The following is a 115,343-nucleotide window of genomic DNA, read 5'->3' as shown; positions in this document are numbered from 1 at the left end:
TATGACGCCGGCGACTGATGGCACGTTTATCTCTATTGACGACGAAGAAGCGAAGAAATTTCGTGAAAGCGTTGTTGAATGGTATATGACAAACCATCCTCATGACTGTCCAGTTTGTGAAGAAGGCGGTAACTGCCACCTTCAAGATATGACGGTAATGACAGGTCATACTATGCGTCGCTATCGCTTTACGAAGCGTACACATAGAAACCAAGATCTGGGACCGTTTATTTCTCATGAAATGAACCGTTGTATTGCTTGTTACCGCTGTGTTCGTTACTACAAAGACTATGCTGATGGTACTGATCTTGGCGTCTTTGGTGCCCATAACAACGTATTCTTTGGACGCGTTGAAGATGGCACATTAGAGAGCGAATTCTCGGGTAACTTGGTTGAAATTTGTCCAACAGGTGTGTTCACTGATAAAACTCACTCATCACGTTATAACCGTAAGTGGGATATGCAGTTTGCACCAAGTATTTGCCAAGGTTGTAGCATGGGTTGTAACACAAGCCCAGGTGAACGCTATGGTGAATTACGTCGTATTGAAAACCGTTATAACGGGACTGTAAACCGCTATTTCCTCTGTGACCGTGGTCGTTTTGGCTATGGTTATGTGAATTTAGCAAGCAGACCTCGTCAGCCTAAAAAACGTTTAGGCAGTAACTGGTTAGAAATTAATGCTGTTCAAGCAACTCAAGCCGCTGCAGATATGCTGAAGAAAAGCCAGCGTATCGTAGGTATTGGTTCTCCGCGTGCAAGCATTGAAAGTAACTTTGCATTACGTGAAGTTGTTGGTGCTGAAAACTTCTATAGCGGTATCTCTGCATCAGAGCAAAAACGACTGACATTAATGTTAGATATTTTACAAAAAGGTGGCGTTCATACCCCATCTCTACGTGAAATTGAAGATTACGATGCTGTTTTAGTGTTAGGTGAAGATTTAACACAAACCGGTGCTCGTATGGCATTGTCTGTACGTCAAGCCGTGAAAGGTAAAGCGCGTGAAATGGCAGCCGCTCAAAAAGTAGCTGACTGGCAAATTGCTGCGATTATGAATATCGGACAACGTGCAAAATATCCGCTGTTTGTCACTCATGTTGATGAGACCCGCCTTGATGATGTTGCTGCATGGAGCTACCGCGCACCCGTTGTTGATCAAGCGCGTTTAGGTTTTGCGATTGCCAATAACATTAACGGTGAAGCACCTGCAGTTGATGGCATTGATGAAGCGCTGAATAAACATATCGAGATGGTTGTTCAAGCACTTTCTCAAGCGAAGAAACCATTAATTATCAGTGGTAGTCATGCAGGTAGCGAAGACGTTATCAAAGCAGCTGCTAACATTGCGTTTGCATTAAAAGCAAAAGGTAATGAAGTAGGGCTTTCTTTCGTTGCTGATGATGCAAATAGCATGGGTCTTGCCATGATGAATGCACAACCACTTGATGATGCATTAAAAATGATGCGTAGTGGTCAAGCTAACACGGTTGTTGTAATGGAAAACGATTTATATCGCCATTACGATGCAGACGTGATTGATGATGCGATTGCTAAAGTTGATAACGTTATTGTTATCGACCACCAGCAAACAGACATTATGGCGAAAGCACACCTTGTTCTCCCAGCTTCTTCATTCGCTGAAAGCGATGGAACCATGGTGAGTCAAGAGGGCAGAGCACAGCGTTACTTCCAAGTTTTCGAACCTTCTTTCTATAACAAAGAAGTGGTGATGCATGAAAGCTGGCGTTGGTTGAGTGCTGTTGATTCTCAATGGCATGAAAGAACGTTGGATTGGACACAGTTAGACAGTGTTATCGAGCATTGTGCAACCAGTCTTCCTCAGTTTGCTGGCATTGTTGATGCTGCACCGAATGCATCATTCCGTATTCGTGGACAGAAACTGGCTCGTGAACCGCATCGTTATAGTGGTCGTACTTCTATGTTGGCAAATGTGTCTGTTCATGAACAGCGTCAACCAAAAGATATCGACACGCCATTTGCGTTCTCAATGGAAGGTAATAACAGCCCAACAGCACCTCGTCAGCAAATTCCATTTGCATGGGCACCGGGTTGGAACTCACCTCAAGCATGGAATAAATTCCAAGCAGAAGTGGGTGGCAGCTTACGTTTTGGCGATCCGGGTGTGCGCTTAATCGAATGTGGTGATAATACACTTGGCTACTTCACTGATATTCCTGCGCCATTTAATGCACAGAAAAATCAATGGACTGTCGCACCTTGCTACCGTTTATTTGGTAGTGAAGAGTTATCACAACGCGCTGAAGTTATCCAATCTCGTATGGAAACTGCTTATTTAACATTGAGTGAATCTGATGCACAGGCATTAGCGTTAACTCAAGGTCAGCAAGCGATGTTTACTTACGAAGGCCGTGAATTCACCTTACCTGTGAAAATCAGTGCTCACCTGACTCAAGGTCAAATTGGCTTGCCGTTAGGTATGGCAGGTATTTCTCCATCGCTGGTGGGTGTATCGGTTCGTCAACTGCGGGGTATTGCATAATGAGCTGGTTATCTCCTGAAGTTACAGAGATTTTACTCACCGTTTTAAAAGCCGTCGTGATCTTGCTTGTCGTGGTCACTTGTGGTGCTTTTATGAGTATGGGGGAACGCCGTTTACTGGGTTTATTCCAAAACCGTTATGGGCCTAACCGTGTAGGTTATGCAGGTTCAGCGCAGCTAATTGCGGATATGATCAAAATGTTCTTTAAAGAGGACTGGATCCCGAAATTTGCTGACCGCTTTATCTTCACCATTGCGCCAGTGATTGCGTTTTCATCTTTACTGCTGTCATTTGCAATTGTACCTGTTAGCTCAACATGGGTTGTCGCTGACTTAAACATCGGTATTTTGTTCTTCTTGATGGTTGCCGGTATTGCGGTGTATGCCGTGTTATTTGCAGGCTGGTCAAGTAATAACAAATATTCACTGTTAGGTGCAATGCGTGCATCAGCACAAACCGTAAGTTATGAGGTGTTCTTAGGGCTCTCAATCTTAGGTGTTGTTGCACAAGCAGGCTCTTTCAACCTGACTGACATCGTAAACTCACAAGCAAATGTGTGGAATATCATCCCACAATTCTTTGGCTTTATTACGTTTGCGATTGCAGGGGTTGCTGTTTGTCACCGTCACCCATTTGACCAACCTGAAGCAGAGCAAGAGTTGGCTGATGGTTATCACATTGAATATTCTGGTATGAAATTCGGTTTATTCTTTGTTGGTGAATATATCGGTATCGTTGCGGTATCGGGTCTTATCGTGACGTTATTCTTTGGTGGTTGGCAAGGTCCTTTCTTACCGTCATTCGTTTGGTTTGCACTGAAAACAGGATTCTTCATGATGATGTTTATCCTTATTCGTGCCTCGTTACCGCGTCCGCGTTACGACCAAGTGATGTCTTTCGGTTGGAAAATTTGCTTACCGTTAACGCTTATTAATCTGCTGGTAACTGCTGCAGTGATACTTTACAACGCTCAATAAGGGGTGATTGAACCATGACTTTAAAAGAGTTATTGACTGGTTTCGGCACCCAGGTACGAAGCATTTGGATGATTGGCTTACATGCCTTCGCCAAACGCGAAACACAGATGTACCCGGAAGAACCTGTCAATGTTGCACCACGTTATCGTGGACGTATTGTGTTGACGCGTGATCCTGATGGTGAAGAGCGCTGTGTTGCTTGTAACTTGTGTGCAGCAGTCTGTCCAGTAGGCTGTATTTCATTACAGAAAGCAGAACATGAAGATGGTCGTTGGTATCCGGAATTTTTCCGTATCAACTTTTCTCGTTGTATCTTCTGCGGTTTATGTGAAGAAGCTTGCCCAACAACGGCACTGCAATTAACGCCTGATTTCGAAATGGGTGAGTTTAAACGTCAGGATCTGGTTTATGAAAAAGACGATCTGTTGATTTCTGGACCTGGCAAATATCCTGAATATAACTTTTACCGTAAAACAGGTATGGCGATTAACGGCAAAGACAAAGGTGATGCGGATGATGAAGCTAAACCTATCGATGTCAAAAGCCTGTTACCGTAAGGAGCGATATTCATGGAATTTGCATTTTACATCGCGGGGCTGATTGCCATCCTTGCAACATTGAGAGTTATCACTCATACCAATCCAGTACACGCATTGTTGTACTTAGTGATTTCATTGATTGCGCTCTCTGTGGTTTTCTTCTCGTTAGGCGCTTATTTTGCTGGTGCATTAGAAATCATCGTTTACGCTGGCGCCATTATGGTGTTGTTCGTTTTCGTGGTGATGATGCTCAACTTAGGTAAATCCGTCGTTGATCAAGAGAAAAAATGGCTACAACCGAAGTTTTGGATTGGGCCGGCACTTTTATCTCTCACTTTACTTGTGGTGTTAGTGTACGCCATCAGTACTGTGACTCACGGCGAAATTGCTGGAGATGTGATTGGCGCGAAAGAGGTCGGTATTAGCTTATTTGGACCTTATATTCTGGCTGTTGAGTTAGCATCTGTTCTTCTATTGTCTGGGTTAATAGTTGCTTATCACATTGGTCGTGATCAGAGCCATGACGATCTCGTCGAAAACGAAAACGCAGGGGAGCAAAAATGATACCTCTTCAACATGGTTTGATCTTGGCTGCGGTACTGTTTGTGTTAGGTTTTACCTGCTTAGTACTTCGCCGCAACCTGTTGTTTATGTTGATCGGACTAGAAATTATGATTAATGCGGCTGCGCTGGCATTTGTTGTCGGTGGTAGCTTTTGGGGTCAAACGGATGGTCAGATAATGTATATTCTGGCAATCAGCTTGGCAGCGGCAGAGGCAAGTATTGGTCTGGCATTGTTGTTACAGCTTCATAGACATCGCCAAAATATCAATATCGATACAGTCAGTGAGATGCGCGGATGAATATACTCTATTTAACCATTCTGCTACCACTGCTGGGATTCTTACTGCTTGCTTTCTCACGTGGTCGTTGGTCTGAAAACGTATCAGCATGGATTGGTACAGGTTCTGTTGGTTTATCTGCCCTTGTTGCATTTTGGGCTGGTATGGATTTCTTTGCTAACGGGCAAGAAACTTATGTTCTGACTTTATGGAACTGGATGTCAGCAGGGAATTTCAATATTCCGTTTACACTGGTTCTTGATGGTCTTTCATTAACAATGCTGGGTGTTATCACTGGCGTTGGCTTTCTTATTCATATGTATGCATCTTGGTATATGCGTGGCGAAGAAGGGTATTCTCGCTTCTTTGCTTATACCAACTTATTTATCGCAAGTATGGTCGTCTTAGTACTGGCTGATAATATGATGCTGATGTATATGGGTTGGGAAGGGGTTGGTTTATGTAGTTACCTGTTAATTGGTTTCTATTATAGCAATCCTGCCAATGGCGCAGCTGCGATGAAAGCGTTTATCGTAACGCGTATCGGTGATGTGTTCTTAGCTATCGGTATGTTTATCCTGTTTGACCAATTAGGTACATTGAGCTTCCGTGAAATGGCAGTACTTGCTCCTGAGCAATTAGCAGTGGGTTCAAGTGTCATTAACTGGGCAATGTTAATGGTATTAGGCGGTGCAGTAGGTAAATCAGCACAGCTTCCATTACAAACTTGGTTAGCCGATGCAATGGCAGGTCCAACACCTGTATCTGCATTAATTCACGCCGCAACCATGGTCACGGCGGGTGTGTACTTAGTCGCACGTAGCAATGCGCTATTCTTAATGGCACCAGAAGTACTGGAATTGGTCGGCATTATCGGTGCAGTCACATTAGTGTTAGCGGGCTTTGCAGCTTTAGTACAAACAGATATCAAACGTATTCTTGCTTATTCAACCATGAGCCAAATTGGTTATATGTTCTTGGCTTTAGGCGCTCAAGCATGGGATGCGGCAATTTTCCACTTAATGACTCACGCTTTCTTTAAAGCATTACTGTTCTTATCAGCAGGTTCGGTGATTGTTGCCTGCCACCACGAGCAGAATATCTTTAAGATGGGCGGATTACGTAAGAAGATCCCATTTGTTTATGCCTGTTTCCTAATTGGTGGTGGCGCATTAGCGGCATTACCGCTGTTAACAGCAGGGTTCTTCAGTAAAGATGAAATCTTATGGGGTGCGTATTCAAACGGGCATTTTAACTTAATGCTTGCAGGTTTAGTTGGCGCGTTATTTACGTCACTTTATACCTTCCGTTTGATTTTCATCGTATTCCATGGTGAAACCAAAACCGAAGCACACCAAGTTAAAGGGTTTACTCATACTTTCCCATTAGCGGTATTAGCACTGTTATCAACATTTATCGGTGCGTTAATTACTCAACCGTTAGGTGCTGTTTTCCCTGAAGGAAACGCATCGCACGATGGTAAATATGTGTTGGAAATTCTTTCTGGTGTGGTAGCGATAGTAGGCGTTGCCATTGCAGCATGGTTATACCTAAAACAGCGTCAATGTGTTTCTAAGGTTGCCAATACTCGCACAGGCCGTTTCTTCTCAACATGGTGGTTCCATGCTTGGGGATTCGATGCGCTGTATGAAGTGCTGTTTGTCAAACCTTATAAAGGGGCGGCGTGGCTTATCCAGAATGATCCTGTTAACCAATTCTTTAATTTATTTGGTTGCCTGCTTAAAGGTACCAATAAAGGATTAAGTTTCAGTGAGAATGGATTAGCACGTTGGTATGCGGCTTCTCTCGGTTTAGGTGCAGTGCTGGTCATCGCTCTGCTGCTTCTGGTTTAATTAAGGGACACATTGCGCCATGTTATTACCCTGGCTAATACTTATTCCCTTCATCGGTGGCCTGCTAAGTTGGCAGGCTGAACGAATCGGCTCGCAAGTCCCTCGCTGGGTTGCGTTGCTGACGATGGGATTAACACTCGTTATTTCTGTGCAACTTTGGTTGCAGGGCGATTATCAACTACTTAGTGCTGATGGAGCACCACGCTGGACAGAGTATTACTTTGTGCCGTGGATCCCTGCTTTAGGGATTAATATCCAATTTGCACTTGATGGTATGTCATTACTGATGACTGTATTAACTGCGATTTTAGGTATCTTAGCGGTACTTTCATCGTGGAGTGAAAATCAGCCATCACAAGGTGCTTTCCATTTTAACCTGCTGTGGATCTTAGCAGGTGTAATGGGTGTATTCTTAGCGACTGACCTGTTCTTATTCTTCTTCTTCTGGGAAATGATGTTGATCCCAATGTATTTCCTAATTTCTTTATGGGGACACAAAGGAAGTAGCGATAAAAAACACGTTAGTGCGGCAACAAAATTCTTTATCTATACACAGGCAAGTGGCCTGTTAATGTTGCTGGCCATTATCGGTCTTGCGGTGGCTTTCTACCGTGAAACAGGTATTTGGACGTTTAACTACGATACCTTATTACAAGCACATACGGTTTTAAGCTCTGAACTACAATTTATCCTGATGTTAGGTTTCTTCGCTGCATTTGCAGTGAAAATGCCAATTGTTCCTGTACATGGCTGGTTAGCAGATGCTCACGCAGAAGCACCAACAGCAGGCTCTGTTGACTTATCAGGTATTTTGCTAAAAACAGCAGCTTACGGCCTATTACGTTTTAACTTACCGCTCTTCCCAGAAGCGTCAGCATTACTGGCACCTGTGGCGATGTGGTTAGGTTTAATTACTGTATTTTATGCAGCATTACTGGCATTTCGTCAGACAGATATTAAACGTCTTGCGGCTTACAGTAGTATTTCTCACATGGGCTTTATCGTAATTGCGATTTATGCCGGCTCTGTATTGGCTTACCAAGGTGCGATTATTCAAATGATCACCAATGGTTTGTCAGCAGCAGGTCTCTTTATCATGTGTGGCATGCTGTATGAGCGTTTAGGTACGCGTGATATGAACCAAATGGGTGGATTGTGGAAAAGCATCCGTTTCTTACCAGCGTTTTCATTGTTCTTTGCGGTTGCCTCTTTAGGTATGCCAGGAACAGGTAACTTCGTTGGTGAGTTTATGATCCTGTTTGGTACTTATGGTCACTTTAAGCTGATCACGATTATTTCGGTCTTTGGTTTAGTTTTTGCTTCTGTCTACGCATTGTGGATGATGCAACAAGCTTACTATGGTTCACCGAAAACAGCTGAAAGAACCTATAAAGGGTTAGATCTGAGAGAGTTCTTTATCCTGATCACATTGGTTGTTTTATTGGTTATCTTGGGCTTCTTCCCTCAACCAGTATTAGACACATCAATATCAGCGATGGAAAATCTCCAGACTTGGTATTCCGCTTCTATTTCAACAGTAAGGCCGTAATTCGCCATGACAATAACTCCTGAACAATTGATCGCAATGCTACCGCTATTGATCGTCGGATTGACGGTGGTGGTTGTGATGCTGTCCATTGCGTGGCGACGCGATCATTTTACTATTGCCACTTTGACAGCAACAGGTTTCATCATTGCGCTGGGATCACTCTATTACGTTAATGCATTAGGCGTAGTGGACGTTACCACGCTTTACCATGTTGATGGATACTCTAGCTTCTTTACCGCGCTAGTGATCCTTTCTGGTATTGGAACTATTGCTTTTGCTTATCCTTGGTTAGAAGGCTATCAAGATAACAAAGAAGAGTTTTATTTGCTGATTGCGATTGCGGTTATTGGGGGGATCTTACTCTCTTCCGCTCACCACTTCGCATCAATGTTTATTGGTATTGAATTACTGACATTGCCACTGTTTGGTCTTATCGGTTATGCATTCCAACAACGCCCATCACTGGAAGCAGGTATTAAATATATGCTGCTTTCGGCAGCAGCATCTTCTTTCTTACTGTTTGGTATGGCACTTCTCTATGCAGAAGCAGGAAACCTCTCCTTTACTGCAATGGGACAAAGTTTAAGTGATAGCAATATCCATAAACCATTAGTACTTGCAGGTTTAGGTATGATGTTAGTGGGGATTGGATTTAAATTATCGTTATTCCCATTCCAACTGTGGACACCAGATGTTTACCAAGGCGCACCAGCACCAACAGGCGCATTCTTAGCGACAGCAAGTAAGATTGGTATTTTTGCTGTTGTTATGCGTTTATTCCTTGAAGCACCCGCAGCAGATAGTGAAACCTTACGAATGATCTTAGGTTTCATGGCAATTGCCTCTATCTTGTTTGGTAACATCATGGCATTAACGCAAAAGAGCGTGAAGCGCTTACTGGGTTACTCTTCAGTATCGCACCTTGGTTATCTGCTAGTAGCATTAATTGTATTGCAATACAGCCCTGTATTAGCACAAGAAACAGCTGAAATTTATTTAGCGGGTTACTTGTTTGCAAGCTTAGGGGCGTTTGGTGCTATTGCAGTAGCTTCAAGTCCTTATCGTGAGAGCGAAATGGATTCACTGGAAGACTACCGCGGATTATTCTGGCGTCGTCCTGTGGTTGCTGTGGTGATGTCACTGATGATGTTATCACTGGCAGGTGTACCAATTACATTAGGCTTTATTGGTAAACTGTATGTCATCATTGCAGGTATCAGCTCAAGCTTGTGGTGGTTAACTGGCATGGTTGTGTTAGGTAGTGCGATTGGCTTATTCTACTATCTACGTGCTGCGGCTATTGTCTTTTTACGCAAACCAGACAATGACAACACTCCTGCAATTTCAACAACATCACAAAATATGGCGACATTTGTTGCGCTAATCTGTGCAATTGTTGTTATCGCATTAGGTGTGTGGCCACAACCACTTATTGAATTAACTAATTTTGCGATTATTGCTCCAGCAGTAAATTAATCGACATTATTAGATAATAAGATAATAAAACGGCTCTGTAATACAGAGCCGTTTTTTTTAGTTAAGGCGTATTGCTGTTTAGCTTTTCCGACGTATCGTAATATAAAGAAAAATCATCTAAGAATAAAAATAGAGGAATAATAATATCTTCTGTTAATAAAATATTATTTTTTAACTCGTAAAACTGTAAATTAATATTATTCCAATATTTATTTAATTGTTCTAGTTGTTCAATAAACACTCTTAGGTAATAGTCGATATCAATTAGTTTATAGTAGTGTTTTAGAACAAATAGGGCATTTTGTTTTTTGTTTCTTAATTGATTAAGTTGTTTAATTTGTTCTAGGTAATTTGCCGTTAACTGGTGACGCGTTTCAACTATTTTAGTATAAGAAAAACCATGACTTAAAGTTGAAAATAAATTATTAAGTATTTCTATCAATGAAGATAGCAGGTTTTTTTCTTTAGGTTCAATATTAAGTCCTTCAATTTCTGATTTTGACGGAATAGAACCTTTGAAAAGATCGAAAAAATGTTTTTTATTTAAGATATCTTCACTCTCTCGAATAATATCCAGTTCTTTCTTTGTTTTTTCTGAATCAATCTCTAAGGTTAAAATGCTTTTTGTTAATTGATTAATTGAATCCTTTTTATCAACGATAAAGGGGGTGACCTTATGAGTGATAAACTGTTTTTTAAGTTGCTTTATTTCAGTTGATAGAAATAAATTATGTTCACTAATTATAGTACTTGTTTCGTTTATCTCGTTTAGATATATATCTATGATCTCTTTTTTTTCTACTTCCAGTTTGAATTTTAACTCTACATTAAGAGCTTCTTTTTTTATCTCTTCATCAATTTCATTAATAGTTTTAAATATATCATTAAGTAGTTTTTGTCTTAGCCTGCTTTTAAGTAATAAAGAAAAATAAATAATACTCTCAATGTTTTTATTGTTTTTATCTAAAAATAAGGATAGTTCATTGTCAAAGTCATTATTCATATAACATTTATTATTACTTAAATGAAGAATGTTTCGATATGCATGAAAGAGTTTATTATGCTCGAAAGATATTTCTGAAATGATGAGAGTTTCATGATTATTCATAACAATTTCCTTTTGTTAATTTGAGGAGTAAAAAGAAGAGAGAGCACTATCGAAAGAGAATAAGATCTCTTTTGAATAACCAATGACCATATACCAAGGTGAGATGATCTTTTCTAAATAAATACTAAATTTAATAAGCTCTAATGCATTGTTTATTTTATTGAAATTATTAATTGATGCTTCTATCTCTGTTAATATGGCTTGCCAAACATACTCAATATGCTCTAGTGCCATATTTGTATCTTCAATAAGCTGTTCTATTTCTTCCAGTTCAATATAAAGTGAATTTAAATGTAGTGATAGATTGGTATAAATATCTATCTCTTTATTGAGGTTTTTTACTTTATCGATCAATTGATTTCTTTTTTTACGAATATTTTCAGCTTTCGCACCAAAAATTCCACCTGTAATAATAACGCCGATAATGCCTGCGGCAAGTCCTGTAAAAGCAAGCGCAACATAACTTTTATATTCTTCTCTGAGTATTGATATATCTTCAATCAGTAAATCACGTTCGTCACTTAATAACACATTATTTTTATCATAAAATTCATTTATGAGTCTTTTTTTATTAATAATTTCGTGATAGATAGAGTGATGAGCAATATTTTGACTATCTTTTCCTCCCATGATTTTACTTCTGAATGTGGATAAACTCTCTTTGAGTTTAAGTGTTTTATCTCGCTCAATTTCAATATCTTCTTTCATACTTTCCAATATATGAATAAGTTGAATAGAAACTTGTTTATCTTGAGAGGTATATTTGATGTTGATTAACTCTTGCTCAGAAAGATCATGCATGGTTGTTGATATTTTAGTAAGTAACGGCATTTGATTAATAAAGGAAATAATATTTTCACCTGTAGAAGTAATTTCTCTACCAATAATTTCTAAATCAATGGCTTGCTGTTTTATTGAATATTCTATTTTATTCCATTCGAGTGCATGCTCTCGCATTTTGATAAAAAGAGATAAAATATTTTCGGGTGAAAGTTGTTGTGTGCTTATTTGGTTGTAACCAATAAAATCTATTACATCATCTAATTTGTAAGGAAGTGAAAGTGCTTTATTAATATAAGTTTTTATCTTAATTAAATCAGGAGAAGTCACAATACCCGGTAATCGACCATTTTCGATATCTATTCCTAATATTAAACCGAGTGCAACTTTAGGAACATCGGGCGCTTCGATAAATTTATCTACTTGTTCAAAGATGGTTGTATCCATATAACCCCTCTTATGTATAATGTTTTTCGTCTATACAATTCAGCCTTAAAATGATTTGTTCACGATTTAAGTTTTTAGATTAATGCATCTACTTTGTAACATGAAAAATACAAAACTTTGATAAATGACAAAGGTTATAATTAATCAACCCTTTGATAATTTGTATAGAGACGTATAATCTCCCTTTTAATTAGTTGTGGGTATTTGGAGTGGAAAAGGTTAATCCTGTGTTTTCGACACTGTACGAAAAAGTTAAAAATATAAATCTGACAGCACAAGGTAATCTTTTACATTTGAAAGTCACCTTGCCATCAGAGGTTTCATTTTCATTGCTCTCATGGCTTGCTGCACAGTCGTATTATCCCCAATTTTATTGGCAACATCGCGATGAGCATGAAGAAGTCGCCGCTTGTGGGCAATTACGCTGTTTCAATCATATTGAAGATGCTTGCCAATTTTTAGGCTTACACCATAGTGATGTAAATAGTGATGATGTGCGTATCTGGGGCTTAAATGCGTGGGATACCATTATTCCAGGTCGTATTGATAAAATAAAAGGCGATGATGCCTATCTTTTTTTGCCTCGCATTGAGATTAGACGCCACCAGCAACAGCTTTCTGTTCATCTAAATATGTTGGATGAAGGTGATAAGCAAAAAACATTAGATTTTCTGCAAACATTAAATCAAGCCGTAGAAATTGAACCGCTTTCTGTTTCTGTTACTCATGTTAATCACTCTTTAACGCAAGAGCAGTGGACTCACTATCTCAATATTGCCTTAGATGAAATTAGCCAAGGTTTATTTGAAAAAGTTGTCCCTGCAAGAGCGACATGCTTAACGCTGGATAACCCACTGAAAGCGATCCAATTTATGAAGGCGAGCCGTGATGTTAATCATCATTGCTATCACTATATGCTGGCGTTTTCACCTTCAGATGCATTTATGGGATCGACACCAGAAAGATTATATAAGCGTGATGAGTTGATGCTTTATACCGAAGCGTTAGCGGGTACAGTAGCGAGTTCTGATAATGAACAACAAGCCACTAAATTTGCAGATTGGTTGATGAATGATAAAAAGAATCAGCATGAAAATCTGGTTGTAGTTGATGATATTTGTCAACGATTACAAGGTGGAGTTGACGGTATCGATGTGTCACCCGCAGATGTTATCCGGTTGCGTAAAGTGCAGCATCTTCGTCGCTATATACATGGTAAATTAATTGATTCTGATGATATCGATTGCTTAAAACGATTACAGCCAACAGCCGCCGTATGTGGCTTACCAAGAAGTGTCGCGCGCGCATTTATTCGTAAGCATGAACCTTTCGAGCGTCGTTGGTATGCGGGCTCTGCGGGATATTTATCTCTTCCTCATGCAGAGTTTGCGGTTAGCTTACGTTGTGGTGAGTTGCATGATGATGCATTGACTTTATACGCTGGTGCAGGCGTCGTTGCAGGCTCAGATCCTCAGCAAGAGTGGACTGAAATCGAGAATAAAGCGGCAGGTTTACGCACATTGCTGGAAAAAGAGAGTTAATTTCTTACAGATAATCTCAGTTTGAATAAATAACATCAGCGTAATAATCAAAATTTGATGAGTAGTTTTTTAAAGTCAGTTATTTAGTGCTACTCTTCAAATAACCGCTGCTAATTGTTAACTAATTGATGCTATCCTTTAGAGCACTAGCGCTATTTATTCCTATTCTTAACGATAAAAAAGAGCTCATTGAAAATAGAGTGGATGATTAGCCTAAATAATGCACTCTTTGAGTGTTTTCTTTAACGATTTATTTAACGAAAACTTCTGTTCATTGAACTAGGCTAAGGAAAAGTATTTAGGAACAGATATTATAATAGCAATTGCAGGTTTTCGTTGTTGGGATGATCAATGTCTAATAGTTCGTTTAATCGCCAATGGGCTAAAGTTATACTCGAAACTTTGACTCGTCATGGCTTACGCCATATCTGTATTGCCCCCGGATCTCGCTCGACCCCTTTAACACTTGCGGCGGCTGCCAATCAAAAATTAGTCTGTCATACGCATTTTGATGAGCGTGGTCTTGGTCATTTAGCTTTGGGTCTCGCAAAAGCAACTAAAGAGCCAGTCGCTGTTATCGTGACATCAGGAACAGCCGTAGCTAATTTATATCCTGCGTTAATTGAGGCCGGATTAACGGGCGAACGCGTTGTCTTTTTAACCGCAGATAGGCCGCCTGAATTAATCGATTGTGGTGCAAACCAAGCTATCCGCCAGCAAGGTATTTTTGCAACGCATCCTTCGCAAACTCTCTCTTTACCAAGACCAACAGTAGATATTTCTGCAAGCTGGTTAGTTTCTACTCTTGATAATGCCATGAATACATTGGTTCATGGTGCATTACACGTTAATTGTCCTTTTGCCGAACCTTTATATGGGGATGATGTTGAAACATCTACACCGTGGACTGAAGCTTTAGGAAATTGGTGGCAAAGTGATAAACCGTGGCTACAAGAAACACTTTTTACCTCTGTCACTATGCATCCTCAGTGGAATGTACTACGTCAGAAAAAAGGTGTGGTTATTGCAGGGCGTATTAGCCCAGAAGAGGGTGTTGAAGTTGCAAAATGGGCTTCACAATTAGGTTGGCCTTTATTGAGTGATGTATTATCACAAACTGGGCAACCGTTACCTTGTGCCGATTTATGGTTGAATAATCCACAGATAAAATCAGAATTAAATAAGGCTGAAATCGTTATTCAATTTGGTTCAAGTTTAACAGGAAAACGCTTATTACAATGGCAAGTAGGATGTTCTCCAAAAACGTATTGGATTATTGATCCTATTCCGGGACGCTTAGATCCTGGTCATCATCAAGGTGAGAAATTTACATTACCACCTATGCAGTGGTTAACGGCACATCCTGCGATTGATAATTCACCGTGGACAAATGCATTAACTAAGATAGCCAAACAAACCTACCAGAAAGTCAGTGAAATAACTGATTATTTCGGTGAAGCACAGGTTGCGCACCAATTAGATAAATTACTTCCTAATGAGGGACAGCTATTTGTTGGCAATAGTCTGATAGTACGATTAATCGATGCATTTGCCAAATTACCTCAAGGTTATCCTGTGATGAGCAATCGTGGTGCGAGTGGTATTGATGGCTTAATTTCAACATCTGCAGGTGTTCATCGAGCAACAGGAAAGCCAACATTAACAATATTAGGTGATTTATCTGCACTGTATGATTTAAATAGTTTGGCGTTGCATCAACAAGTTTATGCACCTAATGTTATTATCGTGGTGAATAATAACGGTGGGCAAATATTCTCAATGCTACCAACGCCAGAGGCAGAGCGCGAACGCTTTTACTGTATGCCTCACTCATTAAATTTCAAACATGCAGCCGCAATGTTTGGCTTGCATTATGTATCACCAACAAGTTGGGATGCACTGCTAACGACTGTTCAGGCATGCTGGACAGGGGCGCCAACAACGACATTAATTGAATTAATTGTTGATGATACTGATGGTGCAAAAACATTAAATCAGCTGGTAAAACAGGTAACATCTCATGACTTTAGCATGTCAGCGATATAATACCCATAATGAAGGGCCTTGGTTAGTTTGGTTACATGGGCTATTAGGTGAAGGTTGTGAATGGGAGCCTGTGATCCAGGCTTGCCATGAATATCCATCACTTGTGATTGATTTGCCTCGTCATGGTGGTTCGGCATCTATCAGTGCAAAAGATTTTGTTGAAGTTAGTACATTGCTAACAAACACACTTAAAGAGCAAGGTATTGACCACTATTGGTTAATTGGTTACTCGTTAGGTGGCAGAATTTCTATGTATCACGCATGTTTTGGTGATACTACGGGATTAATGGGATTGATTGTAGAAGGTGGAAATCCGGGTTTATATGATGCAACGGAAAGACAAAGTCGCATTGCACATGATAAACGCTGGGCCGAGCGTTTTCGTAATGAACCTATCTGTGACGTATTAACGCAGTGGTATCAGCAACCAGTATTTGCCGATTTAAGTGATGAGAAACGTCAGCTACTCGTTGAAAAACGACGCCGTAACGCGGGTTTTTGTATTGCAGAAAGTTTAGAAACACTTTCTTTAGGTCATCAGCCTTGGCTTGTCACAGAATTACAGCAACTCACTTTGCCGTTTATTTGGCTTTGTGGTGAAAAAGATAATAAGTTTCAATCTATTGCGCAGCAATATTCGCTGCCATTAACGACTATCCCGCATGCTGGTCATAATGCCCATCAGGCACAGCCTGTTGCTTATGCTGCGGTGATAAATCATGTTTTATCCCTCTTTGGTTAAAGGAACCTAATTATGCTTTACCCGAGCGAAGAAAAATTATATGCACCGATTGAATGGCAGGATTGTTCTGAAGGTTTTGAAGATATCCTCTATCATAAATCAGTCGATGGCATTGCAAAAATTACGATTAACCGCCCGCAAGTGCGTAATGCTTTCCGTCCTTTGACAGTGAAAGAGATGATCCAAGCATTAGCTGATGCACGTTATGATGACACAATTGGTACTATCATTTTAACAGGTGCTGGTGAAAAAGCATTCTGTGCAGGTGGTGACCAAAAAATTCGTGGCGACTACGGCGGATATCGCGATGATAGCGGTACTCATCACCTGAACGTGTTAGATTTCCAACGCCAAATCCGTACTTGTCCGAAACCTGTTGTAGCAATGGTTGCCGGTTATTCTATCGGTGGTGGTCATGTACTTCATATGATGTGTGACTTAACTATCGCTGCTGAAAACGCTATTTTTGGTCAAACTGGGCCTAAAGTGGGTTCTTTTGATGGTGGCTGGGGCGCTTCTTATATGGCTCGTATTGTTGGTCAAAAGAAAGCACGCGAAATCTGGTTCTTATGCCGTCAATATGATGCAAAAGAAGCATTAGAAATGGGCTTGGTTAACACTGTTGTTCCTTACGCAGATCTTGAAAAAGAAACTGTACGCTGGTGTCGTGAAATGCTGGAAAACAGCCCAATGGCATTACGTTGCCTGAAAGCTGCATTAAATGCAGACTGTGATGGTCAAGCAGGCCTTCAAGAATTAGCGGGTAATGCAACTATGCTGTTCTATATGACTGATGAAGGTCAAGAAGGTCGCAATGCCTTTAACGAAAAACGTCAACCTGATTTCACTCGATTTAAACGTAACCCATAATGCGAAACGCCAAACTCTATTCATTCAGCCTACCTGTAGATGCAGGCGTTGTTCTGCGCTATCAAAGGCTAAAAACGCGTGATGGTTTTCTTGTTTGTTTAGAGCAAAATGGCAAACAAGGATGGGGTGAAATTTCACCTCTTCCTGAGTTTAGCCGTGAAACTTTAGAACAAGCACAAGAAGCCGCACAATCTTGGTTAACAGCTTGGTGTGCGGGTGAAAACCCTGTTCATAGTGAACTGCCAAGTGTGGCTTTTGGTATTAGCTGTGCATTAGCAGAGCTTGAAGGTACATTGCCACAAGACGCGAATTATCGTGCTGCACCTTTATGTAATGGCGATCCTGATGATTTGATTTTAAGCCTTAATGATATGGAAGGCGAAAAAGTCGCTAAAATCAAGGTTGGATTATATGAAGCAGTGCGTGATGGGATCGTTGTTAACCTGTTATTAGAAGCTATCCCTGACTTAAAACTAAGACTTGATGCCAATCGAAGCTGGACTCCTGCAAAAGCAGAAGGCTTTGCGAAGTATGTGAATCCGCAATGGCGTGACCGTATTGCATTTTTAGAAGAGCCTTGCAAAACACCTGAAGAGTCACTGGCTTTTTCTCAAGCAACCGGCATTAACATTGCTTGGGATGAAACGGTACGTGATGATGGTTTTGAAATAAAACCGCAATCTGGTGTGACAACGATTGTTATTAAACCTACGTTAGTAGGAAGTCTTGAGCGCTGTCAAATACTTGTTAAACAAGCGCATGCGTTAGGGTTAGATGCCATTATCAGTTCAAGTATTGAAAGTAGTTTCGGGCTTACTCAATTAGCAAGAATTGCACAATGGTTAACACCTAATAGCATTCCGGGGCTTGATACCGTTGATTTGATTAAACAACAACTTATTCGTCCTTGGCCAAATGTGGATATTCCGCTTATCTCTCTTGAACAGCTAGAGACAGTATGGCAACAGTAGTTCCGTTTAAACAATGGCCGTGGCATCACTGGGCACAATTATACCCAAATGAAACGGCCATCATTTCAGGTGTTTCACCTATTACATGGCAACAACTAAGTTGTCATATTAATCAGTTAGCTAGTAATTTTGCTAAACAAGGTGTTGATACACAAAGCACTGTGTTGTTGCGTGGAAAAAATCACATCAATCTTGTTTTCGCACTGCTCGCTGTTTTTCAATGTGGTGCAAAGGTTTTGCCTTTAAATCCACAGCTTCCAAAATCTTTACTTGATGAATTATTGCCTCACTTAGACATTGATTTTTATGCTGATTTGAGTGAAATACCGTTAGATTTAAATGCAACATTGCTTGATCTTAGTGGCATTGAGCTAGATAACATGTCACGTCAATATAAAGCTCAAACAGTAAATGATGTCCAATGGACGCCATCTCGTATGGCAACACTTATTTTGACATCAGGCTCATCAGGTTTACCTAAAGCCGCAGTACACACCTTTGATGCTCATCTTTGCAGTGCAATGGGTGTTTTATCATTAATGCCTTTGGAAAAGGGGGATAGTTGGTTACTTTCTTTGCCTCTATTTCATGTTTCAGGACAAGGTATACTTTGGCGCTGGTTATTACGCGGAGCAACGCTGGTGGTGCGTGAAATGCACCCATTTGTAGATGCTTTGCAAGGTTGTACCCATGCCTCTTTAGTTCCCACACAATTATGGCGTTTTTTACAAAATAGAGCGCAGCAAAATAATCAACAACCTATTACCCTAAAATCTGTTTTATTAGGGGGAGCAATGATCCCTATTGAGCTAACACAAGAAGCAGAACATTGGGGAATTCAATGCTGGTGTGGTTACGGCATGACAGAAATGGCATCGACCGTTTGTGCCAAGCGTGCGGATGGTAAAGCAGGAGTAGGGCTTCCACTAAAAGGCAAAAATATTAGGTTAGTGGATGATGAGCTTCAGATAATGTCTGACAGCGTCGCATTAGGATATTGGTTTGATGGTAAATTAAAACCGCTATCGCTTACGGCTGATGGTTGGTATTCAACGCGAGATAAAGGCTGTTTTAATGCCGAAGAGTGGTGTGTTTTAGGCCGTTTGGACAATCTTTTTTTCAGTGCTGGCGAAGGGGTCCAACCAGAAGATATTGAAAAAATTATTAATACACATCCAAGTGTTAGCCAATCTTTTGTTGTCCCTATCGATGATGCTGAATTTGGGCAACGCCCAGTCGCAGTTATTGATGCTGATATTGAAATAATCAATCAATTACCACAATGGTATCACTCCCGATTAGCTGGATTTCAAAGACCGGTTGCTTGCTTACAACTTCCTGAAAGCCTTAAAAATGGGGGAATTAAAATCTCCCGCAAACAAGTGCAACAATGGGTGAAAGGGCAACTGTTGAAGTGATATCGATGCATTTGTCGAGCCTCCTCTCAAAATTCTATTTCTAATATAAAAGGTAGATAAAAGTAATTTGAATCTATGCTCACCATGGTTAAAATGATGAGCATAAAATAGACAATGGATGTAAAAGTAATACTTAGGAATAGAATAATTCGTTGATATGGAGTTCAAATGACGAAAAAAACAACGCAGTTAACGATAGCCACTATAGCAACAAGTTTAATGGCTTCATTAGCTCCTGTACCTGCAAAAAGTATTTCACTTAATACGATATCGACTGTTGAAAAACAAGCTAAGCAAAAAAAAGCGACAGCATTAGCGTTTGAGTTACCTCATGGGCAAATATTGTTACCTTTAGATGAAGCTACTGAATACCTCAATAACATCAATATACAGCAACGTATTCTACTTAATTCAATGATAGAAAAACGGAAAAATAGAGGTAAAGGCCCTCTTTTTACTAATTTCGCTCAAGTAAAGCGTTTGTGTATCGATGGGGTAGCGCGTCATAGACAAATTAAAGCCGCAGTACAGCATGTCATGAGTGGAAACAATATCGATAATTTATTTCCAGACGATTTAAAACAACAAGCCAAATATAAAACAAGCCTACTTCAATTTGGTCGAGTTGTTGCGCAGGGCGAATTCATTTTGCGAGATATCTTATCGTGTATTGAGCAATGTTCAGTTCCTGAAAAGACCGTCCATTTAGTTGATATGCCAGATCAAGATGAAGTCAGCGCTTGGATTTTAGCTGAACATCGTAAAGTTGGAGTTGTTGACACGGAGTAGTCTGGATGGTTTGTGTTGTAAATATACATGCTGATGTAGAGATGCCAGAAGTCGCCAATAAATATGCTAAAGCGATCGAGAACTGGAAAAATACGGGAATATTACCAGATAGATTTGGGAATGAAGGCCAATGGGAAGATAACTCAAGGTTGTGTGGCTCATTTGTTTACAAGCTTCATATTCGGTTGCCGTCAGAGCTTGCTTGGAAGAAAACAAAACCACAAATCGACAGACATTCAAACCATTACCTTGTTTTCTCAAGACATTGGCTGAATTACGACAATATACAAATTATTGGCATTATGTCACCGAATGGACATGAAAAAGCTAAAACTTCTTATATGGCAGAATTAGAACGACGAGCGGAAGAATTCCAAAGTAGTGACTAAGCTTTATTCGATAATTACATATTTCTCATCATTTATTTTATTAACAATAAATACCAGAGATTATAAGAGAAAAAGAAAGGCGCCCGAAGGCGCCTTATTATTTTTGCCGAGTTGCTCACAGGGCTTCTTATTATGAGTTACTTAGCGTCTTTTTTGGCTAACGCTTTCATTGCTTTTTCAACGCCCGCACCATATTCAGGGTGAACTTTCTTAAATAAGGCAATTTGACGTTTTTGTGTATCTTTACTTGCCTGTATTAATTCACCTGCAATACGAGCAAACATACGTTGATGCTCTTCATCACTCAGTAATTCATACAGCGCACGAGGTTGGCTGAAGTAATCTTCATCTTCACGATGATTCCAGTGATCTGCCGCACCTTCAATTGATAATGGTGGCTCTTTAAAATTAGGCTGTTCTTGGAACATACCACCATTATTTGGCTCATAAGTAATACCGCTACCACTATTACCATCAACACGCATTGCACCATCACGATGATAATTATGGAATGGGCATTGTGGCGCATTCACAGGGATTTGATGATGATTAACACCTAAACGATAACGGTGAGCATCACCATAAGAGAATAGGCGACCTTGTAACATCTTATCTGGAGAGAACCCAATACCCGGAACGATGTTTGCAGGGCTAAATGCCGCTTGCTCTACATCAGAGAAATAGTTTTCAGGGTTACGGTTTAGCTCAAAATAGCCCACATCAATTAATGGATAATCAGCATGAGGCCAAACTTTAGTTAAATCGAAAGGATTATAAGGGACTTTTGACGCTTCTTTTTCTGGCATGACTTGAATTTGTAAATTCCAGCGAGGGAAATCACCACGTTCAATAGCATCAAATAAATCACGTTGTGAGCTTTCTCTGTCTTGACCTACGAGAGTTTGAGCTTCGTCATCCATCAGGTTTTTAATGCCTTGTTGGCAACGGAAGTGGAATTTAACCCAAAAGCGCTCATTATCTTTATTAATAAAGCTATAAGTATGGCTACCAAAGCCGTGAATAAAACGATAGCTTTGTGGTAAACCACGGTCACTCATATCAATGGTTAATTGGTGCAGTGCTTCTGGCAAATGAGAGAAGAAATCCCATTTGTATGCCATATTACGGAGGTTAGTTTTAGGATCACGTTTTACAACGTGGTTTAAGTCTGGGAATTTCAGGGCATCGCGAAGGTAGAAAACAGGGGTGTTATTACCCACCATATCCCAGTTACCTTCTTCAGTATAAAATTTTAACGCAAAGCCACGAATATCGCGTTCGGCGTCTGCGGCACCTCTTTCACCCGCAACGGTTGAAAAGCGAGCAAACATTTCTGTTTTTTTACCCACTTTAGAGAAAATTTTAGCGCGAGTATATTTCGTAATATCGTGAGTGACTTTAAATGTACCAAAAGCACCAGAGCCTTTTGCGTGCATACGTCTTTCTGGAATAACCTCACGATCAAAGTGAGCTAGCTTTTCTAAAAACCAGACATCTTGAAGTAACATTGGACCACGAGGGCCTGCTGTCATCGAGTTATTATTGTCTACAACAGGTGCACCTGACGCCGTTGTTAGCTTTTTCTTTTCCATCACATATCTCCAGTTTATGAAATAGTAAACGATCTAAAAAAATAGCATGTGTGAATAAAACGAAGCGAACAGCCTTATATTTATTATGGTTAATATTGACTGTAATTCCACTTTAGCAATATTGAACTCATTAATAAAACCAATTAGACCAATAATATTGATAGCCGTAACTTATTTACATAGATTGAAAATTCTACAGATTATCTTTCAATTTTGAGCCAAGTTGTTTAATAAATTTGTTGTATAATTATAAGTTAGGACAATTATTTGCTGGAGTAATAACAATGAAAAAATATTTATTGGTCGGTGCGATAAGTGCGCTGTTTGTGGCTGGAAATGCCAATGCAGTATCAATGAATATTCAAGCAGGGGAACATTATACAGATGTTCGCGCTGGTTTAGGTGATCCTAATGCGGGTCTTTCTTTTAATGGTAACTGGGCTCGTAGTGATCACGATGGTCAAGTAGGAAGCTTAGGTGCAAAATTTGCGTTACCTTTAGGGCCTTTTTCAGCAAGTGTTGGCGGTAAAGCACTCTATTTAGCACCAAAAAATGGTGATGATGGTGCTGCTTTAGCGGGTGGTGTGGGTCTTAACTGGAATGTTCTGCCTTCTTTAAGTGTGTATGGTGAAGCCTATGCATCTCCTGAAGGATTAACCTCTGGTAGCAAATCTTATTATGAAGCCGATGTAGGGGCTCAATTAACAGTATTTAAACCATTGCATGTCAATGCAGGTTATCGTGTGATTGAAATCGAAAACTCACATAATAGAAGCAATAATAAATTAGCTGACGGTTTCTATGTGGGTGCAGGTTTAAGCTTCTAACCTAGACGCTATATCTGAATCAAAAAAAGCAGGTGTCTAAAATTAGCACCTGCTTTTTTGTTATCTACAAGAAAGCGATATAAGAAAGGAAGTTAGCCAACTTGAGGTAATAAACCAAAAGTAATGGCGATTTGAATACCTATAACTATCAGACCGCAAACAAACACAATACCTAATGCGCCTTTACCACCTTTAACTTTGTATTTATCAGCACCGTTTTGTTCTTGTCTGACTTTCCATACTAATAAAGCGGGTAGAAGCAATGCTAAAATTGACAGTGCGATAGCCGCATAAGCTAATGCTTGCACAAAGTTAGGGAAATAAAGCGCACAAACTAAAGGTGGAACAAAGGTTAATAAGCTTGATTGCGCACGCCCAGTTGCACGATTACTGCGCTTAAAGAGATCCGCAAGATAATCAAATAGACCTAATGCAACACCAAGGAATGAAGTCGCTAAAGCTAATGCTGCAAATAAGTTAACTGCAATATTCACGCGAGGTGTAGCAACAACATCACGAATAGCGGTAAGTAAGCCATTTAATCCAGATTGTTGCGCCATAATTCCCATAAAAGTATTTGTTGGGATAGCACCTAATGTGGCAATTTGCCATAAGATATAAGCAACAAGCGGAATAGCACTACCAATAATAAAGATAATACGTAGCTTTTTAATATCACCATTCATGTAACTTACGATACTTGGCACACTACCGTGGAAACCAAATGAGGTAAAAATAACAGGAATAGCAGAAAGAATCAGCCCATATGCCACAGGCATTGAGGTTAAGTTTACTGACTCAACGTGAGGTAACATCACAATCAGCATAAATATCAGGAAGAAAACTTTTGCGGTAAACAATAGACGGTTAATCATATCAACCGATGTTGTACCAATTCCTACCACAGCTCCGCCAATCACTGTAAAGATAATAATACCTTGTGTGACAGAAAGCTCGTGTCCAATCCAAGATGAAAGGGTGGCTGAAAGTAATTCACCCGCACCACTAATATAAGCGGTCGTTAACGCGTACATTAACAGCAACAGTGCGAGCCCAGTGATAACTTGACCACCTACACCGAGATAGCGTTTTGCGATAGAGCCAAGACCTGTATGAGGATCGTTGTATTGATAAACTTCCACCAGCAGTAATGCGGTATAGCTCATCAATAACCATAAGCCAATAAGCAATAGCATCATCGTGCTAAAGCCGATACCCACAGCAGCTAGTGGCATTGCCAGCATACCTGCCCCAATTGTTGTTCCTGCAACAATAAAAACACTGCCTATAGTGCGATTCTTCACAAGATCCTCTGTTCACTAGACTATTTTATTTACTTAAAAAGCAGAGTATAAGAATGGTAAATTTCTGTCAAATTTTAATTACGTATAGTGTAATGATTAGTTTACAAAAAAGATTTTATGAATAAAAAAACGCCAATCATAAATATGAATTGGCGCTTTAAGAGAAAGGCTTATAAGAGCGTTAATCGTCAAGCTCTACCATTCGTCTTATTTGATCACGATTAATCTGTTTAATCTGTCCGGTTTCTGAATCTTTGTAGGTAATTAACCCAGTTGCTTCATCTTCTTGGGGTTTATCTGTCGTTAAAATTGTTTCCCCATTTACTGTTTCTATTTTTTGTGGACTTGAACAGCCTGCAACAAGCAGAATTGATGTAGAAATAGCAATGACTGAGAAAATAGACTTTAATTTCATAATGCTTTTCCTTTTTTTATCGTGTTAACTTAACCTTAGTCAAAGTTGAACAAGAGTGTTAGAAAAAAGCTCAAATTAAGATAATTCAAATTATTCAGAGTAAATTTCTATTTCGATATCACTGATGGGATGGCAGCTACAAGGTAAAATTTCATCGGGTTGGATAAACGCTAAAGGTTCATTACGATAACAAACTTTGCCTTTCACTAGGCGTAGACGACAAGAGCCGCAATAGCCTTCACGACATTGGTATTCGACTTGGACTTTCCCATGTTCTAATGCATCAAGCAAAGAAGGATGGGTGTCAGTATGAAATTCTAAAGGTTTTGAAAGACCCTGCTGATGCAGGGTCACTTTATGAGATGCCATAACGTATCGGTGTTATTTCTCAGTATTACAGTTCAAAGTTACTTAAATCATCAGTATCAACTTGTGAATCGATTTGACCCACTAAGTAAGAACTGACTTCAACTTCTTGAGGCGCAACTTGAACGTTGTCAGACACTAACCATGCATTGATCCATGGAATAGGGTTAGAACGCGCTTTAAATGGTAATTTAAGACCCACTGCTTGCATGCGAATGTTGGTAATATATTCAACATATTGGCAAAGGATATCTTTATTTAAACCAATCATAGAGCCTTCAGAGAATAGGTATTCAGCCCACTCTTTTTCTTGCTCTGCGGCTTCAACGAACAGGTCATAACACTCTTGCTCACATTCTGCTGCGATTTCTGCCATTTCAGGATCATCTTGACCTGAACGCAGTAAATTCAGCATGTGCTGTGTACCTGTTAAGTGTAGCGCTTCGTCACGAGCAATTAGTCGAATGATCTTCGCGTTACCTTCCATCAGTTCACGTTCAGCAAAGGCAAATGAACAGGCAAAGCTAACATAGAAACGGATTGCTTCTAGTGCGTTGACGCTCATTAAGCACAGATAAAGCTGTTTCTTTAATTTGCGTAACGTGACATGAACCGTTTTACCTTTAACTTGATGGTCGCCTTCACCATACATGTGATAAAGATTTGTTAGCTTGATTAACTCGTCATAATAAGAAGAAATATCACGCGCGCGTTTTAAAATTTCTTCATTTTCAACGATATCATCAAACACAACTGACGGATCGTTAACAATATTACGAATAATATGAGTATAAGAGCGCGAGTGGATGGTTTCAGAGAATGACCATGTTTCAACCCATGTCTCTAACTCTGGGATCGAGATTAAAGGTAAAAATGCCACGTTAGGGCTTCTTCCTTGAATCGAATCCAACAGTGTTTGATATTTTAAATTACTAATAAAAATATGTTTTTCATGATCAGGTAAAGCATTGTAGTCAATGCGGTCACGAGAAACATCCACTTCTTCTGGACGCCAGAAGAAGGAGAGTTGTTTTTCAATTAGCTTTTCAAAAATAGGATATTTTTGCTGATCATAACGCGCTACGTTAACAGGTTGCCCAAAAAACATGGGCTCCTGAAGTTGATCATTTTTAACTTGTGAAAAAGTAGTATACGACATAGCTTCCTCAATTAAATTTTACACGCGCCGCCTTCACAATCTGAATCTTCCGTCTCAACGACTTCTTCCAGATCACCCTGTACATCATCAGCACCATCACGGGTATTGTGATAATAAAGTGTTTTCACACCGTATTTGTAAGCGAGCAGCAAATCTTTCAGCAGTTGGTTCATTGGAACCTTACCGCTAGGGAAACGAGTAGGATCGTAGTTAGTGTTTGCTGAAATTGCTTGGTCAACGAATTTCTGCATGATGCCCACTAACTGCAAGTAACCTTCAATACTTGGCATTTGCCACAGTAATTCATAAGCGCCTTTCAAACGCTCATACTCAGGAACCACTTGACGTAAAATACCGTCTTTAGAGGCTTTAATACTGATATAACCACGTGGTGGTTCGATACCATTTGTTGCATTCGAAATCTGTGAAGATGTTTCTGATGGCATCAGCGCAGACAGTGTTGAGTTACGTAAACCGTGCTCTTTAATGTCTTTACGTAAACTTTCCCAATCGTAATGCAGAGGTTCTTTTGTCAGTACATCTAATGATTTTTTGTAGGTATCAATAGGTAAGATACCGTCAGCATAAGTGGTTTCATTAAACCATGGACATGCGCCTTGTTCTTTCGCTAATTCATTAGATGCTTTTAATAAATAGTATTGAATTGCTTCAAATGCACGATGAGTTAAGTTATTTGCACTACCATCAGAGTAGCGAACACCGTGTTTTGCTAAATAATAAGCAAAGTTAATCACACCAATACCTAAGGTACGACGACCCATTGCACCTTGTTTTGCCGCTAAGATTGGGTAATCTTGATAATCTAACAGTGCATCCAATGAGCGAACAGCTAAACGAGCAAGTTCTTCTAAATCATCAAGATTTTCAATTGCGCCTAAGTTAAATGCAGATAACGTACACAGTGCAATTTCACCATTAGGATCTTTAATATCATTCAATGGTTTAGTTGGCAGTGCAATTTCTAAGCATAAATTTGATTGGCGAATTGGTGCAACAGCCGGATCAAATGGGCTATGTGTATTACAGTGGTCAACGTTCTGAATGTAAATACGGCCAGTTGATGCACGTTCTTGCATCATCAATGAGAATAACTCAACCGCTTTAACTTGTTTTTGGCGGATGCTCTTATCTTTCTCATATTGCACATATAAACGTTCAAATTCATCTTGATCAGCAAAGAATGCATCATATAAACCCGGGACGTCAGAAGGGCTGAATAAAGTAATATCCTGACCTTTGATTAAACGTTCATACATTAATTTGTTTAACTGAACGCCGTAATCTAAATGACGAACACGGTTATCATCAACACCACGGTTGTTTTTCAGTACCAGCAGGCTTTCAACTTCTAAATGCCATAATGGATAGAATAAAGTTGCCGCACCACCACGAACACCACCTTGCGAGCAAGATTTTACCGCAGTTTGGAAGTGTTTATAGAAAGGGATACAACCTGTGTGGAATGCTTCACCATTACGAATAGCACTACCTAATGCACGTATACGACCTGCATTAATACCAATACCTGCACGCTGAGAAACATACTTCACAATGGCACTTGATGTTGCATTGATAGAATCAAGGCTGTCGTCACACTCAATTAATACACAAGAGCTAAATTGACGAGTTGGTGTTCTTACACCCGCCATGATTGGCGTTGGTAATGAGATTTTAAAGGTTGAAATTGCATTATAGAAACGTTCGATATAGTCCATACGTGTTGCTTGTGGATAACGAGAGAACAAGCAAGCCGCAACTAAAACATATAAGAACTGTGCGCTTTCATAAATTTCACCTGTAATACGGTTTTGAACGAAGTATTTACCTTCTAATTGTTTAACCGCAGCGTAGGAGAAGTTCATATCACGTTGATGAACAATAAAGTTATTCATCTGTTCGAACTCTTCTTGTGTGTAATCTTCAAGAAGATGGCGATCATATTTGCCTAAATCGACTAATTTTTTAACGTGATCATACAGTGTTGGTGGCTCAAATTGGCCATACGCTTTTTTACGTAAATTAAATACGGCAAGACGGGCAGCGAGATACTGATAATCAGGCGTTTCACCAGAGATTAAGTCTGCAGCAGCTTTTACCAGCGTTTCATGGATATCAGCAGTTTTGATACCATCATAAAACTGAATCTGAGAACGTAATTCAACTTGAGATACAGAGACATTTTCTAGACCTTCAGCGGCCCAGGCGATAACACGGTGAATTTTGTCTAAGTCAATGCGTTCTTTATGACCATCACGTTTTGTGACGAGCAGGCTGTGATTCATGAGCGATGCACCTTTCTTGCATTAGTGTTACCTGAAATTTTATACCGCAAAAAAACGCTCCCGATGACAATCTGTGTCAAGGAGTCTTGTGGTGTGAAATTTAAGGAAACACAATATATAGGGGTTGGTTCAAATGGTGATAACAAGATAAAGGTAATTGAGAGATTGATCAAGTGTACAAATCTGATTGTTTCTGTGGATAAATAGGGGATAAATTTTTTAACAACTGCCTGTACCCTGCATAAATACAGGCAGTAAGAAACACAAATTCAAGTGACAACGATGTAAAGTCAATTTTAAAAAATGTGATCGTTTGATGTTTTATTAAACCAAATCAAACTTTCAGTTTCACGAATTCGAGTTATGTGTCGATTGTGTGTGCACCATATAATTCACATCGACATTTGGCGCTAATCGGAATTTGTCAGTGATCGGGTTATAATGTAAACCAATCATATTTTTGCTACGTAAATCGGTTTCATCGACCCAACTCAGTAATTCTGACGGGCGAATAAACTTATTAGCATCATGTGTGCCCTTAGGTACCATATTCAGAATATACTCCGCCCCTACCACCAGCATCAGCCACGCTTTTTTATTACGATTGATGGTTGAGAAGAAAACATGTCCACCGGGTTTTACCAATTTTGCACAGGCTCTTACAACAGAAGAAGGGTCAGGAACGTGCTCTAACATCTCCATACAGGTAACGACGTCGTAAGTTTGTGGGTTTTCATTCGCGTGGTTTTCAACAGTATCTTGAATGTAAGTGACAGGAATACCTGATTCCAGCGAATGCAAACGAGCAACTTGTAATGGCTCTGTACCCATATCAAGACCAGTTACTTCAGCTCCAGCACATGCCATACTTTCAGACAAAATACCGCCACCGCAACCAACATCTAGGACTTTTTTCCCAAATAGGCCGTCTGCGCGTTCTTGAATATAGTTGAGTCTTAATGGGTTGATGCGGTGCAATGGCTTAAATTCACCTTCAAGATCCCACCACCGTGATGCGACGCTTTCAAACTTGTCGATTTCATGCTGATCCACGTTAGCATGTAAAGAGGTTGTTTTATCATTCATCAGAAAGTATTACTCCTATTTTCATATTGCCATGATTCTACCAACGTTAGACGGTGAAATCGAAGAGAATAGCGAAAGGATCATTAATTTAGTTGTTTCCTTTTTCCAAAAATTGGCGATTTGTGGTATAGTTCTAAACCTTTGAATCCGTAGTATGAGGGACAGTGGCTCCATGAGCGACATTGCCAGAGAAATCACACCAGTTAATATCGAAGAAGAGCTGAAAAGCTCATATTTGGATTATGCGATGTCTGTTATTGTAGGACGCGCATTACCCGATGTTCGAGACGGACTGAAGCCAGTACACCGCCGAGTGCTTTTCGCGATGAATGTACTAGGAAACGATTGGAATAAACCTTATAAAAAATCAGCCCGTGTTGTTGGGGATGTTATCGGTAAATATCACCCGCACGGTGACAGTGCTGTTTATGAAACGATTGTTCGTTTAGCACAGCCTTTTTCTATGCGTTACATGTTGGTTGACGGGCAGGGTAACTTCGGGTCAGTTGATGGTGACTCGGCTGCTGCAATGCGTTATACCGAAGTTCGTATGGCGAAAATCGCCCATGAACTGCTGGCGGATTTGGAAAAAGAAACGGTTGATTTTGTTCCTAACTATGATGGAACAGAACATATTCCGGCAGTAATGCCAACCCGTATTCCAAACTTGTTAGTCAATGGTTCTTCAGGGATTGCGGTAGGGATGGCAACAAACATTCCTCCACATAACCTAGGCGAAGTTATCGACGGCTGTCTTGCTTATGTTGATAACGAAGACATCACGATTGAAGAGTTGATGGAACATATTACGGGGCCTGATTTCCCGACTGCCGCTATTATTAATGGTCGCAGAGGAATTTTAGATGCTTACCGTACTGGTCGCGGAAAAATTTATATCCGTGCTCAGGCTGATATCGAAACTGATGAGAAAACAGGTCGCGAAACTATTATCGTGACAGAAATTCCTTATCAGGTGAATAAAGCTCGTTTAATTGAAAAAATTGCAGAGCTTGTTAAAGATAAGCGTATTGAAGGTATTAGCGGATTACGTGACGAGTCTGATAAAGACGGTATGCGTATTGTCGTTGAAATCAAACGTGATGCTGTGGGTGAAGTGGTATTAAATCACTTATTCTCACAAACACAAATGCAGGTTTCTTTCGGTATTAATATGGTTGCGCTTCACCAAGGCCAGCCAAAATTATTAAATCTAAAAGAAATTATCTCTGCCTTTATTCGTCACCGTCGTGAAGTTGTTACTCGTCGTACTATTTACGAATTACGCAAAGCGCGTGACCGTGCTCATATCTTAGAAGCACTGGCTGTTGCATTGGCGAACATCGACCCAGTTATTGAAATGATCCGTCAAGCACCAAATCCAGCAGAAGCAAAAGCGGCATTAATTGCGCAGCCTTGGGATTTAGGTAGCGTTTCTACCATGTTAGAGCGTGCTGGCGACAGCAACGTTGCTCGTCCTGAATGGTTAGAGCCACAATATGGCGTGCATGACGGTAAATACTATCTAACAGAGCAACAAGCTCAAGCTATTTTGGATCTGCGTTTGCAGAAACTGACAGGCCTTGAACATGAAAAACTGTTAGATGAATATCGTGAGTTATTACTCCAAATTGCTGAGTTATTACATATCTTAAGAAGCCCAGAACGTTTGATGGAAGTTATTCGTGAAGAGCTAAATGCGATTAAAGATCAATATAACGATCCTCGTCGCACCGAGATCACTGAAAACACGGCTGATATTAATATTGAAGACTTGATCAATGAAGAAAATGTTGTTGTGACACTTTCTCACCAAGGTTACGTTAAATATCAACCACTTACTGATTACGAAGCACAGCGTCGTGGCGGTAAAGGTAAATCAGCAGCAAGAATTAAAGAAGAAGACTTTATCGATCGTCTATTGGTGGCTAACACCCATGACACGATTTTATGCTTCTCAAGCCGTGGTCGTCTCTACTGGATGAAGGTTTACCAGTTACCAGAGGCAAGTCGCGGTGCTCGTGGTCGTCCAATTATCAACTTACTACCTCTTGAGCAAAATGAACGTATTACCGCTATTTTGCCAGTAAGAGAGTATGAAGAAGGTAAGTTTGTCTTTATGGCAACGGCAAGCGGAACTGTGAAGAAAACACCTCTGCAAGATTTCAGCCGTCCTCGTAGTGCAGGTATCATTGCCGTTAACTTAAATGAAGGCGATGAATTAATCGGTGTTGATTTAACCGATAGCACAAACGAAGTTATGTTGTTCTCTGCTGAAGGCAAAGTGGTTCGCTTTGCGGAAGATTGTGTTCGTCCAATGGGTCGTACTGCGACAGGTGTTCGTGGTATGAAACTGAGCGATGACGATAAAGTGGTTTCACTTATCATCCCTCGCGGTGAAGGTGATATCTTAACCGTAACTGAAAATGGTTATGGTAAACGTACTGCTCAAAGCGAATACCCAACGAAGAATCGTGCAACACAAGGCGTTATCTCTATTAAAGTGAGTGAGCGTAACGGTAAAGTTGTTGGTGCAATTCAAGTTGAAGAAACTGACCAGATTATGATGATCACCAATGCGGGTACATTAGTTCGTACACGTGTTTCTGAAGTCAGCATTGTTGGACGTAATACACAAGGTGTTACCTTAATTCGTACAACAGAAGATGAGTTGGTTGTTGGCTTGCAACGTGTTGAAGATGAAGACGATGCATTAGATGACGACGAAGTTAATGAGGTTATTAGCGAAACGCCATCAGAAGCACCTGATTCAGATTTAGCAGATGATGCGGACGAAGAATAATATTTATCATTATTGTGATGTATAAATAAAAGAAAGCAGGCATAATTGCCTGCTTTTTTTATGTGGTAGGATCAGTTCATCATCAGAAATAATTATCCTGATGATAAAGATCATATCATTCAGACATTCAGTAACTTCTGCTAGAATAGAATAAGTTTCTTGTGCGGTAGGAATATTGATTAGGGTGGTTGTTTGAGATATCTCTCGTCCTTTAAAACATCGTTAAAAATTTCCCGCTACCTTTTTCGCATATTAGGTATCATGTTGTGGGCGATGGGTGCATTGCTAACCATGTTTTACCTCATCAATATCTTCAATGATACTAAGTCTGATATTCGGCAAGAGTATAGTAATAACTATACTAATCTCCTTGGTTTCTTTAGGCAAACCTCCGGCACCATCCGCGATTTACAATACCTCGCAGAACGTCACCAAGAACAAATTAATTTAAACCCGAGCATGAAAAACTCATTATTTTATGAAGGACCATTCTCACTTCATAAACTTAATGACACCGCAGATTGTGAATTATTTAAGGGGCAAACAAACAACTATTTCCGCTCCTTTAACAGCATCTTATATTATTGGAAAGATAACACTCCGGCATTACAAGGGATAAACCAAGTCTTTATGGTTGGCTCCCATAGCATGTGTATGATTAACTTCCCTTTGCGCGCATCCCCTGTTGATACTGAAATGTTGAAAAAAATGGTTTACGAAAATACACGTAACTATGTTAATCAACGCGCACAAGGTAAAGAAGTTAACCAATATTGGATAGTGCCAGATGCAAAAGGGGATAGTGGCATTTTATATGTTATGTCGCCAGTTTATGCCTCAGGTAAATTCATTGGTCTGATTGGTATTGAAAGAGCTATTCGTCTTGAGTATTTTTCTCCTGCCAAAGATAGGGTGATTTCAATTCACCTTCTTAACAGTAGGAACACCACTGTTTTAAGCTATCCAGCAGAAAATAACTATCATGCAGTTAAACAGGTTCCTGATGTCAGTGCTCCTTATTTTGGTTTTGATGAAGACTTTAGTGATTTAGTTGCTAAGCGTAAATTATTACCTTCATCTTTTAGTGTGGTGTATTCATTACCACTCAAACAAATTTTAAATGAATTTAAATTCACGATTTTTAATGCGCTGATCTTAAATATTATTTCAGCCATTATGATTTTTATTTTCGTCTGGATCTTTGAGAGAAAAATATTCTCTCCAGCTGAAAATAATGCCTCTCGTCTAGAAGAGCACGAACAGTTTAACCATAAGATTGTGGCATCAGCGCCAGTCGGGATCAGTATTCTTAGAATACGTGATGGCATGATCATCTTAAGTAACGAGCTAGCACACAACTATTTTCGTTTGCTTAGCCATAGCGATAAACAAAATATCCTTTCTATTATTGCTGAGAAAAGTAGCAATATGGTCGATGTAGTGACCAACAATCGTAATCATCTGCAAATAAGCTTTGTTAACTCACGTTATCAAAATGAAGATGTGGCTATCTGTGTTTTAGTGGATATTAGCGCACGGGTTAAAATGGAGCGCTCACTACAAAATATGGCAACAGCTGCGGAGCAAGCTAACCAAGCTAAATCGATGTTTTTGGCAACGGTCAGCCACGAATTACGAACACCACTTTATGGCATTATTGGTAATCTAGAATTATTGCAGTCGCTTACACAAAATGATGATACTTCTCGATTACTAAAGACGATGGATAACTCCTCATCGTTATTGCTAAAAATTATTAGCGATATCCTCGATTTCTCGAAAATTGAATCGAAACAGTTAAAAATTGATATTAAGCCATTTAATTGTCGCCAAGTGCTCTCTTTTGTTATTTCTAACTATTTACCTTTGATTGCGAAAAAAGACTTGGCTATTTACTGTTTTATCGAACCTGACGTACCAAAAATTGTAAATAGTGATCCTGTTCGCGTACAACAAGTTATCTCTAATTTATTGAATAACAGTATTAAATTTACCACGACGGGATGTATTACCTTACATCTTTATAAAGATGATTATTATCTCTATTTTGATATTCACGATACAGGGCGAGGCATTAGCGATAAAGCATTACATGAGCTGTTTGAACCATTCTTCCAAGTATCTCAAAATACAGAAAGTGCATCAGAGGGAACAGGATTAGGTTTGGCCATTTGTGAAAAACTGATCAACTTAATGGATGGGGATATCAGTGTTGTTTCCCAAGAAAATATTGGTAGCCGTTTTACGGTTCGTATACCTCTTTATGGTGCCTTAGAAGGAATAGAATCATCTTCTAAACAGAATATTTATAAAGAAAGTAATGTTCGTTGCTTTATAGATATTAAAAATCTTTATTTGGAAGGTTTTATTGGTCGATACCTTCGTTATTTCGGTTTGAGCTGTGAATTACTTACTGAAGAAGTGGTGATATCTTCAAACGATTTTATTATTACGGACTACGATCTACCAAGAAAAGATAACTGCCAATTTATTAGGATCAATGAGCATTACTTTGAGCCATCGAAGAAAATAGCTGAAAATGTATGGGTATGCAGTACTTACAAACTAAATGAATTAACAAAAATAATACTGCAATTACCACAAAACAAAGTTGAAGCTAATTGCGTAGAGATGGTGGAGCAAGCTATAGATTGTAGCTTACAAACCTTAACGGTTCTTATTGTCGATGATCATCCAATAAACCGCTTATTGTTGACCGATCAACTGAAAAAAATCGGTTTTAATACAGCAACAGCAGAAGATGGCTGTGATGCATTAACGTATTTAGCTAAGAATCATGTTGATATCGTGCTGACGGATGTCAATATGCCGAATATGAATGGCTATCAGCTTGCAACACATATAAGAGAAATGGGCAGCGATATGCCTGTGATCGGTGTGACGGCGAATGCGATTGCTGAAGAGAAGCAACGTTGTATTGATGCTGGAATGAATGATTGTGTATCTAAACCTGTTTCGCTTTCCATTTTAAGAGAAGTGTTGGTGAGGCATATACCTAAAGAATAATTCTAGATCGTGAACGATAAAATGAGTAAATAAATAAAGACTAATTTATTAGTCTTTATTTATTTTTAAGCCCAAACAAGGCGAAAAATGATGTGTTTAAAAAGCATTTTGATAGATAAGATGAAACAAAGCAGAGCCATAACGAGATAAATTGATTAAAAAGCGGGGTAAGAAAGCCTCTACAACGGTCTGTGAGCCTGGAAATAAATAAAGGTATGAAGAAATAGAAGAATAATTTATACAGCTTATAGGAGTTTGTGGACAAGGAGGATATTACAAGGAAAGAGAAAGATAAACCCAAGGAGAATGAGGAATAAAGAGTAAAAACTAAAAAGCAGAGAAGCTCCCACAAAGGGTTGAGCTTCCTGATTTTATCGGTGTGACTAAGGTAACTACGGTGAAATTAATCTGGGCCGTTAATTTCCTTATCAATAGTCACTGATGACAAGTAATTAAGTAATGCGATATCGTTATCGACACCTAATTTCATCATGGCTGATTTTTTCTGGCTACTAATCGTTTTAATACTGCGATTAAGTTTCTTCGCAATTTCAGTCACAAGGAAGCCTTCAGCAAATAATCTCAGCACTTCACTTTCTTTTGGTGATAAGCGTTTATCGCCATAGCCATTCGCATTGACTTTTTCAAGTAGCTTAGCAACGCTTTCAGGCATAAATTTCTTGCCTTTTTGTAGCGCAGCCAATGCTTTTGGCAGATCAGTCGGAGCACCTTGTTTAAGCACAATACCTTCAATTTCAAGATCAAGGACTGCACTCAAAATAGCCGGGTTGTTATTCATGGTAAGTACAATGATCGACAAATTAGGATAATGTCTTTTTATGTACTTAATGAGTGTAATACCATCACCATACTTATCGCCAGGCATGGACAAGTCAGTAATTAATGCATCCACATTTAACTTAGGTAAGTTATTGATAAGTGAGGTCGAATCTTCAAATTCACCTACAACATTGACCCATTCAATTTGTTCTAAAGATTTACGAATACCGAATAAAACGATTGGGTGATCATCGGCAATAATAATATTAAGGTTATTCATGTTTAATTGTTACCTTGCTGCAGCAACTGTTGAATCCATTTATCCAGTTGAGTGATACGTTCTTTGATCTCTAATTCATTATGATTTTTTATGTCATGTTCTAAATATTCACAGCTTTCTCTGAGATATTCTAAATCTAACATGGCAAAAACCCCTTTTAGACGATGAGCTGTCTGGGCTAGAGAATGAAAGTCTTTATTTGTTGCTTCTAAGTGTAGTTTTTCAACATCAATAGGAACAGTACTGATAAATAGTTCCTTATAATCACTACCATTCAACGTCTTCCTATAATTATTAAGAATTACTTCGTATTTATCAAGGTTATTATTTTCATCCCAAATACTCTCTTTAGTTGTATCTAGGGGGAATGACTCATTTTCTTCAATTAAATAAGTAATAGCCTCTATTAAAGGATCTCCGAAGTTATAGTTACACTTTATTAAATCTTTTGATATTTTTTCAAATCCAACAATAGAGCTCATTAATAATATTGTTGGAGATTCAGGATTATCATTCGGCGTATCCCTAAGTATGATATCGTATTCAGGATAAAGATTCTCTCTATTTTTATCAAAGTATGTAGCGCCATATTTATCAAGCTGTTGGCAAATGATTTTTTCTATTTCAGGGTTTTTTATGGCGAGTTTTGCGTTTATTCCCTCTAATAATACGTTAAAAGTACGTTCTTCTGTATCTATATGCTGGTATGGGAGTACAATTCGGAAATGAGAACCAATACTTTCTTGGCTCTTAATCGTTAATTCTCCCTGTATTTTATTACATAACAAATGACACAAATAAAAAATGATACCTGAATTAGAATAATATTTGTCTCCCATTGCTTGGCCTAAGAATGGGTATTTTATATTAGCAATGTCTTGAGGTGTAAGCCCACTTCCACTGTCAATAATATCAATAAGTATTTCTTCTTTATCTTTATTTTGAGCTAAATTTAGATTAACGGTTATCTTTCCATAATTAGTCGTACTAATGGCATAATTAATCAATGATAAAATAATCTTACTTAAAGCTGGACCATCGTTAATTAAAAGTAAGCCAGGTCTTATATTATTGTGGAAATAAAGTGTTAGGCCTTTTCTTATCATAAAAGGTGATGCTGTTATCAGAATAGATTCAACTAATGTTGAGAGTTCAAATTCATCCTTATGAATTTTCCATTCTTGATTTTCTAACTTATTAATTAATGTAATGTTTTCTATCCATTCAGAAATGTAATTTGTTTTCTCTAATAATAAGCTAAGTAATTGTTGGTGGGTATCTTCGGGTAATAACTCTTTGAATTGATAAACCATCTCATTTATATCTTTGATGGGACGCATCAATTCTAATGACATATTAGATAAAATCTTGCGCCGTGCGATGGTGTTTTTCTCATATTCTTGCTGTGCAAGTTGTAATTTTTTATTGATTAGTGCTTCATTATCTTTATTCAGAAATATGAATAATGATGTATTGTCAATATTGTTGTTATTACTGGTTCTTATTTCATAAATTTCGTTGTTGATAGCCGTTTGGATTAAGCCATTGTGTTCAACCGCCATTTGGCGGATCTTAGATAAATCGATATGAGGCAGCAATTTTTCCGCATGACTATTACTAATAATCTTATGGTTAGAGGAAAAATTATAGACTAATAATCCTATCGGAAGGTTCGAAATGATGTCGTTTGTCATCTCTTCTTTGATCCGTAGATTACGAGTCATAGAGATATAAGGGAAAACGTACTTATTACGAATATAGATATGGCCAAAAACGGAGATAGAAATAAATACCAGCAGGCTGATTAATAACCAAATATTTTTGTAGGCAATCTCTTTTATAATCGATTTCAACGGATATTCATAAGAGAGTGAATAGGGGATCCCTGCAATCGGCTGAGAAAAGATCAGTGAAGAGCCGTCAGTTGATACTTCAATGCTATTTTTGTCGTAAACAGATTGCTGACCTGTTGGAAGTAGCCTTAAGTAGTGTGGAGACAATTCTGAAGGTAAGAAATTATTGATAGGTAAATCAAACGCCACTACGCTAGTTAACTGACCTGGTACATTAAACATAATACGATAAGTGTAGTAATAGATGTTTTCTGTAGACATCTTTCTAATAGGAGAAAGACTCTCTTTTTCATCTAATGCCGTTGATTGCATCAATAACTCAGACCGTTTATTTTCAGCCGTTAATGTTAAATAGCTTTCTTTGTAACGGATTTCTGGTTTAAGCACAGAATGAGTCGTAATTAAGATAAGATCATTCCCTTTACCATTTAGATAATAAAGTGAACTGTAATCATTACGCACTCCCCAAAGAATTTCGAGTGAATTTGCAAATCGTTGTGCTAGCTGAAAGGTTTGTTCATTGGGTTTGCCGAATATAATGGAATCTACAGTTTGATCTCGCCCTTCAAGCCAAAACACATCAGAACGTAATTTTATTGGATTAAGTGGCAATACAGGAAACGTTGAGGTATCGGTTATTTTATTTGATAGCTGAAAAAGCTGATTAGAGTGGTAACGGTAATCTTCAACCTGTCGAGCAAATTTGAGAGTCGTATTGTTGATAGCATTTTTTTTGCTATCCAGCCAAGTGTCAAAATAACTGTAAGCGTATAGAAAAAGCGATATGACCATAAAAAGAAGAAATAGGGCATATAGACGAGTTAGTGTATTTGGCTTGAGTTGGTTCAGTGTACGCATTCAGTTTGCGAGCCTTTAAGAGACAATGTAATTAAAAATAGAAAATTGAATAAACAATCACCATTATTCAGTCATTATATTAACAGGTTATCACTTTAAAAGGGATATTCGGATGAACTTTGAGCAAACAAACAAAAAAATCCAATTTTTTTACAATCTGAGCTAGACAGCGGGGTCAGAGATAGGCATAATTCCGCGCTATGGAAGGATGGCCGAGTGGCTGAAGGCAGCGGTCTTGAAAACCGCCGATGGGAAACCATCCTAGAGTTCGAATCTCTATCCTTCCGCCAGAATTAGCCGGCTTAGCTCAGTTGGTAGAGCAACTGACTTGTAATCAGTAGGTCACCAGTTCGACTCCGGTAGCCGGCACCATATAAGAACCCGTTATCTCGTAAGAGATAGCGGGTTTTTTCTTATCTATAATTCTATTTTTCATTTTCCCTCTTATTTATTTTTATTTAATTCCTTTTGGATTACTCCGTTTATTTCTCGATATCACTATGGTTTTTTTATCTCTAGTTATCAAAAATTAACCAATATATTAGTGGGTTAGCATTTTTTAAGCAGAAAGCGCTTGAAGATTGAGCAAACAGATAAAAAAGTCATTTTTTTTACAATCAGGACTAGACAGCGGGGTCAGAGATAGGCATAATTCCGCGCTATGGAAGGATGGCCGAGTGGCTGAAGGCAGCGGTCTTGAAAACCGCCGATGGGAAACCATCCTAGAGTTCGAATCTCTATCCTTCCGCCAGAATTAGCCGGCTTAGCTCAGTTGGTAGAGCAACTGACTTGTAATCAGTAGGTCACCAGTTCGACTCCGGTAGCCGGCACCATATAAGAACCCGTTATCTCGCAAGAGATAGCGGGTTTTTTCTTGGGTAAATTTTATGGGTGTAGATTAAAAAACACCACATAAAAGAGAGTAGTGTTTTCGTGTATTACATGATTATCGATCTATCACGATCACCAACCCATCACGGACCAATTAAATACGCGTCCCAAAATTTTCACTTCTTCTAATGTAGAACGCTCATCTGGGTAATCAATAGTGTTATAGCTACGGATGATAATAGTGTTATTGGGGAGTCGATGTAAAATTTTGACTCTTAAAAGATCACCTTGTTGAATAGCATAAATACCGCCATCAACAATTTTTGTATGTCCTGTACTAATTGTTACAATTGAACCATCAGGAATAACAGGGGACATACTGTCACCGTGAACTTTAAAAGCAACAGCATCACTAGGTTGAACGCCATAGCGATTAAATGTAGAACGAGAAAATCTCAATAATTCCACCTTCTGATTATCAGTGGTACAACTTCCAAAACCGGCAGCCAATTCAATAGTAGTATAGAAGGGGATCTCGACTTCATCTCGTTCTATCGGTGTATTATTATCCCAATCATCAACGGGTGTCATCTCATTGACCGAAACACCATCGTTTCTTTTTGCTCCCCGTCCATATTCTAACCATTCTGCTCGAATATCGAGCCATTGACTTAATGCTAAGATATTTGTTGGATCGGGAATTGACTCACTGTTTAGCCATTTCCATACTGCTGGAGCACTGACTTTTATACCTTGTTCAGCGAGTGCATCTGTAATTCTTTTACCTAACCCACGTCCTGCAATCCCTGAATCTAAACAAGCTTCTTGAAGCCTTTTTGTGAACTCCGTTTTATTATCATTTTTAACCATTGGTTAATTTCCTTTGCTACTTGACGTTACATTGGTTAAAATATAGCATTAACTATTAGTTAATAAAAGTATGAAAAGTACAAAAAAGTAACTAAATAAACCAATGCAAGAGTGGTAAGTAAAAATCACGTTGAGATAACGCCGTAAAATGCGGGTGATTTAGATGCATAAATGCCATGCCTTGTCGTGGTACATGGATGACCAATTAGTAGTAGTGATAGGAAATCAAAAGGAGCATTAAATGAGACTAGCAGACTTACCTAAATACTTTTCACCCAAAAGTATTGTATTGAGTGATGTAAGAACTGTTAAAGCAGTAGATTCGCTTTCAGTAACCGATGTAATGACATCAATTAGCCTAGTAACGCGAAAAGGGCGCATGGGAATAGAATTGTTTTTAGCTAAACATAATATTAGTAACCCAAGCGAAGCGATAGAAAGCCTTTACCAATATGCATTAACCCAAGCTTATCAATATAAAGCGATTGATAAATTAACTGAAAACGATAAAGCCAAAGTTTTACATATTATTGCTAATTATGCTTTTCAAGATTACGCAAGAAGTGCCGCAAGTAAGAAAGCGTGCCCTGATTGCAGTAATGGATTTATTGAGGTTGAAGTTTTTACCACTAAAAGCTACACCTCAAAATCGGTTAAAGGGCTTGAGCAAAACTTTAAAGATGGGCTGAAAGTTAAACCAATAAATAAGACCTCTTATCGTGAAGTGAGAGAGACAACTCGAGTTGTTTGCCCTACATGTAAAGGGAAGGCTGAAATTCGTTTAGCATGCCGTTGCCATGGACGTGGTCAAATTTTAGATAAAAAAGAGAGTGAAAAGCAGGGTATGCCTGTTTTCAAACCTTGCAATCAATGTTCAGGGCGCGGGTATCCTCGTTTAAAATTCAGCGAAGTATTAGAACAAGTACAAACGGTAGTGGGTGTTTCTAAAACTGTTGCGTACAGTAACTATAAGCCGTTATTTGAACATTTAGTTGAAGAATGCTTTAAAGAAGAGTCTTTGTCGGAAAAAATTCTTCAAGAAGTGACTGTTAAGTAATAATTTTCTATGTTTATTTGTTTTTGTAGAAACTAGTTATTGACCTTTAGGAAAAAAAAGCATACTATATCCCCACAGTGAGAGATTTGTATCTAAAGACCTCACAGCAGAATATAAAGAGCCTCACTTCGGTGGGGTTTTTTTGTATCTCGATTTTCTTAACTAAGATAATTAACAATATCTGTTAAATTTTATTTTTAATTGAAGACCACAATGTGGTCTTTTTTTATATCCGCCATTTATCTAATTAGATAAATAAAACACAAACATACTCATGTTAAAACAGTGCTTAAATTTAAGTGCTGTGGATGAGTATATTATTTATTACAGTTCCTCCTATTGGAGGTAAGCCATGAGAAACAATGAAAGAAAATCCAGATCTATGGGAACAGATATTTATCGTTCTTTCTTCAATGAAAGAGCAAGGAATATCAGCCTCTCTAGCTGGAGGAATGGCTATTCTTCGAGGTTTATATAACGGCGGAGGATGGAAAAAAACCTCTATAGATGGGCTGATGTGTGCAATGTTTGCTTGGTTTATTAAAGATATTCTAATTCTATTTAATATTAATCATGAGTTTGCTTACTTAGCCAGCGTATTTATCGGCTATGTCGGAGTAGATTCCGTGAGTAAACTCCTTAAAGGAAGAGCAGGAGTTAAAAATGGCTAAAATAGCACGAGGTGAGCGTAATAATAACCCTGGTAATATTCGGCATGGTTCGAAATGGCAGGGATTATCCTTTGAGCAAACAGATAAAGACTTTTGCCAATTTATTTCATCTGAATATGGAATACGTGCTATCTACAAATTATTACAAACTTACCAGAAAAAATATGGTTTAAATACCATTAGAACAATTGTCAATCGTTATGCTCCACCTAACGAAAATAATACAGAAGGCTATATTAGCCGAGCATCAAAAGAAATTGGTATTGATGCCAACAACCCAATTAATACACAATTAAAAAATGTCACTATTCCCTTGGCTGTCGCGATTGTTAATATTGAACTTGGCTATCAACCTTATTCAGAAAAAGTGTTTGAAGATGCTTGGTTATTGCTATGAATTATTTATCAAAAATAATGTTAATAGCGATTTTATGCTTAGGGATAGGATTGCTTTGGTTAATTGATAAAAATAAATCGCTGCAACAGGAATACGATAATATTAACCAATCTCTTATTCAGCAGATTGCAGAGAATAAAGATTATCGATTAAGAATAAATCGGCTTAATCAACTTGATAATCGTCATTTACAGGAACTTGTTCATGCAAAAAAAGAAATTGATCAGTTGCGTGATATTAGTGAGCGCGCTCCTGAGCGGGTGTATATCAAAGCCGAGTGTTCTAAAGTCTCAGCCACTTCCACCACCAGCTTGGTTGATGCAAACACCGCCAGACCTACTGACACCGCTATCCGAAATTATTGGATACTCAGAGAACGAATTGCGCAATCAGAACAGATAATTTTAGGGTTACAAGATTATATTCGCCAAGAGTGTATTAATTAAAAATCCCTTTAATTAATTTATAATCAATAAAATTATTTATAAAACAAAATTAATTAAATGTTTTTAAAGAAAAGGAGAGTTATATTAAGGAGGTGAAATGAAAGATAATGATATTAATATTGCCATTCGTGAACAACTATTAAAACAATTTAAATCAGCAAATATTAATGTTGAGGTTATTGCTGGTTTTCAGCCAGAGAAAAGACAAGATAGTAATATTATTATGTTTTTTCCTATAAAGGAGGTTGGCCAAGGTTGGCAAAAAAGGAATTACAATGTTCAAGGTAATAATGCAAACCATAAAGAACAACAACTGATTGAATTAACGTTTCAGGTTCAAGGTTTTATTAAACAACATCCAAATTTAACAGCAGGTGATTTAGTTAGAATGACTCGAATGATTATTAATTCGTTGTCTTTTGTTGAATCAATGAGAAAAGTGGGAATAGGGATACAACGGGCGAGCGAAATTAGACGAGCGCCGATAATGAATGCTGGAAATAGCTATGAGCATAATCCTTCATTTGATTTTAATATCACTTTTTCCAGTACGTTATCTTTAGACACTGCTGCAACAAATTTACTTATTTCTAATCTATTTCGTATTTAAGGATAAATATGTCTATTAAACAAACTCGCTATATTGATATTGCGAGCGCGGTTGTTGGTGCATCAGCTGCACCTATGCGCAAACTTACAGCCCGTATTTTCTCAACAAACCCTAAAATTCCAGCAGGTAAAGTACTTGAGTTTGCCAGTGGGCAAGTGGATGAGTTGCTTGGTGCAGGATCACCAGAAGCGAAATTTGCTCGCCAATATTTTAGTTATGTTAGCCCTGCGCCTATTAGTAAACCTAAAGAGCTACAAATTGCTTCTTTTGAACCTGTAGGTCGGGCGCCGGCATTGTTTGGTACGCCAGCAGCAACTCTTGATAAATTAAAGCTGATTGAAGAGGGAGCATTTACTTTAACTATCGGTGATGTCTCTAAAAATATTACTGATATTTCTCTAAAAGATGCAGAGTCTTACGCTGATATTGCCTCTCTTATCCAAGCTAAATTAAATGCTGAAAGTGAACCTCAATTTGCAAATTGTTATGTCACTTTTAATGCACTTGATGGTGCTTTCTTGATGAGTGGCGGTGTACAAGAAAAAGCGAAGATCACTATGGAACATTCACCTTTAGCCGATGCTATGGGGTTAAGTGATGGTGAAGCATCTGAAGGGAATGTGGCACAAACGGCTCTTCAAGCATTTATTGCTGCCGAAGCCATTTCTGATTCATTTGGTAGTGCGACATTCTTGACTGAGCTTACGGTCGAGCAAAGCGTTGAACTAGCAGAGTACATTGCAGGCGAAAATGTAAAATATCAGCTCTATTTGTCAGTTCCGGATAAACAAGCCGAAATTTACAGTAAAGCATTAATCGGTACCGCATCAACGGGCTTAAATTTAAAAACAGATGATGGCTTTTTTGTTCAAGCTCTACCTATGGCAATTATGGCGGCAACAGATTTTGATCGCACAAACGCGATCACTAACTATATGTATCGCCAATTTGGTATCACTTTCCCATCTCAAGTTAAAACAGATATTGCGGCTGATCGATTAGATAAATTACGCATTAACTATTATGGCGAAACGGCTGTTACTGGCACTGATATTAGTTTCTATCAACGTGGATTTTTATGTGGAAATGCTTCTAATCCATTAGATATGAGTGTTCATAGTAATGAGCAATGGCTAAAAGCCTATATCGCACAGCAATGGTTAAGCTTATTACTTTCCACCCGCGGTATTCCAGCTAATAAAGATGGTGAAGCAAGAGCAATGATGGTTATTGCCGGCGCTGTTACGAAAGCATTAAATAATGGCACTATTCTTACCAACAAAAAGCTGACTGAAGTACAAAAAATCGCAATTACAGATGCAGCTGGTGATGATTTAGCGTGGCACGATGTACAAAACAAAGGTTATTGGTACAACGCTGAAATCGTTGAAGAAACAGGTCCTTCAAATTTACCAGAATACACCATGAAATATGTATTAATTTACGGTAAAGGCGATTGGGTTCGTAAAGTTGAAGGCTCACACAATTTAGTTTAAGGAACAAACAATGAACGATATTTCAGCAACAGGTTTGAGTTTAATTATTCAGGCAAGCAACACATTTCCTGCAGGTATTCCTATTACCACATTTTCGGATGAGGGTGATCCATTAGATTTACCGGCTGTCGATATTACAGCAACCGCAGTAGATATTAATGGTAATTTAGTGAGTTGGTCGGCACCTACACCTCAAACTGTGACAATCAACGTATTAGCAGGAAGCGAAGAAGATGAAAACTTGGCTATTTTACTTGATGCAAATACAGCAAGACGAGGACGTCGTCATGCAAGCGATATTATTACACTAGTGGCTTCTTATGGTGATGGTTCTATTACCACTGCTCGTAATGGTCGAATTACTAATGGTAGCCGTGGTAATTCAATATCAAACAATGCTCGCCTTAAATCTAAGCAATACACCTTCATTTTCCAAGATTTTGATCGTGTCAGAGCACGTTAATTTTTAGCGTTATTCTTATTCATCTAATGGCGACTTCGGTCGCCTTTTTTATGGAATTTAATTATGTTAATTAAACCCAAAGAGATCACTGTTATTGATAGTGATCGTGAAGAACACACTTTTATTATTAGCCGATTGCCTGCAACGATTGGACGAGAAATTCTTGCTAAATACCCTTTATCAAATGCACCCAAAATTGGTGATTATGAAGTTAGCAAAGAAGCCATGTTAAAAATGATGGCTTATGTAGCAGTCGAAAAAGAAGGGCAAGAAATTTATCTAAAAACCAGCACATTAATTGATAATCATGTGCCCGATGGGGAGGCTTTGATCCGTCTTGAACTCGAAATGCTGAAGTATAACACCAGTTTTTTCGGCAAAGACGGGAGCCAAAATTTCCTACAATACCTTCTAGGCAAGTTCAGCGGTTCTCTCCCGTCGATTATAAAAACGCTGATGGCTTCTTTGCAGTCATCATCTCCGCGGGTTTCGCCTCCTTCACAGAACTCAAAACAACCATAGATCTAGAAGAAGCCTTTGATCTGTGGGAGATCGCGATTACTAATCGTTATAACGAGGCGCTTGCGGCGTCAAAGGAGAGATAATGTCTCTATTACAGGTATTTTCTCAGGTACTGATGTTGGAGGCTGAAGTATCTGATAGTGCATTAGCAAATATCAGAAAGTCAGCAGATGAAATTCTTGCTGAAATGAAAAATATTGAGCAGGGTGTTTCAGGCGGCATTACTAGTTTCTATAACTTTGTTCAAGAAATTCATCTCAATCTTGGTGAATTACCTGAAGATCATGACATAAGTATTTCATTTAATAGTGATGAAATTACAACTGCTTCTGTAACCATTGAAAATTCAATTCAAAGCATGATCAAAAGTGCGCTAATGGGGACGCAAGAGTTTGATAAATTCTTGCAAGAAATCTTAATGGGCATGTTGGGCTTATCACTCAATGAGCCAATAAATATTGATCTTAATATTAGTGAAACTCAAGATAAAATTAATTCAGTAACACAAAGTATTGATGACCTAAAAAGTTCTATGTCGGTGTTAGATTACCAAAGAGGATTGGTCAATAACAATGGTGCAGCTGAAGCTCACATTTTAGCAAGTCTTAATGCTGAATATGATGCGATGGAGGATCAACTATCCTCACTGAATAATGAATTGGGATCTTTAACTGAAGCCGAGAAGAAAAATAAAGAAAGTAAAATTGTTATTGATGCACTGATTAAACAATTAGGTGCCGATTACGATACTTTTATTGGCACAATGCAAACTCAAGGTATTGATGCTGCGATTAAAGAAGCAAAGGCTCAACGTCGATTAGGCGAGAGCGTTGATGAAACAGGTAAAAGCTATCAAAAAACCGTAGAAAAAATGAAGGATTATATTCTTAATGCCATAGGTGTTAAGGATATTACGGGGGCTTTGCAAAAGGTTTTCTCTGCTTCATTAGATCGTGCCAAAGAAATAGAGTCATTAGATAAACTGAGTAAAAAAATAGGTATCGCGGCTATCGATATCGATGCTTTTTCTGGTGCTATGGCTGAAATGGGGGGCACAAAAGAAGCCGCTCAAGCCGATTTAACTGCTATGGCAAATGCATTTACTGATACAGAAGATCCTATTGAACAACTATTAAAAACCGCAGACAAAGTCAAAGAAATGAGCTTTGAAGGGGCCCAAAAAGAGCTGGAAAAATTGGGTGTTGTGGACGAAAAAACCATTGAATTAATGATGAAAGGTCGGGAAGAATTAGAACGCACAATGGGGGTGCAAAAACAGTTCTCCGGCATTAATGATGAAAGTATTGAAAGTTCTATTCAACTTAATGCAGTAATGAATAAATTTGATCAATTGGCTGCGCAATTAAAAAATAACTTTTTGGAGATAATCATTCCTGTTCTTGCAAAAGGAATAACGTGGTTTGATAAATTAGTTAATTTCTGTATTGAGAATAAAGATTTTGTTATCGGTTTTTTCTCAGCTATTGGTAGCGCTGTTGCTATTTATTATCTGCCCGCGATGGTGTCTGCGGCAGTTGCTACACTTGCAACTGCGCTTCCTATATTAGCTATTGCAGCTGTTATTGGTCTCTTAGCGACGGCATTTAAACTCGTCTATGACGATATTATGAATTTTATTAATGGTAATGATTCAATGATAGGCAGTATTTTGGATCAATACCCCGCGCTTAAAGACGCAATAATGGTGGTATGGGAAGCATGGCAAGTTTTTGTTCAATCTTTAAAGATTGCTTCAAAGGTTCTTGCTGAACAATTTATTGCTGCTTGGAATTATATATCTGACGCATTTAATCAATTCGTTATAGCGCTTAATGCGGGCATTAATAATATTATCGAGTGGGGGCAATCAATAATTAGTGTCTTTATTTTTGTCTCTGATGCAGTGGTTAGTGTATTTAGTTGGATGTGGGAATATATAGAGAAAATATTAGGTTGGGTTAATGAAGGTATTGACTCTATAAAAGGAATTTGGCAATCAGCAAAAAGCTTTTTGGGAATGGACGATGCTGAAAAAGAGGTCACTGTTGTTCAAAAAGTAGAGCGACAATTATCTGATGAAGGTAGTCTCAATTATACCCTGCCACAGTCAAATCCAACGATGCGATATTATAATCCAATACAAGATGTAAATGCGTTAAATAATGGATTAACACTATCTTCAACAAATAGTTTAAACCCAATAACTAGCCAAATGATCAGTAACCAATCAAGCATTAAAAATGAAAATAATGTTCAAATTGGTGAAATCAGAGTTGAAACACAAGCCACTGATGGCGTTGCTGTTGCTAAAGTTCTTGATGAGACATTGAAAAATAAAGCCTCTAAAGAAATATCAGAGCATTATTCTAGCGGAGGGAAGGCTTAACTATGATAACGGAAGTTAGAATTTTTGATTTAGAGTCATTCACAACGCTATTTGATAGCGTTAATCCGATGAAAGTTTCAATTACTGATAGTCATCAAGTCATTAAATTTGCGGTTGAAAATGGCGAAAATCGCAGCGACCACGTCATTATTAATCCTATTAGTATAGGTGTCGAGTTGCTATTAACGGGTGATATTGCGGATCGTTATTCTATTATAAAGCAGCTTTATGATGAACACACATTAGTGGGAATTCAAACCAGAGTTAAAACCTATCAACCAATGTTGTTAGAAAGTTTGACTCACGATGAAGATCCCCAAAAAGTGAATGCCATCGAATTAAAACTTAAATTTACAGAATGGAAAACAATAGAGCCCGAATATAATAAAAAATCCTCTAAATCAACCAAAAAACCAAAGCAAATCTCAACAGTTAATCGTGGCAATGTCAAAAGTAAAAAATCAACACAAGCAGGAAAAAAAGAAAAATAGGAGATAGATAAAATGCAGGTTATTCCATTACAAGCTATTCCTAATCAGCGGTTTTCTGTCGAAATAGCCGGTGTTGATTGGACATTTACGCTAAAAGTCGCTAATCAAACAATGTTTTGTGATATTGAGCGAGATGGTGAAGTCCTTATTACAGGTATTCGCTTGGTTGCTAATACACCTATTATCCCTTATCGCTATTTAAACCAAGGGATTAATTTAATCTTTCTAACAGAAAATGATGCTTTACCGTGGTATGAGGAATTTACAAAAACACAATCATTAGTGTATTGGAGTGATGAAGATGGATCTTCGGCGAATAAGGGTGGGGATTGAGGTCGGTGAAAGGCTTCAATGGTATGAAGGATTGCGTATATCAGCAGGAGGAAAGAAATATGCAAATCCATTACAAAACGAATGTAAAATCGCTATTACAGGGCTTAATACCGAGACAAGAGATTATTTGCTGACGGAAACAAGTCCTTATAATAAAAATAAGCAAGTCCGACGACTTTATTTAGAAGTTGGTCGAATTAACTCTGGGCTATTCTCACTTTTTATTGGCGATATTGTCAGTGCGGAAATAGACTCTCCTCCAGATGTTACCGTAACGTTATCTGCAAAAACCAGCCATCATTGTTCTGGAAAAATTATTTCCTCTAGTGGTGGCGCTATTCAAAAATTGAGTGAAATCGCGTTAGCCATTGCCAATGATTGTGGTGTGAAATTGGATTTTCAGGCGACCGATAAGAATATTGCTAATTGGTATTATTGTGGCTCTGCATTACATCAAATAGAGCGTTTACAAGAGTCGGGAAATGTTAAAGCTTTTATTGATGATGATACGTTATTCGTAAAAGATGATGATAAAGCATTAAAAAGCCGATTTCGTATTTTGAATATGAACTCAGGCATGATTGGCATTCCCAAAGCCACTGAGAGTGGCTTAACGGTGAGTTATCTTATCGATAGTACCTCTGAACTAGGCGGAATGCTTCGCCTTGATAGCAAATTAAATACCTCACTAAATGGTGATTACATTATTGAACAACTTGAATTTAAAGTTGCTTCACATGATGCAGATTTCACTTATACCGCAACGTGTAAACGAGCTTAATTATGAGTAAACCCAATAATGATATTGCCAGTGTTGGTTCATTGGCAGGGGCTTTTTCGTCTGCATTTCGCCATTTAATGATGAATACCGATGATATGTTACCCGCAACCGTCATTAATTATGATGAGCAAACCAATCGAGCCATGATCAAACCTTTGGTCATGATGTTGACTACGGATGATGAAAAAATTTCTCGGGCACCGGTTGCTAATATTCCCGTGTTTCGATTTGGTGGTGGTGGTTTTTTTATTAGAGCGCCCATTAAACCGGGTGACTTTGGCTGGCTAAAGGCGAGCGATCGCGACATTAGCCTTATTTTTCAACGTGGTGGTTTGGAAGATCAACCCAATACAACACGATTACATTCGTTTAGTGATGCGATGTTTTTTCCTGACACGATCAAAGGATGGGCAATTGATGGGAAGAATATTGATGCCTTAGTTATTCAATCAATGGATGGCTCAGTCTGTTTCTCTCTTCACAACGATAAAGTTGTATTAGAAGCCCCAAAATATGAAATCAATGCACCTGAAACGATATTTACTGGCAATGTTACCGTTAATGGTAATTACGCCGTAAATGGTAATAGTGATTCACAAGGTGGACTGATGCGCCATAACGGAAAAGATATCGGCTCAACACATACTCATAGTGGGGTGCAATCAGGGAAAGATAATACAGGGAGTCCAATATGAGGACATTTTCAATAAACCAGCAGAATGATTTTGCGATAGGTGCTGATGGTAACCTTCAAATTTGTGACAACGATGATGCAGTAAAAAATCTTTGTCAGCATTTTATTAAAGCTGTACGCGGTGAAATGCTACATAAAAAAGATAAAGGAATTCCTTATTGGTCTGCAACATTTAGCCGACAAGTTGATATTCCTTTATTCGAAATGGCATTTCGACAACGTATTGCTGAAATAGAGGAAGTTGTTGCTATCACTTATTTCCATGCTTTTCTAGAAGAGGGGACATTGAAATATCAGGCAGATATACGCACGATATATGGAGGATTTACATTGAATGGCTGACTATCGTTATATTAATAATAAAGGGGTGATTGTTCCAGACACATCGATGTTACGAAATAATGTCGAAGATGAATTCCGCGCTGTATTTGGTCAATCTATTAATTTATCGCCAGAAACCCCACAAGGGGTATTGGCAACTATGGAAATTGAAAATAGAGATGCCATTGTTCGTAATAATGCCGAGCTTGCAAATCAAATAAATCCCGATATTGCTGGTGGTGTTTTTCTCGATGCAATATGGGCGTTAATGGGCGGAGAGCGTATTAATGCCACACATTCCTATTTAAGTGATGTCGAGTTTACTGGTATTCCCGGTACTATTATTCCTAAAGGCTCTCAGGCGCTCACAATAACAGGTGCTACTTTTGAAACATTATCACCATTAATTATCGCTAATAATGGGAAAATTAAAGGCGATATGAGAGCTAAAGAATATGGTCCTATTACTTGTGGCGTTGGGCAATTAAATAAAGTGGCAAGTTCTGTATTAGGATGGGAAAAAGTGAATAACTTAACCCACGCTGTTGTTGGTCGCCATGCTGAGTCAGATATAAAGGCAAGGCGTCGGCGTAAACAAACATTAGCTAAAAATACAGTCAGTGTTGCAGAAGCAATTACCTCTTCGCTATATGAATTAGAGGGCGTTAATTCTCTTTCTTTTCGTGAAAATTTTAATGATAAAGCGTTGGTTGTCGATGGGATCTCATTATTACCTCATAGCATTTATGTGTGTGTAGAAGGTGGAGATAGCCATGAAATTGCTAAATCATTATTAAGAACAAAAACAATAGGCGCTGCATTTAATGGTGATATTGAAATAAATGTAATAGAGCCAGCAAGTGGGCAGGAATATCCTATTAAGTTTTCACGTCCGAAAGAAGTGCCTGTGTTTTGCCGTGTGTCTGTAAAAAAATCCAATATTGATGCGCAAACCATTATTCCTAATGCGTTAGAGAAATGGGTTCAGGGCGAAATAGATGGAGATAATGGGCTGGTGGTTGGGCGAGAGGTTTCTCCTTTTGAAATTTCAGCAGCGGTTAATGCGGTTGAGCCTCATTTATTTGTCACTAAAGTTGAGCTTTCAACAGACGGAAAGAATTGGAATGTTGCATTAATTCCTATCAAACTTAATCAAATTGCCCGATTACCAAAAGGGGCGGTACAAGTGGTGATCGCATGAATATTCAAGAATTTGATTTTCATTCTGATCTACTAAAAGCGATCCTCTGGCAATATGAAAATGCAGATAAATTAAAAGCATTAGCACATTTAAAAGCCACTTACTTTAATCAATCTACGGTTTCATTTTGGCAAAACTGGTATCGAGATGTCTTTAATATTGATACAGCTAACGATTTTGGTTTATCAGTATGGTCACGTATTTTAGATGTGCCTTTAGGAATTGATATTCCTCCTAGTGATAAAAATAAGATAGGTTTTGGCTTTGGTAAAAAGAAAACCAATTTTAAGGCAAACTTTCGACGAAATGCTGATTACACGTTATCGCTAACTTTAGATCAAAAAAGAATGCTAGTGAGAATGCGTTATTTCAATCTCACTCAAAGTCCTACCGTAACCAATATTAACGAATTTCTTAAACGTTTTTTCTGGCGTGAAGATAGCAAAGTCTTTGTGCTCGATCCTTTTGATATGACGTATATGTATTACGTTTTTAATTTTAATCCAGATGAACGTTTACGTCTTTTATTAGAAAACTTCGATTTAATGCCTCGCCCTTCAGGTGTAGGTGTCAAATATCGCATCATAACTAAAAAAGCTTTTGGCTATGGCCAATATCGTAAAAACTTTCTGAAGAGTAATTTCGGAGAATAATCCCTATGACTAAAATATTTAAAACCCCCTTTGCAACACAAGGGGATAAAACAGTTGTGCCTGTTGAAACTCAACCTGATGGCTCTGTCTCTTATACACAAGGTTATGGTTATGACTATGAACGTGACCAAGTGACTGATCCGGCGGCGAAAGATATTGAACGTGAAAAAATGAATAGTTTATTTCACGATATCACCGAGTCTATTGGTGAAATGCAATTGCAGGGTTTTGCTAAATGGTCGGAAGCGGGTAAACCTTACCCTATTCGTAGTGTGGTTTATCATAAAAACAAAGCTTGGCAGTCTAAAATTGAAAATAATAATGTTGAGCCAGTCGCAGGTAATGCATGGATTGAATTAAAAGCTGATATTAATGCAAATGATGTTGGTGCTTATTCTAAAGGTGATGCAGATAAACGCTTTCAACCAGTAGGTAAATATCAAGCTGAAGGCTATGGCTATTCAAAAGCGGAATCAGATACCAAATATCAGCCTAAAGGAAATTATGCCCCTGCTGGAAATTATGCCAATAAAGGTGAGAGCTATACCAAAGCAGAATCGGATGGTAAATATCAGCCAAAAGGAAGTTATCAACCATCGGGAAATTATGCGACTAAAGGTGAAAGCTATACTAAAGCAGAGTCTGATAGTAAATATCAGGGGAAAGGAAATTACCAAGCTGCGGGTTATAGTTACTCAAAATCTGAAGCAGATAATAAATATCAAGCTAAAGGTAGTTATGTTGCCACAACGCGTAAAGTTAATGATAAGCCATTGAGTGGTGATGTAACGGTAACATCGCAAGATATTTTTTCTAATCAGGCAATTTCAATTGGTGCAAATCAAAATTTAAATAACTATAAAACGGCGGGTATTTATTTCCAGCCTGCAAATGCGAATGCAACGACAAACTTAAATTATCCAGAAGCGATGGCGGGTACGTTAATTGTTTTAAAAAATGCGGGTATTACTCAGCTGTATTATGTTTATAACACTAGCCGTATTTATTCTCGTAGCCAGTATGGAACAGGTAATTTTACACCTTGGGCTAAAGAGTTTAATAGCCAAAATAAACCGACCGCAGGTGATGTAGGAGCATATTCAAAAGGCGAGTCTGATGGTAAATATCAACCGAAAGGGAATTATTTAGCATCAGGTTATAGTTATTCAAAAGGCGAATCAGATGGAAAATATCAGCCAAAAGGGAATTATCTAGCATCGGGCTATAGTTATTCCAAAGGTGAGTCCGATAGTAAATATCAGCCAAAAGGGAATTATTTAGCTTCTGGTTATAGTTATTCCAAAGGTGAATCAGATAATAAATACATAAAGAAAGGAGGGTTAAAACGAGTTGGTTACAATGAAAAAGAAGGATTGTGGGATGGAGCTGTAATGGAATTAAGCGAGGACATTAGAGGAAAATTATTAATGGTAATGACAGAGGATTCTGGAGGTATAGATGGCCCCTGTTCATTTTCATTTGTACCTCAAGATAATTTTGAAGTTATTGTCACATGCTATGGTGATAGCTACACAAGATTTAAAACTTCAAATGGTGGTAAAAGATTGACGGCAACTGTTGTAAAGAATAAAGGAATAAAAGCGGTTTATATTTGCGAATGACAGAGGTGATTTTTTATTAGAAAAATTAGCTTTTAAAAAATATATATGTATATTTTTCAATCATCATCCTTAATGGTTAACATCATGAAAATCACCTCCGCCACACACCATCATCTTTCTGCGCTTATTGAGCTAGATACCTATGCTCAACAGGATGCTTCGCGTATTGAAGAAATTAAAGCTTGGCTATCTAGCCAAGCTGTTTATCTTCTTGAAGTGGATGCGCAGATTGTGGGTTATGGTGTTATTCATCATAACTTTTTCAATCAGCCATTTATTGAACTAGTGATGATAGATAAAAAATATCGCCAAAAAGGCTATGGAAAATGCTTGATGACTTATTTTCAAGAAAATACACAAGGAAATAAGCTATTTACCTCAACCAATAAATCTAATCATGCAATGCGAAATATGCTGGTTCAGTTAGGATTTATTGAAAGTGGTTGTATTGAAAACCTTGATGAAAATGATCCTGAAATTATCTATTGTTTTATTAAGTAAAAAATAATTTCTTATAGCGTATTAAATAAAAAACCATCTAGAAATAGATGGTTTTGAGAGAGTTTATCTTATTTTTTATCATTAGTATCAATTTCAATCGGAATATAGTAATTCACGTCTTTCACTAAAGGAATTGGTTTATAAGCCAGGCTAGAAACCGGATATTCCTCTTTAAAAATATATTCCTCAATATCGGGTGATCCTTTTTTTCTAGGTATATTTAACTTTCTAAGTAAAATACCATAAATATTATAGATAATATCTTTATACTCTAATGTGAGTAATTTTTCGGGGATCGTGAATTTAAGATATTTAGCATTCTCGATATGTGCTTTATGCAAAAATTGTGCATTATATATTTCAGGTTTATTTTCCATCATCGTTGCATATTTTATCGTTAATTCATTATTTTTCTTAGATAAAATATTATGTAAAGCATAAACCCGCTCATGTTTGTAGAGCGCATTTTGAAAAAATACCTTCCAGTACTCTTCTCGTGATTTTTCTGTACTAAAATTCCAATCGATTGCATTGGCTTTATAGGTGTGATCTATGCCCGTTAAAGAGAGAGAATCAATAGTGACGATTTCGATATCTAAATTAAAGCCACTAAATTTTCTTAACGGTAATGTAAAGCCATGAGCCTGCCAATTCTCTTTTCTGCGATAATTATAGGGCGTCATATTAAACAATTTTTTAAACGCTCTTGAGAAAGTTTGTTGCGAGTCAAAACGATATTTTAACGCAATATCAAGTAGTGGCGTTTTTTGTAAGCGTAATTCAACAGCAGCACAAGAAAGTCGTCTTGCTCGAATATAAGATGCTAATGTTAATCCTGTTTGCTCTTTAAACATGCGTTGAAGATGCCATTTTGAATATCCTGATTTTTGTGAAACATTCTCAAGTTTTAGATCTTTCTCTAAATTTTCTTCAATCCAATAGATAATATCTGTAATGACATTTTCACTAAACATATTCTAGCTCTAATTAAAAAATTATTATTGGTGATAGTAAATAATACGCGTATTCGACCAATTTACATAAGATACTGTAATGAAATTAAGTTTGATTGTAAATTTATAAAAATATTTACTCTAATATTGGGTTTTAAAATAGTGTTCTATTTACGATAAAATGAGTATTAATTATAACATACTGATATTACTTGATAAGGTTGTAATTACTTGAATAAAATAACGAGCAATTAGATATTCTTTTTTAGATAAAATCTAAGCTAAAAGTGTTACTTTTACAAAGTAATTAATATATATATTTAAGAATAGAATAGAATAGAAAATAGCTATTATTCTAATTTAATAGAATATAACTACTGTTATTAAGTTTAAATTAAAAAAATTAACTAAAAATAGAGAAGATAAGTGCCATAGGAAAGCTAAGAGGCCAAGTTAAGGCGATTAATAACGCACTTAAAAGACGCATGGCAAGACTAGGATCTTTGGTTAAAAAGAAAGTAATAATAAACGATATTACAGCCCCAATAAGGTAGCTTATTCCAATAATAGAGATAGCAGACATAACAGATCATTCAGTAAATAGACTGAAACAATTGTACTCCAAAATTGTTAAAGAAACAGAGGAATAGGGCAAACTTTTCAATAAATGTCATTACTAATGTGCAAATTTTAAACATTCATCTCACTTTTGATCTCTGGTTTCTTGTTGGAGTAATCACACAAGATAATAACAAGGTTAAAGCCAAAAAATTAAACAAATTTTTATATCATATTAATTTTAATGGTTATTTATAACAATCTTTGTTGTCATTTAAATCATGGTTTCTATAAAGTAAAGAAAACAGCGCAGAGTTTTTTTGGCAGTTTCACTATAAAAATTAAAATTTTTAAATGCTGATTTTTAAGGCAAGGTAGTGATACAGAGATAAATTTTATGTTTGTAAAATGTGCGGGTTAATTAAATTACATCATAATATCGACAGAATGTAACAAATGGAATGAATGCCATTTTATACAGACTTGTAGATAAATTGGCTTATGGATGGCGCGACTTAATGGATTTAAGCGTTAGCTAGGAAGCATTTTAAATCCCCTTTAAAGATTAAAAAGGGGATTTGTTTTTATGTCTATTTCGGATAGGGGTTTATAGCCGTTGTTATATTAAAATGGTAACTTACCCAAGTAGTAACCCGTCAATGACGTTTATTTTGATGAAAATAAACGCTGTTTTGATTAATAAACAATTAGCGTGGTAGTTTTTTATGATCCCTTATCAATCAACTTTGACGTTTTGGTTTGAAGAATGCACACCAGAGCAATGGTTTAAAAAAGATACTCAGTTTGATAAAGAAATTAGTCGCAGATTTGGTGAATTATGTTTAAGTGCAAGTCGTGGCGAATTGGCATCGTGGAGAGAAACGATAGAAGGGCGCTTAGCTGAGATTATTATTCTTGATCAGTTCTCACGTAATATTTGGCGTGATACGCCAAAAGCCTTTGCTCAAGATAATATGGCATTAATCTTAGCGCAAGAAGCTATCCGGTTACCTGAATATCTGACATTAACCCCCGTTAAACGTAAGTTTATGATTATGCCATTTATGCATTCAGAATCAGCTAAAATTCATCAAGATGCGGTTATATTGTTTTCTCAGCTTAATGATGAAAATACTTATCAATATGAACTAAGACATAAAGAAATTATTGATAAATATGGTCGTTATCCTCATCGCAATGACATTTTAGGTCGAACATCTACCCCAGAAGAATTAGATTTTTTACAGCAACCTGGCTCTTCATTCTAAAAAAAATGCATACCTTTCCGGGTATGCATTTTGTCTCTTTTCTATGGCTGATTAATCAGCCATAACATCAAGATCACATGGTAATATGCCATAAATTATAAAAGGCGATACGACCTGATAATTCAGCAATAATGACCGCGGCTGCACAAGTTGCTAGCGTCATTTTTGATGCTTGCGCTTTTACTGCAGTAAATCCTACGATAACCACACCTAATGCTAATACAGCTAACTGGAATCCCCAAAATAGAGATTGGTCAGCGCTGAGTTCTGGGCCTGTAAAGCCAAGGAAGCTAACATAACCAGAGCGAGTCGCAAAAGTAATAATGGCACCGATAATAAAGGACAATGCACCTAAACGTCTTGCACCTGTAGCCATTGCTAATACACCGCCGCCAACTAACAGCGTCATCCAAAATTGCAATGTGGTGTAATCTGTATTCCAGTTAGCAATTGTTGGAATATGATAGACTTGTGGAATTGACCAAACAAATGCTAGACCAAAAATAACGGTAAATAGGTTACAAATTTCACGTAAACCCTTCCATTTTTTCATGATAGTGAGTGCAACAGTTGCAAAAGCAAAACCTGTAAACACACCACTTAAGAAGGCTTCGTTACTCATTGGAGAACGACCAACGCCTAATAGCATATTGAAAAAACGCAAAGGTTGACCAACGTGTAATCCACCAATACCTAAGCCAACTAATGTTAAAATCAGGGCTAAAATATTGGCATTACGTAGTTGGTTTTCATCAATTTGACCTAATTTTTTACTGATATAAGCAATAAGAAACAAGCCTGCTGCTGAAGAACCTAAAACAGTAAAAAAGACTAGAGGAAGTTCATGCATGGTTTATACCTCCGCCGCATTTTGAACTGAGCCGGTTTTATCACCAGAAGGTTTAGCTTCTTTGTGTGCTTTGATCACGATATTTGGATTGGTCAAGCTAGGATCTGGCATTGGTGCGATACCACATTCAGTACCGTGTTTTGCTCTGATCACTTCAATATCATCAAAATCAAGCGCACGTTGAGGACAAGACTCAACACAAACCGGTTTCATGCCTTGTGCTACACGTTCGTAGCAACCATCACACTTAGACATGAGTTTTTTCTTCTCATCGAATTGTGGCGCACCATAAGGGCAACGCAATTCGCAATAACGGCAACCAACACAAATATCTTGGTTAACAACCACTAAACCATCTTCTTCACGTTTATGCATAGCGCCAGTTGGACAACCCGCAACGCAAGTAGGGTTTGAACAATGGTTACAAGAAATGGATAAATAATAACTATAGATATTTTGTGTCCAGATCCCGTCTTGTTTTGCCCAGCTACCACCACCGTATTCATAAACACGACGGAATTTAGGGCCTAAATCTAAATCTTTTTCATCCTTGCAACTGACTTGACATGTTTTACAGCCAGTGCATTTAGTGGAGTCAAAATAAAAACCATATTGCTTCATGAGTTAACTCCTTATGCACGTTTCACTTCAACAAGGTTTGTATGTTGTGGATTTCCTTTAGCAAACGGCGATGGGTGCCAGCTTGTTAATGTATTAATACATCCACCTGTATCTACACCTGTTGTATCAAGTGAACGCCATGCACCTTGCGGTACTGCAATCACACCAGGTAATACACGATCTGTAACTTTGACGAGAATATTTAAACGACCACGTGCATTATAAATCTCAGCGATATCGCCAGATTTTAATCCGCGTTCAGCCGCATCAATTGGGTTTAACCAGAATTGATGAGGAATAGCTTCACGTAACATAGCAACGTTATAGTAACTTGAGTGAACGTGGCCTTTATCGTGGAAACCGGTCATTTGTAGAGGGAATTTCTCTTTAAGCTTAACGTTTTCAACGCCTTCTTCATTCTTACAATATTCTGGAATTGCGGGGATACGATCGCCTTCTGGTAACACCCAGCCATCAGTATCTTGCATTAGTTTTTCAGAATAAATTTCAATCTTACCTGACGCTGTTTTTAATGGATTAGCGATAGGATCTTGACGGAATGCTTCAAGTGCAACGTATTGATTACGGTTAGGTAATTTACGATCGATAATTCCTACATCATTAGTTTCTGCAAATGTAGGCAGCGCTGGGTTTTTCTCACGCATTTGGTTATAGCAATATTCAATCCACTCTTCGTAAGTACGTCCTTCAGTGAATTGCTCTTTGGTACCCATTTTTTCTGCAATGTCGGTTAAGACATCATAGCAAGGGCGGTTTTCCCAAAGCGGTTTAATCGCATTTTGTAAACGGACGACATAGTGGTAAGCACCACTTGCGTAAGAGTTATTGATAAGATCGTTTGTCTCAACCGTTGTCACATCTGGCAGTAAAATATCAGCGTATTTTGCAGATGGTGTCATGTGGTTATCCCACACTAAAATAAACTCACATTTTGATTCATCTTGCAGTAAATCATGTGTTTTATTCAAGTCAGCGTGTTGGTTACCAATCACGTTACTGGAATAACACCACATAAATTTAATACCCGTATCGAGTTTATCTTTATTTCTGACACCCGCATTTTTGCTAGTAAGTTGATCACCACGAGCAATTGCTTCAGACCACATAAATGTTGGGATCAATGTCTTAACTGGGTTAGGCAAAGCAAAGCTTGCTACTGGGTAAGCAACGTTACCACCCCAACAACCTGTATTTGTACCAGGGCGACCGATATGGCCAGACATTAATGGTAGCATCATAATCGCACGACATGCTTGCTCACCATTTGAAGTACGCTGGATACCCCAACCTTGAGAGATCCACGCCGCTCTTGCGCCGCCAATTTCACGCGCTAATTGGATAATACGTGCAACGGAAATACCGGTTAATTTACTCGCCCACTCAGGTGTTTTTGCAATGCCATCAGGGCCATTACCTAGAATGTAATCTTTATAAGAGCCATTCTCGGGTGCTGATGCAGGTAATGTTTGTTTATCCCAACCGACACAGTATTCACGTAAGAAATCTTCATCAGTGATGCCTTCTTGGATCATCACATAGCCTAATGCAGCCACTAATGCAGCATCAGTACCCGGATAAATTGGGATCCATTCTGCGCCTAGTGTTGTTACACTGTCGGTACGACGAGGGTCGATGATGATAACTTTACTTTTGCTCTTATCTAACGCATTTAACGTTTCATAGAACTGACCACCACCAGACATACGTGTTTCAGCAAGGTTATGACCAAACATTACCACTAAGTCTGAATTCTCAATTTCTGTTAACAGTGACTCCAGCATATCGCCATAAACATAAGGCACAATACCGGTTAATTGAGAGTATGAATAAGTACCATAGTCACTTAAAAAACCACCGACAGTACTTAATAAACGTTTACATGCAGTTCTACCGTGTAAGTTTGCACCAGTAGAGCCTGTACCATATTGGTAATAAATGGACTCATTACCGTATTTTTCGATGGTATATTTTAATTTTTCCGCGATGATTGAAGTCGCTTCATCCCAAGAAATACGCTCAAATTTACCTTCACCACGCTTACCAACACGCTTCATTGGGTATTTTAAACGATCTGGGTTATACGTTTTCCAACGTACAGAACGACCACGAAGACACGGACGAATTTGGTGAAGACCAAATGTTGAATCGTCATACATAGTTTCATTAGAAATACGACGAATAACACCATCTTTCACATGAACTTTTAATGGACAACGGCTACCACAGTTCACTAAACATGCGCTGTATTTGATAGTTTCAGATGTCTCATCAGGACGAATACCCTGGGGAGTTTGAGCATTAGCAGCGAATGGTAATGAAACCGTTCCTGCAACCGCGGCAGCACCAGAAATAACCGCTGCAGACTGAATGAATCCACGCCGACTCATTTCAGTAATAGAAGTATTATTTTTAATTTTTGACATTGACATTACCCTAACATTTTTCACAACAAGTAAAGTTGTATATATATGTTAAGTTATAACCCTTCTACCTATAATGATTTATATCAATATAAAAAATGTTAATAACGTTATATAAAAAAATAATTATTAAACAAATAGTTACAATTTCTGATTAATACCACTTTAGTGGTAAATAAAACATCAAATAAATAGGAATCAACAATCAATCGATATATAAAAAATAACATAACGATTTTTATTAATATATAGAAAAACAAGATTGTTAACATGATAACAAAATAAGAGATTAAAAATATTTGTTAATAAGAAAAGTAAAAAAGAAGAATAATTCTCCTTTTTTACTTAATACAAAATGATTTATTGCGGATTATTTTCGGCAGGAAATCTGAGTGCTCGTACATCATTTCCAGTTGGAGATTGGTGAACTCTTAAGCCAAATTGAGGCAAAATAGCAAAGATATGATCAAATATATCTGATTGAATAGCCTCGTATTGAACCCAAACAGTGGTGTTAGTAAAAGCATAAATTTCAATGGGAAGCCCATCCGAGGTAGGCGCTAATTGTCTTACCATAATCGTCATTTGCTTATGAACGTTAGGATGGTTTTTTAAATAGGCTTCAACATACGCACGGAAGGTTCCAATATTGGTCATGCCACGTTGGTTTAATGGCGTTTGACATTCATTGCCCAAAGTTGCATTGAATTGATTAATTTCGCTTTCCTTATTTTTGATATAAGGCGCTAATAAGTGAGCTTTTTCTAGATCATCAAGTTGTTTTTTATCTAAAAAGTGGATGCTATTAATATCAAGAGCAAGACTTCGTTTAATACGACGTCCTCCTGATTTTGTCATTGCTTGCCAATTTTTAAAGGAATCTGAAATCAGAGAATAAGTTGGAATAGTGGTGACAGTATTATCCCAATTACGCACTTTAACGGTTGTTAAACTAATATCAATGACAGCACCATCAGCGCCATATTTAGGCATTTCTAGCCAATCACCAAGGCTTATCATATTGTTTGCTGATAGTTGAATACCGGCGACTAATCCCATAATAGGATCTTTAAATACCAACATTAATACAGCCGTCATGGCACCTAAACCACTGAGTAAAATAAGTGGTGATTTGCCAATAAGTAGGGAAATAATCATTATCCCAATCAGTACAGAGGCGGCGAGTTTTAAGCTTTGAAAAATACCTTTTAAGGGTAATCGACCCAATGAGGATGAATTTCTCATGATCTGCATACAGAGATCCATAATAGAGAAAAGCATCAATAAGCCGAAAATTAAACACCACGCTTGGGCGCTGGTGGTGAGAATTTCTTGTGTTTTACCTGATCCCATCCACACCAGCGCTTGGATATTAACAACAACGCCTTGGATTAAAAAAGCAAAACGACTAAATAGTTTATTTATTTCTAAAGAGAGTTGCCATTTCTGATCATATTGACTTATTGCTTTAGAAATTCTAGGTAAGACTAACTTGTGCAAAATAAAATGAAGAATGATTGCGACAAGAAAAATAATGGCTAAAACGAGTAGGAGAGAAGCGACTTGGGCATACTCCTCATTGAATTGACGTATCCATGTAAGCAGTTGCTGCTGCATAAAATATCCTCATAGTTAATGTGGGCTACATATTAAGAGTACAGAAATAAGAGCTTAGTTCAAGAAGGTGAATTTTTTGTTACGAAAAATGCGAGAGTAAATGAGATGACAGATAAGCATAAAGAGAGGAATAAAAGCCAGAAATAGTCTTTTGTGCGATGAGGGTGCTATTTCTGGCTTTGTACTGTATTTTATTTTTAAATCAAATAATTACAGTAAACGAGTTGATGATAATTGTACAACAACTTGATGCAGGTGAGTAATAAAAGAAGTCATTGATTTCATATTAAGTATCCTATTAATAAAATGTGATTCACGTCACAAATATTTTCTGAGATTGATTTTAATCACATTTTCATAACAGTCAATAGCTTTATACAAAAATATTTTAAAATTTAAATTATTTTTTATATTAAGGGCGTTTTTTAGCGATAAATTAGCGAGAGCTCCATTAGGTTTATTTTTTATCATATTGTTTATTAAGTATTTATTTTCTCTATCTAACAACAATACTTAGTTGACTTTTTTCTATTGTGATTTTCACTCAAATTTTTTGCTTTAAGCTAAAAATGGAATCGGAAAAAGAAAGGAAATCACTCAATGAATATCGAAACGAAAGAAGAACGCCTGCAAAAAATTATACAAGGTGAGAAGGACACACTGGCCTTTCAGCCTCCTGTTTATAATGGACAATCACAAGTTGTTATTGATGCTGATGTGAAGATTGAATTTAATCAGATCAAATTATCTCCAGATGAAGTTGATAACGAAGTCAAAATAAATAGAGTTATCAAATATGAGGTTATTGTAACGGGGATTAATCTGCGTTTAGCCGAATGGCGTACAAGCCCTAAAGGGATTTTAGTTTTACCTAATAATAAAGATGTCTACATTACGATAGTGGATAATAGTAAAACAGAGATCTCTTTAACGGGAAATCGTAATGGTGTGGCGTCGTTGCAATTGATATTAAAAGATGAAGATGATGAAAGTATTGTGTATTACGCAACGCCAATTCAAATTCGAGTTACGCCTCCCAAGCCTAATCCTAATACTGATTGCACTGCGACTAACTGTGAAAAGTTTGATGACTTACTGACAATTCGTTCGGAATCTATGCAATGGCCGAGTAAATGGGAAAGTGTGTCTAAAGGTTTTGTTGTGCACTTACAGGATAAAGAAGGAGAAGACGTTTCAAATAAAGAGGTAAGACTCGTCTACAATGCTGATAATAGTACCTTAGGGGTTGAGCCAGAAGTTTATAACGCTGATGGTGAAAAAATTAATGTTGGGAAAACCAATAAATATGGTATCGCGAACTTTAAAGTGAAATTTAAAAAGAGTGAACCTAAACAAATTGCTATTTTTTATGCCGAATCTGAAAATAGCGAAGATCCAACTAAATCTCTTAAATCAAGAGATTATTATGTTGAAATGACAACCGAAAAATTACCATCGCCAAAAGTTCCAGCAACGCTAAATGGTATTTTAAGCTATCACAGCGAAAATTATTGTGTGAATGCAAACCTAATCTTGGGACGTGATATTAGTGAAAGCACACAGGTTGGTTTTTATTTTAATGACCAATTAAAAATGTTGCCTTGTACTGATAAATCAGCGGTTTCGGTAAGGCTGGAAAATCAAACGCTAACTAATGGTATTCATTACATCTCTTTCTTTACGGTTGATATTTTTGACAATATTTGTTTCTCTCGTCGCGAGCGTATTATTGTCGATAACTCTTTAACGGGGGAGTGTAGTAAGCAAATTAAAAATATTGCACCAAAGCCTTGTATAAGTGTCACTATTCCACAAATTTGTGATCGCTATTTTAACTCTGTAAATATCAGGCTTGTGCCTTCACTCTGCTTACAGATTAAGAACCGCGTTGCCAAAATGAATATCCAGAAAATGGTTATCATCTTTAATGGCTATTCTAAAGTAAATAGTAGCGAAAGAACGTTAGTGTATCGTTCTACACTGGAAATCTATGCTGATGATCCTCGTTTAGGGAATTTCTTGCATGATACAACGGCAAATAATGATCCTGTTAATATGGTCGAATTACTTGAGCCAGCTTTAGAAAGTATTTTGGCAGATGCGTTGCCAAATATTGAAGTCGGACAATTAGGTATTCAAGTGATGGTCTTTGAAAATACAGGTAATTGTTACCTTTGTGGGGAAAATATGTATACGGTGTCTCTGCGCTTACCTTGTGCTTAATATTACTGTTTCGTATTTCATAAATTAAGAGCCACTTATGTGGCTCTTAGTCTATATAAAATCGATAAGATAATTATTACTGAATAGTCAATTAATGGGTCATTCTTTTTATTGCACTGGTTATCGATAATATTGTGATAGAACTTAAAATAAGTTGTATACCAATCAATGCCATCACTAATGCCACTGAGGCTTCAGGGCCAAAAGCAAGCAAGAAATAGGCAATCACTAAATCTAAAAATCCAATCAAGATATTAAACCAACCATAAAAATTCTCTTTGATCTGTTTAAAACCTATATTTAGGCGCAGTATCCCTGCAAAAATAAATAAAAAACCGATAAAAAAGGCGAGGCTAAGCATACCTTTTAGTGGGTCGGTGACAAAGATGTAGCCAAGCAGAAGATAAATAAAACCCGTTAATAACGTGATCAACATTGACCAACCAGAAGAGACTTGAGCATTAAAACCACCAATAAAGCTGGATATCGCACAGGCAAAAAATACAACACCAAGTAATACACTGATAACAATGCCAGAAGAAAGTGGATTAATAATACAGATAAAACCAGCAATGAAACCTAATGTGGCAATAACAGTCATTAAAGTACATTGTTTTTTAACCAGTTTCTCTGTTAGCTGAGATAAATTGTTTTTATTAATATCTAACATAGCCACCTCTTATCCTTATATTTGGTACATAAGTTAAATTATAGCAATTTCTGCTTATATAACATGACTTAATTACATAAAACTATAATTAAAAAGAGGTAGGAATGTGGAAGATCGTCTTTAAAATAGAAAACTGAAAGAGTAAGGTAGTGGATTAAGATAAATTGTTAATAAAATTTATAACGGAGGTAAAATGCCTGATATCGTGTATTTAGACAGTCACTTTGTACCTAAAGAGCAGGCTAAAATATCTGTTTTTGACCGTGGTTTTTTATTTGCAGATGCCGTTTATGAAGTTACTGCTGTTATCGATGGTCAGCTCATTGATTTTAATGGACATTTTCAACGATTGCAGCGTTCATGCAAAGAATTAGCTCTATCGCTTCCTATTACCAAAGAGCAGCTAATTGATGTTCATCATCAACTTATCGAAAAGAATAACCTTCATGAAGGGCTTATTTATTTACAAATAACACGAGGTACTGATTCCTCTCGTTTTTTTGATTTTCCGGCTTCATCTGTTCCTTCGACAATAGTTGCTTTTGTTCAGCACTCCACAGTTATTAACCATCCTAATGCAAAAAAAGGTATTTCGGTAGTGAGTGTTGAAGATATTCGCTGGCAACGTTGTGATATTAAAACAGTGGCATTATTAGCAGCATGTTTAGCAAAACACCATGCACATCAACAAGGTGCTGATGATGCTATTTTAATTAAAGATGGCTATATAACAGAAGGGAGTTCAAGTAATTTCTTTATTGTTAATCACGATAATGAAATTATTACACGACCACTGAGTCAGAATATTTTACCCGGTATTACGCGCCAAGCGATTATTCAATTAGCGCAAGAAGAAGGGCTTAAAATAACAGAACGTCTATTTACGCTTGATGAAGCGAAAAAAGCAAAAGAAGCTTTTATTAGTTCAGCAACCACATTAATTTGGCCGGTTGTTTCAATCGATAATGAAGATATAAATCAGGGAGAAGTTGGGCATTTATCTCAACGGCTACGAGAGATCTATCTTGATAAAGCACTTAAGAAGTAATTGAATAAGCAGATATTCTTTATAAAATTACCGCACTGCGTTTCAGATTTTTATTGCAGTATAGCAGTGCGGTAAATTCATCGTTTTACTATATAAATTCGTTTCACTACATTAATTTGTTTTACTATCTTAATTCTGATGTTCAATAATCATGACGGCAGTTGTGTCAGGTTCTAAAGCGCGTAATACATGAGTGACATCACCGGGATAGCAAATATAATCACCGGGTTGTAATTCTTGCTGATCATCTAAAGTGCCCACCATTGCACTACCACTGATAATAATAATATGTTCAGTGACATTCTTGCTGTGGGGATCTGAAACTCTATCTTTTCCCGGCTGTGCAATCACCGTGTATATATCGCGTTTTGCACCCACTGGGCAGGAAGAAAGTAAAAAAGCATGGTAATAGGCTTTTTCTGCGCTAATTTTAAAGCCATCACCTTTACGTATTACCTTCACTTCAGGCTGTGGCGCTGAAATAAGTTGAGAAAAAGGGATGTTTAACGCAACACAAATTGCCCAAAGTGTTTCAATACTTGGATTTCCTTGTCCTGCTTCTAATTGAGATAATGTTGATTTTGCAACACCTGCTCGTCTTGCTATTTCAGCAAGTGAAAGACCCGCTTTTTTTCTTTCTCTAGCTAGTGCTTGAGAAATAATTTCAATAGGCGCACAAGGCGATGACATCATAGCTTCCTTCAAAAATCATCTTGCAAAAAAATAAATCGTTCAACATAATGAACGAATGGTTCGATAAAAAATACTATATTCTATGCAAATTAACAGTCGTCTTGATAATAACGTACTTAGAGATATTGTGCTTGTTTCATTAGCCGATGGTATCGTCGGTATCTCTTATGGTGCTTTAGCGCATACCCAAGGTTTTGATTTTTGGGTGCCATTGGTGTTATCCATTTTTGTTTTAGCGGGCGCTTCTGAATTTCTTTTTATTGGCGTTGTGGCGATGGGAGGAAGTGCAATATATGCTGCTCTTGCTGGATTAATGGTCAATGCACGACATATTCCCTTTAGTATGGCAGTAAAGGATTTACCGGGAAAAGGACTTAAATCATTATTAGGTTTTCATATATTAAATGATGAAAGTGTTGTATTTGGTTTATCTCAACGTACTGCTGAACAAAATAAATTAGCGTTTTGGGCTTGTGGGTTGGGTATTCTATTTGTTTGGCCTTTAGGAACCATGCTTGGGGTTTATTTAGGGTCATTTATTGTAGATATAAAGATGTTAGGGCTAGATGCGATGTTTCCAGCCATCATTCTCGCATTAAGTTTACCCGCATTAAAAAATAAACTAACACGCCATGCAGCAATAACAGGGAGCATTATTGCACTCGCAACCACATTATTCCTCCCTGTTGGGCTCCCCGTCTTATTATCGTTATTAGGCGTATTGTTTGTGATAAGGAAAATATAATGTCCACGGCATCTATTATTACAGGAATTATTATTCTTGCTGTTGGTACATACGCCATGCGTCTTTCCGGCATATTACTCAACAATAAAGCGGGTGTGTCAGAGAGAGTAAAAGAGATCCTCTCATTATCGGCGATTGTTATTCTGTTTTCAGTGGCGATGACATCGACATTTTTTGATGGTGACCAACTTGCTGATATCTCAAAAATTATTGGGGTTGGTGTGGCGGGCATACTTACTTGGCAGAAAAAACCTTTTATTATAATTGTGCTTAGTGCCGCAATAGTGACAGCTGGTTTACGTTGGTTAATTAATCTTTGGGGATAACACGGGTTTAGAGCCTTACCAAAGCAAAATAAAAAGGAGGTATAATTACCTCCTTTATTATGGAATATCGGTTATCTAACTCTTAATCGCTGTCTGTTGATTTAACCTCTAAAGGCAGAACAATAATAAAACCAATCCCTTTATTATTTAGTCCTTCAGTAACAATTAACGATGCTTGAATTTTATTAGCAAGATTTTGTGCAATAGATAGACCTAATCCGCTGCCAGTTTCATTAGAGCCAGGAACACGGTAAAAACGTGAAAATAGAGCATTGATATGTTCTTTTGCGACACCAGGGCCATTGTCACGCACGATAACATGGATCCCTTCAGCATACCTATTTTCAATAGTCACCTCTACTTGACTACCTTTAGGGCAATATTTAATTGCATTATCAAGCAGATTATTAAATATAGAGAGCAAAGCTTGTTTATCGGTTTTAAGCGTTAAAGAGTGACCTTCATTAAGTGATAGCTCAATATTTTTAGTAATAGCATAAGGAACACGTTGCGCTATTGCATTTCCAATAACGTTATAAATATCAAGAGATTCTATTTTTAATGGAAAATCGTCACATTCTAATCGTGCCAAATCAATTAATTGATGAGAAAGAGCCGCAGCTCTATCAAGAGATTGTTTCATATCATCAATAATTTCTTCACGCTCTTGTTGAGCATCGACTAAAGAGAGTAGGTGTAATTGAGCGATAACAGCAGCTATTGGTGTTCTTAATTCATGGGCTGCATCTGCCATAAATTGTTTTTCACGAATATTAGCAGCATCAATTCTTGCCATTAATTGGTTTAATTCTTTAAAGATAGGGCGAATTTCTTTAAATTGCTGGCCCACATTAATCGGCGTTAAATTACGAGGTTTACGATTAGAGATAAGCTCTGCAGCTTGTCTTAGTGGTCGTAAACTAAAATAAGCAGTAATTAAGATTGCAAAAATAACAGTCGCAAGAATAAATAGGAAAGGAACAAAGGTGCCTTCAACAGGGTTACCAATAACATGGCCCCTATCTTCAACCGACTCACCAATAAAGACTTTTATTTTATGTTTCTCACCCCAACTAAAAGAGAGTATCCATTTTTCACCTGCCACAGATACTCTTTCTGAGGCTAATGAAAGCACTCTTGTAGGAATTGGTAACTCAGGGCGGTTAGTATAAATCAGGGTGTTATTTGCATCTAAGGCAATAAACCACGGCAGATATTGTAATTCATCATCTTCACCATTAAGCATGGCATCGATATACATACCTTGTAAGTTATGAGCAACTTCTTTAAGAACTTCTGGCTGATCAGCAACAATTTCTAAGGTATTAGCAAAACCCTCAGCAATAATTTCTTGCTGTTTATTATAAATTTTTTCGAAATCAGCAAGATAATCAAATTGTATCCAAGCTAACCAAACGCCCCAAAGCATAACTATGGAGATAATCTGAAGGACAATGGTGTAAATAAAGAAGGAGCGGATCTTCATTTAATTAGCTTCTTTTTTTAATAAATAACCCACGCCACGAACCGTGATAATGCGCTCTTTGCCTATTTTTCTCCGTAAATTATGCATATGTACTTCAAGAGAATTACTTTCAATTTTATCGTCTAAACCAAATAAACGCTGTTCCAGCTCTGATTTACGCACCACATTGTCAGTATTACGCATTAATTCATATAAGAGTTGGTATTCTTTACCTGATAATAAAAGTAATTCGTCATTTAACGTGACTTGATGGTTTGCTGGATTAAGTTGTAAATCGCCAATAGACCATATTTGTGAAGAAAAACCAGCCATTCTACGGCTAACTGCTTTTACGCGAGAAATAAGTTCAGGCATAGCAAAAGGCTTTGGTAAAAAATCATCTGCACCTGAATCTAAAGTTTGTACTAAATTATCAATTTGTGTGCGGGCAGTTAAAATGATAATTGGAATTTTCTCACCACTTTTTCTAAGTGCGATCAGTTCGTCTTGCCCGTCACCATCAGGTAGACCTAAATCTAATAGCATTAAATCAAAAGGGCGCTGGCTTAATTGAACACGAGCATCCGCAAGTAATCTGACCCAACATGGTTGAAAACCTGCAATTTCAAGCCCGCGACAAAGCGCTTTACCAAGTTGTAAGTCGTCTTCAACTAATAAAATATTCATAATAATACCTACCTAAAATCGTCTTAAGAAAGTATAAGAGCCAAATAAAAATTGAGCAATATAATAAAATGTAAAGCAAGGTTTGATTAATGAACTCTTAATGTAAGATAAATTTTTATTTAATATGTTTTACTAAAAATAAATGACTAGAATTTTTAGGATCAGATTGAGATAAGCATACTATTTATTTCATTTTTATCACGTGAAGGCATTTAATGTTAATTTTAAAGATCTATTTTAGATAGAATTAATGTAGATATCCTAATGTGAATGAAGAATATCACATGCTATTATGCTAAGGTAACTTAAATACTTTATTTAAGATTTTTTAGATTTAAAAGTGAAACCTATTAAAAAACAATATTTAATAAATAAGGTTTTATATTTAAAATAATATAAATATAGAATGTTGATTTTATTGAATAATATAACTATTAAATTGATGTCTTATTCTTTTATTGAAAATAAATAATTGTTTTAGTATATCCCTGTTGTGCAACATTTTTATCAGATTTAAATTATTTACTCTATTCATCTATACTCTTGCAGTAAAAGTTAACGACTTGAAAGGAATTAAATTTTCAATAAAAGGAATTTACATGAAATTAGATGGTGTTATTTAGTATAAATTAAATCATTCTGTGTCAGAAATGCTCCCAACCCTCTGGGAGCATTTCACATATTATTATCACTTGCAAAGTGAGTTATCCCACAACATTAAATTAAATGGTAAATTTAATGGTTTCACCAATTCATTCGCGGTAGTTTGAAGCTCGGCTTTTGCTTGAGTCAGTCGTTGTTTATCTATATCAGGAATAAAGCCATCTTTCGCAGGTAAATCATCTAATGTGTACTCTTCCACTAAAACGCCATTAGCCCAACGTTGAAATAGCCAATAGCTTTCTGGCATTAAAGTATATTTTGTACCGTCAATAATTGTTGTTTTATCTTCCTGATAACGAACAGGAATAAGCTGATTTGCAACATTATCCCAAATCCAACCTTTGTATGTCCCATCCTCTAATCGATTAATTGACCAATGCATATCATCAGGCTGATAAAAATATAGCTCAGTTAATGCAACATAAGATGTGTTTTTTGTTGATAAAGAAGCTTGAATAAGGCCATTAGTAAAATAAGAAATATAAAGTGTTTTATTATCAGCATTCAGTTCAATACTGCAGGTATCCCAATGGGTTATTGTTAAACCTTCTTTAACTGGTTTTTCTGGGATGGAGATCACCGCATCCGTCGCATCATCTTTTGCTGGTGGGTAGTAATGACCTGTAATATATTCACCATTATTGCTATAAAAGTGCCAGGTCGCTAAAGGTGAGCTTGTTAAAAATTTATTAATAGTCAAAAAAGAGAGCAGTACAATAGTCAAAAAAAGAAATATAAATCGTATTTTTTTAGCCATTTTAATTAATTGCCTATTTTCCGTTTGCTGGCGAGAATTCTATAAATTCGGAGAAATAAAAGCGAGACATTTAATTAAGAAACGTAATATACTTTTCCGTAATTAAGATAATAAGTACACTTTAATGACCTTAAGATAAATACTTAGATAAGGATGTTCGTAATGATTAAAAATAAAGTACTAGCAGAGCATTATTTTTTAAAAGAAATGGACAATGATAATTATTATCCAACACATCTTGTGAAGAAAGGGCAAGAGTTATTAAAAGCACTTTGTTTAAAAATAGAAGCAACTTCGCCTAAAAATTTGGCAGAACTTTATATTCTCACGCAAGAAACAACAGACCAATTTAATGAGCTAGCTGAAGAGTTTTATAAAGAAGATAGCGAAATCGAAACAGTAGCAAGAGAGTGTATTGCTGAAGATTTTGGCGTTATCGCTGATGAATATGGCTTTGAAGATGCTGATATAGAAGAATTAATTGCAACTCGAGATTGGTAGAAAAAAGGTGAGAAAACCCTATTGTGTTTTCTCATTTTCGCTCATCTTAATGTTATCAATTATCGCCTAAATGATAATGAGAATAATTTAGTTGACAAAGAAATATTTATTAATAAACTAGCTCTCAGTTTGGTCAAAAAGACTCGTAAGCGTTTACGTTAATCAACGCATATAACTTTTTTTAGCCTGTTGTATTGGCAGTTATGTGCTGTTGTACAATCGTATTATTGGAGTCTTTATCTATGTCTTTTCAGGACAAAAATTACTTTTTAGGTATTCCTAAACTTCCTACTCGAGCAATGATTTTTCTTGTTCCCTTTTTCCTCTCTTTTATTATGTCGGGTATTGTTGCTTTTATTAGTACCGCCAAATCGCTAGGAATGGGAATGCATGTTATTTCCCCATGGTTAACTTCTTGGGGGATCTCTTGGATGATTGCTTTTCCTACGGTTTTATTTGTCTTGCCAATCGCAAGACGTTTTTCACTATTATTGGTGAAACCTGCCAAATCTAATGATTAATTAACAAAGAGATCAGTAATTGATGCTGATCTCTTTGTTTTTCACAATGTGAAGTAAAACATCGCCTAAATGAATAAGATCCGATAGCCTTAAACTTGTATATTTAAATGGTATATCGAAAAGCGAAGACATTTTCTTTGCATAAATTCTTATTGATAGCAGGAGGCTTTAAATGAGCTTGTTGTTCTCCCCTAAAAAATTAGGCCCCCATCAGTTAGATAACCGTATTATTGTTGCACCTATGTGTCAATATTCAGCACAAGAGGGTTACCCAACCGCATGGCACACTATGCATTACGGACAGCTAGCACTATCTGGTGCTTCGTTAGTGATTGTTGAAGCAACGGCGGTTGAGCCTAGAGGTCGTATTAGCTATAAAGATTTAGGTATTTGGTCTGACCAACATGGTAATGAACTAAAAAAACTGGTTGATAATGTTAAGCAGTATTCATCTGCAAAAATCGGTATACAGATTGCACATGCCGGACGTAAGGCATCGACTGATTTGCCTTGGAATGGTGGAGCCTCATTAGCGCCAGATTCTCCTAATGGATGGCAAAAAGTCGCACCTTCAGAAATACCTTTTGGAAAGAATCATCAACCTCATGCGCTGACTGTTGATGAAATTGAAGAGATAAAACAAGCTTTTGTTGATGCTGCTAAAAGGGCTGAGTCAGCAGGATTTGACGTTATTGAGATCCACGGTGCTCATGGATATTTATTGCACGAATTCTTATCTCCATTATCTAATCACAGAACGGATCAATACGGTGGTGATTTTAATAATCGTAGTCGGTTATTAGTGGATGTCTTTGTTGCAGTGAAAAATGCAGTTTCTGATAATGTCTGTGTTGGTATCAGAATTTCCGCAACAGATTGGGTTGAAGGTGGTTGGGACTTAGAAAGTACGATTGCCTTAACTCAGCATCTTGAAGAGTTAGGTTGCCATTATATTCATGTTTCTTCTGGTGGGTTATCAGAAAAGCAAGAAATTAAACTAGGCCCTAATTACCAAGTACCATTTGCTCAAGCAATTTATAATGAAACACAACTGCCAGTTATTACAGTTGGCCTTATTACCGAGCCAGAACAAGCAGAAGCCATTTTACTTACAGAGCAGGCTGATTTTATCGCTTTAGGCAGAGGTATTCTTTATGATCCTCGCTGGCCTTGGCATGCGGCGGAAAAACTCAAACAAACCATAAAAGTAGCACCTCAATATTTACGTTGTGCGCCTCATGGTAGCAAAGATTTTTTTAAATAATGTTATTAAGCCACGGGTAATCGCTGATTGTAATTAAGGTTATCCGTGGCTTTTTCTTTGATAGTCTTTATCATGGTGCAGATAAACTGCAAGCATAAGTGTATTGCGTTGGAAAAGTTGGTCGTAAACAAGATGAAAAAAAATCCCTTATTACTTCAACCAAGGATTGCTTAAGACGATGTGTTTTGAATGCGAACACATCATCAGAGAATTAAGCATTCTTTGATGACTCATTAATTTATAGCGAGTCATATTATGAAAAATAAACATTGGTCGCGTGTAGAATATCTGCACGAAACAGTTAAAAATAAAAATATTATCATCAAAGGGCAACACAGTTATTACAGTGATTGTTGGGATGATGGTTTTGAAACTTCAGTTGTCCGTTATCTATATGGTGACGAGGTTAGCCTGCAATGGGAACCATTGTGGGAAATTGATAAGTTATATATTGGCGATTATGTCTGTATTGGTGCGCAAGCGGTGATATTAATGGGCGGCAACCATACTCACCGTATGGATTGGTTTTCACTTTATCCTTTTATGGACAAGATTGAGGAAGCCTATATTGGTAAAGGTGATACCCATATTCATGATGGTGCATGGATAGGAATGCGTGCAATGATAATGCCTGGTGTGACGATTGGTGAAGGCGCTATTGTTGCTGCTAATAGTGTTGTTTCCAAAAATGTTGAACCTTATAGCATTGTGGGCGGAACACCTGCGCAACACCTTAAATATCGTTTTGAGCCTAAAGTTATTGAGCAACTTTTATCTTTAAAGATTTACCAATGGTCAGAAAAGAAATTTGAAGCACTCAGACCTCTTTTATGCCAATCATCAATTGATAAATTATTAATTGCAGAAGCACAATTTATTGAATAATACTGCCCCCTAAGTGGTAATAAGCTTAGGGGTTTTACTTAGTGTTTCTTTTAATATATTTAAAAAATAGTATTCATATTTATAGAGTAGCACTATCTTTTATTTGATCATTATCTCAAAAGTGGAAATATTTTATTTTTATAGATAATCAATAATTTTATTTTTCAAGCTTGAGTTTTATTTTTATTTTTTTAACTGTTTTCCTTTAGTTATTGATTGTTATTTAAATATAAATTAAAGCACGGTGTTTATTTATAATAAAGTTAATTGTGTGACGATGTTATTATCTTTAATTAATAGAGTTTCAATTTATTATTAGTTTATTTTATAAGATATATAATGTGTAAAAAATAAAATACATATTATTCTATATATGACTTTATTAATTATGGAGTGATGTGGAAATGATTAAAAATAAAGATTTCAAGGTGAAGTTATTAGTGATTTCATTATTATCATCACCTTTATCTTATGCAAATAATACAACCTTATTGGGTGGGAATAGTAAAGCCGATGGTAATGAATCTACGGCAGTTGGATATAATACGTGGGCGCATTCTGATCAATCAACTGCGATAGGTGCTAATGCAGGGGCTGAGGGTGAAAATGCAACCGCAATAGGTCATAAAAGTACAGCAATTGGTGATAATGCGATGTCATTGGGAAGTGGCGCAATGGCAATTGGTGAGGGTTCTCTTTCTATTGGTTCTCAGGCTTATAGTGAAAGTAAGGATTCAATTAGTATAGGGAAAGGGACAATCAATAATGCTGAGAATGGTGTTATTTTAGGTAGTGGTAGTCGCCTTTCTGATAATGCAGATAATTCAGTGATTATTGGTAGTAAGTCTTCAGGATCAGCAAGTAATGCGATTATATTAGGTGATAATAGCAGTAATAATCGTAATAATACATTATCAATCGGTAGTGATAAAAACCAGCGGCAAATTATTAATGTTGCAGAAGGTACTGAAAATACAGATGCCGTCAATGTTTCTCAATTAAGAAAAGAAAAAGATAATATTCTTATTGAGGCGGATAAGCGTATTAATGACAATAATGCCACTATTTATAATAAAATTGAGCAAGAAAAAAATACGGTTATTGAAACAACAACTCAACAGATAAATGAAAATAATAAGGTAATACAAAGAGATATCACAAAGGCAAATGAAGCAGTCTTAAAAGAGAGTGAGTTGAAGGCAAAAACATTCGCAGAAAATGCAGAAAAAAAATCAAACCAATATACTGATAGTAAAATCAATGAGCATCAGGCTAATACTGTTAATTATATCAATGAAGTTAAAAATGAAATGTATCTTTATAATGAAGGTAAGTTATCTGATGTAAAAACAGAGGCTGAAAATTATACAAATAAAAAGACAGATGAAATAAAAAAAGGTGCGGAAAATTATACTGATAATAAAATAAATAATATTAAGGAAGTAATAGAGAAAAACACAAATGATAGGATCAATAAGTCTGAAAAACAGATCAAAGAATACACAAATAATCAATTTATTGAAGTTGAAAATAAAGGTAAAGAATACACTGACTTTAAAGTGAATGAACATGATAAGAAAATAGTTGAACATGTTAATAATATTAAAGATGAAGTTATTTTTTCAACAGAGCGAAAGGTTAACGCATCAGAAAAAAATGCCAATAGTTATACCGATATTGAGATTAGTAAAATAGCATCGGGTATGGAAGGGCTTATTGGCAAAAATAATGAAAAAATAATAAAGGAGCGTGAGAAGTATATTACTCAAAAAGGGAATGAGTATATAAATATGACCAACACGATAATTAATGAGAGAGATGAGTCGTTGAAGGAATATATTGAAAAATCAAAACATGATTCTATCTCTATTGCAAATGAATATACCAATAATAAGTTTAAGAATATCTTTATTGATAATGATATTGCACTTAAGAATATGGATAATAAAATCGATAAAGCAGATAAAAGAGCAAGTGCTGGGATTGCTTCTGTCGCAGCGATGGCTAATATTCCTTACGTGACTAATCACACATTTAGTTTAGGTGTCGGAGTGGGTAATTATCGCGATGCTAATGCATTTGCAACGGGCGCTCAGTATCAAATAACAGAAAGCGCCATTATTCGTGTTTCTGCTTCATGGAATACAGAAGATCGCGGTGTTGTTGGCGGCGGTGTTTCTTATGGTTGGTAAAGCACTTTTGTATTGTGTTTAATAGGATAAAAAGTAGAGATAAGGTTGTTGCTTTTTTATCATTCTGCTGGCTTTTATGCCTTTGATTTGAATAATAAAGGTAACAGCCTTTGTTTTCTATGTGAGTAAAATATGATTTATCTTCATTCAGGTGGTGGTGATTTTGAAAAACAAGCAAGAGTTAATCAAGTCGCAACAGAAAAAGCACAAGAAATTGCTAAAAATAAGATAAAACAAGTGGTGCAATTTAGATCACTTGCAGACTTTCCTGTTGAACTTGAAAAGATTGGGGTGATCTTACTGATTGAACCCACCATTGAATTAGCGCTTGAAGTAGGGCGACAGTATTCACAATTAACGGATATTGTTATTGCTGAAAGTGCAACGGCGGGAAGGAAATTGACCATTTGTCAGATTGAATTTGCAGTAACAAAAATCTGTGTTCTCTGATTTTTGGACTTATTCAGTTATCCACATTAACTGTGGATAACTCTTGTCTTACATGTTAGTAATCTTATTATTCATTGATTTTATTGAATATTTTATATTGATTGAAAAATATCCATTTAAATTAATGATCTTAATACTTTGTTATTATTCAAAATAATAAAGAACATAATAAAATAATGTTGTTTTTAACTAAGAGAGATAAAAAGTATGACAAATCTCTCTATAAATACTATTTATCGAATAATGGCGTTGGTTTTCCGTCACTATCAACCGCAACAAAATTAAACTGACCATGGATCACTTCTTCACGGCCTTCTGCGTACATATCTTCAAGAAAAATAGAAACATTTACCGTTAAACTTGTACGTCCAACACGAATAACTTCACCCACCAATTCAATAATCGTACCTGATGGAATAGGGTGATTAAAATTTATTTTCTCAGTTGAAACTGTTACTAGACGTTTACGGCTAAAGCGAGTGGCGGTGATAAATGAAACTTCGTCCATCCAAGCTAATGCTGTGCCGCCAAAGAGTGTTGAGTGGTGATTGGTGGTGGTAGGAAATATGACTTTAGAAACACGGGTGACTGAATTTTTAATTTTATCTTGTAGTTCAGGAGATAAGTCAGAGATGGACATAACAATAAAGCCTTCTTCTTTAATACTGTAGGGAGAAATTCCCCACAGTATAAAATAGAGTAAATTGAAAGCAAAGTAGATGAATGACTGATTATGCCGTCTGTAATTAAAAGGTTATTTCGCCAGTTAAAAAGAGTGCAGCATCTCCTGTCAGTAAAACGCGATTATCTTTTAGCACACAGTCAATATTTCCACCGCGTTTTGAAACTTGTCTTGCTTGTAACTGTGTTTTATTGAGTTTATTAGCCCAAATTGGCGCTAATACACAATGTGATGTACCTGTAACAGGATCTTCATTCACGCCTTTTACGGGGGCGAAGAAGCGAGAAATAAAATCAAAAGGAGCGTGACCTTTAGCTGTGATAATAACGCCGGGTAAAGGCAACTGTGCAATTTGAGTGAAATCAGGTTGGTAGTTAGTGACTGTTTCTGGATCAGATAAAAAGCAAACATAGCGATCACGTGCTTGCCAAACTTCATCGATTTGTAATGCTAATTTTTCTTCAAGGATTGACTTTATGTCGTTATTTAATGTCGCAGGTATCGCTGGGAAATTAAGTGTAAAGAGAGAATCTTGGCTAGAAACCGTTAGCTCACCTGAAAGAGACTGGAATTTAAAGCGATCATAAGGGGACTGTTTTATAGTTTTTAGTACAAAAGCAGTGGCTAATGTTGCGTGCCCACAAAGAGGAACTTCAATTTTAGGTGTAAACCAACGAATATGGTCGCCAACTAAAAAAGCGGTTTCAGGTAAATTAATCTCACTAGCAAGTGTAATTAAGGTGTCATCAGGCAACCATTCTTCTAACAAAACGACAGCTGCGGGGTTTCCTGAAAAAGGCATAGAGGAAAAAGCATTAACATAATAAATAGGAAGAACAGTCATCGCATTACCTTAGTAATAAACTATCAATAAATAGAAGGTAATGAGATTAAGTGTTTTAAATATTGGGCGCAATACTTAAAAACAGCGTTTAAATTGTAGGATATAAAAGCAAAAGCCATGCCTAAGTAATTAGACATGGCTTTAATAATTAACGTATTAAATTAAGCTTGTGCTTTCTCTTTGTTATCTGCGCTTTGTAAAAGCTTACGAACTGGAATAATCAGTGCAGCAAGAACAACAGCACAAATAACCAGAGCGATAGAAACATGAGAGAAGAAATCAGGCATGACATCGAGTTTGTCTGGACGGATATTTCCACCCATTAGACCTGCTGCCAAATTACCTAATGCGCTTGCACAGAACCATAATCCCATAACCTGACCACGCATTTTAGCAGGCGCTAAAATAGTCATTGTGGCAAGCCCAATTGGGCTTAAGCATAATTCACCTAATGTCAGTAATAAGATACTGCCAATTAGCCAAAGCGGTGAAACACCTTGTCCTGTTGCAATAACGCTTTCAGATGCAAACATCATGACGGTAAAGCCACCCGCTGCAAATAAAATACCAATTACAAACTTACTCATGCTGCTTAAATTCATATTCTTACGTGCCATCATTGGCCATAACCAGCTAAATACTGGCGCAAGAATAATAATAAACAGGGCGTTCACAGATTGGAACCAAACTGCAGGGATCTCAAATCCCATAAAGTTTAAGTCAGTATAGTCGTTAGCAAATAAGTTAAATGATGTCGGCTTTTGTTCGAATGCAGACCAGAAAAGGGCTGCTGAAACCAATAAGAGGAAACAAACAAATAAGCGAGAGCGGTCACTACTACTTAATCCAGCAAATAGGAATAAATAGATAAAATAGGCAATAACACTACCGGAAATTACATAGACCATAAAGTTGGCCACAACAACTGGGTTAAAAGGAATAACGCCAGAAATAATAAGACCAACAATTGCCATAAGAACAACAGATAACGCTAAGATCCATTGACCGACATTACGACGAACAACAGTTGGGCGATCCCAACTTGAATCTAAACCGACTTCGCTATCAAAGCGACGCATGGTAGGTACTGCATAGAAACGGAAAATCAGCAATGCAACAAGCATACCAATCCCACCAATACCAAAGCCCCAATGCCAGCCATAATCACGTACTAAGAAACCCGTGATGAGTGGTGCAATAAATGAGCCCATATTGATACCCATATAAAATAAGGAGAATCCACCATCACGGCGAGTATCATCCCTTTTATATAAGGTTCCTACCATCACAGTTACGCAGGTTTTAAATAGCCCCGTACCCAATACAATCAGTAATAAACCGATAAAGAACAGGTCTTGTGACCAAAACGCAGAAAGTGCGATGGATAGGTGCCCTAAAGCGATAAAGATAGAGCCATACCATACAGCTAGGCGTTGACCTAACCAGTTATCAGCGAGCCAACCTCCTGGCAGTGATGTTAAGTAAACACCGCCTGCGAAAATACCCACAATAGCAGATGCCTGCTCTCTGGGGATTTCCATGCCACCCTCATAAACGGTTGCCGCCATAAATAGGATTAATAATGGGCGAATACCATAGAAAGAAAAGCGTTCCCACATTTCGGTGAAGAAAAGGGAGCTTAATGGATATGGGTGGCCAAAGAAAGTTCGGCTAGATTTTGAGTGAGTAGATTGCATCTTAAATTCCCAAAAAAAACCTCTACAGGTCGTTTGCAAGTAAAAAGAACAAAATAGCAGCAAGTGGTGAAACAAAATTATTTCATTCTGTTATCAATATCCACTGCATTTAATTAATATATTTTTAACATACTTTTGTCAGAATTCAGCGACTAAAAGTATATTTAATACTTTATAAACCATTTTTTGGTGCAAAAGTCGATAAAAATCTCATTTTGCAATAGTTAACCTTGCAATTTTTTGAAAAAAGAGGACAAGAAAATTTTAGAGGTCTTAACAAATAGGGGGTGAGAATATTCTTAATAAACAATAAATTACAAAAAACAGAATAAAAAAAGTAACAATTGGGTATTTAAATGTAAAAGTGTAATTTTTTGAAGAAAAAAAACTATTAACTGATCTTATTTGTAGATTTTTTGACTACTTTTCTTGTGGTCTTCTAAAGCTTAACCAAGAGTAAATTAGATTAAAAAAGACAACGGCTGCGGTGAAATAAAAAACAGCTCTAAATCCATAGCTTGCAGCAACAAAAGCGCCCATTAACGGTCCTGTAACATTTCCAACATCTCTTAGTGCTTGGTTATAGCTGAAAATTCGACCTGCAATCGCAGGCGTAATGTTATAGAGGATAAGTGTTTGCACTGCAGGTAACATAGCGGCATTGACTGCACCAAGTAAAAAACGTAGTGCACCAAGCTCCCAATAACTACTGACCAGCGCCATTGGAATTAACATAAAAATAGAGAGCCCTAGGGTAAAGATAAGGACTTTATCAGGGCCAATTCGGTCACCTAATTTACCAAAACGAGGGGCGCTAATAAGTGCAGCGATACCGGGTACAGAGGCGATAACACCACTGATAAAGGCAAGATTGTTGACTGATCCTGTTAATTCTCGGATATAAAGCGTCAAAATAGGCGTAACAGAGCCCGTTGCCACTTGAATGATCATTGTGGTGAAAAACAGGCATACCACGAGTCTTTTGTTCTTAAGCGATGAAAAGACCTGTTTTGTGGTTAGTGCATCTTTTTTAGAAACAGGCGTAAAGTTCTCACTGACGAAAAAGAGGGTGACTAAAAAGCAAATAAATAAAACGGCTGAAGTAATAAAGAAGACAGGACGTAAACCATAGAGATCGGCAAGCATACCGCCAATTAGAGGGCCTATTAACGCACCACTCACTGCACCTGTTGAAAGTGTACCTAATGCCCAGCCGCTTTTTTTAACGGGGACTTGAGTGGCAATTAACGCATTTGCATTCGGAACAAAGCCACCTAATACACCTAGCAAGGCACGTAATACCAGTAATTGCCATATATTTTGTGCAAATCCAATTAATACCATCACGATCGCCATACCAAGGGCTGAACGCAACAGCATTAATTTTCGACCTTTTCTATCTGATAATTTTCCCCAAAAAGGCGCTGCGATAGCAGAAAAAAGGAAGGTAATACTAAATGCAACCCCCGTCCAAAGATTAAGCTCTTCGTGGTCGGTTATACCCAGTTCTTCTACATAGAGAGGAAGAAAAGGCATGATCAGACTAAAACCAGCGCCGGTTAGAAAACAGCCAAACCAGACAATATAGAGATTACGTTTCCAAGAATTATTTCGGGGCTTGAGATCCATGTTACTCCTTTAGCCGAGAACGAGAGAGCAAACCAAGAGAATAGGCTGAAAATAACCGTAGCGATGTTGAGCGTGGCAACAACGAGTCGGTTTTCTTATTTTATGATGAATAAGAATATAGCCATGATACAGAATAAGTGCGATAGGTCTTGCTCTTATAATGTGTTTTTGCAGGAGTTTACAGCTTGTGCTGTTATTGATTTTATTATTGTTATTTCAGTATATCGTAATATTACAAAGTGGCTGTTTTGGAATAGAACAGCCACTTTGTGATTAGTGTACTTTCTTTATTTCGTTATATAAAGAAGCGTCACCTTCTGGGCGAGTTTTAAAGCGACGATGCAACCACATATATTGGTCTGGTGCGCGTAAAATCTCTTGTTCAACCACTTTATTCATCGCTCTAGCGGTATTTTCCTCATTATCAACAGGAAAATCAGCAACAGGAGGAGAGATAATTAACTCATAACCCTTGCCTTCAGGTAAGCGCTTTGGGGTAAATGGAATGAGTGCAGGTTTGCTGGTTCTTGCCAGAATATAAGTTCCCGTTGTTGTTGCCGCTTTATCAACCGCAAATAAAGGCACAAAAACACTTTTACGAGGGCCATAATCATGATCAGGTGCATACCAAATAATTTCACCTGTTTTTAAACCGCGGATCATGCCTTTGACATCTTTTCTGTCGATCATAAATTTATTAGAACGTAATCGACCCCATGTTTGTAGCCAGTCCATAACAGGATTATCGTTAGGGCGATAAACACCGACTCCAGGGTTATAGATACCAAAAATTCGAGCACCAAGTTCAAGAGTCAGAAAATGGATACCAATAAGCAAAATGCCTTGTCCTTTTTCTTGAACCATTGAGATATTTTCAAGTCCGCTGACTTTAAACCAACGTTTGACGCGCCATTCAGGCCAAAACCATGCCATGCCCGTTTCGAATAATCCCATACCAACGGATTCAAAATTTTTATTAACTAAGGCTTCTCGCTCACTTTTTGGCATCTGTGGAAAACAGAGCTCAAGATTACGTTCCGCTATTTGGACGCGTTTCTTTAAAAAAACTTTCGAAAAGCGACCTAGGCGTGTCCCTAGCCAATAAATGACAGGATAAGGAAGGAGAACCAGAATATAAAGTAATCCGATCCCGAACCAAGTCAGCCAATATTTAGGCTGCAAAAATGATTTTTTAAATGGAGGTGACTTTATCATAAGCCTATCTATTTACTATTTTTCCAATGAATATCTTATATTGTGACACTTTTTAGCGCAGATAAGAAATTTTGTCATAAATTAGGTGAAATTATTTCGATGCCTTGTAGTGCAGTCACCAATTCAGCAATATTTTTAGCTGCCATTTTGTCCATCACTTTTGCTCGATGAACTTCGACGGTTCTTATTGAAACACAAGCAACTTCTGCTATTTCTCGGTTCATTAATCCTTGAATAACATAATAAGCAATATCTTTTTCTCTTGGGGTTAATGAAGCATAACGGCGGCGAATATCATGTGCGGTAAAACGCGTATTAGTTTCAAGAAATGCTGCATCTAATGCAGATAACAATGCATTGCTATCAACGGGTTTTTGCAGGAAGTCGATAGCTCCTTTTTTGATCTCTTCAACTGCCATAGGAATATCGCCATGACCAGTTAAAAAAATCACAGAAAGTGTACTGTGTTTATCAATTAAATGCTGGTGAACTTGTCTGCCATCGGGTTTTGGCATTCTCATATCTAACAAGACAACACCTTGCTGATAGAGATTGACGTTGTTGATAAAGAACTCGCTATCATTCCAAACATGGGCTGAATAACCTAAGCTTTCTAATAAAAACTGACAAGCATCAGTGACAGCAAGATCATCATCAACAAGATGAATTGTTGGCATTTTTTCTCCGTTATTTATTTTTGTTAGGGAAAATAAGTGTAATTTTTATTCCAACTTTATTTTGTTCATTCTTTTGGTTTTCAATATGAATATCAGCACCTTGAGAAAGTAATAAACGTTGGCAAATCACTAAACCTAATCCAAGTCCTTCCGTTTTTGTTGTTTGGAATGGGGAAAAGGGTTGTTCAAGTTGGCTATGGCTCATTCCACCCGCATCATCTTCAATGACAATAAGCAACCTATCAGGAGCCTTATGAGTACTAATTTTTAGTACCTTAGCGCCAGCTTGGAGACTATTGGTGATTAAATTCGATAAAATTTGCTCTAATAATGTTTCGGGTAAACACAGGGTATCATGTTCATCAACATGGGTGATCAATGAAACCTGTGGATATTTATCTTCTACGCGTAAGAGCTTCCAGATATGTTGAATACACTCCGCAATATTTTGATGAGAAAGCAAAATTGTATCGGTGTTAGGTGTTTGTTTTCCAACCCATAAACGTAGATTTCTAATGATATCAGCACCGCGCTGTGCCTGCTTATCTATTTGTTGCAATGCAGGTAGCAATGGGTGCGATTCACTCTCTTTTTTAAGGCGAATAACACTCCCTTGTGCATAGCTTTTAATAGCAGAAAGAGGCTGATTAAGTTCATGAGCAAATCCCGATGCCATTTCTCCCAATATATTTAAGCGCTGAGCGTGTTCTAACTCTTCCTTCTGTTGTCTTAATCGATTGTGGGCATGTTCTAGTTGGCGACTACGACGCCTAACTAAATAGCTGATCCAGACTTGGTTTAGGATGAGAAAAAGAATGGCTGCCAATGAAAGGCCAATAATAAATTGGTGCTGAATAGCCCAACTTTGTGCATCTTGCCAAAGCTGTCTTTGTCGAGGGTGTTGATTGACTTCTCTTAATAGATTTTCAACTTGAGTATGTGAAGCTGGTGCTCCCCATTTCATCGGTTTACTGTCATCGGTGAGTAAAACGCGAGTGACTTTATCAACAAGCTCATCAGGAACAGTATCTAGCGCTGCAAATGACCAATTAGGATAGAGCGGTGTACTAGTTAAACAAGGGGTATTGGTTTGATAGGAAATCACGGGGCGGTAATCGCTTTTACGAATAAGCCCTTCATTATCCATATTTTCTAGTAAACAGACGGGAATAATTGCTGCGTTAATATCTTCATCGCGTAAGAGATAAAGCAACGCGTCAGCTGGAAAACCCGTGAAACGCAATGTGAAGTCTTTATCAGGATCAATACCTTCTTCTCGTAGCGCTTTGTAACCCAGAAGATAACCGCCAAAGGCATCAGGTGCGATGGCACCAACGCGTTTTCCAATTAATTCATGCGCAGAAGTAATCGGGCTATCGTTACGGACGAGAATTAGGCTGCCAATGACATTTCGTGTGGTGTTATCAGGCTCATAGCCTGAACGCAAAGAGAGCAGCCAACGTAATGGAAATGCATTATCTAATTGAACAAATTGCGCCGGATTTGTGAGTAAAAAATCAACATTTTTCTTTGCAACTGCTAATTTCATCTCTTCCAGATTTAACGGCACTAATACAAACTTTTCTGACGGAAATTGTTCATTTAAGGTGTCAACAAGCGGATGCCAGTGTCTTTGAGTTGATGCATCACCACGTAATGCTAAAACACCGATTGTCCACTCTTTTGCAGTGGCTTGTAGAGGAAGTACAAAAAAGAGCAGTAATAACCCGATGCTTACTGCGTTTCTTATCCCAATTGTCTGTTTTATCGTCATAAATATCTAATGTTAAATATTGTTTTGGATCAAGTTCGCACTTGGTATGTGGTAAACCACAATAGGTGTTGTCTTCAGTAATTTTTACAATGCACTTATAACAAAACACATACTTTTAAATTTCTATTTCCTTCACTCATTGTGAGATTGTGTTATTGAGTGATGCTGGAGACAAATATGGATCTTGGAAAACGAAAATTTCTACAACAATTAGGGGTCCTTACTGCGGGTGCTTCACTGGTTCCTTTAGCTGAAGCCGGCATTAAATTATCACCTGAGCGTCGTGAGGGCTCGGAAGATAAACGCTACGGAATGCTGATTGATTTACGCCGTTGTGTAGGATGCCAGTCCTGTACAGTAAGCTGCAATATTGAGAATCAGACTCCTCAAGGACAATTTAGGACGACAGTAAACCAATATCAGGTTGCTATCAAGGGGCAAGAGGGGATAACCAACGTCTTACTGCCTAGATTGTGTAACCACTGTGATGAACCACCTTGTGTGCCGGTTTGCCCTGTTCAAGCGACTTTCCAACGTAAAGATGGCATCGTCGTCGTTGATAATGAACGGTGTGTTGGCTGTGCTTATTGTGTTCAAGCATGTCCTTACGATGCACGTTTCATTAATCACTCAACACAAACAGCAGATAAATGTACTTTTTGTGCACATCGCCTCGAAGTTGGATTACTGCCAGCGTGCGTTGAATCTTGTGTCGGCGGTGCTCGTATTATCGGCGATATGAAAGATCCTAATAGCACTATCAGCAAAATGCTGCGTACACATGAAAAAGAGCTGAAAGTATTAAAACCAGAAAGCGGCACATTGCCACAAGTTTTCTATCTCGGCCTCGATGATGCATTTGTACAACCGTTAGCAGGTCAAGGACAACCCGCATTATGGCAGCAGGAGGTTCACTCATGATCCCGCAAGTTTCTCAAATTCAAGAAGTCATCGCGATCCCTCAAGAATATTTTTGGTTGCCTTGGGCTGTGCAATATTTCTTTTTTATTGGTATTGCTTGTAGTGCAACGCTTTATGCGTGCTGGCAGTGCTGGAAAGGCAGTGCAGGTAATCAACGTTTAGAAGCAGTTGCTGTATTCATTGCAGTAACCGCTGGTATTACGGCACCTCTTGCGTTAACGGCAGATTTACACCAAACAGCTCGTGTGTGGCATTTCTATGCTTATCCAACACCGTGGTCGTGGATGGCATGGGGCTCACTGTTACTACCGTTATTCTCAGCGTTTAGCATGCTTTACTTTGCAGCGATGGTTGTTCGCTTAGTCTGGAAGCGTGAATACAAATTGACGCGTTGGGTTGCATTAGCTTGCTCATTAACAGCGATTGGTTTGCTGTTATATACAGGTCGTGAAGCGTCTATCTTAAAAGCAAGACCTGTATTGTATACCTATTGGTTACCAATACTGCTGTTCTTTAGTGCAATGCAAGTACTACCGACATTACTGGCATTAGGCACACGTCGTGAACCAGTTCATCAGCGTGAATTAGCGATGTGGTTTGTCAGTTCACTGATGTTATTAGCAGTATGTACAGGCTTTTGGGTTGCTGGCGATACGATTTCAGGTCAGGCAATTAGAGAACAATTAGCAATGGGAAGTCTTGGCTGGTGGAGTGCTATGGGTGTTATCACACTATGGATTATCTCTGTCGCGATGGGACTTTTGATGGCAAAACAAGCACGTTCGGTTGCATTTATTACCATCATGGCATTTGTATCAATGGGACTTGCGTGGGTATTACGCTGGTTGATGTTGATGGGTGCTCAATACATTCCAAAATATAACATAATTACAAACCCTTATGAGTTTACGCTAGGTAATGATGGACTGATGGCAATTGTTGGTACATTTGGATTATGGATAGCGTTAACCATTTTATTTAGAGAAAGTATTCGTTGGGTTGTCAGGAGAGTGCAGCATGGCTAAGTTTACAAGACGTCAATGGCTTAAAGGTGGGTTAGTTATCGGTGGTATTGCCGCATTTGCTGCCAGCTACCGTGATGTTGCTAAACGTGCCATAGATGGTTTAGTTGATGGCACATCGGGCAAAGTGACACTTGATAGGATCAACGGAAACTCTTTATTACCTGAAGGTAAAGTCGTAAAAGACGCAAAATGGCAAGCGAATACAGATCAATCTGTTTGTATGACACAATGTTTTGGTTGTTGGACACAATGCGGTGTTCGTGCCCGTGTTGATAGAGCAAACAATAAAGTTTTACGTATTGCAGGTAACCCTTACCACCCACTTTCTCATGATCACCACTTTGGCTATAACATGCCAATTAAAGAAGCATTTGAAAAAATGGGGGGTGAAAGTGGTTTAGAAAACCGTTCTACAGCTTGTGCTCGTGGTGCAACCATGATGGAAAGCTTAGATAGCCCAACTCGTATTCTTGAACCGATGAAACGTGTGGGTAAACGCGGTGAAGGTAAATGGAAACGCATCAGTTTTGAGCAGTTGATCCAAGAAATTGTAGAAGGTGGCGATCTTTTTGGTGAAGGTCATGTTGATGGTTTACGTGCTATTCGCGATTTAGATACTTTAATCGATCCAAAGCAACCCGCTTTAGGCCCTAAAGCTAACCAATTATTAATGACAAATGCGGGTGATGATGGACGTGATACGTTTATTCGTCGCTTTGCTCAAAACTCATTTGGTAGTAAAAACTTTGGTGCTCATGGCTCTTATTGTGGATTAGCGTACCGAGCGGGTTCTGGTGCGTTGATGAACGATTTAGATAAAAACGCCCACGTTAAACCTGACTGGGATTACGTTGAATTTGCGCTGTTCTTAGGAACATCACCGGCACAATCAGGTAACCCATTTAAGCGTCAAGGTCGTCAATTAGCTAATGCTCGTATTCGTGATTCGTTCAATTATGTGGTTGTTGCGCCGGCATTACCGTTAACAACGACATTAGCTAACGATCATGGACATTGGGTTCCTGTTCAACCGGGAACAGATGCGGCTTTAGTCATGGGGATGATCCGCTGGATCATTGAAAATAATCGCTACAATGCAGAATATCTGTCAGTGCCAAGCGAAGTTTCAATGAAAAATGTGGGTGAGAAAAGCTGGACAAATGCGACTCACTTTGTGATCAGTGATGAAAAACACCCTCTGTCAGGGCAAATGCTGACAACTGCACATTTTAATGATGTTGCAGAAGGGGAAGAGCAAACCTTAGTTTTATCACTTGAAGGTGAATTAGTTCCATCAACCCAAGTTGATAAAGCCCAATTGTTTGCTACGCATACAGTGACATTAAAAACTGGCGCTACTGTTACGGTTAAATCAAGTTTCCAATTACTTGATGAAGCCGCTAAACGTATGACACTGGCAGAATACAGTGAGCGTTGTAAAGTACCAGAAACAACTATTGCTGCATTAGGGCGTGAATTTACGGCATATGGTCGAAAAGCCGCAGTTATCTCTCATGGTGGCATGATGGGTGGTAATGGTTTCTATACAGCATGGAGCGTAATTATGCTTAATGCGCTAATAGGTAACTTAAACCTTAAAGGTGGAGTATCTGTTGGTGGCGGTAAGTTTAATGGTGCGACTGATGGCCCATGTTACAAAATGGATAGCTTTAAAGGTAAAGTTAAACCAAAAGGCATGGTGTTATCACGCAGTAAAGCAGCCTATGAAAAATCTGATGAGTACCGTGAGCGCGTAGAGAAAGGGGAATCTCCATATCCTGCAAAAGCACCTTGGTATCCGTTTGCGGCTGGACAATTAACTGAGCAACTAGGCTCTGCATTAGCAGGTTATCCTTATTCATTAAAAGCATGGATAACGAATATGACCAACCCTATTTATGGGATTGCAGGTATTCGCCAAGTGATGGAAGAGCGTCTAAAAGATCCGAAGCATCTACCTTTAATTATTGGTATTGATGCCTTTATGAATGAAACAACAGCGCTAGCCGATTATATTGTTCCTGATACGCATAACTTTGAAAGCTGGGGTTTTAGTGCACCTTGGTCTGGCGTTCAAACTAAAGCAAGTACAGCGCGTTGGCCGATTATTGAACCGCGTGTTGCAAAAACAGCAGATGGTCAGCCAATTTCAATGGAAACATTCTGTATTGCTGTGGCAAAAGCTTTAGATTTACCAGGCTTTGGTGAGAAAGCAATTGAAGATATGGATGGCAATTTCTATCCAATCAATAGTGCAGAAGACTACTATTTACGTGTTGCAGCTAATATGGCATTTATGGGTGAGAAACCTGTCGCACCAGCAACCAATGAAGATATTCTATTGAGTGGTGTAGACCGTATTTTACCTGCGATAACGTCAACGTTAAAAAATGAAGAAGTTCTTCAAGTTGCGTATATCTATACACGTGGCGGTCGTTTTGCTCCTTATGAAAAAGCATGGAATGGCGATGAAACTGGGCCACAGTGGAAAAAACCATTGCAGATTTGGAATGAAGAAGTTGCTAAAAACCATCATGCAATAACCGGTGAACGTTATAGTGGCTGCCCGACTTATTATCCACCGCGTTTATCAGATGGTAGTGATATTCATCAGCACTATCCTGAAGAGCAATGGCCATTAAAATTAATGTCCTTTAAATCTCATGTGGTAAGTAGTTCGACAGGCATGATCCAACGTTTAAGAATGGTGAAACCGAGTAACTTAGTCGCAATTAACCCTCAAGATGGCAAAAAATGGGGTGTTAATCATGGTGATAAAGTTCGCATTGTTACACCTGGTGGGCAAGTTGAAGCAGAAATCAGCTTACTAGACGGCGTAATGCCCGGTGTTTTAGCGATTGAACATGGATATGGGCATCAAGAGTTAGGCTCTCGTCAGCATTACTTAGATGAACAACCATTACCAATGGATAAAGGTATTGGTAACGGTATCAACCTTAATGATTTAGGGTTTGCCGATCCAACACGTCAAATCACTAATACATGGTTAGATTGGGTATCTGGTGCATCTGTTCGTCAAGGCTTGCCTGCTAAGATTGAGCGTATAGCTTAATTATTAGTTTAGTCTTTTAAATAATCACTTCACTCTTTATTAAAAACAAGAGTGAAGTGATCGCACTACAAATCAGTTTTACTTTATCTTTTATAAGATAGAGCTATATCAGTTTAATTATTTTAATATCACATGTACCCTACATACATAATATTATAATAAATTTAAGGTGGCCAACACGCATATTAGCCACCTCACTTACAGTGAGTAATAACGGGAATTGGACTCCTTTTTTCTTCTGCTTATTTTTTCCATTAAAATACAATCGGATTATTTCTCATATATGTATTTTAAAATGTTATATATGAAAAATAACTCAATTCTATTTTTTACATTAATCTTCTCAGTAATATGCCTTTTATGTGAATATACAGTGCTACTACTAATAGACAGCTTTTTTGCTATTTGATGATTAGGTATTTCGCTCATCCAATAATTAATTATTTTTTGCTCTTGTAAACTAAAAATAGAGCATAATGAATGTTTATAGGTTGGAAAGAAAACTTGGCACCGAGAAGTGAATAAAGATGTCTTTTCAAGCACCCAAGGAAGGATCTTTTTAGGAAGGATAAAACAGTTATTTGTCAACGCGATAGGTCTTTCTTTGTCTGGGTAATTTGCATCAATATAAAGATAAAGACGGCAACTTCTTGTTGAAATAAAAAAGAATTGCAAATGTGGGCAATGTGCTATTTCTCGACAATATCTTGTAAGATCAATAAAGATAATATCTGGCATTGAGTGATTAATATAATTATTTGCTTCTTGTATAGATGATATGTCAATTATTTCATGTCTTACATTTCTCTTCGAAAAATAATGTTTTATACCATTGCGAGTAAAAAAACATTCATCAATAATTAATACTTTCACAAATAACTTCCTTGTTTGTAGCCGTTTTAATTTATTAAAATAAAGACAACATCATTTTATGTCAATTCGGCTTATATGTTCTTTTTTTGAAGATATATCGAATAAAAAGGTTATGATTATTTTTCCATTAAATGGAGGTTGATTTATTAATATAACTAATTATTTTTATACCGAAAGAGTTGGTTTATATATTGATATAATCAATATGTGATGGTGGGTTATAGAGAGGTAAAAATGAGAACAGGAGTACCAAGTACTCCTGCTTTGCGTTCGCTATCTTTTCTAGATCTTTTTATTAATGCTTGGTGTTGTCTGAAACAGAATCTTCAGATGATTCAATTTTATCAATACCTGCTTGAAGAATATGAATCAACTGTTTAGCTATGTCTGTTGTGAGCCAAAGTGTCTTATCTACAACTGCGTTTTCTGGATGATGTTCGTTTTCAGGAAGATAATGTAAACGCAACATCATGGCATCGTAGATGTCAACGGTACTGATGTCCCAGCCTACAACAGGATGTGTCTGAATAACTTCATTTTTTCTACTCATAATACCTCCTAATCATACAACCGGTTTTGACTAAGAGAGAAGCTCCCACACAAAGTGGTTACTTTTCAGTATACGAGATTTATCGTGATTAAAAAGATAAATTTTTGTTATAACAAAAAAATGTGTGCTGGCTCAGATAAAAGAGTAATGCACCATTAACAGTCGAACAAATGTTATATGGTGCATTTTAGATAAATATCAAGGGGAAGGATTAATCGACAGTGATATCCCAATGAATATTTTCATTTGCTAAGAAAGGAATAAGCGCTTCATTGCCACAAAGGATTTGTGCTGGAGCCTCAACCGTTTTCTCTGTTAATGTGATTGTTCCTTCATTAACAGGTAAACCATAGAAACGAGGGCCATTCAAAGAGCAGAAAGCTTCAAAGTGTTGTAATGCATTAAGTTCTTTAAATACGGTTGCGTAAGCGGCTAGTGCGGTTGGTGCGTTAAATACTCCCGCACAACCACAAGATGATTCTTTGCGGTGTTGTAAGTGAGGTGCAGAATCTGTACCTAAGAAAAAGCGAGAATTTCCTGATGCAACAGCGTCTCTGAGTGCTTCTTGGTGAACATTGCGTTTAAGAATAGGCAAGCAATATAGATGAGGTTTAACGCCACCAACCAACATATGGTTGCGGTTAAACATCAGATGTTGCGGAGTGATGGTGGCTCCGAGAAATTCATTTCCTTCTAACACATACTGAGCTGCTTCTTTAGTTGTAATGTGTTCAAAAACAATTTTTAGCTCAGGAAATTGCTTACGTACAGGAGACATAACGCTATCAATAAAACGCGCTTCTCTATCAAAAATATCAATATTTGAAGCGGTTACTTCGCCATGGATAAGTAATGGCATGCCAATTTTTTCCATCACACTTAAGATTGGGTAAATCTTTGTGATATCTGATACGCCATGACTTGAGTTAGTTGTTGCATTCGCAGGATAAAGCTTACAAGCAGTAAAAACACCTTGTAAGAAACCTTGTTCGACTTCTGAAGGCAGTGTGCTATCTGTTAAATAGCAAGTCATTAACGGTTCGAAGTTATCTCCCGCAGGAATAGCCGCTTTGATGCGATCACGATAAGTACGAGCAGCTTCAATCGTTGTAACAGGTGGGACAAGGTTTGGCATAACAATAGCTCTGCCAAAATAGCGACTGGTATAAGGAACAACAGTTTTTAGCATGTCATCATCACGAAAGTGAACATGCCAATCATCAGGACGGCGAATAGTGAGGGTGATAGGTTGTGCAGTGGTCATATACCGGCTCCGTGTGTCTTAGGAAAATCGAAAGATCAAGGATTGGATTGGACTAAATAGTCAAGCCGGAAACGAATGCTAATACGAAAACGATTAAATAGCTACCATTTAATCGCATTTTTTTATTATGTTTTTGGAATTATGTAAGGTGAAACAGAGAATAAAATCAAAAGGTTACGAGGGTGACACAAAGAGAAATGGCTCCTCCAACTGGACTCGAACCAGTGACATACGGATTAACAGTCCGCCGTTCTACCGACTGAACTATGGAGGAACAACATTAAGTGGCGTGTATCATATAGTGAGTGATTTGATATGTCAAAGGACAATCAACGATATTTGTTTAAGTGCGTAGATAAACAACATATTGTGCATTTCTAAAACAGATAATCTAATAATGAGGCGATAAACATTTTTAAATGGCTATTTTCTCTACATTGAAGATTGAAAACAAAGATAAAAAATAAAGAGATAACGTATTTGAGACGACACAGAGATCTAAAAAATAAAAGAGGAGAAGAATAGGAATGGTATTGATAATAGAGAAGGTAGAAAACAAAAAGCCCGCACTGTGATAGCGCGGGCTTTTCTAAATTTGGCTCCTCCAACTGGACTTGAACCAGTGACATACGGATTAACAGTCCGCCGTTCTACCGACTGAACTATGGAGGAAGCGAGTTCTCGTGAGAACGAGACGGATAATAGCGAGGGCGATGAAGTTTGTAAAGTAAAAAAAGTGAAATAATAGTTTAAGTGGTTAAAAAATAACTAATTTATAGTTTTTAAATTAAATAAGGTGGTTTTGAGTTTAAAAAATAGTCAGTGGCATAGTGTTAATTTAAATTATCCTATTAGAACGCACTCTTTTATTGATGATTTTGAGTGGAGATAAAATTGAAATCATGGATACATCGGTGGATATATAAGAGCACAAAGAAAATAAATTAAGAAAATCGAGGAATAAAAATAATGGATGAGCAGAAAGCAAAAAGCCCGCACTGTAATAGCGCGGGCTTCTCTAAATTTGGCTCCTCCAACTGGACTTGAACCAGTGACATACGGATTAACAGTCCGCCGTTCTACCGACTGAACTATGGAGGAAGCGAGTTCTCGTGAGAACGAGGCGAATAATAGCTATCCTCGGTCACCTTGTAAAGTAAAAAAATGAAAAAAATAACTGTTTGCTCAAGAGTGCATCAGATTGTTTCTTTTTTGATAAAAATGTATAAAAAATAAATGGTTATCAGTAGAAATAATACTCGAAATCACATTTCTACTAGATGAAATATGTCTTACCGTGGTAAGAAAAGGTAAGGTGCTTTTTTAAAAAAAAGTTTTTCAAACTATTTAGTAATACAATCTGACGAATTCACAGACTAAATTGAAGAATCAGAGGCTATGGATACTGCGAATCTATCAGCACCAATAGTATTAGAGTTTGAACATTTTAAAAAAACACTTCTTCTATATACAAGAGATAAAGAAGGGGGATGGGATACGGTTGTCTCTGGTTTAGCATTATGTCGGTATAGTTCTATTACAGAGCCAGAAGGTTGGATGTATGAACCAAGTTTGGCTATTGCTGCGCAAGGTGCAAAGCAGATAACAATAGGGCTAGAGACAAATTGCTATCGTCCTATGAATATGCTTTTAACATCATCAGAAATACCGACCTTTGCTAAAGTTTGTGAGGCTTCAAAAGAGACACCTTTTTTAGCGATATTACTAAAATTGGATCTCTCTCTATTACCTGAGTTGCTAACAGAAAACAAATTTGAGTTACTACAAGAAAATAAAGAGATCCGAGCTCAACAAGTTGTTCAAGCAACTGCACCAATCCTACAAGCAGTAACCAGGCTTATAAAACTAATAGATACACCCGAAGACGCACCGTTTATTGCACCTTTGATCCAAAAAGAGATCCTTTATTACTTATTACGATCAAACGATGGTGCGCGTCAGCAACTACTCGCTTCGCAACATCCCCAGTGTCGGCAAATTAATCATGCTCTTGATTGGATTAAACAACACTACCGCGAAACAATCCGGATAGAAGATCTTACAATGTTAGTGGGTATGAGTACCTCTTCATTTCATTTTCACTTTAAAAATCGAACAGGCATGACACCATTGCAATATCAAAAATGGTTACGACTGAATGAAGCGAGAAGGATCATGTTGATTGAAATGAGTGATGTCTCTGAGGCGGCATTTATTGTGGGTTATGAAAGCCCATCACAGTTTAGTCGCGAATATCAGCGATTATTTGGGTTATCACCTCTAAAAGATATTCAACGATTAAAAGCCTCTGGATCTGAAAGTGTATATTTGGACTATTAGGCAAGAATAATGGAGAAATGAGTTAAGGCAGTAATAGATAATTGCGTTACAGTCAGTTTATTAACTATGTGTATGTAAAGGGGTTTAGACGTGACGAATGTTTTTATTATTAATGCGGCAAAAGAGTTTGATGGGTCTGAAGGGAAGCTCAATGACCATTTGACGCAAATTGCCATAGAATTATTATCTTCACATCAGATAAATGTGCAATCAACACGCATTGATGATGGTTATGATAATGATGAAGAAGTCGATAAATATTTATGGGCAGATGTCATCATTTATCAAATGCCAGCATGGTGGATGGAAGGTCCTTGGATCTTAAAAAAATATATTGATGATGTGTTTAGTGCGGGGTACGGCAAAATGTATATTGATGATGGCCGTACACGAAAAGATCCTTCGAAAAAATATGGTTCTGGTGGGTTATTACAAGGCAAAAAATATCTTCTTTCTGTAACTTGGAATGCGCCTTTTGAATCATTTGAAGAGCAAGAACAGTTCTTTGAAGGAAAAGGGATTGATGCTGTCTATTTCCCATTCCATAAAGCGAATCAATTTTTAGGTATGGAAGGATTAAAAACCTTTGGAATGTTTGATGTAGTGAAACAACCACAAATTGAACAAGATATTGAAGCGTATAAAAAACATTTAGAACAAGAAATCGTTGGGATCGCTGATTAGATATTTATCTTGCTAGATATAAATTAGCTATCTGATAATCAATCAAGATAACGATACAGATTGGATTTAGGTAGCTGATTTTGACGATATGGATTTACAAAGCAAAAAGCCCGCACTGTAATAGCGCGGGCTTTTCTAAATTTGGCTCCTCCAACTGGACTTGAACCAGTGACATACGGATTAACAGTCCGCCGTTCTACCGACTGAACTATGGAGGAAGCGAGTTCTCTTGAGAACGAGGCGCATAATAACGATGATATATCAGAGTGTCAACGTTAAAAGTGGATTAAATATCTGTTTGGTTGGTTTATCGACAAAGTGGTTAAATAATAGAAGTTATTCTCCGTGTTTTACGTGTAACACGGAGAATCAATTAGGCTTGAGGGGATAATTGTGATGCTGAAATTGATTGTTGAACGGGATCAAATGCCATCAAGTACACATCGTAAAAATGAATTTCTTGTTTTTTACTAATAATCTCACGAATGTCTTCTTTTATTTGTTGAGATATCGCTGGGTGCTGGTGGATTTCATTTATGGCTTCATCAGAGAGTTTTTCAAAGGTATACCATTCACCGTTATAGCAAACTCTCAAATCGAGAACACCAATATCCTCAAATTTATAGATAGGTTTAATATCAAATAACAAGATACCAGCCATAACTAAGAACATCACAGTAAAAAGAACGAGTGAGATAACCCCAAAGTAAGGTGAATAAATTAATAACGCAGCGAGTAATACATAAGAGAGAACCATGCTGATACATAACCAGATATGGTTTTTTAAAAACTGACTATTAAAATGTGGTTTCCCGTCTCTTTTCTCTGCTTTATTGATCCGGTCTAAATCACGCTCTAAGATTTCTTTTAATACATTCATTGTAAACACCTTAAGAGATGAATGTTGCAAACTTGTTTCTTATTATTAGATTATCACGGGGACAAGATAAGCGGGTAGAACAGTTTTTTTAAATTATGGCATTAACTGTTATTGTCAAACCATTAAGAATATTCTTAGTTGTTGTTAATAATAGAGATAAAATATCAAATAAATTTTATGCACAGTGATAAAAATAGAGGAAGAATTGTATTTTTAATGTGCAATTCGCATTTTTTTAATCTTTAGACGCATAAAACTATTGCTATTAAACTTGTCTCATGCGTTAATGAGTAAGGCCTCAATACAGACCTGATTTATGATTGACATTCTAAGTTAATGAGTTTTAAACAGCATCGCTTTTTGACCGTTTTCTTCATGTGTGCCCATAAGTTATAGGTAGTTCAGGCCAGTAGATGCCGAGAAGGCAACGTTTTATTGATATATAGGAAAGTCACATGTCTGACAAAATGAAAGGTCAAGTTAAGTGGTTCAACGAGTCTAAAGGCTTTGGTTTTATTACTCCAGCAGACGGAAGCAAAGACGTATTCGTTCACTTTTCTGCCATTCAAGGTAACGGTTTCAAAACTCTGGCTGAAGGTCAGAACGTAGAATTCACAATTGAAAACGGTGCAAAAGGTCCAGCAGCTGCTAACGTAACAGCTCTGTAATTTAAAGCCTTTTAAAAATTTTCTTCAAGCCTGTCACCTTATGGTGGCAGGCTTTTTCTTTATGGGTAAAATAAAGAAAAAGAGAATGATAATATTTATCAGGAGAAAAAATGCAGGTTAATGATAGCGTTGTTGTGAAAACAGATGGTATTGACGATCGTGAAGGGACTATCCTACTTATTGAAGAATTTAATGAAGGTATAATGTATTTAGTATCACTCCCTGAATATCCAAAAGGAATTTGGTTTTTTAATGAAAAAGAGGGTGGTGAAGGCACATTTGTTAGACCAATACAGCAAAAATGACTTACGTTTAGGTACGGTTCATTTACATTTTTAAATCAGCTACTTATACTTTTGCCAAATTTTAGTTAGGAGAAAACACCTTGGATACACAAAGTTGTAGGTTAATGATAAAACCATTAACTGAGAATAATTTTATTCAAAATAATAGGTAGGCTGTTTTCTTCACTAAAACTGCTTACCATTTTGGTGGGCAGTGCATTGTAATATTTCTTTCTTATATATTCCTATTCAGCACTTACCCAAATGATTTCCCTTATGCAGCTAAAATACGAAGGGTAACTCCATGTGCTACATTTTTTTCACTTTATTTCCTCCACCTAAGGCGATGAATTAATTTCAACACTCTGAACTATCAGAGCAAAATTTTCATATCGATTTTAATCATCATGTAGAGGAAATAAACATGACGATGACGCCTTATATTTTAAATCTCATAATTGCAATGTGCCTTGGTGCTTTGATTGGTGCCGAACGTCAATGGCGACAAAGAATGGCTGGTTTAAGAACAAACGCTTTAGTTGCAACGGGTGCGGCTGTTTTTATTTTAAGTTCAATAGAAACTTCGCCAGATAGCCCTGGTCGTATTGCGGCTCAAGTTGTTTCGGGTATTGGATTTCTTGGTGCAGGTGTGATCATGCGTGAAGGAATGAATATACGTGGACTTAATACGGCAGCAACGCTTTGGTGTTCAGCAGGAATTGGCGTGCTATGTGGCTTAGGTTTATATCAACTGGCGACCATAGCAACACTTCTTATTCTTTGTGCGAATATTTTACTACGAGAAGCTGCTCAACGGATAAACGCTCAGCCACAACATCAAGCAATAGATATTGAACAACGCTACTCAATACGAATTATTTGTCACGAAGAAGATGAAGTTTTAGTTAGAACACTCATTTTACAAGCAATAAATGGACTACATGTTCGATTACAGTCTTTAAGTAGTGCTGATACATTGATGCCTAGTCAGTTGGAAGTTTGTGCTGAATTACTTGCAACACCTGTTGAGCAAAAAGAGATAGAAGCGATTGTTTGTAGAGTAAGTTTAGAAAAGAGTGTGAGTGCAATTAATTGGAAGATAGCGGCAGAGCATCCTGCTTAACAGATCTTTTGAAAATAATGTCTTTCTAATCAAGGCTCCCTGTATTGAATATAGGGAGCTTTTTTGCCATTTGGATACTAGATAGATATCAACTTACAAGGTTATTCCAAAAAGGAATATGAATATTTATAAAAGTTATAAAGAATATAACGTTGTAATTTGTAAGTAAGAGTTTTGTCATATTTCTAGCTATTGTGTGGGCGATTACGCTTATTCGTACCAGCCACATACTTTTGTATGCTCTTAGTAAATCATTTATTTTTGCCTATCCAAACCTCAAATTATTCAGATCACCAGCATAATACTTAATTTAAGATTTAACTCCTCCGATGAGAATAATGAGATCTTAGTCATGTATTACGTATTATTACTAATATATAGAAATAAAGTATTTTGTTTGTGTAATTATTATTTTTGTAACTATTACTTTATGGAATAAAAAATAGAAAAATGTATTCAAAAAAAGCTAATTTAAATACGCAATAGGGTGGAATATATTCATTTTCGTTTTAATAAAAACAAACATTTTTGCCTAAATTGATTAATGTACAATTATTTGTATTGTGGTTAACCCGTATATAATGAGTTATGAATGAAAAATGTTTAACAGCGTTCGAGTATATTTGGCGTGATTTCTCATCTTTATTAATCTCGCGTTTTAGGTGGATTTGATTTATCTCTGTTTATTTTGTTTTTAATAAACAGGAAAAACTAAAATCAAGTAAGCGGTTGCTACTCATGGTTTACTTATTAAATGAGGCACTTAGGCGTATTGTAGGACAAAAAGTCGTTATTAAGGGGCTTAGCGCAGTATAGAATCTGGGGTGAAAATCGATGTTTTCCATTGATTATATTGGATTTTTTTTTAATATCTAAATTATACTCTCAAATTATTTCAATGTATTTGGCGAAAATTTTATCAATATTTTCTATCGTATTTAATTTAAGTTTGATTTTTTGAGTAATGTTTTTAATTCAATCAAATTAGACTCTCAAAAAATGGGGATAAATTCAGGAAAATGGTGAGTTTAAACCGCTACAGTAAAGCTGATGAATTGCTGTGGCATGATGTTTGTAATCACTAATCAATGATGAATGAAAATCTTTTGAAAAATTATAGGATTTTTTGTAAAAACGATGTAGAGGAAATGATACCAATAAGTAATCTTATAATAAGCGTAGAAAAACCACACCACTCTTTTCATTCGATAAAATAATAATTTCAAGATTATATTGTTTATAACTTTGTCAAGGATGTAAATCTTACTTATTACAGAAGGAGAATTATCTTAGTATGAAATAGATGTGTCATTAGTATTTACTGTGAAAATATATATAAAGGATAATTGTGCTACTGACCTTTTTCGATTTACCAAAAAAGATAAAAACAAGTATAAGAGGGATGCTAATTTAAAAAATTGCCGGTATAAAAGGGGGAGTAATCATTTCATGTTTGCTTACTAAAAAACGATGTAACTCATTTCAATAGAACTGAAAGCAATACACAAAGTATTTGCATTCACGGCATGAATAATCTCAATTATTACTTTTGAAAAATATGGTTACAATATTTTTCAAAAGCTTCCTTTTCCAAAAATTTAGAACACTTTTGGGGTATAGAATACTAAGCACTGTTATTGGTTTTTAAGATTAATCTAATAAATGAGATATAGGTCTTGATTATTTAGATACATCAATATTTTTATTAGGCTTTGATAGAGAGGAAAAGTCTTTTTAAACTCGGAATTACTCATAAAAAGGGTAATAAAATGAGTCAAATTAGTGGTTAGAATAGGGGAATATTTAGAGATATATTTTAGTGGTTTAAGTAAAGATATATCGATATTTAAATCTTTATACTCTCCTAAGCCCGTCAATATCAACTTTTGTTAAGTAATGGTGTTGTTACGAAGTCAGCACTTTTGGTTCTGTAATGTCTTGAGACTTGTGCTAGCTAGGTTGAAAAAAAGGGGCTAACCGCATGATAAGAGGAAAAGTGAAACAATACTCATCATTTGTAAGAGTAAAACAAATTGCTGTTAAGAGATGTTTTGGGGCAAAAAGTAACATTTGATATTTTTTAGTTCGAGGTAATGCCAATGGAATAATCAATAAGATGCTATTTTGATCATATTTGTTTTTCTGTCTTTACATTGAAAAAGTCGATGTGTACAAGTGTTAACTCTAGAACGTCATATTTGTCATTACCGCCATTTATTGTGTAGAGGTAATACTGATAACAGGAAAAATAGAATTTATATTTTGCCTTATTATTTTATGAATTAATTACTTTGCATTGGAGATCTTGGAAGCTTTTTTTATCAAATTGAAATTTATATTTCAAAAAAATGTCTTTTTTATAATAAAAGAGGTGTGGTTATATAAAACATAATTTATAAATCTTCTTTTTTTCTTTATGCTTTTTTACGGGATGTTATATTTTTAATTAATTGTAGATTGTTTGGTAAATATATATCTATATACAGTGAAAAATAAGATGATTTTTATTTCATTTTTTATTTTAATAAAGTTGGGCTTTATTTTATAAAAAAATGATTGTTTTTTTAAATTTAACTTAAGTTAAATATTGTATTATTTTTATATTCCGTTTTAAATTGATAATTAAATTACAGGTGTTATTTATTTAATTAAATAAAAATCATTCTTTTATTTTTATATTAAACCTGTGACAGTTTTAAATTTTAACTGCTCATAATATATACCGCAATTCATAAATAAAACTTATTTGTATGTGGATATTATTTCTCTGTGACTAATTTACAGTCAATAAAACTCTTATTAAGAGTTCTGTAATTTAAGTGTTAAATAGTACTTAATAATCATTAGTTAAATTGTATTATTACAATTGAAACTTTAATAATGTGGAAATAAATATTCAATGATTTAAGGGTGAAGATGCATAACTAAGAATTTAATTTTATATGACTTATCGTTCTGTTTAATAAACTCATCACGATATGGCATTGATTTTAAAGGGTAATTCTGATGGTGAAATAATAAAAAAATTTAGGATAACTATAAATAATTAGAATAGGTTATTTTTCAAACAAATTGTAAATAAAAAGTGATCATTTCTGAAGGTTTACGTAAATGATGAAAAAAATAATATCTATAGAAATATTTATTAAAACTGGGAAGCTTGTTTAGATAAAGATGAGGAGGAGATATATCAATATATGTTACTGTGATCAAAAAAATCTCCAATTGTGGATTTGTCAAATTTTTATGCTGTATTTTTAGGTTTATAAGTTTAATAGATCGTATAAAATAAAAAATTATCATTAATATTTTAATTTGGGTAGATTAGCTTATTAATTTACACCAAGTTTTATTACTTTTATCACTTGAATAGTTAATGAACTAATTCCATAATAATGATTATCTTTTTGTGATGTGACTCACATAGTATTTAAATTAGACTACTTTATCCGTTGAATAACTTAATCGTTAAGGAGTAAAGTTGTCGCGTTAGGATTATTCTTAACGAGCTATATTGGCGAGCATTTAAAGTTTACTTTTAATTTAAATGTTTTTTTCGCTACTTTTGAAAATGACCGTAACTAAGTAATACAAGGTAGTGTTACTACGTGTCATGTTCATAAAATGGGGCCTGGAAATTTAATATTACATTTATATTAATTTCCTCGGGATCTTTCATTAGGAAGATCCTCTTTGTTCAATATAATCGGACGGGATGTAAAGAGATGAGTACGGTTGAATTGCTTAAGCATATTTATGACATAAATTTATCGTATTTGCTTTTGGCGCAAAGGTTAATTAACCAAGAAAAGGCTTCCGCAATGTTTCGGCTTGGGATTAGTGACGCCATGGCGGATGCACTAGCAGAGCTTACATTGCCTCAATTGGTTAAGTTGGCTGAAACAAACCAACTAATCTGTAATTTCCGGTTTGAAGACAGCGAAACAATAGAACAACTCACTAAAGAATCTAGAGTGGATGATTTACAACAAATCCATACTGGCATTCTTCTTTCTTCTAACTTGTTTCGTCAGTTATCGGAACAAGATACTACTGCGACAAAGAAACGGGCATAACAATGAGTGAGAAAAGTATCGTCCGAGAAGCGAAAGATATTCGCTTAGCAATGGAATTAATCACCTTGGGTGCCCGCTTACAAATGCTTGAAAGTGAAACTCAATTAAGTCGGGGGCGTTTAATTAAATTATACAAAGAATTAAGAGGGAGCCCCCCTCCAAAAGGAATGCTGCCATTTTCAACGGATTGGTTTATGACATGGGAACAAAATATCCATTCCTCAATGTTCTATAACGCTTATCGCTTTTTATTAAAAAATGGTGGCTGTGTTGGCGTTGAGGCTGTTGTTAAAGCTTATCGTTTATACTTAGAGCAATGTCCGCCTGTTAAAGATCAAGAACCTATTTTAGCACTAACAAGAGCATGGACATTAGTACGCTTTGTTGAAAGTGGCATGTTGCAACTTTCCGTTTGTACCAAATGTAATGGTTCATTTATTACACACGCACACCAGCCAGCTAGCAATTATGTTTGTAGTCTTTGCCAGCCACCTTCTCGCGCAATAAAAAAACGTAAACTTTCCGCCAATCCTGCCGATATTAACTTACAACTGTTGGATGGTCTTGAACAGTTTGCAATGTGATTCGAGATTGAAAGTTAAATATCAGGTTATAGAGCTTAGTTATCTATAACCTGAGCCGTTTCCTCTCCCCCTCCTATCTCTTGCTGCTATGTTCGCCATTCTCTCTATAACGAAATTAGCTAAAGGGATATCGCGTGTTAGTACTCTTAGGATATATCGTGGTTATGAGCGCCGTCATCGGGGGATATCTTCTCGTCGGTGGTAGTTTAGGCGCCTTGTACCAGCCAGCCGAATTTATAATCATCTTTGGTGCCGGTATCGGTGCTTTTATTGTAGGTAATAATGGTAGAGCAATTGTATCGACAATGAAGATCCTACCGAAATTACTTCGTAGTACAAATTACAATAAAGCGATGTACATGGATTTAATGGCACTCATGTTTCGTTTATTGTCAAAAGCTCGTCAAAACGGGATGTTGGCATTAGAGAGAGATATCGAAAACCCACAACAAAGTGACATTTTTTCCCAATATCCTCGCATTATGAAAGATGTTTATATGCTCAGTTTTATTACTGACTATATGCGTCTGATGGTGACAGGGAATATGAATCCTTATGAAATTGAATCTCTGATGGATGAAGAGATTGCAACTTTTGAGGAAGAAAGCGAAGTGCCTGCAACAGGTTTATCGGCGATGGGTGATTCGTTACCAGCGTTCGGTATCGTTGCTGCGGTTATGGGTGTTGTTAATGCGTTAGGTGCCGCGGATAGACCCGCTGGCGAAATGGGCGTATTAATTGGACACGCAATGGTTGGTACTTTCTTAGGTATTTTATTAGCTTATGGTTTTATTTCACCATTAGCTTCTAGACTCAGACAGCGCTCTAGTCAGCAAATGAAAATGATGGAGTGCATCAAAACAACATTGTTATCTAGCATGAATGGATATGCGCCACAGATAGCTGTTGAATTTGGACGTAAAACCCTCTTTCTGGCAGACAGACCTTCTTTTATTGAGTTGGAAGAACATGTACGTCAGGTACGGACACCAATGCAGGCAAATCCTGATGCAATGAAAGAAGAGTAATTATGAAGAGTAATTCACAAATCATTCGAGTTAAAAAGCGAGGGAGAAAGCAACATCACGCTCACGGTGGTGCATGGAAGATAGCTTATGCTGACTTTATGACTGCAATGATGGCTTTCTTTCTGGTGATGTGGTTACTTTCAATCTCTAGTCCACAAGAATTAACTCGTGTAGCAGAATATTTTCGCACGCCATTAAAAGTCGCTATTGAAAAAGGGCGATTTAGTGGGGATGCAACCAATCCTATTCCTGGAGGAGGGCGTGATCCTGTTTATAACGAAGGTGATATTTTGCCAAAAGGTCAGGAAGATAAACAGCTTAATGAAAAGCAACAATTCCGCCGATTAAAAGAGAATTTAGAACAAGTCATTTTAAATGATCCTAGATTAAAAGATCTGAAGCCTCATTTATTAATCGACATGATGGATGAAGGTTTACGCATCCAAATTATCGATAAAGCAAATCGACCTATGTTTAGAGTCGGTAGTGCTACCGTTGAACCTTATATGAAGGATATTTTGACGGCAATTGCACCTATTTTAAATGACACGCCATATAAAATCAGTTTATCGGGTCATACCGATGATATTCCTTATGCAAGTGGCGCTTTTAAATATAGTAACTGGGAACTATCAACGGATCGCGCGAATGCCTCTCGTCGAGAGTTAATTGGTGCTGGCTTAGGTGAATGGAAAGTGTTGCGTGTTGTAGGTATGGCATCAACAGTTCACTTGGTCAAAGAAGATGGTTTTGCACCTGCTAACCGACGGATCAGTATTCTGGTCTTAACGAAGCAAGCAGAACAAAAAATTGTACAAGAAAATGAGCGGGTTGCACCGACAGTAACAGAGGCTTCAGAAATTGAACCTCTACTTTCAGGGCAAGAAACCCCACAAGAAAAAGCAGAAAATACACAGACGGGTTCGTCTGTGTCTTCTGCATCTGAGCTTCCCGAATCAAAAAAGGAAAATGTTGAAACAGGAGTTTCTGGGGAAAGTTTGCCATCACAATCGACAAATATTACTACAAAGCAGGGAACAGCCCCCTAATTTGTTGGTAATCGCGTAAAGGTGAATGAGTAACGATGGATATTACTGAGTTTTATCAAACATTTTTTGATGAAGCAGATGAGTTGTTAGCTGATATGGAACAGCATTTGCTGTTACTTGATCCTGCAAATCCAGATCAAGAACAGATGAATGCAATTTTCCGTAGTGCGCACTCCATAAAAGGAGGGGCTGCAACATTTGGCTTCGTTAAACTTCAACAGACCACTCATGTGCTTGAAAACTTGCTCGATAGTGCAAGACGTCATGAGATGGCGCTCACCGACGACATTATTAACCTGTTTCTGGAAGCGAAAGATATTATGCAACAGCAATTGGATGCACATAAAAACTCACAAGAACCTGATGAGGAAACATTTAACTATATTTGTGAGAAGTTGCGTCAGCTGGCTCTCGATGTAAAAGAAGAACAATCCGCTCCTCAAGTTGAGGTTGTTGCTGGATCTGAAACTTCAGACTCACAAGCCGCAATGACTGAAACTCCTGTTTTGTCATCTGACATTGAAAATGTGCAAAGTGAAACTATAGAAACCATGGTCGAAGTAGCATCGACAATGGCGGCTGATGGACATTATTACCACCATATTATTTTGTCTGATCTTAAAGAGACAGATATTGATTTAATGCTTGATGAATTAAAGCATCTTGGTGAAGTTAGCCAAGTTGAAAAACAGCATCATGGTCTTGAAGCAATATTGAAAACTACTGCAACAGAAGAAGATATCAGCGCTGTACTTTGTTTTGTGATTGAACCTGAACAAATCTCGTTTAAAAAAGTGGCTGTTGCAGAAAAAAACACAGTTACAGAAGAAAGTACAACATCTGTTGATGATGTTCATGTTGAAAGCCAAGTAGAGCAAGCGGTATCTGTACAAAAATCAGTTGCTGAAAAAGTAACACCATCAGCAGAACCGACTAAAGCACCGGTGGCATCGGCAGCACCTGCGAAAAGACCTGTTGCAGCTGCCACGCCAAAAACAGAATCAAGCAGTATTCGTGTTGCAGTTGAAAAAGTTGATCAATTAATCAACTTAGTTGGTGAGCTGGTTATCACACAGTCAATGTTGGCACAGCATAGTGGTACCCTTGAGCCTGCAATATATAGTGATTTACTAAGTTGTATTGCTCAGTTACAGCGCAATTCTCGTGATTTACAAGAATCTGTTATGTCAATTCGTATGATGCCAATGGAATATGTTTTCAGCCGCTTCCCTCGAGTTGTGCGTGATGTTGCAGGTAAAATGAATAAGAAAGTTGAGCTAAACATGATCGGTAGCTCAACAGAACTTGATAAAAGCTTAATTGAAAAAATTATCGATCCTTTAACTCACTTAGTTCGTAACAGTCTTGATCATGGTATTGAAATGCCAGCTGATCGTGTTGCAGCTGGTAAACCGGAAGCGGGGCAATTAACCCTGTCTGCGGAACATCAAGGCGGTAATATTTGTATTGAAGTAACTGATGATGGTGCTGGATTAAACCGCGAACGTATTTTGAAAAAAGCGATTTCCTCTGGGCTTGCAGTTTCTGAAAATATGAGCAACGAAGAAGTTGCTATGCTGATTTTTGCACCGGGTTTCTCTACTGCTGAAGTCGTCACGGATGTTTCTGGTCGTGGTGTGGGTATGGATGTTGTAAAACGAAATATCCAAGAGATGGGCGGTCAAATTCAAATCAGTTTTGAAGTGGGTAAAGGAACGCGTATTCGTATTTTACTTCCACTGACATTAGCAATTTTAGATGGTATGTCTGTTAAAGTTCATGACGAAGTCTTTATTTTGCCATTAGGAACGGTAGTTAGTTCTTTACAACCGGAAGAAGATGATATTTATCCATTGGCTGGCGATGAGAAATTATTGCAGGTCAGAGGGGAATATTTACCACTGATTGAACTGCATCGTACTTTTAATATTGAAGGTGCTCAAACTGATATTACCCAAGCCATTGCGGTAATTGTTCAAAGTGCCGGACGTCGTTATGCTTTATTGGTAGATCAATTAGTTGGTCAGCATCAAGTTGTTGTTAAAAATATAGAAAGCAATTACCGAAAAGTGCCTGGAATATCTGCTGCAACAATTATGGGCGATGGTAGTGTGGCTTTAATTCTTGATGTACCAGAATTGCAACGTTTAAGTCATACACAAATGACAAATAAGAAAAAGAATACAACTGCAAGCGCAGTCATTTAATAGTGAGGATAAAATAAGATTATGGCTTCGGAACATTTCGAGAAATTATCCGGTGAAACTGTTGGACAAGGATTTCTAATTTTTACGCTGGGCGATGAAGAATATGGAATTGATATTTTAAAGGTTCAAGAAATTCGTGGATATGATCAAGTTACACGTATTGCTAATTCACCTAGCTTTATTAAAGGTGTAACTAATTTACGGGGCGTTATTGTTCCGATAGTTGATCTGCGTATTAAATTTTCACAAGAAAGTGTAACTTATAATGACAATACTGTTGTTATTGTGGTTAACTTATTAAATCGAATTGTGGGAATTGTTGTTGATGGCGTTTCTGATGTTCTTACGTTAAAGCCAGAGCAAATCTGCCCTGCGCCTGATTTTGCAGTCACAATGTCTACTGAGTATTTAACAGGTTTAGGTACTTTAGATGAAAGAATGCTTATTCTTGTTGATATTGAAAAATTACTCAACAGTGAAGAAATGGAATTAGTCGATAGCGCAACAATTCAAGCTAAATAAGTTTTTATTTTTTAAAAAATAATCTAAATACTGTTCCGGTAATTTTGCCGGAATAGCTATTTCTATCTTTTTTATTTTATTAGCGAGTGCTAAAGCATTAAATTAACTTTAAGTAAAATTAAAAGATAAAAAGAACTAATAATTTTAGTTAAGTTCTATTTTATTATTTATTAGCTTATAAGTAGTTATCACCTAGCTGTAATATTTTTCTACTGACGGAAATAACTTTAAAGTTTTTTATACTTATAATTTTAATTAAAAACAGTATTACCACCGCTTTTTAATGGGGCAAAAACGTGACTAAGACGAAATGAAACCTATAAAGTTTCTCTTAAGTCTGCCGATAACTTGCTCATTACCGTTTATTATAAAAAGGGAAACTATGTTTAGCCGAATGAAAATAGTGACTGGATTATTATCCATTCTTCTGTTGTTTGGTGTTTTGCAATTTGTCTCAGGGGGTGTTTTTTACTCAAATATCGTTGAGACAAGAAACGACCTTAATAAAACACTGACAATACAAGATCAACGTGAGCGCCTAGATGAAAGCTGGGCTAACTTACTGCAAGCTCGTAATAACATTAACCGCGCCGCAATTAGTTTTTTATTACAAGATAAAAATCTTAATGTAGATGATTCTCTATCTGTTGACTATCTGACGGGTCTTGCTCGTAAAAATATGTCCCGTGCAGATGAGAAATTTAAAGAATTTGAAAAGAATATTACGGCTTATCAAGTTCACTCAGAAGATGATGTTCGTAGCCTAAAAGGGCGTTTTATCGAATATTTTTCTGCATTAAACCAACTGGAAATTTTACTTCAAGATAAGAACTTAAAAGACTTTTTTGAGCAACCAACTACAGGTTATCAAGACGCTTTTTATAAAGAATATCTTGCATATGTCATGCGTAATGAGAAATTTAACGATGAGTTAAATGTAGCACTAGAAGCCTCTCACCAACGTACTGTCATTACTATGGTTGTGTTAGCCATTATCGTGATCTCGGCATTAATTCTATGCTGGTTTGCTTTACGTAATGCCTTAATTAGACCATTAAATTCACTTCTATTAAGTATTAAAACTTTCTCTGAAGGTGATTTACGTCCAAATATCGAAGTGAATGGCCGCAATGAAATGAGCTTGTTAGCAAATGGTTTAAAACATATGCAACAAGAGCTTATTCAAACCGTTCGTGGTGTCTATCAAAGTACGGAAAACATTTATAACAGCACAAGTGAAATTGCCGCTGGGAATAATGACTTATCTGCTCGTACAGAAGAGCAAGTGGCTTCGTTAGAAGAAACTGCTGCAAGTATGGAACAGTTAACGGCGACCGTAAAACAGAACGCAGACAATGCTCGCCAAGCAAGTAATCTTGCTAATGACGCCTCAGATATTGCCCGCCAAGGCGGAAAAGTTGTTGCTAATGTGGTGCAAACGATGCACGACATAGCCGGAAGTTCTCAGAAAATCACCGATATCACAGCTGTTATCGATGGCATTGCATTCCAGACCAATATTTTGGCACTGAATGCGGCTGTTGAAGCAGCAAGAGCCGGTGAGCATGGTCGCGGATTTGCGGTAGTTGCCGGAGAAGTTCGTAACCTTGCACAGAGAAGTGCAGAAGCTGCTAAAGAAATAAAAACACTGATTGAAGATTCTGTAAGTCGTACTGAAACGGGTTCTGTACTCGTTGAAAGTGCGGGTGAGACGATGACGCGTATCGTGGATTCAGTAACACGTGTTACTGACATCATGGGCGAAATCGCTTCTGCATCAGATGAGCAAAGCCGAGGTATTTCACAAGTTGGCCTTGCGGTTTCTGAAATGGATCGCGTCACTCAGCAAAACGCCTCTTTAGTAGAACAATCTGCAGCCGCTGCTGCTGGTCTTGAAGATCAAGCAGTTGCATTAACCCGCTTAGTTTCAATCTTCAAATTACCGGGTCAGGAAGAAAAAACGCTAGAAAGAAAGGAATCGGATGCAACCCCTGTAGTTAAAGCCGCTGCTCCACTTATAAAACCAGGAACCTCAGAAAAGAAAAAGAGCAGCAGTGTTGAAGATCCCGCTAACTGGGAAACTTTCTAACAACAACAAGTGGCTGACAAGCGGTGGCTTTTAACCACCGCTTTAAACGAGGTGAAGGCATGTTTAGGTTTCGCAAATTAAAGATATCCACCAGTCTCTATTTATTGCTGATGATGTTTTGCGTTATGCAGGTGATTTCTAGTGGTATTTCGCTAGGGATCGTTCATTTGAATAACGAACAGATCACCAGAGTAGATATAGATACATCTAAGCGAGATGAATTAGGATTAAGTTGGGCATCTTTAATACAAACACGTAATGCGATTAATCGTGTAGCTATTGCAGTGAAAACTGAACAGTCAACGGATTATATTCAATCTATTGAATCAATTGCACTTTCACGTTTGGAAACGGCGAATACTCATTTTCAAAATTTCCTTGCTGATATTAATAAAGAGGCAATCCCAACAGAAGAAAAAGAAATCGTTGAAGCAGTAAAAAACGATTACCACGTTTTATATGGTGCATTAACTGAATTACATAGCATGTTAAAAAACGATAACTTCCAAGGTTTTTTAGATCAACCAACAGAACGTTATCAAACAGCGATGGAAAATTCATTTAACACTTACATGAATTATGTTCAGACAGAAATTACTGAATCTATAGAGCAAGGACATCGCTCTTATACTATTGCTATCTTGATGTTTATCGGTGCAATAGCGATGGTTATTGTGGTATCAATCGCCGCTCATCGTTGGCTAAGTTTTAATATCATTAAACCTTTCGCAAGTTTAAGCCGTTATTTTAATGATGTTGCCACCGGTAAATTAAATCGTGAAATTCTTGTCTTCACCGATGATGAAATAGGGGATGTGTTTAGACGACTACGAGATATGCGTGGTGAGCTCGCGCGTTCTATTCGTATCGTTCGTGATAACAGCCATGCTATGTATTCTGGTATTCAAGAAATTTCCAAAGGAAATACGGATTTATCCTCAAGAACTGAACAACAAGCTGCTTCGTTAGAAGAAACTGCGGCAAGTATGGAAGAGTTAACAGCAACGGTAAAACAAAATGCTGATAACGCCTTGCAAGCGAGCAAGCTAGCAGAGTCTGCTTCTGAAACAGCCATACGTGGTGGAAAAATCACGCATAGTGTTGTTGAAACCATGGATGCGATTACACAAAGTTCTCAAAAGATAGGGGCTATTATCAGTGTGATTGATGGTATTGCGTTCCAAACCAATATATTAGCACTTAACGCCGCGGTTGAAGCTGCGCGCGCAGGTGAACAAGGGCGTGGATTCTCTGTTGTTGCTGGAGAAGTTCGTAACCTTGCTCAACGCAGTGCTGATGCTGCAAAAGAGATCAAATTATTGATTGATGAATCTGTTTTACGAGTCTCTCAAGGTTCTCAACTCGTTAATAATGCAGGGCAGACAATGGAGGAACTCGTCACATCAGTAAATAAAGTCACTGAGTTAATGGCAGAAATCGCCTCAGCTTCTGATGAACAAAGTCGAGGTATTCACCAAGTCGCTGATGCTGTCAGTCAGATGGATCAGGTGACACAGCAAAACGCTGCTTTGGTGGAGCAATCAGCATCTGCTGCCGCAGCATTGGAAGATCAGGCTAATAATCTTGTTGATGCTGTATCGGCATTCGAGTTGCCTGACACGGATGAGAGTAATAATTCTTCATCCCTAGAAGGTAATGGGTTGAAAAAAGCAGATAAAAAATCATTTTTTAAAAAGACCCATTAAAAAACAATGAAACGTAATGTTACTGAAGTCTTATCAGATATCGCTGCTCAACCGTTGGATATTTTTACCCAACGGTTCATGTTGTCCGATGATCAGTTCCAATCTATATGCCAATTGATTTATCAAAAGGCAGGTATTGTGCTGACTAACAACAAAAGGGAGATGGTTTATAACCGTCTCACTAGGAGGTTACGTGAATTACGGATGAATAACTTTGGTGACTATCTTGCGTTTCTTAAAAGTGATATACGCAACCCTGAATGGCAAGAGTTTGTGAATGCATTAACAACCAATCTCACCGCATTTTTCAGGGAAGCGCATCATTTTCCTATTCTGGCTAAACATGCCAGAAAAAGAGCAGGAGGCGTCTACCGAGTATGGTGTGCAGCAGCATCTACTGGAGAAGAACCTTATTCAATTGCGATGACTTTACGCGATGTTTTTGGGAATAACCCTTATAAAACCAAAATTATTGCCAGCGATATCGATACTAATGTGTTGGATAAAGCACGAAAAGGTGTTTACCGACAGGAAGAGCTTAAAACTTTAAATGATGAATATTTGAAAAAATATTTTCTCAAAGGTGTCGGCGATTTTGAAGGATACGTGAAAATTAGACAACAA

At 37.3% G+C, this 115,343-nt stretch carries 99 protein-coding genes, 8 tRNA genes and 1 pseudogene (2 of these 108 only partly in view); 70 read left to right on the top strand and 38 right to left on the bottom strand.

Annotation, left to right across the window (positions count from 1 at the left end; all coding sequences use genetic code 11):
- The 8 genes in view from nuoG to nuoN are tightly spaced (at most 19 nt apart) and all read left to right on the top strand, a layout consistent with a single transcriptional unit that may run on beyond the window.
- Positions 1-2,524: the 3' portion of an NADH-quinone oxidoreductase subunit NuoG gene (gene nuoG, locus ABN236_RS10335; RefSeq protein ID WP_194950821.1), read on the top strand. Its footprint begins 209 nt before the window's first position; only the last 2,524 of its 2,733 coding nucleotides appear in the window; its start codon lies off the left edge, out of view; its stop codon occupies positions 2,522-2,524.
- Positions 2,524-3,501, top strand: coding sequence for an NADH-quinone oxidoreductase subunit NuoH (gene nuoH / locus ABN236_RS10330; protein WP_194950820.1), 978 nt, complete (start codon positions 2,524-2,526; stop codon positions 3,499-3,501). The genes nuoG and nuoH overlap by 1 nt, the downstream gene beginning before the upstream one ends.
- A 14-nt stretch (positions 3,502-3,515) precedes the next feature.
- Positions 3,516-4,058, top strand: coding sequence for an NADH-quinone oxidoreductase subunit NuoI (nuoI, locus tag ABN236_RS10325; RefSeq protein ID WP_006533299.1), 543 nt, complete (start codon positions 3,516-3,518; stop codon positions 4,056-4,058).
- A 12-nt stretch (positions 4,059-4,070) separates the two neighbouring features.
- On the top strand, positions 4,071-4,604 hold the full coding sequence (gene nuoJ / locus ABN236_RS10320) for an NADH-quinone oxidoreductase subunit J (protein ID WP_194950819.1): 534 nt from the start codon (positions 4,071-4,073) through the stop codon (positions 4,602-4,604).
- A complete protein-coding gene (gene nuoK / locus ABN236_RS10315; protein ID WP_023581731.1) occupies positions 4,601-4,903 on the top strand; it encodes an NADH-quinone oxidoreductase subunit NuoK in 303 nt (100 codons plus the stop codon). Before nuoJ ends, nuoK begins: the two co-directional genes overlap by 4 nt.
- Positions 4,900-6,735, top strand: a complete 1,836-nt coding sequence (nuoL, locus tag ABN236_RS10310; RefSeq protein WP_165122930.1) for an NADH-quinone oxidoreductase subunit L — start codon at positions 4,900-4,902, stop codon at positions 6,733-6,735. The genes nuoK and nuoL overlap by 4 nt, the downstream gene beginning before the upstream one ends.
- A gap of 19 nt (positions 6,736-6,754) precedes the next feature.
- Positions 6,755-8,284, top strand: coding sequence for an NADH-quinone oxidoreductase subunit M (nuoM, locus tag ABN236_RS10305; protein ID WP_270753823.1), 1,530 nt, complete (start codon positions 6,755-6,757; stop codon positions 8,282-8,284).
- A 6-nt stretch (positions 8,285-8,290) separates the two neighbouring features.
- Positions 8,291-9,760: an NADH-quinone oxidoreductase subunit NuoN gene (gene nuoN / locus ABN236_RS10300; RefSeq protein WP_109401836.1), complete on the top strand. Its 1,470-nt coding sequence runs from the start codon at positions 8,291-8,293 to the stop codon at positions 9,758-9,760.
- Between the two features lie 61 nt (positions 9,761-9,821).
- Here nuoN and ABN236_RS10295 read toward each other — a convergent pair whose 3' ends face one another.
- Both ABN236_RS10295 and ABN236_RS10290 read right to left on the bottom strand, forming a co-directional pair.
- The gene (locus ABN236_RS10295; protein ID WP_349473921.1) at positions 9,822-10,868 is read right to left on the bottom strand and encodes an alpha-xenorhabdolysin family binary toxin subunit B; all 1,047 of its coding nucleotides are present in this window, start codon (positions 10,866-10,868) and stop codon (positions 9,822-9,824) included.
- Positions 10,869-10,883: 15 nt separating this feature from the next.
- Positions 10,884-12,095 (bottom strand): alpha-xenorhabdolysin family binary toxin subunit A, encoded by a 1,212-nt coding sequence (locus tag ABN236_RS10290; protein WP_349473920.1) that lies wholly within the window; start codon positions 12,093-12,095, stop codon positions 10,884-10,886.
- Positions 12,096-12,304: 209 nt separating this feature from the next.
- On the opposite strand from ABN236_RS10290, the gene ABN236_RS10285 reads away from it, so the two are divergent.
- The 8 genes from ABN236_RS10285 (at position 12,305) to ABN236_RS10250 (ending at position 20,861) form a co-directional block, all read left to right on the top strand.
- Positions 12,305-13,636: an isochorismate synthase gene (locus ABN236_RS10285; RefSeq protein WP_349473919.1), complete on the top strand. Its 1,332-nt coding sequence runs from the start codon at positions 12,305-12,307 to the stop codon at positions 13,634-13,636.
- 351 nt (positions 13,637-13,987) lie between these two features.
- Positions 13,988-15,682 (top strand): 2-succinyl-5-enolpyruvyl-6-hydroxy-3-cyclohexene-1-carboxylic-acid synthase, encoded by a 1,695-nt coding sequence (gene menD / locus ABN236_RS10280; protein WP_349473918.1) that lies wholly within the window; start codon positions 13,988-13,990, stop codon positions 15,680-15,682.
- Positions 15,657-16,424 (top strand): 2-succinyl-6-hydroxy-2,4-cyclohexadiene-1-carboxylate synthase, encoded by a 768-nt coding sequence (gene menH / locus ABN236_RS10275; protein WP_088495137.1) that lies wholly within the window; start codon positions 15,657-15,659, stop codon positions 16,422-16,424. Before menD ends, menH begins: the two co-directional genes overlap by 26 nt.
- Before the next feature lie 12 nt (positions 16,425-16,436).
- Positions 16,437-17,294 carry a 1,4-dihydroxy-2-naphthoyl-CoA synthase gene (gene menB / locus ABN236_RS10270; RefSeq protein ID WP_075670662.1) on the top strand — a complete coding sequence of 286 codons (858 nt, stop codon included), beginning with the start codon at positions 16,437-16,439 and terminating at the stop codon, positions 17,292-17,294.
- Positions 17,294-18,265, top strand: a complete 972-nt coding sequence (menC, locus tag ABN236_RS10265) for an o-succinylbenzoate synthase (RefSeq protein WP_349473917.1) — start codon at positions 17,294-17,296, stop codon at positions 18,263-18,265. Before menB ends, menC begins: the two co-directional genes overlap by 1 nt.
- Positions 18,253-19,683: an o-succinylbenzoate--CoA ligase gene (gene menE / locus ABN236_RS10260; RefSeq protein ID WP_349473916.1), complete on the top strand. Its 1,431-nt coding sequence runs from the start codon at positions 18,253-18,255 to the stop codon at positions 19,681-19,683. The genes menC and menE overlap by 13 nt, the downstream gene beginning before the upstream one ends.
- A 168-nt stretch (positions 19,684-19,851) precedes the next feature.
- Positions 19,852-20,472, top strand: coding sequence for an iron-sulfur cluster assembly scaffold protein SufA (locus ABN236_RS10255; protein WP_349473915.1), 621 nt, complete (start codon positions 19,852-19,854; stop codon positions 20,470-20,472).
- Between the two features lie 5 nt (positions 20,473-20,477).
- Positions 20,478-20,861 carry a type II toxin-antitoxin system YafO family toxin gene (locus ABN236_RS10250; RefSeq protein WP_311755015.1) on the top strand — a complete coding sequence of 128 codons (384 nt, stop codon included), beginning with the start codon at positions 20,478-20,480 and terminating at the stop codon, positions 20,859-20,861.
- A 137-nt stretch (positions 20,862-20,998) separates the two neighbouring features.
- Here the strand turns inward: ABN236_RS10250 and ABN236_RS10245 are convergent, their stop codons facing one another.
- Complete coding sequence (locus ABN236_RS10245; RefSeq protein ID WP_088495142.1) at positions 20,999-22,453, bottom strand: catalase; 1,455 nt, start codon at positions 22,451-22,453, stop codon at positions 20,999-21,001.
- A 284-nt stretch (positions 22,454-22,737) separates the two neighbouring features.
- Between ABN236_RS10245 and ABN236_RS10240 the strand changes: the two genes are divergently transcribed.
- Complete coding sequence (locus ABN236_RS10240) at positions 22,738-23,280, top strand: YfaZ family outer membrane protein (RefSeq protein WP_088495143.1); 543 nt, start codon at positions 22,738-22,740, stop codon at positions 23,278-23,280.
- Between the two features lie 92 nt (positions 23,281-23,372).
- Here ABN236_RS10240 and tyrP read toward each other — a convergent pair whose 3' ends face one another.
- The 6 genes from tyrP to ubiG all read right to left on the bottom strand — a co-directional run bounded on the left by tyrP (position 23,373) and on the right by ubiG (position 29,913).
- On the bottom strand, positions 23,373-24,584 hold the full coding sequence (gene tyrP, locus ABN236_RS10235; RefSeq protein WP_349473914.1) for a tyrosine transporter TyrP: 1,212 nt from the start codon (positions 24,582-24,584) through the stop codon (positions 23,373-23,375).
- Between the two features lie 181 nt (positions 24,585-24,765).
- A complete protein-coding gene (locus tag ABN236_RS10230) occupies positions 24,766-24,999 on the bottom strand; it encodes a YgdI/YgdR family lipoprotein (protein WP_036935606.1) in 234 nt (77 codons plus the stop codon).
- A 90-nt stretch (positions 25,000-25,089) separates the two neighbouring features.
- Complete coding sequence (gene yfaE / locus ABN236_RS10225; protein ID WP_075670674.1) at positions 25,090-25,368, bottom strand: class I ribonucleotide reductase maintenance protein YfaE; 279 nt, start codon at positions 25,366-25,368, stop codon at positions 25,090-25,092.
- Positions 25,369-25,393: 25 nt separating this feature from the next.
- On the bottom strand, positions 25,394-26,524 hold the full coding sequence (gene nrdB / locus ABN236_RS10220) for a class Ia ribonucleoside-diphosphate reductase subunit beta (RefSeq protein ID WP_075670676.1): 1,131 nt from the start codon (positions 26,522-26,524) through the stop codon (positions 25,394-25,396).
- A gap of 11 nt (positions 26,525-26,535) precedes the next feature.
- A complete protein-coding gene (nrdA, locus tag ABN236_RS10215; RefSeq protein ID WP_088495146.1) occupies positions 26,536-28,827 on the bottom strand; it encodes a class 1a ribonucleoside-diphosphate reductase subunit alpha in 2,292 nt (763 codons plus the stop codon).
- A gap of 348 nt (positions 28,828-29,175) precedes the next feature.
- The gene (gene ubiG / locus ABN236_RS10210) at positions 29,176-29,913 is read right to left on the bottom strand and encodes a bifunctional 2-polyprenyl-6-hydroxyphenol methylase/3-demethylubiquinol 3-O-methyltransferase UbiG (protein ID WP_102949485.1); all 738 of its coding nucleotides are present in this window, start codon (positions 29,911-29,913) and stop codon (positions 29,176-29,178) included.
- A gap of 172 nt (positions 29,914-30,085) precedes the next feature.
- Between ubiG and gyrA the strand changes: the two genes are divergently transcribed.
- Together gyrA and rcsC are read left to right on the top strand one after the other, a co-directional pair.
- On the top strand, positions 30,086-32,713 hold the full coding sequence (gene gyrA, locus ABN236_RS10205; protein ID WP_088495147.1) for a DNA topoisomerase (ATP-hydrolyzing) subunit A: 2,628 nt from the start codon (positions 30,086-30,088) through the stop codon (positions 32,711-32,713).
- 192 nt (positions 32,714-32,905) lie between these two features.
- The gene (gene rcsC / locus ABN236_RS10200; RefSeq protein WP_349473913.1) at positions 32,906-35,740 is read left to right on the top strand and encodes a two-component system sensor histidine kinase RcsC; all 2,835 of its coding nucleotides are present in this window, start codon (positions 32,906-32,908) and stop codon (positions 35,738-35,740) included.
- 403 nt (positions 35,741-36,143) lie between these two features.
- On the opposite strand, the gene rcsB is transcribed toward rcsC, so the two are convergent.
- Positions 36,144-36,800: a response regulator transcription factor RcsB gene (rcsB, locus tag ABN236_RS10195; protein ID WP_006533269.1), complete on the bottom strand. Its 657-nt coding sequence runs from the start codon at positions 36,798-36,800 to the stop codon at positions 36,144-36,146.
- Between the two features lie 2 nt (positions 36,801-36,802).
- A complete protein-coding gene (gene rcsD, locus ABN236_RS10190; protein ID WP_088495149.1) occupies positions 36,803-39,511 on the bottom strand; it encodes a phosphotransferase RcsD in 2,709 nt (902 codons plus the stop codon).
- Positions 39,512-39,713: 202 nt separating this feature from the next.
- Between rcsD and ABN236_RS10185 the strand changes: the two genes are divergently transcribed.
- The 4 genes from ABN236_RS10185 to ABN236_RS10170 all read left to right on the top strand — a co-directional run bounded on the left by ABN236_RS10185 (position 39,714) and on the right by ABN236_RS10170 (position 40,344).
- A tRNA-Ser gene (locus ABN236_RS10185) sits at positions 39,714-39,801 on the top strand.
- Between the two features lie 6 nt (positions 39,802-39,807).
- Positions 39,808-39,883: transfer RNA gene (locus ABN236_RS10180), tRNA-Thr, on the top strand.
- Positions 39,884-40,174: 291 nt separating this feature from the next.
- A tRNA-Ser gene (locus ABN236_RS10175) sits at positions 40,175-40,262 on the top strand.
- Positions 40,263-40,268: 6 nt separating this feature from the next.
- Positions 40,269-40,344, top strand: a tRNA-Thr gene (locus ABN236_RS10170).
- 130 nt (positions 40,345-40,474) lie between these two features.
- Here ABN236_RS10170 and ABN236_RS10165 read toward each other — a convergent pair.
- Positions 40,475-41,212: a S24 family peptidase gene (locus ABN236_RS10165; protein WP_088495150.1), complete on the bottom strand. Its 738-nt coding sequence runs from the start codon at positions 41,210-41,212 to the stop codon at positions 40,475-40,477.
- Positions 41,213-41,453: 241 nt separating this feature from the next.
- On the opposite strand from ABN236_RS10165, the gene ABN236_RS10160 reads away from it, so the two are divergent.
- The 19 genes and pseudogenes from ABN236_RS10160 to ABN236_RS10070 all read left to right on the top strand — a co-directional run bounded on the left by ABN236_RS10160 (position 41,454) and on the right by ABN236_RS10070 (position 55,857).
- Positions 41,454-42,269 carry an antitermination protein Q gene (locus ABN236_RS10160; RefSeq protein ID WP_156733706.1) on the top strand — a complete coding sequence of 272 codons (816 nt, stop codon included), beginning with the start codon at positions 41,454-41,456 and terminating at the stop codon, positions 42,267-42,269.
- Between the two features lie 362 nt (positions 42,270-42,631).
- Complete coding sequence (locus ABN236_RS10155) at positions 42,632-42,940, top strand: phage holin, lambda family (RefSeq protein ID WP_088495157.1); 309 nt, start codon at positions 42,632-42,634, stop codon at positions 42,938-42,940.
- Positions 42,933-43,337: a structural protein gene (locus ABN236_RS10150; protein ID WP_270753794.1), complete on the top strand. Its 405-nt coding sequence runs from the start codon at positions 42,933-42,935 to the stop codon at positions 43,335-43,337. Before ABN236_RS10155 ends, ABN236_RS10150 begins: the two co-directional genes overlap by 8 nt.
- Positions 43,334-43,783 carry a lysis protein gene (locus tag ABN236_RS10145; protein WP_349473912.1) on the top strand — a complete coding sequence of 150 codons (450 nt, stop codon included), beginning with the start codon at positions 43,334-43,336 and terminating at the stop codon, positions 43,781-43,783. The genes ABN236_RS10150 and ABN236_RS10145 overlap by 4 nt, the downstream gene beginning before the upstream one ends.
- Positions 43,784-43,880: 97 nt before the next feature.
- Positions 43,881-44,393 carry a phage gateway protein gene (locus tag ABN236_RS10140; RefSeq protein ID WP_270753791.1) on the top strand — a complete coding sequence of 171 codons (513 nt, stop codon included), beginning with the start codon at positions 43,881-43,883 and terminating at the stop codon, positions 44,391-44,393.
- A gap of 8 nt (positions 44,394-44,401) precedes the next feature.
- On the top strand, positions 44,402-45,889 hold the full coding sequence (locus ABN236_RS10135; RefSeq protein ID WP_349473911.1) for a DUF3383 domain-containing protein: 1,488 nt from the start codon (positions 44,402-44,404) through the stop codon (positions 45,887-45,889).
- 10 nt (positions 45,890-45,899) lie between these two features.
- Positions 45,900-46,352 carry a phage tail fiber protein gene (locus ABN236_RS10130; RefSeq protein WP_075674211.1) on the top strand — a complete coding sequence of 151 codons (453 nt, stop codon included), beginning with the start codon at positions 45,900-45,902 and terminating at the stop codon, positions 46,350-46,352.
- Positions 46,353-46,415: 63 nt separating this feature from the next.
- Positions 46,416-46,874, top strand: a complete 459-nt coding sequence (locus ABN236_RS10125; RefSeq protein WP_156733698.1) for a hypothetical protein — start codon at positions 46,416-46,418, stop codon at positions 46,872-46,874.
- 82 nt (positions 46,875-46,956) lie between these two features.
- Positions 46,957-49,260, top strand: coding sequence for a phage tail family protein (locus ABN236_RS10120; protein ID WP_349473910.1), 2,304 nt, complete (start codon positions 46,957-46,959; stop codon positions 49,258-49,260).
- A gap of 2 nt (positions 49,261-49,262) precedes the next feature.
- Positions 49,263-49,751: a phage baseplate protein gene (locus ABN236_RS10115; RefSeq protein ID WP_109420400.1), complete on the top strand. Its 489-nt coding sequence runs from the start codon at positions 49,263-49,265 to the stop codon at positions 49,749-49,751.
- Between the two features lie 12 nt (positions 49,752-49,763).
- Positions 49,764-50,084, top strand: coding sequence for a phage baseplate plug family protein (locus ABN236_RS10110; protein WP_109420401.1), 321 nt, complete (start codon positions 49,764-49,766; stop codon positions 50,082-50,084).
- On the top strand, positions 50,053-50,865 hold the full coding sequence (locus tag ABN236_RS10105; RefSeq protein ID WP_088495167.1) for a baseplate hub protein: 813 nt from the start codon (positions 50,053-50,055) through the stop codon (positions 50,863-50,865). The genes ABN236_RS10110 and ABN236_RS10105 overlap by 32 nt, the downstream gene beginning before the upstream one ends.
- Positions 50,866-50,867: 2 nt before the next feature.
- Positions 50,868-51,560, top strand: coding sequence for a Gp138 family membrane-puncturing spike protein (locus ABN236_RS10100; RefSeq protein ID WP_088495168.1), 693 nt, complete (start codon positions 50,868-50,870; stop codon positions 51,558-51,560).
- A complete protein-coding gene (locus ABN236_RS10095; protein WP_099660640.1) occupies positions 51,557-51,901 on the top strand; it encodes a contractile injection system sheath initiator in 345 nt (114 codons plus the stop codon). Before ABN236_RS10100 ends, ABN236_RS10095 begins: the two co-directional genes overlap by 4 nt.
- Positions 51,894-53,081 carry a baseplate J/gp47 family protein gene (locus tag ABN236_RS10090; protein ID WP_156733691.1) on the top strand — a complete coding sequence of 396 codons (1,188 nt, stop codon included), beginning with the start codon at positions 51,894-51,896 and terminating at the stop codon, positions 53,079-53,081. Before ABN236_RS10095 ends, ABN236_RS10090 begins: the two co-directional genes overlap by 8 nt.
- Positions 53,078-53,734 (top strand): DUF2612 domain-containing protein, encoded by a 657-nt coding sequence (locus ABN236_RS10085; RefSeq protein WP_102949488.1) that lies wholly within the window; start codon positions 53,078-53,080, stop codon positions 53,732-53,734. Before ABN236_RS10090 ends, ABN236_RS10085 begins: the two co-directional genes overlap by 4 nt.
- A gap of 5 nt (positions 53,735-53,739) precedes the next feature.
- Positions 53,740-54,120, top strand: a pseudogene (locus ABN236_RS10080) (hypothetical protein); the annotation flags it as partial.
- Positions 54,103-55,356, top strand: a complete 1,254-nt coding sequence (locus ABN236_RS10075; RefSeq protein WP_349473945.1) for a pyocin knob domain-containing protein — start codon at positions 54,103-54,105, stop codon at positions 55,354-55,356. The pseudogene ABN236_RS10080 and the gene ABN236_RS10075, both read left to right, overlap by 18 nt.
- An 84-nt stretch (positions 55,357-55,440) precedes the next feature.
- Positions 55,441-55,857 (top strand): GNAT family N-acetyltransferase, encoded by a 417-nt coding sequence (locus tag ABN236_RS10070; RefSeq protein ID WP_349473909.1) that lies wholly within the window; start codon positions 55,441-55,443, stop codon positions 55,855-55,857.
- A gap of 68 nt (positions 55,858-55,925) precedes the next feature.
- Here the strand turns inward: ABN236_RS10070 and ABN236_RS10065 are convergent, their stop codons facing one another.
- Positions 55,926-56,831 carry a helix-turn-helix domain-containing protein gene (locus ABN236_RS10065; protein ID WP_349473908.1) on the bottom strand — a complete coding sequence of 302 codons (906 nt, stop codon included), beginning with the start codon at positions 56,829-56,831 and terminating at the stop codon, positions 55,926-55,928.
- Between the two features lie 382 nt (positions 56,832-57,213).
- On the bottom strand, positions 57,214-57,393 hold the full coding sequence (locus ABN236_RS10060) for a GhoT/OrtT family toxin (protein WP_036912664.1): 180 nt from the start codon (positions 57,391-57,393) through the stop codon (positions 57,214-57,216).
- A 700-nt stretch (positions 57,394-58,093) separates the two neighbouring features.
- Between ABN236_RS10060 and ABN236_RS10055 the strand changes: the two genes are divergently transcribed.
- The gene (locus tag ABN236_RS10055; protein WP_088495174.1) at positions 58,094-58,636 is read left to right on the top strand and encodes a DUF924 family protein; all 543 of its coding nucleotides are present in this window, start codon (positions 58,094-58,096) and stop codon (positions 58,634-58,636) included.
- Between the two features lie 73 nt (positions 58,637-58,709).
- Here ABN236_RS10055 and ABN236_RS10050 read toward each other — a convergent pair whose 3' ends face one another.
- The 4 genes from ABN236_RS10050 to ABN236_RS10035 all read right to left on the bottom strand — a co-directional run bounded on the left by ABN236_RS10050 (position 58,710) and on the right by ABN236_RS10035 (position 64,165).
- On the bottom strand, positions 58,710-59,486 hold the full coding sequence (locus tag ABN236_RS10050) for a dimethyl sulfoxide reductase anchor subunit family protein (protein WP_088495175.1): 777 nt from the start codon (positions 59,484-59,486) through the stop codon (positions 58,710-58,712).
- 3 nt (positions 59,487-59,489) lie between these two features.
- Entirely contained in the window at positions 59,490-60,107 is a 618-nt protein-coding gene (locus tag ABN236_RS10045; RefSeq protein ID WP_023581764.1) for a DMSO/selenate family reductase complex B subunit, read from the bottom strand.
- An 11-nt stretch (positions 60,108-60,118) separates the two neighbouring features.
- A complete protein-coding gene (locus ABN236_RS10040; RefSeq protein ID WP_088495176.1) occupies positions 60,119-62,551 on the bottom strand; it encodes a DMSO/selenate family reductase complex A subunit in 2,433 nt (810 codons plus the stop codon).
- Positions 62,552-62,908: 357 nt separating this feature from the next.
- A complete protein-coding gene (locus tag ABN236_RS10035; protein WP_088495177.1) occupies positions 62,909-64,165 on the bottom strand; it encodes a mechanosensitive ion channel family protein in 1,257 nt (418 codons plus the stop codon).
- A 600-nt stretch (positions 64,166-64,765) separates the two neighbouring features.
- On the opposite strand from ABN236_RS10035, the gene ABN236_RS10030 reads away from it, so the two are divergent.
- Positions 64,766-66,388, top strand: coding sequence for a hypothetical protein (locus tag ABN236_RS10030; protein WP_349473907.1), 1,623 nt, complete (start codon positions 64,766-64,768; stop codon positions 66,386-66,388).
- Positions 66,389-66,479: 91 nt separating this feature from the next.
- On the opposite strand, the gene ABN236_RS10025 is transcribed toward ABN236_RS10030, so the two are convergent.
- Positions 66,480-67,058, bottom strand: coding sequence for an HdeD family acid-resistance protein (locus tag ABN236_RS10025; protein WP_156733679.1), 579 nt, complete (start codon positions 67,056-67,058; stop codon positions 66,480-66,482).
- A 193-nt stretch (positions 67,059-67,251) separates the two neighbouring features.
- Between ABN236_RS10025 and ABN236_RS10020 the strand changes: the two genes are divergently transcribed.
- A complete protein-coding gene (locus ABN236_RS10020) occupies positions 67,252-68,106 on the top strand; it encodes a D-amino-acid transaminase (protein ID WP_088495180.1) in 855 nt (284 codons plus the stop codon).
- 129 nt (positions 68,107-68,235) lie between these two features.
- On the opposite strand, the gene ABN236_RS10015 is transcribed toward ABN236_RS10020, so the two are convergent.
- Complete coding sequence (locus ABN236_RS10015; protein ID WP_088495181.1) at positions 68,236-68,796, bottom strand: helix-turn-helix domain-containing protein; 561 nt, start codon at positions 68,794-68,796, stop codon at positions 68,236-68,238.
- A gap of 85 nt (positions 68,797-68,881) precedes the next feature.
- Here ABN236_RS10015 and ABN236_RS10010 point away from each other — a divergent pair, with 85 nt between their 5' ends.
- Both ABN236_RS10010 and ABN236_RS10005 read left to right on the top strand, forming a co-directional pair.
- On the top strand, positions 68,882-69,544 hold the full coding sequence (locus ABN236_RS10010) for an AzlC family ABC transporter permease (RefSeq protein WP_349473906.1): 663 nt from the start codon (positions 68,882-68,884) through the stop codon (positions 69,542-69,544).
- A complete protein-coding gene (locus ABN236_RS10005; RefSeq protein ID WP_088495183.1) occupies positions 69,541-69,870 on the top strand; it encodes an AzlD domain-containing protein in 330 nt (109 codons plus the stop codon). Before ABN236_RS10010 ends, ABN236_RS10005 begins: the two co-directional genes overlap by 4 nt.
- 82 nt (positions 69,871-69,952) lie before the next feature.
- On the opposite strand, the gene ABN236_RS10000 is transcribed toward ABN236_RS10005, so the two are convergent.
- The 3 genes from ABN236_RS10000 to ABN236_RS09990 all read right to left on the bottom strand — a co-directional run bounded on the left by ABN236_RS10000 (position 69,953) and on the right by ABN236_RS09990 (position 73,442).
- Positions 69,953-71,356 carry an ATP-binding protein gene (locus ABN236_RS10000; RefSeq protein WP_088495184.1) on the bottom strand — a complete coding sequence of 468 codons (1,404 nt, stop codon included), beginning with the start codon at positions 71,354-71,356 and terminating at the stop codon, positions 69,953-69,955.
- The gene (locus ABN236_RS09995) at positions 71,357-72,022 is read right to left on the bottom strand and encodes a response regulator (protein WP_088495185.1); all 666 of its coding nucleotides are present in this window, start codon (positions 72,020-72,022) and stop codon (positions 71,357-71,359) included.
- Between the two features lie 688 nt (positions 72,023-72,710).
- Positions 72,711-73,442: a hypothetical protein gene (locus ABN236_RS09990; RefSeq protein WP_349473905.1), complete on the bottom strand. Its 732-nt coding sequence runs from the start codon at positions 73,440-73,442 to the stop codon at positions 72,711-72,713.
- Between the two features lie 162 nt (positions 73,443-73,604).
- Between ABN236_RS09990 and ABN236_RS09985 the strand changes: the two genes are divergently transcribed.
- The 6 genes from ABN236_RS09985 to ABN236_RS09960 all read left to right on the top strand — a co-directional run bounded on the left by ABN236_RS09985 (position 73,605) and on the right by ABN236_RS09960 (position 79,255).
- On the top strand, positions 73,605-73,943 hold the full coding sequence (locus ABN236_RS09985; RefSeq protein WP_109401805.1) for a DUF5713 family protein: 339 nt from the start codon (positions 73,605-73,607) through the stop codon (positions 73,941-73,943).
- Positions 73,944-74,185: 242 nt separating this feature from the next.
- Positions 74,186-74,464, top strand: coding sequence for a DUF2798 domain-containing protein (locus tag ABN236_RS09980; protein WP_156733669.1), 279 nt, complete (start codon positions 74,186-74,188; stop codon positions 74,462-74,464).
- Positions 74,465-74,636: 172 nt separating this feature from the next.
- A complete protein-coding gene (locus ABN236_RS09975) occupies positions 74,637-75,728 on the top strand; it encodes an NADH:flavin oxidoreductase/NADH oxidase (protein WP_088495189.1) in 1,092 nt (363 codons plus the stop codon).
- A gap of 255 nt (positions 75,729-75,983) precedes the next feature.
- Positions 75,984-76,613, top strand: coding sequence for a CatB-related O-acetyltransferase (locus tag ABN236_RS09970; RefSeq protein WP_088495190.1), 630 nt, complete (start codon positions 75,984-75,986; stop codon positions 76,611-76,613).
- 404 nt (positions 76,614-77,017) lie between these two features.
- A complete protein-coding gene (locus ABN236_RS09965; protein ID WP_349473904.1) occupies positions 77,018-78,805 on the top strand; it encodes a YadA-like family protein in 1,788 nt (595 codons plus the stop codon).
- 132 nt (positions 78,806-78,937) lie between these two features.
- On the top strand, positions 78,938-79,255 hold the full coding sequence (locus ABN236_RS09960; protein ID WP_156733666.1) for a hypothetical protein: 318 nt from the start codon (positions 78,938-78,940) through the stop codon (positions 79,253-79,255).
- Positions 79,256-79,484: 229 nt separating this feature from the next.
- Here the strand turns inward: ABN236_RS09960 and ABN236_RS09955 are convergent, their stop codons facing one another.
- The 7 genes from ABN236_RS09955 to ttrS form a co-directional block, all read right to left on the bottom strand.
- Positions 79,485-79,895 (bottom strand): acyl-CoA thioesterase, encoded by a 411-nt coding sequence (locus ABN236_RS09955; RefSeq protein WP_088495192.1) that lies wholly within the window; start codon positions 79,893-79,895, stop codon positions 79,485-79,487.
- Positions 79,896-80,001: 106 nt separating this feature from the next.
- A complete protein-coding gene (locus ABN236_RS09950) occupies positions 80,002-80,781 on the bottom strand; it encodes a PhzF family phenazine biosynthesis protein (protein WP_349473903.1) in 780 nt (259 codons plus the stop codon).
- Between the two features lie 161 nt (positions 80,782-80,942).
- Entirely contained in the window at positions 80,943-82,478 is a 1,536-nt protein-coding gene (locus ABN236_RS09945; protein WP_088495194.1) for a peptide MFS transporter, read from the bottom strand.
- Positions 82,479-82,898: 420 nt separating this feature from the next.
- Positions 82,899-84,107: a multidrug efflux MFS transporter MdtG gene (gene mdtG / locus ABN236_RS09940; protein WP_161711396.1), complete on the bottom strand. Its 1,209-nt coding sequence runs from the start codon at positions 84,105-84,107 to the stop codon at positions 82,899-82,901.
- A 273-nt stretch (positions 84,108-84,380) separates the two neighbouring features.
- Complete coding sequence (locus ABN236_RS09935; protein ID WP_088495196.1) at positions 84,381-85,322, bottom strand: Kdo(2)-lipid IV(A) acyltransferase; 942 nt, start codon at positions 85,320-85,322, stop codon at positions 84,381-84,383.
- A 74-nt stretch (positions 85,323-85,396) separates the two neighbouring features.
- Complete coding sequence (gene ttrR / locus ABN236_RS09930; RefSeq protein ID WP_075673842.1) at positions 85,397-85,999, bottom strand: tetrathionate respiration response regulator TtrR; 603 nt, start codon at positions 85,997-85,999, stop codon at positions 85,397-85,399.
- Positions 86,000-86,009: 10 nt separating this feature from the next.
- On the bottom strand, positions 86,010-87,773 hold the full coding sequence (gene ttrS, locus ABN236_RS09925) for a tetrathionate respiration histidine kinase TtrS (RefSeq protein ID WP_088495197.1): 1,764 nt from the start codon (positions 87,771-87,773) through the stop codon (positions 86,010-86,012).
- 177 nt (positions 87,774-87,950) lie between these two features.
- Here ttrS and ttrB point away from each other — a divergent pair, with 177 nt between their 5' ends.
- From ttrB to ttrA, 3 genes are read left to right on the top strand one after another with little or no spacing between them, the layout of a single operon-like run.
- Positions 87,951-88,694, top strand: coding sequence for a tetrathionate reductase subunit TtrB (ttrB, locus tag ABN236_RS09920; RefSeq protein WP_072068548.1), 744 nt, complete (start codon positions 87,951-87,953; stop codon positions 88,692-88,694).
- Positions 88,691-89,719: a tetrathionate reductase subunit TtrC gene (ttrC, locus tag ABN236_RS09915; RefSeq protein ID WP_349473944.1), complete on the top strand. Its 1,029-nt coding sequence runs from the start codon at positions 88,691-88,693 to the stop codon at positions 89,717-89,719. The genes ttrB and ttrC overlap by 4 nt, the downstream gene beginning before the upstream one ends.
- A complete protein-coding gene (ttrA, locus tag ABN236_RS09910) occupies positions 89,712-92,792 on the top strand; it encodes a tetrathionate reductase subunit TtrA (protein WP_349473902.1) in 3,081 nt (1,026 codons plus the stop codon). Before ttrC ends, ttrA begins: the two co-directional genes overlap by 8 nt.
- 270 nt (positions 92,793-93,062) lie before the next feature.
- Here the strand turns inward: ttrA and ABN236_RS09905 are convergent, their stop codons facing one another.
- From ABN236_RS09905 to ABN236_RS09880, 6 genes are all read right to left on the bottom strand, one after another.
- Positions 93,063-93,665 (bottom strand): response regulator transcription factor, encoded by a 603-nt coding sequence (locus ABN236_RS09905; protein ID WP_088495200.1) that lies wholly within the window; start codon positions 93,663-93,665, stop codon positions 93,063-93,065.
- 295 nt (positions 93,666-93,960) lie between these two features.
- Positions 93,961-94,215, bottom strand: coding sequence for a biofilm formation regulator BssS (gene bssS, locus ABN236_RS09900; protein ID WP_064720401.1), 255 nt, complete (start codon positions 94,213-94,215; stop codon positions 93,961-93,963).
- Positions 94,216-94,426: 211 nt separating this feature from the next.
- The gene (gene pyrC, locus ABN236_RS09895) at positions 94,427-95,479 is read right to left on the bottom strand and encodes a dihydroorotase (RefSeq protein WP_088495201.1); all 1,053 of its coding nucleotides are present in this window, start codon (positions 95,477-95,479) and stop codon (positions 94,427-94,429) included.
- 198 nt (positions 95,480-95,677) lie between these two features.
- Positions 95,678-95,753, bottom strand: a tRNA-Asn gene (locus ABN236_RS09890).
- A gap of 322 nt (positions 95,754-96,075) precedes the next feature.
- Positions 96,076-96,151 (bottom strand) — tRNA-Asn (locus tag ABN236_RS09885).
- Positions 96,152-96,504: 353 nt separating this feature from the next.
- Positions 96,505-96,580, bottom strand: a tRNA-Asn gene (locus ABN236_RS09880).
- Positions 96,581-96,877: 297 nt separating this feature from the next.
- Here ABN236_RS09880 and ABN236_RS09875 point away from each other — a divergent pair.
- Together ABN236_RS09875 and ABN236_RS09870 are read left to right on the top strand one after the other, a co-directional pair.
- Positions 96,878-97,819, top strand: coding sequence for an AraC family transcriptional regulator (locus ABN236_RS09875; protein WP_161711399.1), 942 nt, complete (start codon positions 96,878-96,880; stop codon positions 97,817-97,819).
- A gap of 90 nt (positions 97,820-97,909) precedes the next feature.
- Positions 97,910-98,503 (top strand): NAD(P)H-dependent oxidoreductase, encoded by a 594-nt coding sequence (locus ABN236_RS09870; RefSeq protein WP_349473901.1) that lies wholly within the window; start codon positions 97,910-97,912, stop codon positions 98,501-98,503.
- A gap of 142 nt (positions 98,504-98,645) precedes the next feature.
- On the opposite strand, the gene ABN236_RS09865 is transcribed toward ABN236_RS09870, so the two are convergent.
- Together ABN236_RS09865 and ABN236_RS09860 are read right to left on the bottom strand one after the other, a co-directional pair.
- A tRNA-Asn gene (locus tag ABN236_RS09865) sits at positions 98,646-98,721 on the bottom strand.
- A 155-nt stretch (positions 98,722-98,876) separates the two neighbouring features.
- Entirely contained in the window at positions 98,877-99,383 is a 507-nt protein-coding gene (locus ABN236_RS09860) for a YlaC family protein (protein ID WP_156733651.1), read from the bottom strand.
- A 455-nt stretch (positions 99,384-99,838) separates the two neighbouring features.
- On the opposite strand from ABN236_RS09860, the gene cspE reads away from it, so the two are divergent.
- From cspE to cheR, 12 genes are all read left to right on the top strand, one after another.
- Entirely contained in the window at positions 99,839-100,051 is a 213-nt protein-coding gene (gene cspE, locus ABN236_RS09855) for a transcription antiterminator/RNA stability regulator CspE (RefSeq protein ID WP_004243573.1), read from the top strand.
- Between the two features lie 110 nt (positions 100,052-100,161).
- Positions 100,162-100,356, top strand: coding sequence for a protein DsrB (gene dsrB, locus ABN236_RS09850; protein WP_075673852.1), 195 nt, complete (start codon positions 100,162-100,164; stop codon positions 100,354-100,356).
- A gap of 403 nt (positions 100,357-100,759) precedes the next feature.
- Positions 100,760-101,458, top strand: coding sequence for an MgtC family protein (locus ABN236_RS09845; RefSeq protein WP_088495205.1), 699 nt, complete (start codon positions 100,760-100,762; stop codon positions 101,456-101,458).
- Positions 101,459-105,183: 3,725 nt separating this feature from the next.
- Positions 105,184-105,534, top strand: coding sequence for a flagellar transcriptional regulator FlhD (gene flhD, locus ABN236_RS09840; protein ID WP_072063484.1), 351 nt, complete (start codon positions 105,184-105,186; stop codon positions 105,532-105,534).
- 2 nt (positions 105,535-105,536) lie between these two features.
- Entirely contained in the window at positions 105,537-106,118 is a 582-nt protein-coding gene (gene flhC / locus ABN236_RS09835; RefSeq protein ID WP_006533207.1) for a flagellar transcriptional regulator FlhC, read from the top strand.
- Positions 106,119-106,252: 134 nt separating this feature from the next.
- Positions 106,253-107,146, top strand: coding sequence for a flagellar motor stator protein MotA (gene motA / locus ABN236_RS09830; protein WP_036935706.1), 894 nt, complete (start codon positions 106,253-106,255; stop codon positions 107,144-107,146).
- A 2-nt stretch (positions 107,147-107,148) separates the two neighbouring features.
- Entirely contained in the window at positions 107,149-108,195 is a 1,047-nt protein-coding gene (gene motB / locus ABN236_RS09825; protein ID WP_088495206.1) for a flagellar motor protein MotB, read from the top strand.
- 35 nt (positions 108,196-108,230) lie between these two features.
- Positions 108,231-110,402 carry a chemotaxis protein CheA gene (gene cheA / locus ABN236_RS09820; protein WP_156733647.1) on the top strand — a complete coding sequence of 724 codons (2,172 nt, stop codon included), beginning with the start codon at positions 108,231-108,233 and terminating at the stop codon, positions 110,400-110,402.
- Between the two features lie 21 nt (positions 110,403-110,423).
- Positions 110,424-110,924, top strand: a complete 501-nt coding sequence (gene cheW, locus ABN236_RS09815) for a chemotaxis protein CheW (protein WP_156733645.1) — start codon at positions 110,424-110,426, stop codon at positions 110,922-110,924.
- 382 nt (positions 110,925-111,306) lie between these two features.
- Positions 111,307-113,013 (top strand): methyl-accepting chemotaxis protein, encoded by a 1,707-nt coding sequence (locus ABN236_RS09810; protein ID WP_161711400.1) that lies wholly within the window; start codon positions 111,307-111,309, stop codon positions 113,011-113,013.
- A gap of 59 nt (positions 113,014-113,072) precedes the next feature.
- Complete coding sequence (locus ABN236_RS09805; protein WP_161711401.1) at positions 113,073-114,719, top strand: methyl-accepting chemotaxis protein; 1,647 nt, start codon at positions 113,073-113,075, stop codon at positions 114,717-114,719.
- Between the two features lie 6 nt (positions 114,720-114,725).
- Positions 114,726-115,343, top strand: the 5' portion of a protein-coding gene (gene cheR / locus ABN236_RS09800) for a protein-glutamate O-methyltransferase CheR (RefSeq protein WP_088495210.1). The gene runs 273 nt beyond the window's last position; 618 of the gene's 891 nt are visible here — the first part of the coding sequence; its start codon is at positions 114,726-114,728; the stop codon falls past the right edge of the window.

Origin of the sequence: Proteus sp. fly-1013, assembly GCF_040140245.1 — a bacterium.
GTDB classification, from domain to species: domain Bacteria; phylum Pseudomonadota; class Gammaproteobacteria; order Enterobacterales; family Enterobacteriaceae; genus Proteus; species Proteus mirabilis_B.
The sequence above is the reverse complement of the archived record's forward strand: the minus strand, read 5'-3'. Positions and strand labels throughout refer to the sequence as shown.

What these genes read in the sequence shown, in the direction of transcription:
- ABN236_RS09990 (WP_349473905.1), bottom strand. Translation starts at nt 73,442, where the DNA reads ATGGCTAAAAAAATACGATTTATATTTCTTTTTTTGACTATTGTACTG.
- dsrB (WP_075673852.1), top strand. Translation starts at nt 100,162, where the DNA reads ATGCAGGTTAATGATAGCGTTGTTGTGAAAACAGATGGTATTGACGAT.
- ABN236_RS10160 (WP_156733706.1), top strand. Translation starts at nt 41,454, where the DNA reads ATGAGACTAGCAGACTTACCTAAATACTTTTCACCCAAAAGTATTGTA.
- ABN236_RS09970 (WP_088495190.1), top strand. Translation starts at nt 75,984, where the DNA reads ATGAAAAATAAACATTGGTCGCGTGTAGAATATCTGCACGAAACAGTT.
- ABN236_RS10295 (WP_349473921.1), bottom strand. Translation starts at nt 10,868, where the DNA reads ATGAATAATCATGAAACTCTCATCATTTCAGAAATATCTTTCGAGCAT.
- ABN236_RS09950 (WP_349473903.1), bottom strand. Translation starts at nt 80,781, where the DNA reads ATGACTGTTCTTCCTATTTATTATGTTAATGCTTTTTCCTCTATGCCT.
- ABN236_RS09810 (WP_161711400.1), top strand. Translation starts at nt 111,307, where the DNA reads ATGTTTAGCCGAATGAAAATAGTGACTGGATTATTATCCATTCTTCTG.
- bssS (WP_064720401.1), bottom strand. Translation starts at nt 94,215, where the DNA reads ATGAGTAGAAAAAATGAAGTTATTCAGACACATCCTGTTGTAGGCTGG.
- ABN236_RS10030 (WP_349473907.1), top strand. Translation starts at nt 64,766, where the DNA reads ATGAATATCGAAACGAAAGAAGAACGCCTGCAAAAAATTATACAAGGT.
- ABN236_RS10070 (WP_349473909.1), top strand. Translation starts at nt 55,441, where the DNA reads ATGAAAATCACCTCCGCCACACACCATCATCTTTCTGCGCTTATTGAG.
- menE (WP_349473916.1), top strand. Translation starts at nt 18,253, where the DNA reads ATGGCAACAGTAGTTCCGTTTAAACAATGGCCGTGGCATCACTGGGCA.
- ABN236_RS10100 (WP_088495168.1), top strand. Translation starts at nt 50,868, where the DNA reads ATGAGTAAACCCAATAATGATATTGCCAGTGTTGGTTCATTGGCAGGG.
- ABN236_RS09945 (WP_088495194.1), bottom strand. Translation starts at nt 82,478, where the DNA reads ATGCAATCTACTCACTCAAAATCTAGCCGAACTTTCTTTGGCCACCCA.
- nuoM (WP_270753823.1), top strand. Translation starts at nt 6,755, where the DNA reads ATGTTATTACCCTGGCTAATACTTATTCCCTTCATCGGTGGCCTGCTA.
- ABN236_RS10115 (WP_109420400.1), top strand. Translation starts at nt 49,263, where the DNA reads ATGATAACGGAAGTTAGAATTTTTGATTTAGAGTCATTCACAACGCTA.
- ABN236_RS10155 (WP_088495157.1), top strand. Translation starts at nt 42,632, where the DNA reads ATGAAAGAAAATCCAGATCTATGGGAACAGATATTTATCGTTCTTTCT.
- ABN236_RS10240 (WP_088495143.1), top strand. Translation starts at nt 22,738, where the DNA reads ATGAAAAAATATTTATTGGTCGGTGCGATAAGTGCGCTGTTTGTGGCT.
- ABN236_RS09965 (WP_349473904.1), top strand. Translation starts at nt 77,018, where the DNA reads ATGATTAAAAATAAAGATTTCAAGGTGAAGTTATTAGTGATTTCATTA.
- yfaE (WP_075670674.1), bottom strand. Translation starts at nt 25,368, where the DNA reads ATGGCATCTCATAAAGTGACCCTGCATCAGCAGGGTCTTTCAAAACCT.
- cheA (WP_156733647.1), top strand. Translation starts at nt 108,231, where the DNA reads ATGGATATTACTGAGTTTTATCAAACATTTTTTGATGAAGCAGATGAG.
- ttrB (WP_072068548.1), top strand. Translation starts at nt 87,951, where the DNA reads ATGGATCTTGGAAAACGAAAATTTCTACAACAATTAGGGGTCCTTACT.
- ABN236_RS10085 (WP_102949488.1), top strand. Translation starts at nt 53,078, where the DNA reads ATGAATATTCAAGAATTTGATTTTCATTCTGATCTACTAAAAGCGATC.
- gyrA (WP_088495147.1), top strand. Translation starts at nt 30,086, where the DNA reads ATGAGCGACATTGCCAGAGAAATCACACCAGTTAATATCGAAGAAGAG.
- ttrR (WP_075673842.1), bottom strand. Translation starts at nt 85,999, where the DNA reads ATGCCAACAATTCATCTTGTTGATGATGATCTTGCTGTCACTGATGCT.
- ABN236_RS09995 (WP_088495185.1), bottom strand. Translation starts at nt 72,022, where the DNA reads ATGAATATTTTATTAGTTGAAGACGACTTACAACTTGGTAAAGCGCTT.
- nrdB (WP_075670676.1), bottom strand. Translation starts at nt 26,524, where the DNA reads ATGTCGTATACTACTTTTTCACAAGTTAAAAATGATCAACTTCAGGAG.
- ABN236_RS10120 (WP_349473910.1), top strand. Translation starts at nt 46,957, where the DNA reads ATGTCTCTATTACAGGTATTTTCTCAGGTACTGATGTTGGAGGCTGAA.
- ABN236_RS10110 (WP_109420401.1), top strand. Translation starts at nt 49,764, where the DNA reads ATGCAGGTTATTCCATTACAAGCTATTCCTAATCAGCGGTTTTCTGTC.
- ABN236_RS10140 (WP_270753791.1), top strand. Translation starts at nt 43,881, where the DNA reads ATGAAAGATAATGATATTAATATTGCCATTCGTGAACAACTATTAAAA.
- ABN236_RS09975 (WP_088495189.1), top strand. Translation starts at nt 74,637, where the DNA reads ATGAGCTTGTTGTTCTCCCCTAAAAAATTAGGCCCCCATCAGTTAGAT.
- ABN236_RS10060 (WP_036912664.1), bottom strand. Translation starts at nt 57,393, where the DNA reads ATGTCTGCTATCTCTATTATTGGAATAAGCTACCTTATTGGGGCTGTA.
- ABN236_RS10010 (WP_349473906.1), top strand. Translation starts at nt 68,882, where the DNA reads ATGCAAATTAACAGTCGTCTTGATAATAACGTACTTAGAGATATTGTG.
- ABN236_RS10040 (WP_088495176.1), bottom strand. Translation starts at nt 62,551, where the DNA reads ATGTCAAAAATTAAAAATAATACTTCTATTACTGAAATGAGTCGGCGT.
- ABN236_RS10025 (WP_156733679.1), bottom strand. Translation starts at nt 67,058, where the DNA reads ATGTTAGATATTAATAAAAACAATTTATCTCAGCTAACAGAGAAACTG.
- ABN236_RS09875 (WP_161711399.1), top strand. Translation starts at nt 96,878, where the DNA reads ATGGATACTGCGAATCTATCAGCACCAATAGTATTAGAGTTTGAACAT.
- ABN236_RS09805 (WP_161711401.1), top strand. Translation starts at nt 113,073, where the DNA reads ATGTTTAGGTTTCGCAAATTAAAGATATCCACCAGTCTCTATTTATTG.
- ABN236_RS09985 (WP_109401805.1), top strand. Translation starts at nt 73,605, where the DNA reads ATGATTAAAAATAAAGTACTAGCAGAGCATTATTTTTTAAAAGAAATG.
- ABN236_RS10045 (WP_023581764.1), bottom strand. Translation starts at nt 60,107, where the DNA reads ATGAAGCAATATGGTTTTTATTTTGACTCCACTAAATGCACTGGCTGT.
- menB (WP_075670662.1), top strand. Translation starts at nt 16,437, where the DNA reads ATGCTTTACCCGAGCGAAGAAAAATTATATGCACCGATTGAATGGCAG.
- ABN236_RS09960 (WP_156733666.1), top strand. Translation starts at nt 78,938, where the DNA reads ATGATTTATCTTCATTCAGGTGGTGGTGATTTTGAAAAACAAGCAAGA.
- ABN236_RS09860 (WP_156733651.1), bottom strand. Translation starts at nt 99,383, where the DNA reads ATGAATGTATTAAAAGAAATCTTAGAGCGTGATTTAGACCGGATCAAT.
- ABN236_RS10165 (WP_088495150.1), bottom strand. Translation starts at nt 41,212, where the DNA reads ATGGTTAAAAATGATAATAAAACGGAGTTCACAAAAAGGCTTCAAGAA.
- ABN236_RS10150 (WP_270753794.1), top strand. Translation starts at nt 42,933, where the DNA reads ATGGCTAAAATAGCACGAGGTGAGCGTAATAATAACCCTGGTAATATT.
- nuoK (WP_023581731.1), top strand. Translation starts at nt 4,601, where the DNA reads ATGATACCTCTTCAACATGGTTTGATCTTGGCTGCGGTACTGTTTGTG.
- motB (WP_088495206.1), top strand. Translation starts at nt 107,149, where the DNA reads ATGAAGAGTAATTCACAAATCATTCGAGTTAAAAAGCGAGGGAGAAAG.
- ABN236_RS10245 (WP_088495142.1), bottom strand. Translation starts at nt 22,453, where the DNA reads ATGGAAAAGAAAAAGCTAACAACGGCGTCAGGTGCACCTGTTGTAGAC.
- rcsD (WP_088495149.1), bottom strand. Translation starts at nt 39,511, where the DNA reads ATGCGTACACTGAACCAACTCAAGCCAAATACACTAACTCGTCTATAT.
- ABN236_RS10135 (WP_349473911.1), top strand. Translation starts at nt 44,402, where the DNA reads ATGTCTATTAAACAAACTCGCTATATTGATATTGCGAGCGCGGTTGTT.
- flhD (WP_072063484.1), top strand. Translation starts at nt 105,184, where the DNA reads ATGAGTACGGTTGAATTGCTTAAGCATATTTATGACATAAATTTATCG.
- menH (WP_088495137.1), top strand. Translation starts at nt 15,657, where the DNA reads ATGACTTTAGCATGTCAGCGATATAATACCCATAATGAAGGGCCTTGG.
- ABN236_RS10230 (WP_036935606.1), bottom strand. Translation starts at nt 24,999, where the DNA reads ATGAAATTAAAGTCTATTTTCTCAGTCATTGCTATTTCTACATCAATT.
- ubiG (WP_102949485.1), bottom strand. Translation starts at nt 29,913, where the DNA reads ATGAATGATAAAACAACCTCTTTACATGCTAACGTGGATCAGCATGAA.
- ABN236_RS10095 (WP_099660640.1), top strand. Translation starts at nt 51,557, where the DNA reads ATGAGGACATTTTCAATAAACCAGCAGAATGATTTTGCGATAGGTGCT.
- ABN236_RS10035 (WP_088495177.1), bottom strand. Translation starts at nt 64,165, where the DNA reads ATGCAGCAGCAACTGCTTACATGGATACGTCAATTCAATGAGGAGTAT.
- ABN236_RS09980 (WP_156733669.1), top strand. Translation starts at nt 74,186, where the DNA reads ATGTCTTTTCAGGACAAAAATTACTTTTTAGGTATTCCTAAACTTCCT.
- pyrC (WP_088495201.1), bottom strand. Translation starts at nt 95,479, where the DNA reads ATGACCACTGCACAACCTATCACCCTCACTATTCGCCGTCCTGATGAT.
- flhC (WP_006533207.1), top strand. Translation starts at nt 105,537, where the DNA reads ATGAGTGAGAAAAGTATCGTCCGAGAAGCGAAAGATATTCGCTTAGCA.
- ABN236_RS10145 (WP_349473912.1), top strand. Translation starts at nt 43,334, where the DNA reads ATGAATTATTTATCAAAAATAATGTTAATAGCGATTTTATGCTTAGGG.
- ABN236_RS10255 (WP_349473915.1), top strand. Translation starts at nt 19,852, where the DNA reads ATGACGAAAAAAACAACGCAGTTAACGATAGCCACTATAGCAACAAGT.
- ABN236_RS10125 (WP_156733698.1), top strand. Translation starts at nt 46,416, where the DNA reads ATGTTAATTAAACCCAAAGAGATCACTGTTATTGATAGTGATCGTGAA.
- nrdA (WP_088495146.1), bottom strand. Translation starts at nt 28,827, where the DNA reads ATGAATCACAGCCTGCTCGTCACAAAACGTGATGGTCATAAAGAACGC.
- nuoN (WP_109401836.1), top strand. Translation starts at nt 8,291, where the DNA reads ATGACAATAACTCCTGAACAATTGATCGCAATGCTACCGCTATTGATC.
- cspE (WP_004243573.1), top strand. Translation starts at nt 99,839, where the DNA reads ATGTCTGACAAAATGAAAGGTCAAGTTAAGTGGTTCAACGAGTCTAAA.
- ABN236_RS10090 (WP_156733691.1), top strand. Translation starts at nt 51,894, where the DNA reads ATGGCTGACTATCGTTATATTAATAATAAAGGGGTGATTGTTCCAGAC.
- ttrC (WP_349473944.1), top strand. Translation starts at nt 88,691, where the DNA reads ATGATCCCGCAAGTTTCTCAAATTCAAGAAGTCATCGCGATCCCTCAA.
- cheW (WP_156733645.1), top strand. Translation starts at nt 110,424, where the DNA reads ATGGCTTCGGAACATTTCGAGAAATTATCCGGTGAAACTGTTGGACAA.
- ABN236_RS10250 (WP_311755015.1), top strand. Translation starts at nt 20,478, where the DNA reads ATGGTTTGTGTTGTAAATATACATGCTGATGTAGAGATGCCAGAAGTC.
- ABN236_RS09935 (WP_088495196.1), bottom strand. Translation starts at nt 85,322, where the DNA reads ATGATAAAGTCACCTCCATTTAAAAAATCATTTTTGCAGCCTAAATAT.
- nuoL (WP_165122930.1), top strand. Translation starts at nt 4,900, where the DNA reads ATGAATATACTCTATTTAACCATTCTGCTACCACTGCTGGGATTCTTA.
- mdtG (WP_161711396.1), bottom strand. Translation starts at nt 84,107, where the DNA reads ATGGATCTCAAGCCCCGAAATAATTCTTGGAAACGTAATCTCTATATT.
- ABN236_RS10050 (WP_088495175.1), bottom strand. Translation starts at nt 59,486, where the DNA reads ATGCATGAACTTCCTCTAGTCTTTTTTACTGTTTTAGGTTCTTCAGCA.
- ABN236_RS09955 (WP_088495192.1), bottom strand. Translation starts at nt 79,895, where the DNA reads ATGTCCATCTCTGACTTATCTCCTGAACTACAAGATAAAATTAAAAAT.
- nuoJ (WP_194950819.1), top strand. Translation starts at nt 4,071, where the DNA reads ATGGAATTTGCATTTTACATCGCGGGGCTGATTGCCATCCTTGCAACA.
- nuoH (WP_194950820.1), top strand. Translation starts at nt 2,524, where the DNA reads ATGAGCTGGTTATCTCCTGAAGTTACAGAGATTTTACTCACCGTTTTA.
- ABN236_RS10020 (WP_088495180.1), top strand. Translation starts at nt 67,252, where the DNA reads ATGCCTGATATCGTGTATTTAGACAGTCACTTTGTACCTAAAGAGCAG.
- rcsB (WP_006533269.1), bottom strand. Translation starts at nt 36,800, where the DNA reads ATGAATAACCTTAATATTATTATTGCCGATGATCACCCAATCGTTTTA.
- nuoI (WP_006533299.1), top strand. Translation starts at nt 3,516, where the DNA reads ATGACTTTAAAAGAGTTATTGACTGGTTTCGGCACCCAGGTACGAAGC.
- ABN236_RS10290 (WP_349473920.1), bottom strand. Translation starts at nt 12,095, where the DNA reads ATGGATACAACCATCTTTGAACAAGTAGATAAATTTATCGAAGCGCCC.
- ABN236_RS10065 (WP_349473908.1), bottom strand. Translation starts at nt 56,831, where the DNA reads ATGTTTAGTGAAAATGTCATTACAGATATTATCTATTGGATTGAAGAA.
- menD (WP_349473918.1), top strand. Translation starts at nt 13,988, where the DNA reads ATGTCTAATAGTTCGTTTAATCGCCAATGGGCTAAAGTTATACTCGAA.
- menC (WP_349473917.1), top strand. Translation starts at nt 17,294, where the DNA reads ATGCGAAACGCCAAACTCTATTCATTCAGCCTACCTGTAGATGCAGGC.
- ttrS (WP_088495197.1), bottom strand. Translation starts at nt 87,773, where the DNA reads ATGACGATAAAACAGACAATTGGGATAAGAAACGCAGTAAGCATCGGG.
- ABN236_RS10105 (WP_088495167.1), top strand. Translation starts at nt 50,053, where the DNA reads ATGGATCTTCGGCGAATAAGGGTGGGGATTGAGGTCGGTGAAAGGCTT.
- ABN236_RS10130 (WP_075674211.1), top strand. Translation starts at nt 45,900, where the DNA reads ATGAACGATATTTCAGCAACAGGTTTGAGTTTAATTATTCAGGCAAGC.
- ABN236_RS09845 (WP_088495205.1), top strand. Translation starts at nt 100,760, where the DNA reads ATGACGATGACGCCTTATATTTTAAATCTCATAATTGCAATGTGCCTT.
- ttrA (WP_349473902.1), top strand. Translation starts at nt 89,712, where the DNA reads ATGGCTAAGTTTACAAGACGTCAATGGCTTAAAGGTGGGTTAGTTATC.
- ABN236_RS10000 (WP_088495184.1), bottom strand. Translation starts at nt 71,356, where the DNA reads ATGAAGATCCGCTCCTTCTTTATTTACACCATTGTCCTTCAGATTATC.
- ABN236_RS10055 (WP_088495174.1), top strand. Translation starts at nt 58,094, where the DNA reads ATGATCCCTTATCAATCAACTTTGACGTTTTGGTTTGAAGAATGCACA.
- ABN236_RS10015 (WP_088495181.1), bottom strand. Translation starts at nt 68,796, where the DNA reads ATGTCATCGCCTTGTGCGCCTATTGAAATTATTTCTCAAGCACTAGCT.